This window comes from Ruegeria marina (genome assembly GCF_900101475.1).
Lineage (GTDB): Bacteria > Pseudomonadota > Alphaproteobacteria > Rhodobacterales > Rhodobacteraceae > Ruegeria_B > Ruegeria_B marina.
On record NZ_FMZV01000008.1, the window covers coordinates 56,002 to 171,344 of the forward strand.

Annotated in this window: 98 protein-coding genes and 6 pseudogenes (2 of these 104 only partly in view); 68 read left to right on the forward strand and 36 right to left on the reverse strand. The window is 61.3% G+C overall.

What is annotated here, in order from left to right:
* The gene (locus BLT75_RS12485) for an IS5 family transposase (RefSeq protein WP_093031902.1) occupies positions 1 to 20 on the reverse strand (it extends 738 nt beyond the left edge of the window). Within the gene, positions 1 to 20 belong to an annotated coding region that runs on past the window's edge; the region does not span the whole gene.
* A gap of 111 nt (positions 21 to 131) precedes the next feature.
* Here BLT75_RS12485 and BLT75_RS12490 point away from each other — a divergent pair.
* Entirely contained in the window at positions 132 to 854 is a 723-nt protein-coding gene (locus BLT75_RS12490) for a hypothetical protein (protein WP_093031904.1), read from the forward strand.
* A 132-nt stretch (positions 855 to 986) separates the two neighbouring features.
* Here BLT75_RS12490 and BLT75_RS12495 read toward each other — a convergent pair whose 3' ends face one another.
* A complete protein-coding gene (locus tag BLT75_RS12495; RefSeq protein WP_093031906.1) occupies positions 987 to 1,361 on the reverse strand; it encodes a nuclear transport factor 2 family protein in 375 nt (124 codons plus the stop codon).
* 171 nt (positions 1,362 to 1,532) lie between these two features.
* Here BLT75_RS12495 and BLT75_RS12500 point away from each other — a divergent pair.
* Positions 1,533 to 2,206, forward strand: a pseudogene (locus tag BLT75_RS12500) (IS6 family transposase).
* 234 nt (positions 2,207 to 2,440) lie between these two features.
* On the opposite strand, the gene BLT75_RS12505 reads toward BLT75_RS12500, so the two are convergent.
* Together BLT75_RS12505 and BLT75_RS12510 are read right to left on the reverse strand one after the other, a co-directional pair.
* On the reverse strand, positions 2,441 to 3,445 hold the full coding sequence (locus BLT75_RS12505; RefSeq protein WP_093031908.1) for an ABC transporter substrate-binding protein: 1,005 nt from the start codon (positions 3,443 to 3,445) through the stop codon (positions 2,441 to 2,443).
* 403 nt (positions 3,446 to 3,848) lie between these two features.
* Complete coding sequence (locus BLT75_RS12510) at positions 3,849 to 6,665, reverse strand: MFS transporter (protein ID WP_093031910.1); 2,817 nt, start codon at positions 6,663 to 6,665, stop codon at positions 3,849 to 3,851.
* Between the two features lie 186 nt (positions 6,666 to 6,851).
* Here BLT75_RS12510 and BLT75_RS12515 point away from each other — a divergent pair.
* Positions 6,852 to 7,553, forward strand: a pseudogene (locus tag BLT75_RS12515) (IS6 family transposase); the annotation flags it as partial.
* A 31-nt stretch (positions 7,554 to 7,584) separates the two neighbouring features.
* Here the strand turns inward: BLT75_RS12515 and BLT75_RS12520 are convergent.
* On the reverse strand, positions 7,585 to 8,532 hold the full coding sequence (locus tag BLT75_RS12520; RefSeq protein ID WP_093031913.1) for an alpha/beta hydrolase: 948 nt from the start codon (positions 8,530 to 8,532) through the stop codon (positions 7,585 to 7,587).
* Between the two features lie 146 nt (positions 8,533 to 8,678).
* Here BLT75_RS12520 and BLT75_RS12525 point away from each other — a divergent pair, with 146 nt between their 5' ends.
* The 13 genes from BLT75_RS12525 to BLT75_RS25080 all read left to right on the forward strand — a co-directional run bounded on the left by BLT75_RS12525 (position 8,679) and on the right by BLT75_RS25080 (position 21,711).
* Entirely contained in the window at positions 8,679 to 9,308 is a 630-nt protein-coding gene (locus tag BLT75_RS12525) for a TetR/AcrR family transcriptional regulator (protein WP_176827990.1), read from the forward strand.
* 222 nt (positions 9,309 to 9,530) lie between these two features.
* Positions 9,531 to 11,165 carry a flavin-containing monooxygenase gene (locus BLT75_RS12530; RefSeq protein ID WP_093031919.1) on the forward strand — a complete coding sequence of 545 codons (1,635 nt, stop codon included), beginning with the start codon at positions 9,531 to 9,533 and terminating at the stop codon, positions 11,163 to 11,165.
* Entirely contained in the window at positions 11,158 to 12,048 is an 891-nt protein-coding gene (locus tag BLT75_RS12535) for a 3-hydroxyacyl-CoA dehydrogenase family protein (RefSeq protein WP_093031922.1), read from the forward strand. Before BLT75_RS12530 ends, BLT75_RS12535 begins: the two co-directional genes overlap by 8 nt.
* A gap of 9 nt (positions 12,049 to 12,057) precedes the next feature.
* A complete protein-coding gene (locus BLT75_RS12540) occupies positions 12,058 to 13,233 on the forward strand; it encodes an acyl-CoA dehydrogenase family protein (protein ID WP_093031924.1) in 1,176 nt (391 codons plus the stop codon).
* A 26-nt stretch (positions 13,234 to 13,259) separates the two neighbouring features.
* Positions 13,260 to 14,774, forward strand: coding sequence for a long-chain-fatty-acid--CoA ligase (locus tag BLT75_RS12545; protein WP_093031927.1), 1,515 nt, complete (start codon positions 13,260 to 13,262; stop codon positions 14,772 to 14,774).
* Positions 14,771 to 15,547: a nuclear transport factor 2 family protein gene (locus BLT75_RS12550; RefSeq protein WP_093031930.1), complete on the forward strand. Its 777-nt coding sequence runs from the start codon at positions 14,771 to 14,773 to the stop codon at positions 15,545 to 15,547. The genes BLT75_RS12545 and BLT75_RS12550 overlap by 4 nt, the downstream gene beginning before the upstream one ends.
* Positions 15,544 to 16,320 (forward strand): crotonase/enoyl-CoA hydratase family protein, encoded by a 777-nt coding sequence (locus BLT75_RS12555; protein ID WP_093031933.1) that lies wholly within the window; start codon positions 15,544 to 15,546, stop codon positions 16,318 to 16,320. Before BLT75_RS12550 ends, BLT75_RS12555 begins: the two co-directional genes overlap by 4 nt.
* Positions 16,321 to 16,386: 66 nt before the next feature.
* On the forward strand, positions 16,387 to 17,514 hold the full coding sequence (locus BLT75_RS12560) for a C4-dicarboxylate TRAP transporter substrate-binding protein (protein WP_093031936.1): 1,128 nt from the start codon (positions 16,387 to 16,389) through the stop codon (positions 17,512 to 17,514).
* A gap of 18 nt (positions 17,515 to 17,532) precedes the next feature.
* Positions 17,533 to 18,090, forward strand: coding sequence for a TRAP transporter small permease (locus BLT75_RS12565; RefSeq protein ID WP_093031939.1), 558 nt, complete (start codon positions 17,533 to 17,535; stop codon positions 18,088 to 18,090).
* Entirely contained in the window at positions 18,083 to 19,387 is a 1,305-nt protein-coding gene (locus tag BLT75_RS12570) for a TRAP transporter large permease (protein ID WP_093031942.1), read from the forward strand. Before BLT75_RS12565 ends, BLT75_RS12570 begins: the two co-directional genes overlap by 8 nt.
* Before the next feature lie 27 nt (positions 19,388 to 19,414).
* Positions 19,415 to 20,599 (forward strand): acetyl-CoA C-acyltransferase, encoded by a 1,185-nt coding sequence (locus tag BLT75_RS12575; RefSeq protein ID WP_093031945.1) that lies wholly within the window; start codon positions 19,415 to 19,417, stop codon positions 20,597 to 20,599.
* Between the two features lie 196 nt (positions 20,600 to 20,795).
* Complete coding sequence (locus BLT75_RS12580) at positions 20,796 to 21,572, forward strand: cyclase family protein (protein WP_093031948.1); 777 nt, start codon at positions 20,796 to 20,798, stop codon at positions 21,570 to 21,572.
* 4 nt (positions 21,573 to 21,576) lie between these two features.
* The gene (locus BLT75_RS25080; protein ID WP_281243157.1) at positions 21,577 to 21,711 is read left to right on the forward strand and encodes a hypothetical protein; all 135 of its coding nucleotides are present in this window, start codon (positions 21,577 to 21,579) and stop codon (positions 21,709 to 21,711) included.
* A 168-nt stretch (positions 21,712 to 21,879) separates the two neighbouring features.
* On the opposite strand, the gene BLT75_RS12585 is transcribed toward BLT75_RS25080, so the two are convergent.
* From BLT75_RS12585 to BLT75_RS12600, 4 genes are all read right to left on the reverse strand, one after another.
* Positions 21,880 to 24,075 carry a sugar transferase gene (locus BLT75_RS12585; RefSeq protein WP_093031951.1) on the reverse strand — a complete coding sequence of 732 codons (2,196 nt, stop codon included), beginning with the start codon at positions 24,073 to 24,075 and terminating at the stop codon, positions 21,880 to 21,882.
* Positions 24,075 to 25,304, reverse strand: coding sequence for a glycosyltransferase (locus tag BLT75_RS12590; protein ID WP_093031954.1), 1,230 nt, complete (start codon positions 25,302 to 25,304; stop codon positions 24,075 to 24,077). The genes BLT75_RS12585 and BLT75_RS12590 overlap by 1 nt, the downstream gene beginning before the upstream one ends.
* Positions 25,305 to 25,306: 2 nt before the next feature.
* Positions 25,307 to 26,122: a class I SAM-dependent methyltransferase gene (locus BLT75_RS12595; protein ID WP_143028554.1), complete on the reverse strand. Its 816-nt coding sequence runs from the start codon at positions 26,120 to 26,122 to the stop codon at positions 25,307 to 25,309.
* 61 nt (positions 26,123 to 26,183) lie between these two features.
* Positions 26,184 to 27,272, reverse strand: a complete 1,089-nt coding sequence (locus tag BLT75_RS12600) for a glycoside hydrolase family protein (protein WP_093031959.1) — start codon at positions 27,270 to 27,272, stop codon at positions 26,184 to 26,186.
* A 163-nt stretch (positions 27,273 to 27,435) separates the two neighbouring features.
* On the opposite strand from BLT75_RS12600, the gene BLT75_RS12605 reads away from it, so the two are divergent.
* The 3 genes from BLT75_RS12605 to rfbG are packed head-to-tail and all read left to right on the forward strand — an operon-like array spanning position 27,436 to position 30,274.
* The gene (locus tag BLT75_RS12605) at positions 27,436 to 28,233 is read left to right on the forward strand and encodes a sugar phosphate nucleotidyltransferase (protein WP_218128906.1); all 798 of its coding nucleotides are present in this window, start codon (positions 27,436 to 27,438) and stop codon (positions 28,231 to 28,233) included.
* Positions 28,233 to 29,171 (forward strand): NAD-dependent epimerase/dehydratase family protein, encoded by a 939-nt coding sequence (locus BLT75_RS12610; protein WP_093031961.1) that lies wholly within the window; start codon positions 28,233 to 28,235, stop codon positions 29,169 to 29,171. The genes BLT75_RS12605 and BLT75_RS12610 overlap by 1 nt, the downstream gene beginning before the upstream one ends.
* The gene (gene rfbG, locus BLT75_RS12615; RefSeq protein WP_093031963.1) at positions 29,168 to 30,274 is read left to right on the forward strand and encodes a CDP-glucose 4,6-dehydratase; all 1,107 of its coding nucleotides are present in this window, start codon (positions 29,168 to 29,170) and stop codon (positions 30,272 to 30,274) included. Before BLT75_RS12610 ends, rfbG begins: the two co-directional genes overlap by 4 nt.
* Here rfbG and BLT75_RS12620 read toward each other — a convergent pair.
* Genes BLT75_RS12620 through BLT75_RS12645 form a run of 6 tightly spaced genes read right to left on the reverse strand, consistent with a single transcriptional unit; the run spans position 30,271 to position 36,665 of the window.
* A complete protein-coding gene (locus BLT75_RS12620; protein WP_093031965.1) occupies positions 30,271 to 30,924 on the reverse strand; it encodes a cellulose synthase operon protein YhjQ/BcsQ in 654 nt (217 codons plus the stop codon). The two genes, rfbG and BLT75_RS12620, sit on opposite strands and share 4 nt — an antisense overlap.
* Positions 30,921 to 32,765, reverse strand: coding sequence for a GumC family protein (locus BLT75_RS12625; protein WP_093031967.1), 1,845 nt, complete (start codon positions 32,763 to 32,765; stop codon positions 30,921 to 30,923). The genes BLT75_RS12620 and BLT75_RS12625 overlap by 4 nt, the downstream gene beginning before the upstream one ends.
* Positions 32,762 to 33,964 carry an SLBB domain-containing protein gene (locus tag BLT75_RS12630; RefSeq protein ID WP_093031970.1) on the reverse strand — a complete coding sequence of 401 codons (1,203 nt, stop codon included), beginning with the start codon at positions 33,962 to 33,964 and terminating at the stop codon, positions 32,762 to 32,764. The genes BLT75_RS12625 and BLT75_RS12630 overlap by 4 nt, the downstream gene beginning before the upstream one ends.
* A 29-nt stretch (positions 33,965 to 33,993) precedes the next feature.
* Entirely contained in the window at positions 33,994 to 34,716 is a 723-nt protein-coding gene (locus tag BLT75_RS12635) for a sugar phosphate nucleotidyltransferase (RefSeq protein ID WP_093031973.1), read from the reverse strand.
* A 13-nt stretch (positions 34,717 to 34,729) separates the two neighbouring features.
* Positions 34,730 to 35,719: a GDP-mannose 4,6-dehydratase gene (locus BLT75_RS12640; protein ID WP_093031975.1), complete on the reverse strand. Its 990-nt coding sequence runs from the start codon at positions 35,717 to 35,719 to the stop codon at positions 34,730 to 34,732.
* Between the two features lie 28 nt (positions 35,720 to 35,747).
* Entirely contained in the window at positions 35,748 to 36,665 is a 918-nt protein-coding gene (locus tag BLT75_RS12645; RefSeq protein ID WP_093031978.1) for an NAD-dependent epimerase/dehydratase family protein, read from the reverse strand.
* A gap of 124 nt (positions 36,666 to 36,789) precedes the next feature.
* Here BLT75_RS12645 and BLT75_RS12650 point away from each other — a divergent pair, with 124 nt between their 5' ends.
* The gene (locus BLT75_RS12650) at positions 36,790 to 38,298 is read left to right on the forward strand and encodes an O-antigen ligase family protein (RefSeq protein ID WP_176827991.1); all 1,509 of its coding nucleotides are present in this window, start codon (positions 36,790 to 36,792) and stop codon (positions 38,296 to 38,298) included.
* On the forward strand, positions 38,295 to 39,464 hold the full coding sequence (locus tag BLT75_RS12655) for a glycosyltransferase (protein ID WP_176827993.1): 1,170 nt from the start codon (positions 38,295 to 38,297) through the stop codon (positions 39,462 to 39,464). The genes BLT75_RS12650 and BLT75_RS12655 overlap by 4 nt, the downstream gene beginning before the upstream one ends.
* Here the strand turns inward: BLT75_RS12655 and BLT75_RS12660 are convergent.
* The 3 genes from BLT75_RS12660 to BLT75_RS12670 are packed head-to-tail and all read right to left on the reverse strand — an operon-like array spanning position 39,415 to position 42,823.
* Positions 39,415 to 40,563, reverse strand: a complete 1,149-nt coding sequence (locus tag BLT75_RS12660) for a glycosyltransferase family 4 protein (protein WP_093031987.1) — start codon at positions 40,561 to 40,563, stop codon at positions 39,415 to 39,417. The two genes, BLT75_RS12655 and BLT75_RS12660, sit on opposite strands and share 50 nt — an antisense overlap.
* Positions 40,560 to 41,855 (reverse strand): lipopolysaccharide biosynthesis protein, encoded by a 1,296-nt coding sequence (locus BLT75_RS12665; protein ID WP_093031990.1) that lies wholly within the window; start codon positions 41,853 to 41,855, stop codon positions 40,560 to 40,562. The genes BLT75_RS12660 and BLT75_RS12665 overlap by 4 nt, the downstream gene beginning before the upstream one ends.
* Positions 41,852 to 42,823 carry a glycosyltransferase family 2 protein gene (locus BLT75_RS12670; RefSeq protein WP_093031993.1) on the reverse strand — a complete coding sequence of 324 codons (972 nt, stop codon included), beginning with the start codon at positions 42,821 to 42,823 and terminating at the stop codon, positions 41,852 to 41,854. Before BLT75_RS12670 ends, BLT75_RS12665 begins: the two co-directional genes overlap by 4 nt.
* Positions 42,824 to 42,902: 79 nt before the next feature.
* Here BLT75_RS12670 and BLT75_RS12675 point away from each other — a divergent pair, with 79 nt between their 5' ends.
* Positions 42,903 to 43,895, forward strand: coding sequence for a polysaccharide deacetylase family protein (locus tag BLT75_RS12675; protein WP_176827995.1), 993 nt, complete (start codon positions 42,903 to 42,905; stop codon positions 43,893 to 43,895).
* Here BLT75_RS12675 and BLT75_RS12680 read toward each other — a convergent pair.
* Complete coding sequence (locus BLT75_RS12680; RefSeq protein WP_093031996.1) at positions 43,870 to 44,967, reverse strand: GDP-mannose 4,6-dehydratase; 1,098 nt, start codon at positions 44,965 to 44,967, stop codon at positions 43,870 to 43,872. The two genes, BLT75_RS12675 and BLT75_RS12680, sit on opposite strands and share 26 nt — an antisense overlap.
* Positions 44,968 to 45,291: 324 nt before the next feature.
* Here BLT75_RS12680 and BLT75_RS12685 point away from each other — a divergent pair, with 324 nt between their 5' ends.
* Positions 45,292 to 45,513, forward strand: coding sequence for a transposase (locus BLT75_RS12685; protein WP_093031999.1), 222 nt, complete (start codon positions 45,292 to 45,294; stop codon positions 45,511 to 45,513).
* A gap of 300 nt (positions 45,514 to 45,813) precedes the next feature.
* Complete coding sequence (locus BLT75_RS12690) at positions 45,814 to 48,051, forward strand: calcium-binding protein (protein ID WP_176827997.1); 2,238 nt, start codon at positions 45,814 to 45,816, stop codon at positions 48,049 to 48,051.
* Positions 48,052 to 48,578: 527 nt separating this feature from the next.
* On the opposite strand, the pseudogene BLT75_RS12695 reads toward BLT75_RS12690, so the two are convergent.
* Positions 48,579 to 49,117 (reverse strand): annotated as a pseudogene (locus tag BLT75_RS12695) (transposase); the annotation flags it as partial.
* Between the two features lie 406 nt (positions 49,118 to 49,523).
* Between BLT75_RS12695 and dctP (BLT75_RS12700) the strand changes: the two are divergent.
* The 5 genes and pseudogenes from dctP (BLT75_RS12700) to BLT75_RS12720 form a co-directional block, all read left to right on the forward strand.
* Positions 49,524 to 50,672, forward strand: coding sequence for a TRAP transporter substrate-binding protein DctP (gene dctP / locus BLT75_RS12700; RefSeq protein WP_093032005.1), 1,149 nt, complete (start codon positions 49,524 to 49,526; stop codon positions 50,670 to 50,672).
* A 58-nt stretch (positions 50,673 to 50,730) separates the two neighbouring features.
* Complete coding sequence (locus BLT75_RS12705) at positions 50,731 to 54,444, forward strand: response regulator (RefSeq protein WP_093032008.1); 3,714 nt, start codon at positions 50,731 to 50,733, stop codon at positions 54,442 to 54,444.
* A gap of 14 nt (positions 54,445 to 54,458) precedes the next feature.
* On the forward strand, positions 54,459 to 54,839 hold the full coding sequence (locus BLT75_RS12710; RefSeq protein ID WP_093032011.1) for an Hpt domain-containing protein: 381 nt from the start codon (positions 54,459 to 54,461) through the stop codon (positions 54,837 to 54,839).
* Positions 54,836 to 56,359: a response regulator gene (locus BLT75_RS12715; RefSeq protein ID WP_093032014.1), complete on the forward strand. Its 1,524-nt coding sequence runs from the start codon at positions 54,836 to 54,838 to the stop codon at positions 56,357 to 56,359. The genes BLT75_RS12710 and BLT75_RS12715 overlap by 4 nt, the downstream gene beginning before the upstream one ends.
* A gap of 2 nt (positions 56,360 to 56,361) precedes the next feature.
* A pseudogene (locus tag BLT75_RS12720) lies at positions 56,362 to 56,925 on the forward strand (DDE-type integrase/transposase/recombinase); the annotation flags it as partial.
* Between the two features lie 113 nt (positions 56,926 to 57,038).
* Here the strand turns inward: BLT75_RS12720 and BLT75_RS12725 are convergent.
* Positions 57,039 to 57,617 carry a cupin domain-containing protein gene (locus BLT75_RS12725; protein ID WP_093032016.1) on the reverse strand — a complete coding sequence of 193 codons (579 nt, stop codon included), beginning with the start codon at positions 57,615 to 57,617 and terminating at the stop codon, positions 57,039 to 57,041.
* 122 nt (positions 57,618 to 57,739) lie between these two features.
* Here BLT75_RS12725 and gabT point away from each other — a divergent pair, with 122 nt between their 5' ends.
* The 4 genes from gabT to BLT75_RS12745 are packed head-to-tail and all read left to right on the forward strand — an operon-like array spanning position 57,740 to position 62,538.
* Positions 57,740 to 59,041 (forward strand): 4-aminobutyrate--2-oxoglutarate transaminase, encoded by a 1,302-nt coding sequence (gene gabT, locus BLT75_RS12730; protein WP_093032246.1) that lies wholly within the window; start codon positions 57,740 to 57,742, stop codon positions 59,039 to 59,041.
* Between the two features lie 28 nt (positions 59,042 to 59,069).
* The gene (locus tag BLT75_RS12735; RefSeq protein WP_093032018.1) at positions 59,070 to 60,500 is read left to right on the forward strand and encodes an aldehyde dehydrogenase family protein; all 1,431 of its coding nucleotides are present in this window, start codon (positions 59,070 to 59,072) and stop codon (positions 60,498 to 60,500) included.
* On the forward strand, positions 60,497 to 61,594 hold the full coding sequence (gene buk / locus BLT75_RS12740; RefSeq protein WP_093032020.1) for a butyrate kinase: 1,098 nt from the start codon (positions 60,497 to 60,499) through the stop codon (positions 61,592 to 61,594). The genes BLT75_RS12735 and buk overlap by 4 nt, the downstream gene beginning before the upstream one ends.
* A complete protein-coding gene (locus BLT75_RS12745; protein WP_093032023.1) occupies positions 61,591 to 62,538 on the forward strand; it encodes a phosphate acyltransferase in 948 nt (315 codons plus the stop codon). Before buk ends, BLT75_RS12745 begins: the two co-directional genes overlap by 4 nt.
* Here the strand turns inward: BLT75_RS12745 and BLT75_RS12750 are convergent.
* Positions 62,500 to 63,390: an AraC-like ligand-binding domain-containing protein gene (locus tag BLT75_RS12750; RefSeq protein WP_245706508.1), complete on the reverse strand. Its 891-nt coding sequence runs from the start codon at positions 63,388 to 63,390 to the stop codon at positions 62,500 to 62,502. The genes BLT75_RS12745 and BLT75_RS12750 overlap by 39 nt on opposite strands.
* A 343-nt stretch (positions 63,391 to 63,733) precedes the next feature.
* Between BLT75_RS12750 and capB the strand changes: the two genes are divergently transcribed.
* Genes capB through BLT75_RS12785 form a run of 7 tightly spaced genes read left to right on the forward strand, consistent with a single transcriptional unit; the run spans position 63,734 to position 72,284 of the window.
* Complete coding sequence (capB, locus tag BLT75_RS12755) at positions 63,734 to 65,485, forward strand: caprolactamase subunit beta (protein ID WP_093032029.1); 1,752 nt, start codon at positions 63,734 to 63,736, stop codon at positions 65,483 to 65,485.
* A gap of 27 nt (positions 65,486 to 65,512) precedes the next feature.
* A complete protein-coding gene (gene capA / locus BLT75_RS12760; protein ID WP_093032032.1) occupies positions 65,513 to 67,633 on the forward strand; it encodes a caprolactamase subunit alpha in 2,121 nt (706 codons plus the stop codon).
* A gap of 9 nt (positions 67,634 to 67,642) precedes the next feature.
* Positions 67,643 to 68,386, forward strand: a complete 744-nt coding sequence (locus BLT75_RS12765; protein ID WP_093032034.1) for an ABC transporter ATP-binding protein — start codon at positions 67,643 to 67,645, stop codon at positions 68,384 to 68,386.
* Complete coding sequence (locus tag BLT75_RS12770) at positions 68,386 to 69,126, forward strand: ABC transporter ATP-binding protein (RefSeq protein WP_093032037.1); 741 nt, start codon at positions 68,386 to 68,388, stop codon at positions 69,124 to 69,126. The genes BLT75_RS12765 and BLT75_RS12770 overlap by 1 nt, the downstream gene beginning before the upstream one ends.
* Positions 69,123 to 70,037 carry a branched-chain amino acid ABC transporter permease gene (locus BLT75_RS12775; RefSeq protein WP_093032040.1) on the forward strand — a complete coding sequence of 305 codons (915 nt, stop codon included), beginning with the start codon at positions 69,123 to 69,125 and terminating at the stop codon, positions 70,035 to 70,037. Before BLT75_RS12770 ends, BLT75_RS12775 begins: the two co-directional genes overlap by 4 nt.
* 1 nt (position 70,038) lies before the next feature.
* On the forward strand, positions 70,039 to 71,103 hold the full coding sequence (locus tag BLT75_RS12780; RefSeq protein WP_093032043.1) for a branched-chain amino acid ABC transporter permease: 1,065 nt from the start codon (positions 70,039 to 70,041) through the stop codon (positions 71,101 to 71,103).
* 11 nt (positions 71,104 to 71,114) lie between these two features.
* Entirely contained in the window at positions 71,115 to 72,284 is a 1,170-nt protein-coding gene (locus tag BLT75_RS12785) for an ABC transporter substrate-binding protein (protein WP_093032046.1), read from the forward strand.
* Positions 72,285 to 72,480: 196 nt separating this feature from the next.
* Here BLT75_RS12785 and BLT75_RS12790 read toward each other — a convergent pair whose 3' ends face one another.
* Entirely contained in the window at positions 72,481 to 73,410 is a 930-nt protein-coding gene (locus tag BLT75_RS12790) for a LysR family transcriptional regulator (RefSeq protein WP_093032049.1), read from the reverse strand.
* A gap of 87 nt (positions 73,411 to 73,497) precedes the next feature.
* Here BLT75_RS12790 and BLT75_RS12795 point away from each other — a divergent pair, with 87 nt between their 5' ends.
* The 6 genes from BLT75_RS12795 (at position 73,498) to BLT75_RS12820 (ending at position 80,892) form a co-directional block, all read left to right on the forward strand.
* Complete coding sequence (locus BLT75_RS12795) at positions 73,498 to 74,685, forward strand: CaiB/BaiF CoA transferase family protein (RefSeq protein ID WP_093032051.1); 1,188 nt, start codon at positions 73,498 to 73,500, stop codon at positions 74,683 to 74,685.
* A complete protein-coding gene (locus BLT75_RS12800) occupies positions 74,682 to 75,635 on the forward strand; it encodes a hydroxymethylglutaryl-CoA lyase (RefSeq protein ID WP_093032054.1) in 954 nt (317 codons plus the stop codon). Before BLT75_RS12795 ends, BLT75_RS12800 begins: the two co-directional genes overlap by 4 nt.
* Positions 75,636 to 75,661: 26 nt before the next feature.
* Positions 75,662 to 76,648, forward strand: coding sequence for a TRAP transporter substrate-binding protein DctP (dctP, locus tag BLT75_RS12805; RefSeq protein ID WP_093032057.1), 987 nt, complete (start codon positions 75,662 to 75,664; stop codon positions 76,646 to 76,648).
* Positions 76,649 to 76,654: 6 nt separating this feature from the next.
* Positions 76,655 to 77,176: a TRAP transporter small permease gene (locus tag BLT75_RS12810; RefSeq protein WP_093032060.1), complete on the forward strand. Its 522-nt coding sequence runs from the start codon at positions 76,655 to 76,657 to the stop codon at positions 77,174 to 77,176.
* Positions 77,173 to 78,459, forward strand: coding sequence for a TRAP transporter large permease (locus BLT75_RS12815; RefSeq protein ID WP_093032063.1), 1,287 nt, complete (start codon positions 77,173 to 77,175; stop codon positions 78,457 to 78,459). Before BLT75_RS12810 ends, BLT75_RS12815 begins: the two co-directional genes overlap by 4 nt.
* Positions 78,460 to 78,687: 228 nt before the next feature.
* On the forward strand, positions 78,688 to 80,892 hold the full coding sequence (locus BLT75_RS12820) for an adenylate/guanylate cyclase domain-containing protein (RefSeq protein WP_176828000.1): 2,205 nt from the start codon (positions 78,688 to 78,690) through the stop codon (positions 80,890 to 80,892).
* A gap of 6 nt (positions 80,893 to 80,898) precedes the next feature.
* Here the strand turns inward: BLT75_RS12820 and BLT75_RS12825 are convergent, their stop codons facing one another.
* Both BLT75_RS12825 and BLT75_RS12830 read right to left on the reverse strand, forming a co-directional pair.
* Entirely contained in the window at positions 80,899 to 81,378 is a 480-nt protein-coding gene (locus BLT75_RS12825; protein ID WP_093032069.1) for a YHS domain-containing (seleno)protein, read from the reverse strand.
* A gap of 14 nt (positions 81,379 to 81,392) precedes the next feature.
* Positions 81,393 to 81,986: an ankyrin repeat domain-containing protein gene (locus BLT75_RS12830; protein WP_093032072.1), complete on the reverse strand. Its 594-nt coding sequence runs from the start codon at positions 81,984 to 81,986 to the stop codon at positions 81,393 to 81,395.
* A gap of 88 nt (positions 81,987 to 82,074) precedes the next feature.
* On the opposite strand from BLT75_RS12830, the pseudogene BLT75_RS25290 reads away from it, so the two are divergent.
* Positions 82,075 to 82,218, forward strand: a pseudogene (locus BLT75_RS25290) (DDE-type integrase/transposase/recombinase); the annotation flags it as partial.
* Positions 82,219 to 82,313: 95 nt separating this feature from the next.
* Here the strand turns inward: BLT75_RS25290 and BLT75_RS12840 are convergent.
* Genes BLT75_RS12840 through BLT75_RS12850 form a run of 3 tightly spaced genes read right to left on the reverse strand, consistent with a single transcriptional unit; the run spans position 82,314 to position 85,403 of the window.
* Complete coding sequence (locus BLT75_RS12840) at positions 82,314 to 83,351, reverse strand: ABC transporter substrate-binding protein (protein ID WP_093032078.1); 1,038 nt, start codon at positions 83,349 to 83,351, stop codon at positions 82,314 to 82,316.
* Positions 83,348 to 84,739 carry a sensor histidine kinase gene (locus BLT75_RS12845; RefSeq protein ID WP_093032081.1) on the reverse strand — a complete coding sequence of 464 codons (1,392 nt, stop codon included), beginning with the start codon at positions 84,737 to 84,739 and terminating at the stop codon, positions 83,348 to 83,350. Before BLT75_RS12845 ends, BLT75_RS12840 begins: the two co-directional genes overlap by 4 nt.
* A complete protein-coding gene (locus tag BLT75_RS12850; RefSeq protein ID WP_093032085.1) occupies positions 84,732 to 85,403 on the reverse strand; it encodes a response regulator transcription factor in 672 nt (223 codons plus the stop codon). Before BLT75_RS12850 ends, BLT75_RS12845 begins: the two co-directional genes overlap by 8 nt.
* Positions 85,404 to 85,561: 158 nt before the next feature.
* Between BLT75_RS12850 and BLT75_RS12855 the strand changes: the two genes are divergently transcribed.
* From BLT75_RS12855 to BLT75_RS12885, 7 genes are all read left to right on the forward strand, one after another.
* On the forward strand, positions 85,562 to 86,539 hold the full coding sequence (locus BLT75_RS12855; RefSeq protein ID WP_093032088.1) for a Bug family tripartite tricarboxylate transporter substrate binding protein: 978 nt from the start codon (positions 85,562 to 85,564) through the stop codon (positions 86,537 to 86,539).
* A 75-nt stretch (positions 86,540 to 86,614) separates the two neighbouring features.
* Positions 86,615 to 87,046, forward strand: a complete 432-nt coding sequence (locus tag BLT75_RS12860; RefSeq protein WP_093032091.1) for a tripartite tricarboxylate transporter TctB family protein — start codon at positions 86,615 to 86,617, stop codon at positions 87,044 to 87,046.
* 3 nt (positions 87,047 to 87,049) lie between these two features.
* Positions 87,050 to 88,588 (forward strand): tripartite tricarboxylate transporter permease, encoded by a 1,539-nt coding sequence (locus BLT75_RS12865; protein WP_093032094.1) that lies wholly within the window; start codon positions 87,050 to 87,052, stop codon positions 88,586 to 88,588.
* A 438-nt stretch (positions 88,589 to 89,026) separates the two neighbouring features.
* Positions 89,027 to 89,980 (forward strand): TAXI family TRAP transporter solute-binding subunit, encoded by a 954-nt coding sequence (locus BLT75_RS12870; RefSeq protein ID WP_093032097.1) that lies wholly within the window; start codon positions 89,027 to 89,029, stop codon positions 89,978 to 89,980.
* Positions 89,981 to 90,056: 76 nt separating this feature from the next.
* Positions 90,057 to 91,820 (forward strand): TRAP transporter permease, encoded by a 1,764-nt coding sequence (locus BLT75_RS12875; RefSeq protein ID WP_093032099.1) that lies wholly within the window; start codon positions 90,057 to 90,059, stop codon positions 91,818 to 91,820.
* Between the two features lie 288 nt (positions 91,821 to 92,108).
* Positions 92,109 to 92,723, forward strand: coding sequence for a DUF1326 domain-containing protein (locus BLT75_RS12880; protein WP_093032102.1), 615 nt, complete (start codon positions 92,109 to 92,111; stop codon positions 92,721 to 92,723).
* A gap of 50 nt (positions 92,724 to 92,773) precedes the next feature.
* Positions 92,774 to 93,556, forward strand: coding sequence for a DUF2182 domain-containing protein (locus BLT75_RS12885; RefSeq protein ID WP_176828002.1), 783 nt, complete (start codon positions 92,774 to 92,776; stop codon positions 93,554 to 93,556).
* A 330-nt stretch (positions 93,557 to 93,886) separates the two neighbouring features.
* On the opposite strand, the gene BLT75_RS12890 is transcribed toward BLT75_RS12885, so the two are convergent.
* Complete coding sequence (locus BLT75_RS12890; protein ID WP_093032108.1) at positions 93,887 to 94,939, reverse strand: adenylate/guanylate cyclase domain-containing protein; 1,053 nt, start codon at positions 94,937 to 94,939, stop codon at positions 93,887 to 93,889.
* Entirely contained in the window at positions 94,936 to 95,322 is a 387-nt protein-coding gene (locus tag BLT75_RS12895) for a group I truncated hemoglobin (protein ID WP_245706509.1), read from the reverse strand. The genes BLT75_RS12890 and BLT75_RS12895 overlap by 4 nt, the downstream gene beginning before the upstream one ends.
* A gap of 216 nt (positions 95,323 to 95,538) precedes the next feature.
* Between BLT75_RS12895 and BLT75_RS12900 the strand changes: the two genes are divergently transcribed.
* Positions 95,539 to 95,781: a transposase gene (locus BLT75_RS12900; protein ID WP_093032114.1), complete on the forward strand. Its 243-nt coding sequence runs from the start codon at positions 95,539 to 95,541 to the stop codon at positions 95,779 to 95,781.
* A 30-nt stretch (positions 95,782 to 95,811) separates the two neighbouring features.
* Here the strand turns inward: BLT75_RS12900 and BLT75_RS24095 are convergent.
* Positions 95,812 to 95,927: pseudogene (locus tag BLT75_RS24095) on the reverse strand (IS5/IS1182 family transposase); the annotation flags it as partial.
* A gap of 14 nt (positions 95,928 to 95,941) precedes the next feature.
* Here BLT75_RS24095 and BLT75_RS12905 point away from each other — a divergent pair.
* The 12 genes from BLT75_RS12905 to BLT75_RS12965 all read left to right on the forward strand — a co-directional run bounded on the left by BLT75_RS12905 (position 95,942) and on the right by BLT75_RS12965 (position 108,443).
* The gene (locus BLT75_RS12905) at positions 95,942 to 96,226 is read left to right on the forward strand and encodes a hypothetical protein (RefSeq protein ID WP_093032117.1); all 285 of its coding nucleotides are present in this window, start codon (positions 95,942 to 95,944) and stop codon (positions 96,224 to 96,226) included.
* A 328-nt stretch (positions 96,227 to 96,554) separates the two neighbouring features.
* Positions 96,555 to 99,383 (forward strand): PAS-domain containing protein, encoded by a 2,829-nt coding sequence (locus tag BLT75_RS12910; RefSeq protein ID WP_093032119.1) that lies wholly within the window; start codon positions 96,555 to 96,557, stop codon positions 99,381 to 99,383.
* A 10-nt stretch (positions 99,384 to 99,393) separates the two neighbouring features.
* Positions 99,394 to 99,774: a response regulator gene (locus BLT75_RS12915; RefSeq protein ID WP_093032122.1), complete on the forward strand. Its 381-nt coding sequence runs from the start codon at positions 99,394 to 99,396 to the stop codon at positions 99,772 to 99,774.
* Positions 99,771 to 101,015, forward strand: coding sequence for an adenylate/guanylate cyclase domain-containing protein (locus BLT75_RS12920; protein WP_093032125.1), 1,245 nt, complete (start codon positions 99,771 to 99,773; stop codon positions 101,013 to 101,015). Before BLT75_RS12915 ends, BLT75_RS12920 begins: the two co-directional genes overlap by 4 nt.
* A 906-nt stretch (positions 101,016 to 101,921) precedes the next feature.
* Complete coding sequence (gene napF, locus BLT75_RS12930) at positions 101,922 to 102,431, forward strand: ferredoxin-type protein NapF (protein WP_093032131.1); 510 nt, start codon at positions 101,922 to 101,924, stop codon at positions 102,429 to 102,431.
* Entirely contained in the window at positions 102,428 to 102,700 is a 273-nt protein-coding gene (locus BLT75_RS12935) for a chaperone NapD (protein ID WP_093032134.1), read from the forward strand. Before napF ends, BLT75_RS12935 begins: the two co-directional genes overlap by 4 nt.
* A gap of 1 nt (position 102,701) precedes the next feature.
* Positions 102,702 to 105,197, forward strand: coding sequence for a nitrate reductase catalytic subunit NapA (napA, locus tag BLT75_RS12940; protein WP_093032137.1), 2,496 nt, complete (start codon positions 102,702 to 102,704; stop codon positions 105,195 to 105,197).
* Between the two features lie 20 nt (positions 105,198 to 105,217).
* Entirely contained in the window at positions 105,218 to 106,036 is an 819-nt protein-coding gene (napG, locus tag BLT75_RS12945) for a ferredoxin-type protein NapG (protein ID WP_093032141.1), read from the forward strand.
* Positions 106,033 to 106,929, forward strand: a complete 897-nt coding sequence (gene napH, locus BLT75_RS12950) for a quinol dehydrogenase ferredoxin subunit NapH (protein WP_093032143.1) — start codon at positions 106,033 to 106,035, stop codon at positions 106,927 to 106,929. Before napG ends, napH begins: the two co-directional genes overlap by 4 nt.
* 22 nt (positions 106,930 to 106,951) lie before the next feature.
* Positions 106,952 to 107,395, forward strand: a complete 444-nt coding sequence (locus BLT75_RS12955) for a nitrate reductase cytochrome c-type subunit (protein ID WP_093032146.1) — start codon at positions 106,952 to 106,954, stop codon at positions 107,393 to 107,395.
* A gap of 22 nt (positions 107,396 to 107,417) precedes the next feature.
* A complete protein-coding gene (locus BLT75_RS12960) occupies positions 107,418 to 108,116 on the forward strand; it encodes a NapC/NirT family cytochrome c (protein ID WP_093032149.1) in 699 nt (232 codons plus the stop codon).
* A 54-nt stretch (positions 108,117 to 108,170) separates the two neighbouring features.
* The gene (locus BLT75_RS12965) at positions 108,171 to 108,443 is read left to right on the forward strand and encodes a hypothetical protein (RefSeq protein ID WP_245706512.1); all 273 of its coding nucleotides are present in this window, start codon (positions 108,171 to 108,173) and stop codon (positions 108,441 to 108,443) included.
* A 367-nt stretch (positions 108,444 to 108,810) separates the two neighbouring features.
* Here BLT75_RS12965 and BLT75_RS12970 read toward each other — a convergent pair whose 3' ends face one another.
* Together BLT75_RS12970 and BLT75_RS12975 are read right to left on the reverse strand one after the other, a co-directional pair.
* The gene (locus BLT75_RS12970; protein WP_093032152.1) at positions 108,811 to 110,583 is read right to left on the reverse strand and encodes a sulfatase family protein; all 1,773 of its coding nucleotides are present in this window, start codon (positions 110,581 to 110,583) and stop codon (positions 108,811 to 108,813) included.
* 60 nt (positions 110,584 to 110,643) lie between these two features.
* Positions 110,644 to 111,069: a fumarylacetoacetate hydrolase family protein gene (locus BLT75_RS12975; RefSeq protein ID WP_093032155.1), complete on the reverse strand. Its 426-nt coding sequence runs from the start codon at positions 111,067 to 111,069 to the stop codon at positions 110,644 to 110,646.
* 418 nt (positions 111,070 to 111,487) lie between these two features.
* Here BLT75_RS12975 and BLT75_RS12980 point away from each other — a divergent pair, with 418 nt between their 5' ends.
* The gene (locus BLT75_RS12980; protein ID WP_093032158.1) at positions 111,488 to 112,159 is read left to right on the forward strand and encodes a TetR/AcrR family transcriptional regulator; all 672 of its coding nucleotides are present in this window, start codon (positions 111,488 to 111,490) and stop codon (positions 112,157 to 112,159) included.
* A gap of 368 nt (positions 112,160 to 112,527) precedes the next feature.
* Here the strand turns inward: BLT75_RS12980 and BLT75_RS12985 are convergent, their stop codons facing one another.
* The 3 genes in view from BLT75_RS12985 to BLT75_RS12995 are tightly spaced (at most 3 nt apart) and all read right to left on the reverse strand, a layout consistent with a single transcriptional unit that may run on beyond the window.
* Complete coding sequence (locus tag BLT75_RS12985; protein ID WP_093032161.1) at positions 112,528 to 113,661, reverse strand: DmpA family aminopeptidase; 1,134 nt, start codon at positions 113,659 to 113,661, stop codon at positions 112,528 to 112,530.
* 3 nt (positions 113,662 to 113,664) lie between these two features.
* Positions 113,665 to 114,504, reverse strand: a complete 840-nt coding sequence (locus BLT75_RS12990) for an ABC transporter permease (RefSeq protein WP_093032252.1) — start codon at positions 114,502 to 114,504, stop codon at positions 113,665 to 113,667.
* Positions 114,504 to 115,343, reverse strand: the 3' portion of a protein-coding gene (locus tag BLT75_RS12995) for an ABC transporter permease (RefSeq protein WP_093032164.1). It continues 48 nt past the right edge of the window; the window shows 840 of its 888 coding nt (coding positions 49-888); the start codon falls outside the window, past its right edge — the gene reads right to left on this strand; its stop codon occupies positions 114,504 to 114,506. The genes BLT75_RS12990 and BLT75_RS12995 overlap by 1 nt, the downstream gene beginning before the upstream one ends.

The window sequence follows — 115,343 nt, forward strand, 5'->3', positions numbered from 1 at the left end:
AGCCAGTACAGATTGCTCATCGATCGGGTCTCCTTGCGGAGCCTGAATCATGCCAAAAGCCCGAAATCAATGGGTCTGGAGCCTACCTGTTCACGCTGTCGCATTATGCCAGGTGGGCGCACGCAACGCAGGTGGGTCAGGTCGGCGTTGCGGCGGAGGAGGCATCGCGCCTTCAGGCGATGGGCTCGCGGGACAACTATCCGCCGGCCGAATGCTGGGGCGCTTGCCTGTTGGCACTCAGTCAGGCGGAAGCGGGAAATCTCAGCGACGCGCTTGCGGCGGCCGAGCATGGTGTCGCTTCGGCGGCCAGTGGCTTCGACCGGTTGATGGCCGACCTCGCTCTCGGGATGGTCCTTGTCGCGGCCGACGACCCGGCAAAGGGGCTGTCGCGCCTCTCCGACGCACCGTGGCGGACGGAGCGGATTGGGGCCTTCTACTTCGCCTATGCCGGGGACGCCGCGTATGGGCGCGGCCTCGTGCGCGGCGGACAGATCGAAGAAGGAACCGCGTGGCTGGAGGACGGCATGCGCTGGTTCGATACCTTGGGGAACCGGAGAGGGAAGTGCCTCTCCATGCTCGGCTTGCTGGAAGCCGCCGCCAAGACCGGAGATGCCGCGCAGGCACGGCTCTGGGTCGAGCGGACCACGAACGAGGCGGCGCGCGCCGGGATGCGCGGGGTGCAGGCCGAAGCCCACCTGATCGCGGCAGACGTGTCCGAGCAGATCGGAGACCTTGCCACCGCGATGGCCGAGAATGCCGCGACGCAGGCGCTTGTCCAACCACTAGGCTGGCTCGCGCTCGAGCAGCGGGTCAACGCGCAGGCGCGGCGACTGGAGTCAAAGAAGCGCTCCTAAGTCGCGCCGACGGTCGCACCTGCCGGAAAATGCACTGCCCCACCCTTGCTCACAGACACGGAGGATGACACGCCCGTTCAATCAGACCAGGTGCCTCACGTCATGGCGCCTGCAGAACGCGACCGAGCTTTCCTAGAAAGCGCCCCTCCACTGTTCGGTATCCACGAACCACCGCTCCTCGATGATCTTGTCGTTCGAATTGAAGCGGAACAGAACCGCGCATTGCGAGCCGTTGGGCAGTTTTGCGGCGGTAAACCGGAGCACCGTGACAACTTCGTTCTCACCGGTGCAGTAGGTCATCGACGTGATGTCAAAGCCGGGCGGCAGCGCGTCTCCCACACCGTCGAGCGCGGACCGGAACGCCGCGCGTCCCTCCAAAACGTCATCCTGCCCTGGTAGGACGAAGATCATGTCCTCGGCATAATCAGCAGTGAGCTTATCCAACTCGCCGGCTGCAAGCGCCGCCCACCCATTGCGAACGATGTCAGTTTGTTTCGTGTCGGTCATAATAATTCCCCCAAAATACTTGGGAAGATACCACAGGTCGGAGCGCGGTCATAGATCATTGGGGTTGCCGGGGGTGTCAGAAGGACTCCGGTTGAGGCGGGCGGGGCGGTTTCGTAGCCTGTCGGCATGTAGAAGCGTGATCCTTTCAAATGCTTCCACAGCAGCCCAGAGATCATTCGTCTGGCGGTGATGCTGTACGTCAGATTTCCCCTGTCACTGCGCAATATCGAGGATCTGCTTCACGAGCGCGGCGTCGATGTCAGCCATGAAACGATCCGGTTCTGGTGGCAAAAATTTGGTCCGATGTTTGCGTCCGAGATCCGCAAGAAACGCGCAGATCGGCTTCGGTCCTTGCCGTAGTGGCGTTGGCATCTGGGCGAAATGTTCTTGAAGATCAATGGAGAACGGCACTCCCTTTGGCGGGCCGTCGATCACCAAGGTGAGGTTCTTGAAAGCTGCGTCGCGAAGACGAGAGACAAGAAGGCCGCATTAAATTCCCAAGAAAATCAATGAAACGCCACGGTCGACCTCATGTCCTGGTGACCGACCGGTTGAAGTCCTGCGGTGCGGCGATGAAAGACATCGGCAATGCCCGCAGGCAGGAAACGGGTCGCTGGCTGAACAACAGGGCGGAGAATTCGCACCTGCTTTTCCGACGACGGGAGCGGGCAATGCAACGCTTTCAGCGGATGCGAAGTTTGCAGAAATTCGCCGCCGTTTTCGCCGCCGTTAACGCCGCGGTCTGCAACCACTTCAATTCGGAGCGCAGCCTCACCAGCCGACAGAAATTCAAGCTCAACTGCGCCGCTGCTCTGGCCGAGTGGCGTCAACTTGCTGCGGCATAAAGGGCTGGGTTACTGTTCGAGCTCAGACCAGTTAGAGTCTGTCTGACAGGACCCTCGGAGCCGTTGAGGAGGAAGCACGCGGAAACCCATCGGGGCTCGCGGCGACGAAATATCGGGCCGCACAAGCAAGCCGGATATACGTCAGCAATCGTGTTCGCCGAACCAGACCCAATCAGGCAGTTGCGATCAGCCAAGGCCATATACGTCCACAAATGACAGCACCGTTTGTGAAGATCACTCCGGCACGGTTTCGGCGATCTGCAAGAACGCGAACGGTGGAATTCTCTCCAACTTCCTGGCGACATCCATGTTGACGACATAGGCGAATTCCGTCGCCCTGACGATTGGCAGGTCGCCAGGCGTTTCGCCGTCGCGCAGAATTCGCAGTGCCTGCTGCGCAGCGATCCGCCCGACATCCTCGAGATTGGCCGCGACCGAGATCAACGCATGACTGTCACGCACGAGATGTTCGTATGGACTGACGACGGCCATGCCGCGTTCGCCGGCGCCGCGGGTGAATGCATCTGCATGACTTTGCAAAAACGAACTTGAACCGACATAGATCCAGCGGACCCCCTGATCCCGCAGATGATCCAGCGCGGCCGGTATGTCGGCCGGATCAGGACGCGCGCCGTCTGTGGACATTTCGACCGCGACCAGGGTGAAGCCCATGGTCTTGGATAGATCCAGCAGTTCGGCGTGCTTGATCGCCGAATTCGCTTCATTGGAGTTGTACAACAGCCCCAACGTGTCGAAGGAGCTGTCATAGCTCTTGATCACATTGATATTCAGCGACTCGTCCGGGCGGTTGAACGTGCCAGCCAGGTTGGCTCGCCCGGTGCTGTCGAAGTCCTTGGCAATATCTGCGCTGAAAGGGTTCGCGACATTGGTGAAGACGACTGGAATGTCGCCGATGTATGCGCTGTTTCCGTCGTCGGCCAAGGTGCCGACAATGCCCAGCGTTGCAGTTGTGCCATTTGTCAGGATCAGGTCCGCGCCGATTTCGCGTGCCTCTGCCACGAGGCCCGGCAGGCGAGCCTTGTCCAGCTCGTAGTCCCGCCAGACGATCTCGGCGTCAAAACCGCTGGCCTCGATTTCATTCCGAAAGCCCTCGCAGATCGGATCGCACAGGTCAAAGGTGACGGCGAAGATCGTCTTTGTCTCTGCCATCGCATGGGACACGGACAACAATAAACAAATGGTTGCCGCGGCAAGCGGCACGGAAAGATCTCGCCACATGGATCCAGTCTCTCTTAGGTTACCTCGGATTCACGCCGCATCGCTTGCACTTGTCAAGGAAAGCCGCATCGGCGCGATGAAGCGAGGCATGCGCTTGACCGGCAAGCGGACCGGTCTTGATGACTTGGCCGAAAGCGTGGCCGGCCGAATGGCCCGCACACATGTCGCACCAGACACTCGTAGGGACTGACGATCGCAATCCCATTCTCGACTGCAAACAGAGCAAACAATTAACCGTTCTCGCGCAGGAATCACGACGACCCGAGGTGGACCTGATTTCAGCGATGCCTTTGTCTCTGCCGCAGCGGGAACGACCGGGCGGTCGAGGTTCAGGACAGCCGCGATCCTCAAAGGCTGTATTCATAAGATCTGTCCTCATTCTCTGAATATCCCCAAGGCCATGTCACCGACTTGAACGTGTTCCCGTCAATAGACCCGTACCAAGCATGATCCCGTAAAGGACAGCGCCGCCCAGCGACCATGCTGCGATCGCAATCGTGGCAGTCTGGTAATCTGCCGCTCCCGCGATTACGGCCATCAGGACAAGGCCGATGATGCTGCCCAGCCGCTCTCCGGTTCGCAAGGCACCAAGAACCGCTGCGGGTCCGCATTGCGAAAGGTCTGTCTCGGCTAACCTGAGCGCAAGGGATACTTGCGTTCCGCGCACCAAGGCGCCTCCCGTACCTGCGCCGATCATCGCAAGCGCCATCGTCGCCTGGGATGGCGCGGCAGCCACGGGCAACAACGACAGACCCGACAACGCCGCGCCTGCCAGGCACAAAAGCGTTCCAGGAACCCGCAGGGTTTCTGTCAACTGCCCGGCGAGTGGGCTGACCACCATGATGGCCAGGAAATAGAGCATCAGGATGCGGCCGGTTTCGGCGGACGAGGCGCCTTGAGCGTCGAGCGTCAACGCCACGAGATAGGATACGAAGGCTTGAAGCACGACGGCGCCGGGAATGGCGATGCCAAGGATCAGGGAAGCAAGCCGCAGGTCCGTCAAAGCGCGCCATTTTGCGGCACGATCCGGCGCTGCGGCACCGACCATCCGCGACCGGCCGATCTCCGGAGCGATCAGCCACACACTCAGCAGGGCCGATGCCGCAATGAGGGATGCGCTGACCAGAAAGACATTTGCCGGCCCGAGGCGGTCCGCCAAGACACCGCCAATCGCCACGCCAGCGAAAATGCCCCCGAAAAGCACGAGGGTGAAGACGCCCAGTATTCGGTCGCGGCCGTCTTTCGGGGTCACGCCTAGGACATAGTCCTGTGCGGCCAAGGTCACCAGAGCGTAGCCAAGACCGGTCACCGTCCGCCAGAGAATGATTTCCTGCGCCGTGGTCGCGGCAAAGATGCCGACATGCGCGGCGAGCGTGGGGATGGTCGCCGCGAGGAACAGCGCCCTGACTCCGAACCGCTCCACCAGAACCCGTGCGTACGGGGACATCACCACGATCGCCAGCAGGTATCCCGCAAGGGGCAGAGAAATCAGTATGGATGTATCCAGCCAGGGCCAGAGGTTGTCCGCTGACCGCGTGTAGAGTGGCAGGAATGCCAATGGCAGTTCGTCGGCCGCAGCGAAGAGAAACAGCGCTAGCCGGATGTCGGCGAAAGACGAGGTCTCCAGCGGCCGCGGCCCCTTCGGCGACAAGCCAAACCGCCGTCCCAGATCCTCAAGGGCGGGACGACTGCGCCCGTTCGCTGCCTTCAGTGCCTCGGCGAAGGCGACGTGCAGATCTTCGGCCCGTCTGGACATGTCCCGTAGAAGCTGATGGATCGAACTCTGTCCGCTGATGACGACCCGCCGAGAGAAGTCGCCGGCAGCCTGCATCCCGCTAAGACGTTGCAACCGGGAAAGGCCGCCTGTGAGAGTGCGACCTGTCAGCAGCAGCATGGTCTCCCAGGCCAGCAGGACGGTCACTAGCAGGATCACCGCGGCATCGAGAAACGCGCCGCGGAAGCGTTGCGAAATCAACCGCGGGTCGATGTCGATGATGACATAGGCGACCTCTTCCCCGGCATGGAGAATCGGATGGCTGCGCACGCCGCGGCGTTCGCGCGGTGGGGCAAGATAGGGGTCGATCCGCTCTCCCGCCTCGATCACGATCCGACCTGTCGCTACAGCGATGTAGGAAACCTCGGGAAGCCGTTCGAGCATGTCGCCGAAAAAGCTGTCGGCGCCGACGATCTCGTCCAAGGCTACGCCGCTGTCCAGAGCGCGCTGGACATTCTCGCTCACCACCGTGCCGATCAGATTGGTACGCGCGGCGAGTTCGGGTTCGATGGATCGTGTCACGGCGCGCATCGTCAAGGCCATGATCAGAAAGGAGGAAACCACCAGAAGGAGGATCGTGATCGGCAAGACTCGCGACATGATCAGGGTCTTCAGTTCCTTGCCTGCTGCAAGATCCTTCTGTGGGGCAAGCTGGACCGGGTCAGGCGCTGTCACCGGCGCGGCCGTTTCCGGCGCTGCGATGGCGCGCCGAGCCGTATCATAGGCAAGCTTTGCATCCTGCAAGCTTTGCTCCAGCCGCGCATACTCGGAATCGACCGCGCCGCGTTCCTGCGATGGGTGTAGACGCTCGGCGGGGCTCTGCTCGGCACCGGACGCATATCGGCTCAGGAATTCCGCGTGTCTCCGTCGTGGCCGGCCCAGGACCAAGTGGAACGAAACATAGGCGAGGGCGGATGTGCAGACAAAGATCAAGAGCGCATTGCGCAGCGTGATCCTGACAATATTGGAAGACGCCTGATCCAACGGATGGTGTGGGTATTCCACGACAACTGCGCCCGAAACCGGTCCGTTCCTGCTGCTCCTGATCGAAAAGCCGCTGTAGATAAAGTCCTGTGTTTCGTGCCCCCAGAAGTCGCCATCCGCCAGGCGCATCGCGAACATCAGATCGTTCGACAGTGTTCGCGGCTTTGGTCCGGTGGTATGTACGACGACGCCCGACGGGTTGATCGCATGCACTGCCACGATGTTGGGATCAATGTCGATCCCGCGTGCGACGATCGCGTCCCCACCTCGCAGCATCGAGATGGGAAGGCCGAGATCAAGGATCGGCCGAAAGGTCTCGGCCGTCGTTTGTGCTATGACCGAGACACGTTGTCTGAGCAGTTCGGAATAGAGAGCGTCGTGTTGCAGTACCAGCAAGAGGGACAGGACGGCTTGCGCAATCCCGATCACGATGGTGGTGACGATCCAACTACGAAATCGCATGGCGTCCTTCTGAGGCTTTCCGGACCACGAGAAATAGCCGCAGCGATTTCTGGCGACACCTCCGATCTTGCGCCGAAACAACCTGTTATCTCAAGGGCTTTGAATCGATAGCCATCGACAGGACGCGGTGTCCGAAGGACTTCGGTTGAGGCGGGCGGGGCGGTTTCGTAGCCTGTCGGCATGTAGAAGCGTGATCCTTTCAAATGCTTCCACAGCAGCCCAGAGATCATTCGTCTGGCGGTGATGCTGTACGTCAGATTTCCCCTGTCACTGCGCAATATCGAGGATCTGCTTCACGAGCGCGGCGTCGATGTCAGCCACGAAACGATCCGGTTCTGGTGGCAAAAATTTGGTCCGATGTTTGCGTCCGAGATTCGCAAGAAACGCGCAAATCGGCTTCGGTCCTGGCCGCAGTGGCGTTGGCATCTGGGCGAAATGTTCTTGAAGATCAATGGAGAACGGCACTCCCCTTGGCGGGCCGTCGATCACCAAGGTGAGGTTCTTGAAAGCTGCGTCGCGAAGACGAGAGACAAGAAGGCCGCATTGAAATTCCCAAGAAAATCAATGAAACGCCACGGTCGATCTCATGTCCTGGTGACCGACCGGTTGAGGTCCTGCGGTGCGCCGATGAAAGACATCGGCAATACCCGCAGGCAGGAAACGGGTCGCTGGCTGAACAACAGGGCTGAGAATTCGCACCTGCTTTTCCGACGACGAGAGCGGGCAATGCAGCGCTTTCGGCGCATGCGAAGTTTGCAGATGTTCGCCGCCGTCCACGCCGCGGTCTTCAGCCATTTCAACTCGGAGCGCAGCCTCACCAGCCGACAGAATTTCAAGCTCAACCGCGCCGCGGCTCTGGCCGAGTGGCGTCAGCTTTGCGTCGCCTAAGTTCCTGCGGTTCGTGGGAAACCGAGACTGGTTAGAATCTGTCTGCACCCTCACGTCCGGGCTTAAATGCAGCGCGCAGGCGCTGACACATCCCATCCAAAGCCGCATCAATCTGGTGCGAAGTCGCAGGTAACGACAGGAACCCGTGGATCATGCCGGGATGACACGTCAACTCGGTGTCTATCCCTGCGTCAGTCAATCGTTTTGCGAAATGCACGCCCTCGTCGCGCAGGACATCGAATTCGGCGGTGGCGATCGTGGTCGGCGGGAGGCCGGACAGGTCGCGCAGGTCGCCCGGCAAGGGCACATTTTCAGGCGGCTTGCCGGGACCAAGGTAGCATGACCAGAACCATTCCATCGCCGACTTCGTCAGAAGCGGGCCTTCAGCAAAGGCGTGTTGGCTGGGCGTATTGCAGGATGGGTCCAGAGCTGGGTAGAACAGCCCGAGGTGTCGAAGCGATAGGCCTGACTGTGCCGCCAGGGCCGCCACACTGACGCATATCGCGCCGCCCGCACTGTCGCCGCACAGGGCAAGGGCGTCTGGATCGATGTCTTCACCATCGGCACACTCATGCACCGCGCCCAGCACTCCGAGAACATCGAGCACAGGTCCTGGAAAACGCGTTTCCGGCGCAAGGCGATAGCCGACGCTGAAAACCGATGCACCGGTCTTGGCAGCGAGCCTTCGACAGAGGCCGTCATGCGTTTCGATGCTGCCCCATACGAAACCACCGCCGTGGCAGAACACGATTGCGGGAAGCCGCTCCGCTTCGATGGGACGATACTGACGGACGGGGATTGCACGCCCCTCGACAGCGAAATCCGCATCGCGCACAGAAGCCATCACGGGCGATTCGCCTTGCGCCATGGCGCGGTCGGCGGCTTGGCGGACCTTTTCCATGGGAACATGTGCCGGCGGCGGGCGCACTGTGTTGCGCGGATCCGACAGAAGTTCGCTGAAGCAGGGATCGACAGGCATCGCACCGGATTCTTTTCTGGTAAGTAATGATTGATACCAATAAGTATGACAATGAACTCAATCTGGGCAAGCCCGGAGGTCGGCAAAATACGGGAAGAATCCCGACCGGCCTCGCGGACTGCCAGACAAGCGCGGGAACAGCCATAATGGCCGATGGAAAGCGAACCAAATCGAACCTGCGCGCAGAAGTCGCCGCCCTGAAACGCGAGCGCACTCTCGGTGCAGCCACGGATCTTTTCTATGAAAAGGGCTATACCAACACCACACTTGACGATGTCGCCGCGCAATTGGGCGTCACAAAACCGTTCATTTATACCAACTTCGGCTCGAAACCGGATCTGCTGGTCGAAATCTGCCGCGTCGGTGTCGGCAGCGCGCTGGAGGAGGTGGAACGGGTTCTGGCCCTTGGCGAACCCGATCCCCAAACCCTGAGGCGGTTCATTCCACGATACGTTGACGCGGTACTGCGGCGGCAGAAGAACATCGCCATCAACATCCGCGAAGAAAAGAACCTTCTGCCCGAACATGCGTCAGAGCTGGCAGAACTGCGGCACAACTTCATGGCGCGAATCGAGTTGCTGCTAACGAAGGCCTGCGCCGCCGCCGGGTACAAGCTGCCCGATCCCAATGTCACCGCCTTTGCCATTGTCGGCGCAGTCAGCTGGTCGACATTCTGGTACAGTCCCCAGGGCCGTCTGAGCGCACAGGATCTGTCCGACAGGATGACGGAAATCGTGCTCAACCTCGTCACACATAACGACAGGACAACCCGATAACGCTCTGTAAAAGAGAAGTTTTTCGGTTCGCAATCGGCCAGATCGACAGTTGGGTCGCGCTTTTTGCGAGATGCCCTGCCGCGAGTTCCATGCGCCTCTTCCGTTCCTGATTTCTCACGCGCGGCACAATATTTCCCTTGAAATATACTGATCAGTATATTTATGTATTTGCCAGTACATCCACATATCAGCGGGTGTGGATCAGGTCGGGGAGGACCGCTCATGGCGCACACCGAAACGCTAATTGTTGGTGCAGGGCTGGCAGGCTTGCGGGCGCTTTACGCACTACGCGAACAGGGGATTTCGGCGGTTGTGCTCGAAGCGTCGGATGAAATCGGCGGGGTCTGGAATCACAACCGGTATCCGGGGGCGCGGTGCGACGTGGAAAGCTTCGATTACTCCTACAGCTTCTCGAAGGAGCTTGAGCAGGAGTGGCGATGGTCCGAGCGTTATCCGACCCAGCCAGAGATTCTTCGCTACATCAACCACGTCGCCGACCGGTTCGACCTTCGCCGCGATATAGTGCTGAACGCCCGCGTGGAAGAGGCGGTCTATGACGAGGATCAAGCCGTCTGGGAGGTCACGACCTCTGAAGGGTGCAGATGGACGGCAAACACGTTGATGCTGTGCCTCGGGCAGCTCTCCGCGCCCAAGATCCCGTCTTACCCGGGTCAGGAGGATTTTGGCGGCGAGGTCATCGTCAGTGCGATGTGGCCGCGCCGGCAGGTCGATTTCACGGGCAAGCGCGTGGGCATTATCGGCACGGGATCGTCCGGAATGCAGATGACCCCGGTGATTGCGGAAACGGCCGCGCACCTGACAGTCTTCCAGCGCACCGCAAACTACAGTCTGCCCGCCGCGAACGCGCCCCTGACCGACGAAGAGGATGCCCGCGTAAAGGCGAACTACGACGCGCGCCGGGAACAGATCCGCAATTCACCCACAGGACTGGGCTTTCAGCCCGGCAAGGTGAAGACCCTCGATGTTTCGACCGAGGAGCGTGAGGCCGCGCTCGAGAAATCCTATCACCGGCTTGGCTTCGGCTTTGCCCTGACCTTTCCCGACATCCTGCTTGACGCAAAGGCCAATGCGGTGGCTAGCGACTTTCTGAAACGCAAGATGGGCGAACGGGTTGCGGATCCGGAACTGCGCAAGAAGCTCGTTCCCAACGATCATGGTTTCGGCACGCGCCGCCCTTCGGTCGATGGCGGGTATTTCGAGGCGTTTGCCCGTGACAACGTCGAACTGGCGGATATTCGGGAACACCCGATCGTCGAATTCACGCCAAACGGTATCCGCACGGACGAAAAACTGCACGAGCTCGACATCGTCATTTTCGCGACCGGGTTCGATGCCCTCACGGGTGCACTCTTGAGGCCGCGCATCGTGGGACGAAGTGGCCAGACGCTGGCCGAAAAATGGGCTGATGGACCGCTTACGCAGCTTGGGCTCGCCACGGCCGGGTTTCCCAACATGGTGATTGTCGCGGGCCCGGGCAGCCCCTCGGTTCTGTCCAACGTAATCGTCTCGATCGAGGAGCACGCCGATTGGTTTGCCCGGATGCTCGCCGCGTTCAAGGCGCAGGGCATCGCGGAATTCGAAGCGACAAAGGCGGCCGAGCGGGCCTGGACGGACTATGTTCAGCAACGTGCGCGCGAAACGCTCTACGGGACCGCAAACAGCTTTTACAATGGCGGCGAAGTCAAAGGGAAACCGAGGGTTTTCATGCCCTTCTCCGGCGGCGTGCGGAATTACCGGCAACACCTGCAGAAATGCGCGGACGAAAACTATTCCGGCTTCGAAAAACGAAAGACACCGGCGGCGCAGAAATCGACCGAGGTGCATCGCCATGCCTGATCGCCCGGTCACAGAAACAGGCCGCGTCGGCGTTGTGGGCGCCGGCACGATGGGTGTCGGCATCGCCTATGTCTTCGCCATGGCCGGGTTCGAAGTGTTCCTCGTCGAGCCGGGGGCAGAGGCGGCGTCGCGCGCTCAAGCCACCCTGAAAGAGACCGCCGCAGGTGCCGTTTCGCGGGCCAAGATGACCGCTGAAAAGGCCGATGGCTACCTATCGCAGGTTCGGATTATCAAGGGCGCGACGGAATTGCCGGTCGGACTCGATGTCGTGATCGAAACCGTACCGGAACGCCTCGACCTGAAAATGAAGGTTTTGGCCGATATCGCGAACCGCGCGCCTAGATTGATTGCGACCAATACAAGCTCGATGTCGATCGACGTTCTGGCTGGTGCTGTTAGGGATCCCGCATGCTTTCTGGGGATGCATTTCTTCAATCCTGTCTGGTCTCTTAAACTGGTCGAGGTGATCCGTGGCGCAAAAACCAGCGCCGACAGCGTGGAACGCGCCCAGGCGCTTGCTGCGGCCATCGGCAAGACGACTGCCATCGTCGCCGACAGCCCCGGATTTGCGACGAGCCGCCTCGATCTCGTGCAAGCGCTCGAAGCGATCCGCATGGTCGAAGAGGGCGTCGCAAGTCCCGAGGATATCGACCGCGCGATCACCATCGCCTATCGCCACCCGATCGGGCCGCTGCGCCTGAGCGACATGGTCGGGCTTGATGTCCGGCTGGACATTGCACGGCAACTGGCCGGCACGATCGGTCCCCATTTCGCTCCGCCGCAGCTCTTGCAGGACATGGTCGCACGCGGCGATCTTGGTCAGAAATCCGGCAGGGGTTTCTACGACTGGGCGACAGAAACAATCAATAGCAACGCAGGATAGGTCCCGGACATGGCGCGTGTTTTCAACTCATCCCTGGTCGACACAGCGGAACATCACGCGATGCTGCGGGAAAATGTCGGCAAGCTCGCCGGCAGTTTCGGACGCAAGTATTTCCAAGACGTGACCCGCCGAAAGGCGAAGCCGGTCGAACTGTGGAACGCCCTTGGCGAGGCCGGCTTCATCGGCGTTCACGTTGCAGAAGAATACGGCGGCGGCGGCGGCGGCATGGCCGATTACAACGTAATCGTCGAAGAGGTGGCGGCACAGGGCTGCCCAATCCTGTCGCTGGTCATCGGCTCGATTTGCGCGCCGATTATCCAGAACCACGCCAGCCAGGAGATGAAGGACGCATGGCTGCCCGGCCTCGCCACGGGCAAGAAGCGCCTCGCTTTTGCCATTACCGAACCGGATGCAGGGTCGAACACCCACAAGGTTTCGACCGTCGCCCGCAAGGATGGCAATGGCTGGTCCCTGAACGGGAACAAATACTGGACTTCGGCCGTTGACGAGGTCGACGCGATCATGGTCGTGGCGCGGGGCGAGGATCTTGACGAGCGTGGGCGCGGAAAGCTTTCGCTGTTCCTCGTGCCCACCGACAGCCCCGGCATCAGCAAGACGCCGATCGAAACCGCGCTGCACGTGCCCGAAACCAGCTTCATGCTCTATTTCGACGACGTGAAAATACCGGCCTCGTCGCTGGTCGGTGTCGAGGGGGAGGGTCTGAAGCAGCTCTTTTCCGGACTGAACCCCGAGCGCATCTGCGCGTCGGCTATCAACAACGGAATCGCGCGTTATGCTATTGAAAAGGCAGCGATTCAGGCGGGCGAACGCAAGGTCTGGAGTACCCCAATCGGTGCGCATCAGGGCGTGTCGCACCCACTGGCCGCGGCCTATGTGGGTGTGCAGCAGGCCCGCCTGATGACCGCGCGCGCCGCGCAACTTTACGACGAAGGCTCGCCCGAGGCCGGCGAAGTCTCGAACATGGCGAAATTCGCGGCGGCCGATGCCTCGCTGGTGGCGCTCGATCAGGCAATACAGGTGCATGGCGGCAACGGGATGGCGCTGGAATACGGGCTTGCTGACCTGTGGTTCATCGCGCGCCTTCACAAGACCGCGCCTGTCAGCCGGGAAATGGTTCTCAACTTCTTCGCGCAACACTCGCTTGGTCTGCCCAAGAGCTACTGAAGCGGGATGGTCTTGGGAGGGGCCAGATGACCGAAACATTCGCCAACACCCTGCGAAGGCACGCACGGCACCGCCCGGGCGCTCCAGCGCTGACCTTCCAGGGCTGCACCCGGACTTTCTCAGATCTCGATGCCGACAGTTCGCGCAGCGCGAACCTTCTTGCCGCAAGGGGGGTGAGCGCGGGCGATCGCGTGGCAATTCTGTCGAAGAACCGGGCGGAATATTTCGAGATCATCTATGCTGCTGGCAAAATCGGTGCGACGCTGGTCTGCCTGAACTGGCGGCTGTCCGTGCGCGAGATCGGGGACATTCTCGCCGATGCCGAGCCATCGCTTGTGCTGGTCGACGAGACCGGTGCGGGGCTGTTGCCGGACCCGTTCTCGCGGTGCGACGTTCTGCATTTCGGCGCCGATTTCGATGCCGAGCGGGCGGCCCAGTCCGATACCGATCCGGGCCATGACGGCGAGCCGGACGAGGTTGCGCTGATCCTTTATACCTCAGGCACGACGGGTTTGCCCAAGGGGGTGATGCTGTCCAACGAAGGCATGTCCTATACGGCCGAACTGGCCAAGGCTTGGGGCATGAGTGACCACAGCGTCAACCTTGTCGCGATGCCGCTGTTTCACATTGGCGGTTGCGGCTACGGCAGTTCCACAATGCTGGCTGGCGGGCATACGGTGCTGATGGCCGATGTCGACATAGCCGCAATCATCGACCTGATTCCGCGCTATTCGGTGACGCACACGTTTATGGTGCCTGCGGTGGTGCAGGCGCTTCTCAACGCGCCGGAGGTGGCTGGTGCCGACATGTCCAGCCTCGAGTTGCTGATGTACGGTGCATCGCCGATGGGCGACGTGTTGTTGCGGCGCGCAATCGCAACGCTGGGCTGCAACTTCATGCACGCCTACGGCATGACCGAAAGTTCCGGCACCGTGGTCTGCCTTGGCCCCGAATGGCACGATCCGGACGGCCCCAACAGCCATCTGCTGAAATCCTGTGGCACTGCCCTGCCTTGGGTAGAGCTGCGTGTGGTCGATCCGGCGACAGGCGCTGACCGGCCCATCGGAGAGGTGGGCGAATTGTGGCTGCGCAGCCCGATGCTGATGAAGGGTTACTGGCGCAACCCGAAAGCCACGGCCGACGCCATTGTCGCGGGTGGATGGTTCCGCTCGGGAGACGCAGCCTACCTCGACGACGAAGGCCACGTTTTCCTCTTCGATCGATACAAGGACATGATCATTTCCGGTGGAGAAAACATCTATCCCGCCGAGATCGAGAACGTCCTGAACGGGCACCCGGCCGTGGCCCAGGTGGGCGTGATCGGCGTGCCGCACGAGCGCTGGGGCGAAACCCCTCTGGCAGTGGTGGTGCTGCGCGAAGGGCAGACGGCGACCGAGGCCGAACTGATCGCACACACCCGCGCCGATCTTGCGCATTACAAGTGCCCCACCCGGATCGCCTTTGCCGATGCCCTGCCGCGCAACGCTTCGGGCAAACTGCTGAAACCCGAGATGCGGCGACTGTACGGAGCGGGCGCATGACGACCGCGCTTGCCCTTCTGCGCCGCTGGGTGGTCGAGTACTTCAACGGCCACAATGCCGAGGCCGCGCGCGCATTCATTGCGCCGGATTACGCGCTGTCGATCGGCGACGTGGTCTTTGCGGGGCGCGACGAAGCCTGGCTTCCGGCAGTCGATATCCAGATGAAGGCATATCCCGGGCTCGGCATGACCGTGCACCAGACGCTGACCGGCGAGGATTGGGCCGCCATCTGGTTCAGCGAACACGGGCAGACCGACGAGCGCGCGGCCGCATGGTCGGGCGTGGGTATCTACCGCTCGAACGGCGCAGTTTTGACCGGCTGTGTCGCGCAGGAGGATTACATGACACGCCGCCGCCAGTTGAAATCCGGCATTGCCGATCCGGTCGACCCGCCCGCCGTCGCACCGTGGGACATCCGGCCGGCACCGGCAAACCCGGATGCCGAGGCTGTGGTGCTGGAATGGCTGGCGCATGGATGGCCCTGTGCCGAGGCTCAAGTCCGTTGTGACGACGACCACATCACGGGCACGCCATTGGAATTCGACGTGGCAGAAACGCAAATCGGAGAGCTGCTGTCGTCCGGCGATCATGTCGCCTTCAACGTACGTCAGGTAGGGACCTATCGGACCGGCCTGCCGGCTCCGGCGGCCGGTCCCTGCGCGGAAACGCTGGATTGCAACGGGTTGTTGCGCGTCGAAAACGGGCGCGTGGTTTCTGGCCGGGTGATCCGCGACCGAATGGGGCTCTGGTCCCGGATGAGGGCAGCGGTATGACCGGCGAAAAAACTCCCAAAGTGATCTTGAGCCGCGAAGGCGCAATTCTGATCGTGACGATCAACCGTCCCGAAAGTCGCAACGCCATCGACCGCGAAACTTCGCTGGCGCTGGCCGAGGCGATGGACCAACTTGACAACGATCCAACCCTGTCTCTGGCGATCCTCACCGGCGCCGGGGAACATTTCTGCGCCGGCATGGACCTCAAGGCCTTTGTCGCGGGGGAGCGAGTGGAACTGTCCGGGCGCGGTTTGGCCGGGATCACACAGAAGCCTCCGGCAAAGCCTCTCATTGCCGCCATCGAGGGTTACGCGCTGGCCGGCGGTTTCGAAATCGCGCTGGCCTGCGACCTGATCGTTGCTTCCGAAACCGCCCGGTTCGGACTGCCCGAGGCAAAACGCGGATTGATTGCTGGCTCGGGTGGACTGGTCCGCCTGCCCGAATGCATGCCGCGCCAGATCGCCATGGAATGCGCGCTGACCGGCCGGATGATTCCGGCGGCCGAAGCCGAACGCTGGGGACTGATCAACCGCCTGTGTTTGCCGGGCGCGGCGCTGGATACGGCCAGGGACCTGGCCGGCGAAATCGCCCGGAACGCGCCGATGTCGCTTGTGGCCAGCAAGCAGATCGTCGCCCATGCCGGGCGCTGGTCCGAAGACAATGTCTGGCCCCGCCAGAACGAAATTCTCGAAAAGGTCATCCATTCGGAGGACGCGAAGGAGGGCGCCAGGGCCTTTGCCGAGAAACGCAACCCGGTCTGGACAGGCCGGTAATCGCCGCACCTGCGGCACGAGTATAACGAGAGGCCACGCTGGCTTCTCACTTGAGGAGGAAATGAAATGAAACTGAAGCACATGCTGCGCGCCACCTGCGCCGCCGCCGCGATGGCCGTCATGGCCGCATCGGCGCACGCACGCGACGTCAAGATCGTCGTGGGTGTTCCGCCCGGAAGCGGCGCGCATTACGGCGTCGATGCCTTCGCCGCGGATCTGTCGGAACGGACCGGCGGCGAACTCAAGGTGCGTGTTCTGCCCGCCTCGCTGCTGAACCTTGTACAGACCTTCGGCGGCATGAAGGACGGCGTCGTGGATGGCGGCTATCTCGTGCTCAACTACTTCCCCTCGGAACTGCCCGAGGCGACCCTGCCCATCGAACTGGCGATGCTGGGCAAGAACCCCTTCGCCATGGCCGGCGCGATGAGCGAATACATCCTGACCTGCGAGCCCTGCATCCAGGAACGTCTGGACAACAACCAGGTACCGCTGGGCAACGCGTCGACCGGCGCCTACGCAATCATCGGAACCTCTCCGATGACCAACACCGCGGAACTGGCCGGCAAGAAGATCCGCGCGGCCGGTGGATCCTGGACCCGTTGGGCCGCTGCGGTCGGAGCGATAGGTGTCAGCCTGCCGGGCAACGAAATCTTCGAGGCGATGTCGCAAGGCACGATCGACGGCGCGTTCAACGCCCCGTCCGAACTGACCTCGATCCGGCTGATCGACGTGGCCACCGACGTGACCGTCAACATCCCCGGCGGCACCGTTCACGGCCTTGACGTTATGAGCGTCAACCGCGATTTCTGGAAATCGCTCAGCACCGAGGAACGGCGCGCCTATCTCGACGCCGCCGCGCTCGGCAATGCCGCGACGACCTGGAAATTCGCCAGCGACGTGGCCGAGAACCTTAAACTGGCCAGGGAAAAAGGCATCAACATCCACGAGGCCCCGGTCGACATACTCGCCTTGTCCGACGCGGCCATCGAGGCGGACCTCGCCAATATTGCCAAGATCGCCAAGGAAACCCACGGGATCGAGGATGCGGAAACGAAGATCGCGCGCTTCGTGGAACTGGTGAAGAAGTGGGAAGGCCTGATTCCGCTGGACCGCGACTGGACACCCGAAGAGATCGCCGAAATCTACCGCGCCGAGATCTTCTCGAAAATCGACGCCGCGTCTTACGGCCTCTGAACGAAAGGATCCGTGTCCATGACCATGCAGGGAACCGCGGTTCTTGTCCGAGTCCTGGACCGGATCTTGATCGTCATCGCCACTATCGGTCTGGTGGCGATGATGCTCCACATCAGCCTCGATATCCTGCTGAGCCTGATCGTGAACGCACCGCTTGCAACCACCTCGGCCATCGTGACCAATTACTACATGATCGCGGTGGCCTTCCTGCCGATCCTGGCCGCCGAGTATCGCGGCAGTCATATTGGCGTGAGCCTGGCGACGGACAGGCTGCCGCCGCGTCCACGCCACTTGCTCGAAACCGTGGTGCTGGCGATCACGGCGGCGGTCTACGGGATGCTCACGGCGCAATCCTGGCAACAGGCGGTCGAGAAGCTGGCGATCTCGGCCTACACGATCGAACAGACCAGCAAGATATATGTCTGGCCTTCCTTCTACATGCTGCCGGCCGCCTTCGGCGCGATGACGCTTCTTCTGGCTCTGAAGGTGGTGCTGCGCATAACGACCGGATCCGATCACGCCCTGCATGCGCCCGAGAGCGCAGGCATCGCAGCAGCGGAGACCGGCCATGACTGACGCCATGATCGGATCGCTTGGGATCCTGGCACTGCTGGTGCTCATCGCCGCCAACATGCATATCGGGATCGCACTGATCCTGGTGTCCTATGTCGGGCTGATCGCGCTCGTGGGACCGCATGCCGCCTGGGGCATGCTCGAGGTCGTGCCCTACACATTCATCTCCAACTGGACGCTCTCATCGGTGCCGATGTTCGTCTTCATGGGCTACATCTGTTTCAGCGCCGATCTGACGCGCGGCCTTTTCGATGCGGCGCGGCTTTGGCTGGCGCGGCTACCCGGTGGGCTGGCTATCGCCTCGGTCTTCGGCTGTTCGGGCTTTGCAGCCGTCACCGGATCGAGCGTGGCCTGCGCCGCCGCCATGGGCAAGGTCGCCGTGCCAGAGATGCTGCGCAACGGCTACGATGCGCGCCTTGCCACGGGCACAGTCGCCGCCGCCGGAACCATCGGCGCGTTGATCCCGCCCAGCATTCTCCTGATTGTCTTCGGCGTGATCGCCCAGGTCTCGATCAACGATCTGTTCTTGGGCGGCATTGGAGCCGGCATCGCCACAGCCGCGACCTATATCGCGGTAATCCTGATCCGGGTGAAGCTTAACCCGTCCCTCGCCCCCGGCATATCGGAACGCATCACCTGGACTCAGAAACTCGTCGCCCTGAAGGGGGCTTTGCCCGTTACACTTCTCGTCGTGGGCGTGCTGGGCGGCCTTTTCGGCGGGCTATTCACCGCGACACAGGCGGGTGCTGTGGGCGCGCTTCTGTCTCTGGGCGTTGCGGCCTTGCATGGCCGGCTGACCTTTCCCGTTCTCAAGAGATCCGTGGTCGACACCCTGACCACCTGCGGCAGCCTGTTTATCGTCACAATAGGCGCCAGCATGCTGACGCGCTTCCTGACGCTCTCCGGCGTTGGTTACATGATCTCGGATGCCGTCGACTGGCTGGGCGCCTCGCCAGTTCTGCTTCTGATCGTCATCGCGCTGGTCTATCTGGTGCTCGGCATGTTCCTGGAACCCATCGGCGCCATGCTGATCACGCTGCCGATCTTCCTGCCGCTCGTCGCCAACGCCGGGATCGAGGCGATCTGGTTCGGCGTCTTCGTCGCCAAGCTGCTGGAGGTCGGCATGATCACGCCACCCATCGGGATGAACGTCTTCGTCCTCAGCTCGACCGTCGGCAAGTCTGCCCCGACCGACATCGTCTTCCGCGGAGTCTTCTGGTTCTTCGTTGCCGACATCATCCTGCTGGGTCTGCTGATCTGGTTCCCCTCCATCATCACCTTCATCCCGTCGCTGATGTGACGGGCTCACCCTAAAGAAAGGCTTGTCATGAAAGACGCTGTTATCGTTTCCACCGCCCGTACCGGCATCGGCCGGGCCTTCAAGGGCGCGCTGAACGCCACGAAATCCCCGACCATGATGGGCCACGCCATTTCGCACGCGGTCAAGCGCGCCGGGATCGATCCGGCAGAGATCGACGATGCCGTGATCGGCACGGTGCTGGCCTCGGGCACGGCGGGCATGAACCTCGCGCGCAACGCGGTCTTTGCCGCCGGGTTGCCGGTGTCGGTGTCGGCACAGACGATCGACCGGCAATGCGCCTCGGGGCTGATGGCAGTGGCCACGGCGGCCAAGCAGATCATGGTGGACGGCATGCAGATCGCCATCGCCGGCGGCCAGGACAACATCACCGCCGTCCAGGCTGCGTATTTCGAAGCGGTCATGATGGCGAAGGACCCGAACGTGACCGCGCAGGTGGAACACGCCTACATGCCGATGCTGAAAACCGCCGAGTTCGTTGCCAGCAAATACGGCATCAGCCGCGAGGCGCAGGACGAATATGCGCTCATTTCGCAGCAGCGGACCGCCGCAGCCCAGGCGGAGGGCAAGTTCGATGCCGAGATCGTGCCGTTCGGCACCAAGACGGCAGTCAAGGACAAGGATACCGGCGAAGTCACGCTGCATGACATCACCCTCGACCGGGACGAGGGCAACCGACCGTCGACCACGCTCGAGTCGCTACAGGGTCTGCAACCCGTGATCGAGGGCGGCTGTGTCACCGCCGGCAATGCCAGCCAACTGTCGGATGGCGCGAGCGCCCTGGTGTTGATGGAGGGGTCTGAGGCAGCCCGCCGTGGCATCGCGCCACTTGGCATCTATCGCGGGATGGCGGTAGCCGGTTGCGCTCCCGAGGAAATGGGTATCGGTCCGGTTTACGCAGTGCCGAAACTGCTGAAGCAGCACGGGCTGAAGGTGTCGGATATCGGGCTTTGGGAGCTCAATGAAGCCTTTGCCTGCCAGGCGCTCTATTGCCGCGATCACCTTGGGATCGATCCGGACATCTACAACGTGAACGGCGGCGCCATCTCGATCGGCCACCCCTATGGCATGACCGGCGCGCGTCTCACCGGCCATGCCCTGATCGAGGGCAAGCGGCGCGGTGTCAAATACGTCGTGGTGACAATGTGCGTCGGCGGCGGCATGGGGGCCGCCGGCCTGTTTGAAGTCGCCTAGATCCGGCAGTAACCTTAGTCTGCCAACCCGGCGGCTGAAAGCCGCCGGATCACCGGCGGCAACAGGCTCTCTTGACGACACCGCGTTGGTGTGTCGGCGCTGGGGTTGTAAGATGCGACATGTCCCCAAGGGCAGCTCACCCGGCGCCAAGCCGGTGCGCGCCGCCGTCCTTTCGACCCAGCCAGGAGGCCCCACCATGTCCCGACGCTACATCGACCTCTCGGTTCCTCTGGAAACGGGCATCGCATCCGACCCGCCGATCGTCTTGCCCGAGATCGAGTACTTGTCGCATCAGCAAACTGCTGAACAGATCATGTCTTTCTTCCCCGGTCTGAAAAGGGAAGATTTGCCGGGTGGTGAAGGCTGGGCCATCGAACGGTTGCGGATCGTGACACATAACGGCACGCATGTCGACGCGCCCTACCATTATCATTCGACGATGAACAAAGGCGAACGCGCCATGACGATCGACGAAGTTCCGCTGGAATGGTGCTACGGCAATGGCGTGAAGTTCGATTTCCGGCAAATGCCCGATGGTCACGTGGTGACTCCGGAGGAGATAAAGGCAGAGCTTGCGCGCATCGGTCACGACCTGCGGCCCCTGGACATCGTGGTTGTCAATACTTCGGCCGGTGAGCGTTACGGGAAGGACGATTACCTGTTGAAAGGCTGCGGTTTCAGCCGCGATGCCACGAATTACCTGACGGACAAGGGGGTACGCATGGTGGGCACGGACGCGTGGAGCTGGGATGCCCCCTTTGCCTATACCGCGCAGGAATTCGCGAGAACCGGCGATGCTTCGATCATATGGGAGGGCCACCGTGCCGGAATGGACCAGGGCTATTGTCAGATAGAAAAAATGACCAATCTGAACCTTTTGCCCGACAACGGTTTCATCGTTTCCGCCTTTCCATTCAAGATCAAAGCCGCCTCGGCCGGATTTACCCGCGCTGTCGCCATAATCGAGGAGTAAGGCCATGCGCCTGGGAACAGTGTGCTGCGAAGGCCGCGAACGCGTCGTTGCCGATCTTGGTGATGGCCGGATGCTGGGTCCGCACCTGGCTGTCGATCACGCCTCGGTCTCTGTGCTGAATAAGGGACAGCGATCCTGACGCTGCCGAGACTGGTTCGCATTGGTCTGGCAGCACCGCGCGGCATAAAGGACAGCTATCCTGTCCTTGCGGGGACCGATTTTCACCTGTCTTGACCTGCTCCCCTGAAACCTCCCCATTCCAGGGATGAGGTGCCGATGTCAGAGGCAAACCGCTGTTGGAGACGGATCAGTAGGCCCGCGAAACGAAGGCGCCTTTCACGACGGTCATGACGATGATCTTGAGGTCGGTCCAGATCGACCATGTCTCTATGTATTCGTTGTCTGTCTGGCAGCGCTTCTGCATCATCGTCAGGGCTTCGCCCGGGGTCTCCGGTGTGCCCCGAAAACCGAGAAGCTGGGACGCCCCGGTAATGCCCGGACGAACCCGGTACCGGCGATTCCATTCGGGTATCAGAAGGTCGAAACGCTGGCCCCTGAAGTGAAACCCCGGAGGAAGCGGGCGGGGACCGACAACTGACATATCGCCGCGTAGGACATTAAGGAACTGCGGTAATTCGTCGATTGACGTGCGTCGGATGAACGAGCCGACCCGCGTGACCCTGGTGTCGTTTCGCGTGGTCAGGCGGTCTGCGTTTTCATCGGAATCGGCAACGCGCATCGAGCGGAACTTGATCATTCGGAACGCAACCTGATTGCGCCCGAGCCTGGGTTGCCTGAAAAACACCGGCCTGCCGTCTTCCAGGAGTATCAATACCGCCACAGTCAGGTAGAGCCAGGAAAGCAATACCAGCGCAAAAAGCGAAATGGTGATATCCAGCCCCCTTTGCAGCGCCTCGCGAGATCGACTTCTGAGCGGTGTCCGCAAACGTTGTGCGGTTGGATGATCCTCCGTCAGGTTCACATACCAGACGGGCACGTCGAATACCGACAGGTGTTCCAGCGTTTCCAGGCAGAGATCGCTTCGATCCATTCCCCTGACCAGGTAGACGTGATCGATTTGAGCCTTTGAGATGGCCGAGGACAATTCTTCGAAAATGGAGGCAGCGGATTTTCCGGACGCATCGAACACCCGCGCCACGACCTGATTGCCAACAGGAAGCGCCGGAACCAGCCGGGAAATCTCTGCCGCCGGGGGCATGGTGACGACGCCGATACGTGTGCCGCCGGGCGACGCGAAGCGCGCGAACAGCCGTGATCCAAGATAGTTGAAAAGGGCGCCAAACACGCCGAGAAGCAGGTAGAACCCGGGCATCCCCGGTGTCGTGAAGACGCCGAATAAAACCAGCACCAGCGCCAGAAGCAGCCACGCCAGCAGCGACGTTTCCAAGGCTCCCACCGCCCTTCTGGCACCATCCGAAAGGCCGGTGCTCTCGAATTCGTGCAACAAGAGCTGCACGAAAAGCGTCAGGACGACAAAGGCAATCGTGACGACGGAGCCAGTGGAGAAAGGCAGTGAGTGGTAGAATGCGGCCCCGAGAATCCAGGCTGACACAAGGCCGGCAAGAACGCTCGACAGGATCAGCGTCGCCGCAAACAGGATTTGTTCAAACCTGCGACCCATCCTTAGAGTGAGCCCTCCACCCGAAAGGTCTAACTCTGATCCGGGAGAGACAATGCCATGCTGAAAACCGGGGGGGCGAAGAAGTGCCCCGTCCTTCCATGCGTATCGCAGAAGGCTTTTGATGTGGTTCTTCTGGTATGTGTTCAATATCGACTTGCTGCTGTCCCGACGATGATCGTGACAAAACACGAGTTGCGGATAGATCCAGGTTGAGTACCCTGCTTTTCGAAGACGATAGCACAAGTCGACATCTTCGTAATACATGAAGAACCCTTCGTCGAACCCGCCGATTTCTTCGAAAGTGGATCGGCGAATGAGCATGAAGGATCCGAATACCCAATCGACCTGGACAGGCACGGATGTATCGAGATCGTGCAGCATTGCGTCCCGATAGAACTGCGGTTTCCGCGACCAGTCGTTCGCACCGGCGGCTCTCAGCGCAGTGACCGCCAGAGACGGAAATCCACGAAAGTTGCGCTGATCCGTGCCATCAGGGTTTTGCAGGACCGCGGAAACGAGTCCGCGTCCTTGGTCGGCCAAAAGGAACTCGACCGCATCGGCGATCTTGCCGGTCTTGTGGGCCGTGTCCGGATTCAGGATCAGCAGAACGTCGCCCTGAGCCATCGCGGCGGCCTTGTTGACATTGGCGCCAAAGCCGGCCTTTGCGTCATTTGCGACCACGGTCATGTTGTCCCTGAGGCCGCCGATCTTCTCTATGAAATCCGTTTCTGCAAGGTTGTCGATCAAAATGAATTGATGGTCGAGGTCTTCCAGTTCGCCAGAAAGCGACTGCAGGCAAGCCTTTATCTCGGTCGCATGGCCGTGGCTCACGATCAGGATTGACAGTACAGCGGCCGACATCAGACTGCGAATTTCCGGATAAGCGAAATCTTCTGCTCGACCCGAAGGCGCCAATCGTGGCTACGCATCGCATCGCTACGGTCCCGTTTCGTTTTCGTCGTGTCGCGCAAATGACGCTCGCATGCCACTACAAACTCTTCGGGTGTTTCGGCAATTTCGACAAGATCGTTCAATCTCCGGGCGACGGGAACCGACCGACCGACAACGGGCAATCCCGCAGCGAGGTATTCGTAGCATTTCAAGGCGTCGCCATTCCGGGTGATGTCGTTCAGCGGGAAAGGCAAGAGGCCAATATCCATGCCTTTCAGGAACCGCGGAACATCCTGATACGGTTTCGGTCCAAGCACGTGGATGTTCGGTTGATCGTCGAATGGTTTCTTGTCGAACCCGAACCAGACATAGCCGATGAACACCAGGGACCATTCCGGCCTGAGTTTCGCAATGCCGGTGATCAGCGGAACGTCGATCTTCCACGGGTCCAATCCGCCGAAATACCCCAAAATTGGCTTGGGAAGCTTGGCGATGCTGTCAGGGATTTCCGTGTGCGCGTCTAGGGCTACACTGAACGCCTCTTGGTCAACGCCGCAATTGACCTCGAATGTCGCCGGATTTACCGCGCGTCGGGGGGCGCAGAGTTCCTCTGTCACCGCAAAGACGATGTCGGCGGCTTCGCAGGCTTCCTTGTCCAGCGTCCTGACAGTGCGTCGTTGTGAGTCAGTACGGGCGAGCGCCGCATCATCGTCGCCACATTCGTAGATCCGCAGATCCGACGGCAAGGCCCTTAGAAACTCTCCTGAATTGTACATGAAGCTCCATGTGCAAACGGGGCCAAAGTTCAGTTTGCGGATGCACCGGCGGACAAGAGCGGCCAGCAAACGGCCGCTGATCCGAGCCGCCATGGGTGATCTGGACTGGCCGGGCAGCGCCAGCGGCGGGGGGCGATAGACCCAGATATTTTCTTGAACCTGTCTAAGACCCCAATCCAATTTGACGCGGCGCTTCTGAATGCCGGCCATCCGGATTGCTGCGGGTAGGGACTCGAACGGCTCGACTACAAGAACCCGGAAGCCGCGCTCTGCCAGTCCGAGAAACGTGTAGTCGGGGTTCGACTTGACAAGACTCCAATTCGAAACTGCGAGGCAGACAAAATCGAATTTCAGTTTGCCTGAATCGGCTTTGCCCGAAGGGGATGTGTCCGATGCGAATTCCAGGTCGGAAACTTGATCCATGGTCAACCGGTCTTTTCCATCTTGACCAAACCAAAGTAACTAAAAAAGTGCAGGAATGGTAGGTATCTCAATGTGGTATCACCCGCCTTGAGAAGCGCCCGAACCGGAGGATTATTGAGAAAGGATAGATAGCCGCCCATCCGCAGGAACACCACGTCAGGATTGGTGACCGTCACCTCGCCCGAAAAATGGTTCCGGATCCTGTCCAGACCGGCCTTGTCGATTGGAGCCTCGTCTTCGCTCGAGGCCTTTTCGATGCCAAATCGTCCAGGCAGGGTTCGTCGCGCCAGCATGAGGGCGGGATTAAGGCCCATCGTCTCGATGCAGGCAACTTTTCCGTTGGCCCGTAGAACGCGTGACAAGCTCAGTGCGACTCGTTCAAGGTCAAGGTGATGCAATACAAAGGAACCGACCACCGCGTCGAAATGCCCGTCCGGAAAATCCAGGTTCTCACAGTCCATCACCTGGAAGTCGATCCTGTCCTGCACTCCGGCGAGGGCCGCGCGCCTTCTGCAAATCTCGATGGATTTTGGCGAAATATCGATGCCATTTACCTGTGCGCCACGCAACGCGAGCGCAATCGACAGGAAACCTGTTCCGCATCCCAGATCAAGTATCCGCTGACCCGGCGAACAATCGATGAACTTGATCATGTCATCGAAGAACCGATGCAACCCCATAAAACCCAACCAGGGGACGCAGGGATCGTAACGATCCTCCATGCGAACGAGACTTTCCGCCGGGGAAAGGTCGGACTCTTCGACAACCGTATCCCAGAACTCGGCTTCACGGGCCTGGACTGACTTGGGCCGTTTCACGACGAATATCCCAGGTTCGATCGTTTCGCTCGAAGCAACTTCTGGGTCAAGTTTCCGGACCTCATTCGCTGGCCCCCAAGACCGACGGAACTGTTCCCTCCGATTTCCCGATCGTCAGCATTTCCTTGGAGTTTGCCGCCAGATACCAGATCGTCAGTTTGTTTCCGGTAAGGACGGCAGCTGGCGCCAGAACCTGATGCTCGTCCTGGGCGCCGCGGGCGCCCGGCTCGATGATAGGGGTGCTTCCGAACTTGAAAGGCCCCAGTGGCGTCGCCCCCTGAGCGACGCCGATTGCGCGCCTTTCTCCGGAAAGCCCGGTGAAGAACAGCAGGAACTTTCCCGGGCCCTGCTTCACCAGGTAGGGCTCTGCGATGCCATCGGCGCGCCAGTCGGAAAACTGGCCCGGGCGGGCGATCGGTGTTTCGAGCTTGGTCCAGTTCCGGCCGTCCGGGGACTCCGCAGCAAGCAGAAACACGCCTCCCGTTCCGATTTTTGACGTGTCTGTATACGCGTGCCCGACATAGATCATGTAATAGGTTCCGCCGTCGCGAAGGATCGTGGGGCTGTAGATCGCGTCGTTGTCATACCACCCTTTGGTCGGAGCCAGCACAGGGTCATCCGACACGCGCTGGAAATTCCGACCGTCCGTCGAGGTTGCCAGGAACAGGGCGGCCGGAAAGCCTTTGAACGGATTGCCCCTGTCCCGGTAACCCGAGAAATACAGCGACCATGTGTCGCCGGACTTGACCACAGCTGCGGATTCCACGTTTTCATCCCACCGGCCGTCCTCGCCAGCCATGACCAGACCGTCGACGCCTTTGTCGCGACCCTCGGTTGTCCAGTCCAGCCCGTCTGTGGAGACTGCCGTTGCAATGACTGTCCTGCCTCGCCTGGTATCCAGGTCGGTGTAGAACATCCGATACCCGCTACCGATCTCGACGATGCTTGGGTCGGACGCGATGACCGTGCCTCGGAAGAACAGCGGCGACTTGACCAGATCGCCGGCCGCGCCCTGCGACGGCACCGTTTGCGGGTCCTGGATCATTTTCTCGTCGGACGAGCCAGCTTCGGCGTTTTCCTCGATACAATCTGTTAGCGCAAACAATGCGACCAGAAGGGGAGCGCCGGTCTTTGCTATTCGCCAAAACATGCTAAATTCCCAAAACAACGAAACTGGTTTATCATATCTTAAGCATGGCAGAAAAACCAGTACTCGAATCGGTCAGGATGTCGGGGCGCTGTTTAGGCGGGTTCGCCGTAGCGTGTATTTGATCACGTATTGATACTACCATGACTGCGAATTGGAGGTCATTTTGAACGATCCCGCAGAACAGGACATCCCCGTCGTCATTCTATGCGGGGGCGAGGGGACGCGATTTGGTCAGGCGACCCAGGGCTTGCCCAAGCCATTGCTGGAAATCGGAGCAGAACCGATATTGGTCCACATCATGCGGCTTTACGCGCAGCAGGGGTTTCGGCGCTTCATTCTGTGCCTCGGGTATCGCGGAACGATGATCAAGGAGTATTTCCTGGACCGGGATATCCGCGAAAGCGATCTGCGTCTGGATCTGAGCGCAGGAAAGCGGGAATACCTCGGGGGCGCGGATCGGCTGGATTGGGATATCACCTTTGCCGAGACCGGACCCAAGACCCAGACTGGCGCGCGCGTTCGGCGTGTGAAGCAGTATATCGACACACCCCGGTTCATGCTGACCTACGGCGACGGGGTGGCGGACATTGACCTGCGCGCCCTGCTAATGTTCCACATGGCACACGGCAAGATCGGAACGATTTCCGGGGTTCAGGCGACTTCGCAATTCGGCGAACTGGCGATTGACGGCGACACTGTCCTCGACTTTGTCGAAAAGCCTAAAGTGCAGGCGCTGATCAACGGGGGGTTCTTCGTGTTCGAGCGCCGGTTCCTGGACTACATCCCCGATGATCCCGAATGCATCCTTGAACGCGAGCCGCTCGAGCGATTGGCGGCCGAGCGCGAACTGCGTGTGCGGCGGCACTCCGGCTATTGGCAGTGCATGGACACCTTCAAGGATTACCTCCTGCTCAACGAGATTTTTGCCAACGGCGACGCGCCCTGGACGCGGCCTCAGTGATGACGGTCCTGGTTACAGGAGCTTCCGGGTTCGTTGGCGGCTGGCTAGTTCGGCGGTTGGCCGATGCCGGGCTTCGGGTTGTCGCGCAGATGCGGCGCCCGGCCTCGGAACATTTCCGCCAACTGGGACTGGCGGACAGGCCCGACGTTTCAACCTTGATTGACGCGTCCATGCCCAAGGTGCTGCGCGAAACCAGGCCGGATGTCATGTTTCACCTGGGCGGGCTGAGTCAGGTGGTCGAGTTGCTTGCTGCCCCGGAAACGGCCTACGAGGGCAATGCCCGTGCCGGGTGGCAGTTGCTGGAGGCGATGCGGCAGATGGAAGATCCGCCGCGAACGGTTGTGGCCTCGAGCGACGCGATCTACGGCGAGACCGGCGACATCGCAGCCACGGAAGAGGATTTACCAGCCGCCCTTGGCCCCTACGAAGTGTCCAAGCTCATGCTCGACTACGCGGCGCGGAGCTATGGCCAGATGTTTTCTCTTCCTGTTGTGGTAGCTCGACTGGGAAATGTCTACGGGCCTGGCGATGCCAACGGGGCTCGGATCGTGCCATCGGTTATCCGGGCGGTGCGCGAGGGCAGGGCGCCGCAATTGCGCGGCGGCGGGCGCGCGGTGCGAAGCCTGCTGCATGTGGACGACTGTGTCGATGCCCTGCTGATGCTGGCCACCCACGCTGGCGATCCTGCGATTCGCGGGCAGGCTTTCAACGTGTCCGGCGGTCCGCCCATGACAACGTTAGAGATTGCGCGTAAAACGCTGGATGCCTTCGGCAAGGAAAAGGTGGTGCCCGAGATCATTGACGGAGCGCCCGGAGAAACCTCGGTGAAATATTCCAGCAGCGAAAAGTTGCGCCTGGCGTTGGGCTGGAGCCCGAAAGTACCATTCGAGGACGGCATACGCACTGTCGTCGACTCATATCAGGACGGGACAGCATGACTGACGCCATCGATCAGACCTATGCGGGTCGTTCGGTCCTTGTGACGGGGCATACCGGCTTCAAGGGATCCTGGCTGTCCCTTTGGCTGGCACAGATGGGGGCCAGGGTCACTGGCTTCAGCAATACGATCCCGACCTCGCCAAGTGCCTACGAGATAATGGAACTGGGTGCGCGCATGCGTGATCTGCGCGGCGAGATTTCGGACAGGGATGCGCTGGTCGCCGCCATGGCCGCGGCTGAACCCAGCATCGTTTTTCACCTTGCTGCGCAGGCGATTGTCCGCCGGGGTTTCAATGACCCGTTTGGAACTTTTCAGACCAACGTGATGGGCACCGCTGCGGTTCTGGATGCGGCCTGCCGCGTGCCATCTGTCCGGGCTGTTGTCATCGTGACCAGCGACAAGGTTTACGACAACAACGGTTCTGTCTGGCCGTTTCGGGAAACTGACCCGCTGGGGGGGCACGAACCATACGGCGCCAGCAAGGCCGCGGCCGAGATCGTGGCGACGACTTGGCGCTCGGCCGGGTTTCACAAGGCTGCCGGGTCAGTGAACACTCCCCATGTGGTGACGGCTCGGGCGGGCAATGTCATAGGCGGCGGCGACTGGGCGGCGGACCGGTTGTTGCCAGACTTCGTGCGCGCCATCGCGGAGCAACGCGATCAGGAGATCCGCCAGCCGCGCGCAACACGACCCTGGCAGCATGTGCTTGAACCGGTGGGCGGTTATCTGCTGCTTGGCAGCCGTCTTCTGCAATCCCCCGAAGCGGTGCCCGCTGCGACGAATTTCGGCCCGCTTGAACCCGTCATGCCGGATGTCGAGCAGGTCGCCCGGAAATTTCTGGAGCAGATGAAGGCGAGTGCGACAAAGCTGAAGGTCGCCGAAAATCCGCACAGCGGCGAAGCGCACGCATTGCGCGTCGATTCCAGCCTGGCGATTGCTCGGTTGGGATGGCGTCCGGCATGGACTGCGGTTCAGGCCATCTCGCGGGCAGGGGAGTGGTATCGCGCCCATCTTGAAGGCGAGGCCGACATGGTTTCTCTGTCGCAGCGGCAGCTTGCCGAATACCGGTCCGAAACGCCGGTGGCGGCGCTGAGGTCTTAAGCGTTGGCGCGAATGCTGAACGGCCGCTTTCCGGCCCGATTGCGCAGAACGGCAATGGGACGTGCACGCATGGTCGAAATCTCCCTCAGGCTACTGGTCAGATGATCCATGCGGGTGACGTCGGACAAGGTTACCAGCACTATGTCCGGCAGTCGTGTCGCAAGAACCTTCGTGTCCGACGAGATGTTGATCGCGTCTGTATCCCAGATCGTGATGTCGAACCGTGCGCTGGCGGCGGCAATTACTTTGTCCAGAATGCCACGGCTCTGCAAATCGATAGCGTCCGCATCCGCAGAGTCTCCGCGCGGCAGAATGGACACTCCGGGCTCGAATTCGACCGTGTGGCGCAGAACTTCCTGCTCGGGCGTTTCCGTGGGAGCGGTCGGCAGGTCGCACAGCCCGCGCGTTGCCATGTTGTGGACAAGGGACGACAGACCTCGTGTACGAAAATTCGCGTCCACCAACAGGACGTTCGCATTTTGTATCCGGTGGGCAGCGCGGCCAAGCGCAAGGCACAGCGTACTGACGCCTTCGCCGCCATTACAGCCGGTGACAAGGAACTGCCGGGTCGCAGGGAAGTTTCTTCGGATATCCGTGAATAATCTTGACGCGTCGGAGTGCAGGTCCGGGATCTGACTGGCCTGGATCATCGTCTCCTCCGACTGTTGGCAATGGCTCGCACCAGAACCCCGGGTCCGACCAGGCGAGCCAGATCCGTGTTGTCGCGCACCTTTGGCCTTAAGGCATCGACAACCAGGATGATCCCCGATGCCACCATCAATGACAGGACAAAGCCAACCGCGATCGTACGCGGGACTCTCGGCTTTGCGGGTGCTATGCCTCCTTGCGGTTTGGCGATCACCACAACATTGGACAGCAGCGCCTCGGAGATTTCGGAGGAGATGCGTGTGTCCTCAAAAGCTTGCGAATAGGCCTGTTTGGAATGCCGCAGCCGCGCGAGATCCTGCTCGATGTTCTCCAGCTGGGCGCCTACACGTTCCTTTGTTTCCAGATCGGCTTCGATCTGGGCGATATCATCTTCCAGCGTCTCGATTTTCGTTTTCGTCGCAACCAAGGTCAACTGCGCTGCACTACGTTGAGCGAGAAGCGAGTCGAGCAAGGGGTTCTTCGTTTCAACTACGCTATCCGAGACGCGGTCCGGTTCGGCGTCGATCATCATTTGCAAGTGTGCAATTTGTTCGTTGAGGCTCTGTACCTGTAGCGAACGCGCGCCTGAACGGTTGTCTTCTGCTTCGAGCTGTAGTTGCAAATCGACAAGCTTGAGGCGCAACTGGTCCTTGATCTGATTGCGCCGGGTCGAGGATTGGGATGGGATCAGGGCTTGGAGCTCCGAAATTTCGGCATCGATCCGATCCAGCCGGTCCTCTTCGATCTGCACGACGGCGCGCGCGGTCTCAAGGTCGTGCGTTAGTGCCGCGCGACGTTCGACCGCCAATGATCGCTGATCATTGATCAGCCAGGCTTCGTTTTCCTTGAGCATTTGTGCGTGGGCCGCCTCCGCGGCCTCCAGTTTCGCATTTACCGCGCTCAACTCGTTTCGAAAGAAGTCCTGCACGCGCTTGTCTAGATAGATTTCGCGGCGCTTCTCGAAATACGCATCCAGAAACCGTCCGAGCACTTCCTCGCCGGCAAAAGGATCCGGGTAGGAGAGCGTCAGTTCGATGACATCCGAGCGGGTGACGTGCTCGATGCTCAGTACGCTCTGGATCAGCAGGATCACACGGTCGAGGCGACTGAGTTCCGGTAACAGGCCTATCTTGACCAGAACCGACCGGATGGCTTCCTTGGTTTCGCTGACGGTATCCTTGATCCACTTCTTGATTTTCTGCAGCAGCGTGACGGCCGGATCCTCTCCGTAGAAATAATCTTCGCCCAGTTCCTCGACCACAGTTCGAACCAGCGCGGGATCCTTCATGATCTGAACTTCTGCCGTTATGTTTTCCAACCGTATCGACATCGGGATGACCGTTTGAGTTCCAGCGGCCGAGACGGTCGCGGGCGCAGCCATTTCCTTCCCGAATTTCAGCATCAGTTGCGCGCCGACCTCGTAGGTCGGGTTCTTGACCAGCAGGTAGCCGACCGTCGCGAGTACGCCGATTATCGGCGCGACGATCAGCCAGAGATAGTTTTGCCCGAGTGCCATCAGCAGGCGCAGCACGTCCGGGGGACTCCAGACCGCGCCGGACACGTCCTTGGCCGAGGCGCGAGTTTCGTCCGTGCTCGGGCCCACCGACAATGCCGACTCGAGATGCAGCCGCCTGTCCGCGCCGGGCGCGTCCTCGGCCGGGGCGCCAGTTTCGTCCGTTGTCGGGTCCACTGACAATGCCGCCTCGGAAGGCAGCCGTCTTCCTGCGCCGGACACGTCCTTGGCCGAGGCGCGAGTTTCGTCCGTGGCCGGGTCCACCAGCCATTCTGCCTCCAGATTCAGGCGTCTGCCCGCGGGGGGCTTGTTTTCGCCATTCCCGGTCACCGAAGAAATCCTGTTTCAGAAAGAAGGGCCGGGCACTCCCGCGTCTGGCGCCCCACTTCCAGATGGTCACCCGGTTGCAGCGGGGTCAACGCATCGGCCGAAAGCAATGCAGGTGTGCCGTCTGGGTTTTCGCGCAGGATGGTCAGGCGGCAGTCGCTGTCCCGTGTTCGAAAGTTGAGAGGCAAGGACGCAGCGCCCGCCGCATCAAGGGTTTGAACGATGCCCTCGCGGCTGGTTGTTGCAGAAACGATCTCGGTTTCGATGGCGATGATTTGGGAAGTCAGATCGAATTCCCTTTGCAGGTCCAAAGCCTTCAGTTCCTCGTCCAGGACAACCTGCTGCGTCCGCGCCTGGGACAGGCTCGAAACAGCTTCGGCCACCAGCCCCTCGATCTCGGCGAAGTCGCGGCGCAGGCTCAGAACGCGTTCCCCAGTGATTGCGCCCTTGTCGATCAGCGGGCTAATTCGTTCGAGATCTCGGCGAACCAGGTCGAACTGCTTTTGCAGTGACTCGGCTGAGGCCTGTCGTGCCGTAATGTTTTGACTGTTGATGTCTGTTGCGGCTTTGATCCGCCGCAGAGTGCTTTCATAGCTCTCGATACTGCCCGCGAGCAGGCGCAACTGGCCCTGCCTCAACTCTTCTGCCTTGGCCTCGCCGACCAGCGGAACGACGTCTGGTGGCAACTCGAAGGTTTCAGCGCCGGATATCTCGGCGTCGATCCGGGCACGGGTCATAAGGGCCTCGGCCAGTCGCTGCTCGGCCAGCGCAAGACGTTCTTGCTCCTGGCTGATCAGGGCGACCTCGGTGATGTTGCTGCTCAGGCGCGGTGCGCTCAGGCCGCCCGCGCGCGCGATGGCTTGCGCCACCCGAATTCCGACGGAATAGGGGATGTCGCCCGGATCCCCGACATGACCGCCTACGGTCACGGCGCGCAGCGGACCGAGTGTCACCGAGTAGCTGTCGGGATCCAGGCCCAGGTTCTGGTCTATCAATGTGCCGATTGCATCACGGGCCTGCGCAAGCGACGTCACCCCGGTGATCCGGCCAAGGCCGGGAATGGCGAGGATGCCGCCGCTGCCGATCTCGTAGGTGTCCGTCAGGTCAGGATGACCGAATATCCGGATGCGCAGTGTATCTCCCTGACTCAACGCCAGCGTATCCTCGGCGCCGGCCGCAGTCGCCAGCGACAGTGCGGTCAACGACGCCAACCAGGATAAGCGAAATCGGTTCACGAGGCTTCAAATCCCGGCAAGAATACTGAAGGATCAGCCAGATAGACGGATGACGCGTGTTCGTGCTGGCCCTGGTTCCCGATGTCGATCCACTCGCAGTCCGGCGCATGCGACAGCACTTTCTTGCCGTCCGCGATCAGACCCAGAACCAGGTTTGGGGCGTCCAGATACTCGCCGGGCTTAATCCTGTCGAGAATGCGCGGTGAATAGACATAGATTCCCATACTCGCAGCATAGGTCATCGTGGGCTTCTCGTCGTAACCGATGACATGACGAGACGGATCGATATTCAACACGCCAAGCTCGATCCGGACGTCGGTCGTCACGGTGCCGACTGTCAGATCCGCGTCGTCGGCCATGTGAGCCTCATACATCGCCGAATAATCCAGCGAGGTCAGGATGTCCCCGTTCATCACGAAGAAGGGGGCATCCAGGCCCTTGATCGTGCCGATTGCGCCCGCGGTGCCCAAGGGCTTTTCTTCCCAATGGTAGTGGATGTTAAGCCGTTGTCCGATTTCGGACTGATCGACATAGGACTGGATCAATGATCCCAGGTAGTTCAATGCGATAGTGACATCAGTTACACCGTGCATGTAAAGCTGCCGCAGAATGATGTCGAGAATTGGCCGGTCCCCGATCGGCATCAGAGGTTTCGGCAGGACCGAGGTAAACGGCCGCAATCTTTGACCCTGACCACCTGCGAGAACTACCGCTTGCATGCGTTTCTTCCTTTCAAATTCGATAACCGGAACTGTCGAATAAGTCGCTGTTGCGGCGAACCCATGAAATCGTGTGGTCCAACCCCTCGGACAGCGTCACCGAGGGCGTCCACCCCAGCAGGTCGCGGGCCAGAGTGGCATCGCCGAGCAGCTGCATCACTTCGCTTTTTTCCGGACGGATTCGGCGCTGATCGGTTTCTATCCGCTTGCCGCCTCCCAGAAGGTCGATCACGGAATGGGCCAGATCACCGATTGACACTTCGCAACCCGTCGCGAGGTTGATGACCTTGCCGATGGTGGCATCCTCTTCGGCGATCCGCATCGCCCCGTAGGCTGTATCGCCAACATAGACCAGGTCGCGCGTCGGTGTCAGCGATCCCAGCTTGATCACGTCGCCGGTCAGCGCCTGCGCGATGATCGTGGGCAGCACGGCCCGCGCGGGCTGGCGCGGTCCATAGGTGTTGAACGGACGGCAAATCGCAACCGGAAGATCGAAGGACCGGGCATAGGCCAGCGCCAGTTGATCCGCGCCTACCTTGCTGGCTGCATAGGGTGACTGAGGGTTCATCGGGTGGCGTTCATCGATCGGGACATACTGCGCGGTACCGTAGGTCTCCGAGGTCGAAAACACGACAACCTTGGAAACTGACTGGCGGCGGCAGGCCTCGAGTACGTTCGCCGTTCCTTCCATGTTGACCTGAACGACATCGATGGGGTGGACATAGGAATACGGGATGCCGATATGCGCGGCCAGATGGAACACCACATCCGCGCCCGAAATCGCGGCTTCGACTCCAAAGCCATCCCGCAGATCGCCGGCGACGATGGTGATGGCATCAAACACCTCCGGGGCAACGTCGCGCAGCGCCCCCTGAATGCCGTTCGACGTGTATCTCGTGAAAACGGTGACTGACGCACCGGCCGCCACCAAGCGCTCGCTCAGGTGGCTGCCGATGAATCCTGCGCCCCCCGTTACGACCACGCGCTTTCCCGGCCAATTCATTGAAACACTGTCCAAACTATCCGCTAATCTAAGGAAAACGTAACATGGCCTTCAACGATGTGTCCAGTGAATAGGCGGGTTCCCAACCCGTAGAGGCGTACAGCAGCGATGGGTTTCCCACGCTTCTTGAAACCCCCGCCGACGGGGCGAGGTGACTGCGTTCAGACACCTTTGGCGCGTGTCCGGAAACCGCGAGAAGCCGCTCCAGGATCATGCCGACGGACTGCCCGCGGCCGGTGCAGATGTTGAAACGCCCGGTGGGGCAGTCCGGATCGGCCAGTAGAACCAGAGCCCGCGCGACGTCGCGCACGTCGACCCAGTCCCTGATAGGCGTCAAGTCCCCGACCACCAGCCGGTCAGGATCGCGTTGCAGTTGCGAGATGAATGTCTGTGGCACCAAGGCAGGTGGTTGGCCGGGCCCGATGACGTTGAACGGAATTCCAATCGCGACCGGGCTGCCGCGCTGGACCTCCAATTGGGCCAGCATGGTCGCGGCGGCCTTTGCCACGCCGTATCTGCCGCTTGGACGCCAGGGATGGGCTTCGTCCGCGGAATGTTGCCCGTCCTCCAGCGGTGCATAGATCGCCGCGCTGGATGTCACGACAACGCGCGGCGGCTCGCGTTGCGCCAGGCTGGCCGTCAGCAGGCGGTCGGTCGCGGTCAGGTGCTGGGCCAGGCAGTCCGCCCAGGAACCGGCATCCCGAGGTTCTCCGATGGCGCCGGCGCAATGTATGATGGTGGTTATGCTGTGCCGCTGAATGACCTCCGCAACATCGTTCTGCGTCAGGTCAAGGCAAACATGCGGATTCTCGGTTGGCGCCGGGCGTCTGGAAAGCCCTACGACATCCGCATCCATGCTACGCAAGGTGCGAACAACCGCGCTGCCCAGAAAGCCGGTGGCTCCGGTTACAAGAACGCGTCCCAGGCGGCTAGAGGTTGCTTCCACGGAATCCGATCCTTCCTGCCTGCCTTTCGGCCATCCGGTTGCCTGATCAGCCGAAACACCTTGCTACACACGGCTCGGTGCCGATACTAATTGGTATTGTGGAAAGAATTCAATGGACAGGCCCTTGCGAGCGACCAGAGTCCAGTTCTCGAAAACCTCCGGGCGCAGCGCGGCAGCGGTTGTCCTGTGCCTGACGGCTGGACTGATCATCGTTGCCGGACCTACCAAGGCGCTGGGTGCGTTGTTCGGCGCGGTCCTCATCTGTCTAAGCCTGGCCCGGCCTATGATCGGGATGGTCATTGTGATCTTCGCGAACACGTCCTTTCAAGTGCTCGGCAGTTCGCCTTTGACCGGATTTCCGGTCAGCGTTTCCAAGTTGTTCGGAGTAATCACTGTTGGCTCGGTCCTGCTTCATGTGATGTTCATGGGATGGAGGATCACAGCGTCCCCGCTGTACCGGCCGATGCTGGTTTTTCTGATGTGGGTGCTGATCGGGGATTTTGTGGCCCGCAACGCCGAAACATCCTTTCTTGAAGGCACGAACCGGCTGCTGATGATGTTGCTGTTGACAACCTCGGTCGCGACATTGGCAGGTCAGTCGCAAAAGGCGCTGGACCTGATCGTTGTCGCGATCAGCGCCGCGATCGCATTCTGCGGTCTGATCGGTCTGGCCGAGCATTTTCTGCCGTCGCTGGCTTTGCAATCCGATGACCCGCGGTTGCCCGAGGGAGCGATCGGCGGGGTCATCGACAGCGAGTCCCTAGAAGGCGTCGTGATCAAACGTATCACCGGGGGGATCGGTGACGCCAACTGGCTCGCCTATACTGTCGCCATTGCTGTTCCACTGCTGATCTATTGCTGGCACCGCTTTACTGGGACCTGGTGGCGCGTGCTCATCCTGGTCATGGGTGGGCTACAATTGATAGCGCTGGTGTTCAGCTATACGCGAACTGGGTTTCTTGGTCTTGGTGTCGCCGGCCTTTACCTTGCTGTGCGTGGCGTCGTTCCTCTCAGGCCGCTGATGTTCATCTTGGCCTTGGGCTTTTGCGGAAGCATCATCTACTTGCCGCCCGGTCTCGTCGACCGGATGTTTTCGGCAAAATACCTCAAGGAAGGCAGCACACCATTGCGAACGCTGTTCTTCGATCATGCCGTGGATATCTGGTTGGAGGAGCCTATCGCCGGCCATGGCTACAAGGGTTTCGGCGACAAGTTCTATACTGCGGTGAAAGTCACCCTGCCGAATGACTTGCGGCTTCAGGCCTGGGCAGAGGACATGGAGCGTGCGGTAGTCGAGGGGCGGGAACTGGTTTCCAATATCGGGGCGCATAATCTTCAACTGGAAATCCTGGTGGAGTACGGCCTGATAGGTTTCGTGCTTTACTTCGGTGTTTTCGTGATGGGATTCATCGAGATGCGCAGGGTCGAGATTCGCGGGCCGCCGCATTTGCGGGTATTGGCGATCGCCATTTCCGCCGGCATGATCGCGTTCCTGGTCTGCGGTCTGCTGGGGCATGCCAAGTATCTCAAGATCGTTTGGCTGATGTTTGGCGTGCTGATGGCCGTGGCCCGGATTTCGCGCATCGGCGACAGTTCCGCGCGAAATCTACTTGATACATGGCAGGCGAAATGAGCCCGCGGCACGTTCTCTACATTCAGCCCAACTCGGAGGTCGGAGGGTCGGACATCGCGCTGGCGAGAACGATCGAAGCCATGGGGCAAAGCGGCCAGCGCAGCAGTGTCATCCTGCCGAAAGACGGACCGCTGGTGGCGCGGCTTCGGGCCGCGGGCGCCGAGGTACACTTCCTCGAGATGAAGCAGCTGCGGACGTTGCCGTCGGTTCGCTACCAGTCGGCCTACTTGTTGCGACTGGTTCCGACGGTGATCCGCCTGCGGCGCATGATGCGGCAGATCGCGCCCGATCTTGTCCATTCGAATTCCGCCTACTGCCTCTATGGTGCCTTTGCTGCCCGTCTGGCCGGGTTGCCCCATGTCTGGCATGTGCGCGAAATGGCTCCGCAGGTTGCGGTGCTGACCCGGCTCTATGCGGGTATGGTTCGCCGCCTTTCGACGGTCGTTCTGGCCATGTCGGACGCCTGTCTTGAGGCCCTTTACGGCGAAGTTCCCGAAGATGCCGTAGTGATGCCAGATGCGCTGGACGCCGATGCCTTTCGCGCCGTGGCCCGCGCTGGCCGGTTGCGGGCGGAATTGGGTATTGACCCGAACACCCGGATCGTCGGTTTTGCCGCAAGACTGGACCCGTGGAAAGGCGCTGATGTCTTTCTGAACGCGGCGGCGCGGGTATGTCGCGAAAGGAAGGATGTACTGTTCCTGCTCGCAGGCGGCGCGCCTGCGGGACTGGAGGCGCACGAGGCCGAGCTTCATGCGAAGGCCGACGAACTCGGGCTCGGAGAGCGGGTGCGCTTTTTAGGCTGGCGTTACCGGATGCAGGACATGGCGGACGTAATGGAGGGGTTCGACATCTTCTGCCACACTTCCGTGGTTGCTGAGCCATTCGGTCTGGTACTGCTCGAAGCGATGGCGATGGGTACGCCGGTGATTGCGTCCGCGGCGGGCGGCCCCCTGTCGATCATCGAAGACGGCGTGTCGGGACTGTTGTGCCCACCCGGCCAGCCGGATGCGCTAGCGCTGGCGATCCTTGAATTGCTGGACGATCCGGATCGCGCGCGCCGCATCGGCGCGGCGGGCCGCAGCCGTCAGGCCCAGGCGTTTTCGGTCCCGGCCTTCATCACGGCCTTGACGGCTGTCTATGATCTTGCCGAGCAGCGGAGCCGCTGACCAGGGCTCCCGCCGTCTCGGCCATCGCGGTGGCCAATGCGGCGGCGGTGTGGTGCTGTTCGATCCTGGCGCGTGCTGCGGCGCCGAACCGCCTGCGCTTGGCCGCGTCGGCCAGCAGATCCGCCATCGCTGCGGACAAGGCGCCCGCGTCGCCGACGGGGATGACTCGTCCTGAGACGCCATCGGTCACCACTCGCGGCATGTCGCCCGTCGCGGAAACGATGACCGCCCGCCCGGCAGCCATTCCTTCCAGGCAAGTCAGCGGCAGGCTTTCCTTGCGCGACGGAACGACGATGACGTCGCTTGCGGCGATCCAGGGCGCGGTCCGGGGAACAAACCCCGTCAGGGTCACCCTCTCCGATAGTCCCAGTCGGTCGACACGCTCCCGCAGCGCGGCTTCGTCCTCGGGCTTGCCGGAGCCAACGACAACGCCATGCCACGGCTGGTCCATGGCCAGGCCAGCCAGGGCCTCCAGGAAGAGATCCTGACCTTTGCCGCGATGCACCCGGCCGAGCATCGTAAACACAACAACGGTTTCGGGCAGCCCGAGCGAAGCGCGATCAGCGGCGGCGATGTCCGGCAGGGCGACGGCGTTCCACGCCACCGAGGTCCGGCGCGCCCCGGCGGCCTGAACCTCTGCCCGCGCGGCGTGCGATCCGACCAGGACGTGGTCGGCATAACGAACCAGGCGCCGGTCAATGGTCTCGTAAACCGCATGGATGCCACTGTGCGTCGTGCCCAGCCAACCATGGATTTGGCATAACCAGGGTCTGCGGTTGAACGGCCGTGCCATCGCCGCCAGAAGATTGGCACGCATGTCGTGGGTATGCACCACGTCGGCCTTGCACCGGTCAAGCAATCGCGCCATCTGGTGCGCCGCGAGCGGGGCGGATTTCAGGCCTCGCCATTTCAATACCTCCATCGGGACACGCCCATCCGACGTCAGCCTGCGTTCGATCTCGGGGTGCCGCTTGTCGGCAATCAGTATGATCAGCGGCTCTACCCCGTCCATCTCCTGCTGGACAGGTAGGACCGTTTCGAGCAGGGATTCGATGCCGCCGATATCATCATAAAGGCTTTTGACATGCGCGATCCTCATGGGGGCACCTGCCCCGAACGCGATCGCGAGTTCAGCGTTCGCAGGGCCACGGCGCAGATCATCGTCCCGGTTACGAACCGCATCACCAGGATTGCCGTCGCAGCGCCGACAACGCCGTCCGACGGGATCAGCGCCAGACCCGCCGTCAGCATTACTGCGGCCTGACCCAGCGTGATGGCCAGTGTGATGCGCGGCATGTTCATGACAACGAAAGCGAGCGCTACCGGGACTACGGAAAACCACAGCATGACTGCCGCAAACAGGATGCGAAATGCCGGGGCGGCGTCAAGGTAGCTGGGGCCGATCGTGAGCAAGATGATCTGTTCGGCCAGCAACCAGACCACGATCAGTCCCACCGCCGCGAGCGGAACGGTCAGTCGGCAAATGCTTAACCAGAACGAAGGCAGGCGTCCTCGGGAGTGCAGGTCCGCTATTCGCGGCTGAAGCACCCCGATGGCAAAGCCGATGGCAACTTCGGGAACCAGTATCAGCGGCAGCAAGGCGCCATAGAGACCGCTTTCCTGTGGCCCTCGCAGCCAGGTCAGCAAGTAGAGATCCAGACGTTCCACCACCGCGCTGAGGATCATCGCCGGGGCGATCCAGCGGGCATATTGCCAGGTTTCGCGGCTGACCGATCCCACAACGACCCAGAGCGCGCGGCGCGCAGCGCCTGACACCAGGTAGGCAATGCAGACGACGAGGAAGGTTGCCAGCGCATACGCGCCCAGAAAAGTCAGCACGGACAACCAGCCGCCGAGGATCAAGGCCAGTATCAGCGCGACCCGCACCCCCTGCAGACCGGCTTCGAGAGCAAGAAAACCACCGAAACGCTCGCGCGATTGATAGTCCGACAGATAGCCGCGAAAAACCAACTCCAGCCCGGCTGCGGCGCCGACCAACATGACAGCCGGCGCCCAGTCGGCATCGTGCAGGAGTACAGTCGCGATCGGGCGCGCAAGCGCGATCGCCAGCAACACAATGATACCTGCGAGCGCGATACGAAATTGTTGTGCCGCCCGCCAGATCGCGACGGCCTTAGCAGGGTCGGTTCCCAGAACGACTGGCACGCGCCGTACCACGTCCAGATCCAGCGGGTCCGAAAGTGAGGTGGTCAGCATCTTCACCGCAGCCAAAGAAAACGCCAGGACGCCGGCCTGGATCAGCGCGTCGTTTTGTTGGCCAATGGTCCTGTAAACCATCGCGATCATGACAAACCAGACCGCGAGCAGGGCGATACGTCCCATTGTCACCAGCGAGGTTCGGCGCATCAATCCCTTGTCGGCGTCGCTCATTGCTGGTCGATCGCAACTGTGCGGCGCCAGTTGCGCAGCCACTGGATTGTCGTCGCCGGCAGCAGTGCAAAGGCGAACCGCAGCCAGGCGCGCGGCGACAGAAGGATGCCGGGCACCGCTTGCGTAACCTGCCACGACTTTGCAAGCATCCCCGAAAGCCCGGCTCCGATCCTGGTCATGTGCATGGTATCGAAGGCCTGAAGAGCCACAGCCAGTCGCGCCTCGCGGGCGCGTGGTCTCAACGGGGCGGCCTCGGGCCAAGAAAACGCCTGCTCCAGCCCCATGAGATGGTCGTTGAACATCTTGCCGTCGGCATAGAGTTCGAACGAGAGGCTGCTGTCGCGGACCCGATACAGAACCAGGGGCGTATCTAGAAACAGCACCTCCCCGGCCAGGCACATCTTGAGAAACAGCCAGCTATCCGAGATCATGCCCCAACGTTCGTCCATTGCCTGCAACCGCTTCACGTGCTCGGTGCGGGAAATCACCGTCGAATAACAGAAGCCTTCGGTGAAGGTGCGCAAGAAAGCGTCCTCGCCGCTGGACTTGGCGGGCCATGTCCCGCGCATCACCCCGATAGGCGCGCCGTCATCGTCAATCCATATCGCCCTGCCATGCAGCATAGAGGCAGCCGGGTCGGCGTCCAGCAGGGCAACGGCTTCTGCGAGAAATGTCGGCTTGAGCACGTCATCGGCACCCAGCACCAGGAAATACCGGCCGCGGGCGGCCTCGATCCCCCGAGTTACGTTCCCGGCAAAACCGATGTTCTCGGCCGCCCGAAAATAGCTCAGGCGCGGATCGGAAATCCGGGCCATCAGGTCCGGCGTCGCGTCCGTCGAGGCATTGTCGAAAACCAGGACTTCGATATCAGTCAGGGTCTGCGAAAGGGCGCTTCGGACGGCCTCTTCCAGCCACGGTTCAGCGTTGTAGGTTGGGATGACGATAGAAACGACTGGAATGGTGGACATATTTACACTACCTTACGCTAAGGGCGAGCAAGGCCCGTGTTGGCATTCGTGTGGTTTCAGCCGGTGGGGTGCGCGGGGATTGATCGGACGAAAAGTTTCCAAGCTGCTCGATCTGACCATCGCTCGCCTGCTGCCTTCGGTCAGTGACTCCGATACACTGCTCGTGCTGGCGTTTCATGCCGTGCTGGCCGATATGTCGGAACTGTCCGCGAACGTCATAGACCCGTATCAACCGATCACCTTGGACGACATCGCCCGGATAGTTGGTACGCTGAAATCCAGGGGCTTTCGTTTCGTCGATGGCCGGGACCTGTCGCGTGCCGGCCTGAAAGGACCGGCGGCATGGCTGACATTCGACGATGGATATGCCAACAACCTGCGACTTCTTCCTCTGTTGAACGACCTGCGCGTGCCCGCGACGGTCTTTGTCGCGACCTCCTTCGTGGACACGGGCGAAGCCTTCTGGTGGGATGTTCTGTTCCGCGAGGGGACTCGTGCGGGGCAATCGGCGGAAACACTCGCCAGATGGCGCGAGGACATCAAGCGACAATCGCCTGAACAGATCCGCGAAATCCTTGTCGACCGGTTTGGCGCCGCTTCCTTGCGTCCGGTCGGTGAACTGGATCGCCCGATGACTCCGGAGGAAGTTGCGTTTATGTCCCGCGATCCACTCGTCGAGATCGGAAACCATACCCACTTGCATTCGATCTTGCTGCACACCGATCCCGAAGACCAGCTTCGGGATGTTCTGCGCTGCCAGGAACGTCTTTACCAGATGACAGGGCGGCGTCCCGTCACCATCGCCTATCCCAATGGAAATCCCAGTCTGCAATCCCTTGCTATCTCGCGTCAAGTGGGCCTGAACTTTGGCGTGACCTGTGCTCCTTGCCGCACCTCCATCGCAACATTGCGGGAACCGGGGGCTGCCTTCGCGATCGGTCGATTTGCATCGCTGCGTCATGGCAAATTGGACCGTGAACTTGATCTGGCCTTGGCGCCCAAGGGGCTGGCGCAATCCCGCGCACGACGCGAAACCACGGCCTTGGTCAGGGGGATGGGAACTGTGGATTGAATTGGTAAAGGTTGGAATTGCTGCGAGAGTTTCGCAATCGATTGAACTGCACACCTTTGCCGGAAATGAGTTTGAGGGTTCTGTTGATCCGCTGCTGCGCACCTTTGTCCTTCTGCTGCGACGCCGAATAGAGTTCCAGGTTCGCTTTGTACCAGTCGACCAATGCACTCAGTTCGTTCTCGAGCAGGCGGGTGGGTTTCCAACCCAAGGCCGAAAGCTGTTCCCCCTTCACCCCGTACCTGCAGTCGTTGTGCGGTCGATCGGGGCCAAAGGCGACGAATTTCTCGACATCGATGCCTAGCGCTTTGCTGACCATTTCGACGACGGCCATGACCGAGTATTCCTTTTGCGCGGGCACGTTGTACACGCCGCCGTCCTCGCCGTGATCGATTATGGCTCCTACTGCCTGGCAAAAGTCTGAAACCTCAAGAAACGCCCGGAATGCCGTGCCACGACCATGGACGACAAACGTATTTCCCAGGAGCGCGTCGCATATCAGCTTGGGGATCAGCTTCTCGGGATATTGTCGGGTGCCGAATATATTGTTGGCGCGCGTGATCCTGGTCCGCATGCGGTAGGATCTGGCATAGGACAAGACAAACATTTCCGCGGCCGCCTTGGATGCGGCATACGGGTTCGTTGGGTTCAGTTTGTCATTGACCGTAAGATTCCTGCACTCGGACTCGCCGTAAACCTCATCGGTGCTGACGTGGACAAACAAACCGACATTGTTCTGTCTGGCGGCCGCCAGAACGCTGATCGTGCCCATGATGTTGGTTTCGATGAACGGTTTGACATCACGGTACGAGTTGTCGACATGCGACTCGGCAGCCGCGTGGATCACTAGGTCGGCCCCTGCAAGCACAGTGTTCATCAGTTCCGAGTTACAGATCGAGCCCTCGACAAGAGTGGCGCGTCTTGACCGTAAAAGAGGTTCAAGATATTCGCGCCTCGCCGGGTAACACATCTTGTCCACGACGACCAAATGGGCCTGCGGATATTTCGACGCTAAATAGTCCACAAGGTGCGAGCCGATAAATCCGGCGCCACCGGTAATACATATCTTCTTCATACAATTCCCCCCACCCCCTCTGGAAAAAACCAGAAGAGGGATCGCCAAAACACACTTCAACACTTTTGTCCCGCCAAGCCCCACCCTTCTTGAGGTAAATGACGGTTGCCTTGCTTTTGGTCCCGGACAAGCAGAAATGATCCAGGGTTTGCAGTATGATGTTGGACCCAGCGCCCACACCAATCCCGTTATTAAAGGGAAAGACTGTCATATATTTAAATTTTTAGCAAGGAATCTGTATCGGCGCGGCCTTTGCTATCGCACTGCGGCAGTGTTGCACAACTTGGAGTTTCAAGGATCCACGTCGCGTTTCCATGCGGTTAGATGGAGCGGATGAGCAAGCCATTACCTGCCCGCCATCACACTGCGATCTGGAAGAGATATGTTGCGGCCCTGAAGCGGCGTGGATTTCTGCTGATCCGGCTGGACAAGAACACGACCTGGCTTGCTGACAATGCGGCCGCCCTGGCCGCCACCCCGGCATTCTCCGATGTTGCGATCCAATTCTGTGTGTCGGTAACGGTGCTCTTCACGCTGCCTCTCTGACTGGTCGCCGGGGTGGTTGCCGGCCGCTCCATTGGGTTTGACTGGCGCGATCATCGCCGCGCGTGCCGCACGAAGCTGCCGACATTCGATTGGCAGGATTAGGCCGGAACATTCAGGGAATATGGCGGGTTCTCGCTTGTCCTTTGGCGGTCGCTTGACGAACCTGACGATCCGGATACCGTCCTGCAAAAATGAGGCGGGCTGGCAAAAAAATCAGCTCAAAAAAAAACAGCCATGATTTCTCCACATTTGGTGGGGATCATCGGTTTCGTGCACCAGGCAGGCAACGGAGCATATCAAATGAGCGGCCTAACCACTTCCAGCGACAGCAATCTGCTGGACCAATTCGTATCGCCCCTTTTTGGATTCTCGGAGACCGAAACTTTTGCCGGACCCAATGGAAAAGCTAAGGTCTCGGCCACCGGGGGCAATGATGTCGTGTTGGGCACGCCGGGGGACGACAGCCTGACCGGCGAAGGTGGCAACGACACGCTTGTGGGCGATGCCGGCAATGACATACTGATCGGGGGCGAGGGGCTCGACCTCGCGATGGGCGGTTTTGGCAACGATTTTCTGTCGGGCGATGCAGGCGATGACCTGCTGCTTGGTGATGACGGGAACGACACGCTTGACGGCGGTACCGGTGCCGACACGCTGGATGGCGGCCAGGGCGATGACATGATCAACGGCGGGGCCGGTAGCGACAACCTGTCGGGTGGCGCGGGTGCAGATTTTCTTTCCGGTGACGGACCCGGCACTGCAACGTCTTTTGGCCACGACACCATCATGGCGGGCGCCGGCAATGACACGATCTGGGGGGGGATGGGTGATGACATCCTCAACGGAGAGGCCGACGACGACAAAGTCGACGGCGGTGACGGCGATGACCAGGTCTTCGGCGGCGACGGAAACGACACGCTTTCTGCGGGTGCCGGCAACGATTATCTCAGCGGCGACGCCGGAATGGACACGCTTTGGGGCGGTGATGGCAACGACGTGCTGTCCGGAGGTCTTGGTAATGACGCGCTGTACGGCGGTGCCGGTACCGACACGCTGGATGGCGGCGAGGGCGATGACACGATCATCGGCGGGGCCGATAGCGACAACCTGTCGGGTGGCGCGGGCGCAGATTTTCTTTCGGGTGACGGACCCGGCACTGCAACGTCTTTTGGCCACGACACCATCTTGGCGGGCGCCGGCAATGACACGATCTGGGGGGGGATGGGTGATGACATCCTCAACGGAGAGGCCGACGACGACGTAGTCGACGGCGGTGATGGCGATGACCAGGTCTTCGGCGGCGACGGAAACGACACGCTTTCGGCTGGCGCCGGCAACGATTCTCTCAGCGGCGAAGCAGGAAATGACACGCTTTGGGGCGGTGATGGCAACGACGGGCTGTCCGGCGGTCTCGGCGATGACGCGCTATACGGCGGCACCGGTGCAGATACCATGATGGGTGAAGAAGGGCACGATTTTCTAAATGGTGGCTGGGGAGGAGATTTCCTCATCGGCGGTGGCGGGAATGACACTCTGCATGGCAATGGAGGGAACGACTATTTCGAGGGCGGGTGGGGCAACGACCTCGTGGAGGGTCATAATGGAGAGGATACCCTTCATGGAAACGAGGGCCATGACACCCTGATTGGCGGTGGTGACATGGACTTCCTGGAAGGCCATGACGGAAACGACCTGATGAATGGCGGCGACGGCGCCGACACATTGTTTGGCGGCGCCGGCGATGATGTGATGCTCGGGGGCAGTGGAGACAACTTTCTGCGCGGCGACGAGGGCATGGACAGCATGGTCGGTGGTGTCGGCGCCGACTTGATGATTGGCGGCTCCGGGAATGACACGCAGTCGGGGAATGACGGTAATGACAATCTCAATGGGGGCGTCGGTGATGACCTCATGATCGGCGGCAGTGGCAATGATCGAACCTACGGCGACTTCGGAAACGACACGGCGGACGGCGGCGCGGGCGACGATACGCTCTTCTCGCGCTCAGACGGCGGACAACCGGTGCTCGACCAGGTCAGGCGCGCCAACGGCGAGTTCCAGTATATCGTCTACGAAGATGCCAACGATGTTCTTACTGGGGGCGCGGGGGCGGACGAGTTCATCTTCCGGCTCGACATGAATGCCACGGCCGAGGTGCTGGCACGGAACACCAACCTGGATGGCACCGTCGACTGGATGTCAATAATGATGGAGAATGACAATTATCACGACCATTGGGTCGAGGCCATCGGGAACGATGTGATTACCGATTTTACTCCCAGCGAAGGCGACACCTTGGTGATCAGCGGTCATACCGTGTCGGTCACGCTGGAACAGGTGGACGAAGATGGCGACGGAGCCATGGATTATACGCTGCTGATGTTGATGAGCGTTCAACCCATGGTGAACGGCGCGCATCACAATGATTCCCTGGGCACGATCCGTGTCTATGGCGAAGCTTTCACCCTTGCCGACATTTTAGTCGACCCCAGCGCAATGTGGGATGCATACGACTCCCGAGAGGAGTTTCTCCTCTAACTGCCTGCGGTTCGTGGGAAACTGAGACCAGTTAGAATCTGCCTGACATCCCCGCCAGCCACCTTCGGGTATTCTGGGCGGTTGCGCGTTGTGTTGGCGCGCAGAGACGCCTTGGAGCGGCGCGGGAGGGCGGAATTTCGGGCGCAGTCTCTGCGGGACATTTCGGCGGTGCGGTTTTGTTTCGGGCAGAGATTAACAGGGAATTTACAGGGAAAAATGCAACGCGCCGCGCCGACTTTTTGACGATTGGCCCGACCGAGACCGGGCCGATCCCCGGCGTGGAGACCGACCCCAAGGTTCGAACAATCGAAGGGGGATCAGGCGTTGGTGCTAGGCGAAGAGAACGGCTGCTTACTGGTATTTCCACTCGTCACCCGTGGCTCCACAGCCTTGCCTTCGGCATCGCCTCTGTCTCCTCGACCGTGCGCAGCATACCCACCCTCACACAACCCATCTCGGATCCAGCCCAGCGCCTGCCACCAGTCCGCGTGGGCCCGGCGGCCGGCTTCGATCTGCTGCGGATGCGGGACACCCAGCTTCTCCTCTGAATAGAGTAGGTAGAGCCTCTTGTGGTTCACGATCATTCCCTTGCGCTCCTGCATGACGCCGATACGCCGGTAGCCGAACCGGCTGCGCCTGGCAGCGACGGCCTTCATCTCTGCCCTGATCTCTGGATTGTCCGGCGGGCGTTCATGTCGGGCCGTCTTCGGATTCACACCGACAAGTCGGCAGGCTCGACGCTGCGAGACATTATGATCCCGAATCGCCTTGAGCGCTGCCTCGTGCCGCTCATTCGGTGTCGTCGACTCTTTACCAGAAGGTCGTTGAGCACCACGTTGTCCAGCGTCGTGTCCGCCTGCAGGCGCTTGAGCTTGGCTTTCTCGTTTTTCAGCGCCTTCAGCTTGGCGGCGTCAGACACTTCCATACCACCATACTTCGATTTCAACTTGTAGAACGTGCTCTGGCTGACGCCTTGCTTGCGGCACACCTCGTCCGTAGGCATGCCAGCGTCCTGTTCCTTGATCATTTCGATGATCTGCGCCTTGGTGAAACGGCTCTTTCGCATTCGTTTGCTCCTTCGAAAAGTTGAGCAAACTCTACATCGGCGTGAGGGAAGTTTCGGGGGGCAGGTCAAATCCCTCGCAAGACCGGGGCCGTCCAACAATGACCGCACTCAGCTCCGAGACCGTTTCGTGTTCGTCTTGCCGCGCCTCTGCCCAATCACGGCGTTCGGTATCGACATCGGCAACCGGAGGCTGGCTGCACAAGGCCAACTCAAGGCGATTTCCCCTCGCCAGCGTGCGTCAGAAGTTGATCTCATTGCCCCGAACCCGCCGGGAACGCTCTGTCAAGCCGCCGATTTTTTGTAGTAATCCCATACGACCGAGCTATTAATGGGAGCAGTTTTCCGGTGATCCGACGCCCATTCCGGGCACAGGCTCCTTAGGTAAAAAAGTGGGAGGTGACCAACGATGAAACATCGGGGGGGAACCCGGCGGGGGCCGGCTGACATCGCGCCGAACACCACCAGACGCAAAGCGCTTTTCGCGGCGGCGACCGTGAGCGCAGGGGCCTTGGCGGCGCCGTTTGTGGGTAACGCGCAGGTCTCGGGCGGACGGAAGCTCACGATCCAGTCGCTCTGGACCGAGAATACGATCGGCTACCGGACATTCAAAACCTGGTGCGAAAGCATCGTCGAACTGACCGAGGGCGAGATCGAATTCGTCCCTTTCGCGGGCGGAACGGTTTCTGAAATCTTCGACATGATGACCGCCACTTCGGCGGGGGTGCTCGACGGAATGCACTGGGTGCCGCATTACGCCGCGATCACCGGGGCGATGCCGGCCGGGGCTTTGCTGACGTCCTTCCCGATGGGGCTGCCGCATCCGCATCAATGGGACATGTTGTTCGACAGCTACGGTGGCACCGAACTGGCCCGCGAACTCTACGCACGCCATGGCCTGCATTACGTCGGCCACGTCCACCACGACATGAACCTCATTCATTCCAACAGGCCGATCCGCTCGCTGGACGATTTCCGGGGGCTGAACCTTCGGATGCCCGGTGGGATCGTGGCCGACTGCTTCGAGGCCATCGGCGCGCGGACCATCGCGCTCGCGGGGTCTGAAGTACAGCCTGCGCTGGCCTCCGGCGCGATCGACGCTGCGGACTTCACCGGCCCGGCGATGAATTACGACCTCGGCTTTGCCGATGTCAGCAAATATATCGTCATGGGTCCGACCTCGACGCCCTGCCTGCATCAGCCGGTCGACCTGACGATCGTCGTTTTCAACCAGGACGTCTGGAACAGCTTCACAGCCGCGACGCAGGACCTGCTGACAGAGCTTGTCCGCGCCTTTTCGGTCAAGCACTTCACAGCTCACCAGGAGGCCAATATCGCCGCCTGGACAAAGTTCGCTGAGGCCGGCGTGGAGATCACGCGGCTGTCCGAGGACGACGTGGAGCGGTTCCGCAAGATTGCTCTGCCCCTTTGGTTCGAATGGGCGAACCGGGACACCGATTCCGCGCGGGTCTTCAAGCTGCACCTCGATGTGATGCTCAATCCGGCAGTGGCCTACATCAACCCCGACGACATCAAGGACTTCGAACTGAAGCTCTGACGCAGAGGTGACCCGACCGGGCGAACGCCCCGGCGCGTTGTGCGGAGAAGGGTGCGCAATGGCAACAGCAGATGACGAAAGGTCCGGTCTCGCGGCCCTGCTTCCCTACACGATCCGAGGCAAGCTCCTTCTGGTCGTCGTCATCTTCTTTCTGTCGGCAGCCATCAGCGCGCTGATCGCGCACCGCGCTAACCTCGTAATTCAAGAGCAGCTTGCCTCGATCTCCAACGAGAGCATCCCGGCCCTCGTCATCGCGCATCGGGTTGCCGAAGACACAACGAACATCCGCAACGCCGCCGCCTCGGTTGCCACCTCCGACAACGCCGAACAGCTTGCCGCCCGGATGGCGACGCTGAAGGGGTACCTGGACCGCATCCGGTTGGTCATCAACGAACTGGAAAAACGCGGCAGCGGCGCCGAGACGGTCCTCAGCCTCGAGTCCTCGGTCCGTGACGTCGGCGCGCTGTCGGAGAAACTTGCCACCATCATCGCGCAGAGGATCGAGCTGGCCGGAACGCTTGGCAGCCAGGTTCAGAGCCTTGCCCGAACCCACGCAGCGTTCAACCGTTCCATGGAACCCCTGATCGCCGAGCAACTCGAAGTCCTCAGCGCCGAAAGCGACCGCGTGAACGCCAGCACCGAGGCCTCGGTCGCCTTGTTGAACGACCTCGGAGTCCGGGGGTTGATCCCGCTGCTGACGATGCAGGTCCAGCTTGGGATCATCGAGCGATCAATGATCGGCGCGCTCAGCGCCTCGACGGACGAAGCTCTTCGCGACAATTGGAGCGCTTTTGTCACCTCGAGTTCAGTCGCCGCGCGCAACGTCGATGAACTGCGAGACAACGGCCCGGTTCGGCAGGTGGTCGATGTCGAAGAATTGTCCGAGATGATTGACCAGATCATAGCCCTCGGTGCAGGCGCGGACGGCATCTTTGAACGCCGCAGGTCCGCGCTGGCCGACCCCACGGCGGCTTTCGATGCGCAAGAAACCGAACGCGACCTGCGCCGGACCGTCTTGCAGCTCGACGTCGTTCTGCGGCGCTCGATCATCCTGATCCGGGGCCAGGCCGTCACGGTGGGCGCCAACCTCAGCAGCCAGGTCGCGGCCAGCCTCGACGCCATCAATGACGCCAGCGTCGTCGGCTACGGGACACTTCTGGCGCTGGAAACGCTCGGCAACCGGACCGTTGGCATACTTTCTCTGGCGCCATTTGCAGAAGACCGGGCCGGGCTGAATGGGTTGCGGGCGGATCTTGGTGCGGTGGCGACCGAAACTTCGGCGCTGATCGCCCGCCTCGGCCCGCGCACCGACGTTTCGGACACCGCCGACTTGGCAGAGCGCCTGATCGGCTTCGGCTTCGGTGGAGGAGGAGAGACGGTTTTCGGCCTGCGCGCGCGTGAGCTTGGCGCGCTGGAGCAGGCCGAAGGGCTGCTTCTCAGAACCAACGAGCTCACCGAGAGGATGAGTGGTCTTGCCGCGACCATCGTTTCCGAAACCCGCCAGTCCACCGACGCCTCGGCCGCTGCGGTGCTTTCGTCGCTCCAAGCAAGTCGGCTGACCCTCGCTGTTGTTCTCATCGCCTCGCTCGTGGTGATCCTCGGTGCCTTTGCCTATGTAAACCGCAGCCTCGGCTCGAGGCTCAGCGCGTTCAGCAACGCCGCCTTGTCCCTCGCCGAGGGCGATCTGCACGTCCCCCTGCCAAAGCCCACCGGACGCGACGAGGTCTCACGTCTGATGCGCGCGCTGACTGTTTTCCGCGACACGGCCGTCGAAATGGAGCAGAGCAACCTGCGCGAGATCGCCGAGACCCGGCAGCGGTTGATCGACGCCATCGAGAGCATCTCGGAGGGCTTTGCCTTCTACGACGCCGACAACCGGCTTGTCCTGTGCAACACCCGCTACCGGGATTTCTTGGGCGACCCGGCCGGAGACTTCGTTCGACCTGGCCGCTTGGCAGAAGAGATCGCCCAAGACGTGCCGCCGGGCTCGGGCCTGCGACTCGAGGCCGATCGGAGCGGTCAAGCGCCGCGGGCGTCGAACGTTCGGAAGTTGCAGGACGGACGCTGGGTCCAAATCGACAAACGGCGAACAAGCGACGGCGGCTCGGTCTTGGTATATTCGGACATCAGCGAGCTTAAGCAGCGGGAAAGCGAACTAACCCAAGCCAAAGAGCAGGCCGAAGCCGCCAACGAAGCAAAAAGCTCATTCCTGGCTACGATGAGCCACGAAATCCGGACGCCGCTCAACGGGATCATGGGGATGAGCAGCCTGCTTGCCTCGACGAAGCTCGACGCCGAGCAGCGCGAATTTGCCACCACCATCGGCGATGCAGCTGACACGCTGTTGACCATCATCAACGACATCCTTGACTTTTCGAAGGTCGAAGCCGGGGCGCTCGACCTTGAGGAGCTTGAGATCGACCTTGTCGAAGCGGTGGAAGCAGCGGTGGAACTGGTTATTCCCAAGGCGGACGAGAAAGGCGTTGAACTGGCCTGCCGGATCGCGCCCGAGGTTCCGCGCGGCGTGGTGGGCGACCCGACCCGGCTTAAGCAAGTGTTGCTCAACCTGCTGAACAATGCCGTGAAGTTCACGGAAAAGGGTGAGGTCCTTCTTGGCGTGAGCCTTGCCGAGTCCGTGCCCGAGGCAGGCGACACCGCGCATGTCACCTTTTCGGTTTGCGATACGGGTATCGGCATTCCCGCCGACCGCATGGACCGCCTCTTTCGCTCATTCAGCCAGGTCGACGCCTCGACGACACGGCGCTACGGCGGTACCGGGCTAGGTCTCGCCATCAGTCAGCGGCTTGTCGAAAAGATGGGCGGCAAGATCGAAGTCGAGAGCAAGCCCGGGTACGGCTCTACCTTTTCCTTCGCTTTGCCAATGCGGCGCTGCGCCTTGCCCGACCGCAACGACCGGCAGGCCCGGATTGAGGCGTTGCGTGGCAGGACCGCGCTTGTGGTGGACGACAACCTGACCAACCGGCGGATCATCGATGAAAGGCTCCGTGCTTGGGGCATGTTGCCCGAGGCCCTGGGAGACCCGTACGGAGCGCTTGAGCGCCTCAAGGGCGAACCGGCCATCGACGTGGTGATCATCGACTACAAGATGCCGGAAATGACCGGGCTCGAACTGGCTCGGCGGGTCCGCACCGCACTTGGAGAGGCTGCGCCGCCGATGATCCTTTTCACTTCGCTCACCCCCGCCGAGCCGGCTTTCTGGGTCGAGATCCGCAAAGCCGGCTTTGCCTCGGTGCTGGCGAAGCCGCCGAAGTCTGCACAACTCCTGCAAGCCCTCGCCTCGGCGGTCGGCTGGCAGGAACGGCACGCCGCGCCAGAGGCCGAAGCTCCCGAGGTCCCAGCTGAGGCACTGTCGATCCTTCTTGTCGATGACAACCGGATCAACAGGAAGGTCGGGCAGAAGATGCTCGCCAAGAACGGCTACGGCTCCGACCTCGCCTGCGGCGGTGCCGAGGCGGTCGGGCTGGCGGCCGGCGGGACCTACGACGTCATCCTGATGGACATTGAGATGCCCGATATGGATGGGGTAGAAGCCGCCGCCGAAATCCGACGCGCCTTCGAGGGGCGGCCGCGGCCCTATATTGTGGCGCTGACAGCGAACGCGCAGACCTCGGCGCGGGATACCTACCTAGACGCGGGAATGGACGACTACCTAAGCAAACCGGTGGACGAAGCGGCACTGGTTGCCAGTCTCAAGCGCGGCGCGACCTTCCGGCAGGCGCAGCGCGGGGATGGCGAAGGACGTGAACATTGAACTGGGGGGAAACGATGGAAAACGCTGACATAGACCTGGCCGCGTTGAAACGGCTGCTGGAGGTCGTGGGCGGAGATGTCGAAGAACTCGAGGATCTGCGGAACGACTACTTTGAGGACGCCCCCGAGCTCGTCCGGCGCATCCTTGACGCAGCGGGCAGAGCAGACCTTACGGCCCTAAAGATCGCCGCCCATACGCTAAAGTCGAACGCCCGTGATTTCGGCGCGGCGCGGCTGGCGGAGCTTTGTGCCGTGCTCGAAAGGACGTGCCTTGAAGGCGGTCCGGAGGACCCCGTCGGGCTTGCCCGGCGTATCCGGGACGAAGAGGACCTTGCCAGGCGCGCGCTCGCGGGCTTGAACCTTGGCGATCTTGAAGGGCCACGGTCCGAAAGATGATTGACCTGCCCCCCCCAGACACCACCGCCGAGGCATCGGTCCTGATCGTCGACGACAGCCGAGTCAGCGGCCGCAAGCTTGGCAAGGCGGTCACCGCGCTCGGCCACCGGACCCAGCTTGTCACCGGCGGCGCCGAGGCGCTTGCCATCTTGCGCGAGACAACTTTCGACATCGTGCTTCTCGACATTGTCATGCCCGAGGTGGACGGCTACCAGGTGCTGAGCGTCATGAAGGCCGATGCCGCGTTGCGCGACATCCCGGTCATCGTGATCTCGGCGCTGGACGAAGAGATCGACAGCGTCGCCCGCGCCATCGAACTTGGCGCGGAGGACTTTCTGCCCAAGAACTTTGAGCCGGCCATTCTCAAGGCTCGGATGAACGCCTCTCTCGCCCGCAAACGGTTCCGCGACCGAGAGCTCGCCTATTTCCGCGACATCGATACGTTGACCAGGGCCGCCCAGGTGATCGAGGGTGGGGCTTTTCGTCCGACGGAACTCGCCATTGCAGACGTGGCCGCACGGAACGATCCTCTGGGCGGGCTCGCCAAAGTCTTCCGCAGCCTGGCCGAGGAAATCTACGACCGCGAGCGCCGCGCCGACCTGACGGTGCGCACCCTTCGCGGCACGCTTCTGGTTCTCGCGGCGGGCAGCATCTTCGGGATCGCGCCCGCGCTTGGCCGTCTCGCCTCGGCCCGCGATGTGCCGCCGCTGGGGCTGGTATTCTGGTCGGCGGTCGTCGCCTCGGCGGTTTGCCTTTCGGCGTCGGTCCTTCGCCGGGGACTGCCGCGCCTGAAATTGCGGGACTTCGGGTTTCTCGCGCTTTGGGCGGTGCTGCTCGGCTCGCTCTACCAACTTCTGACCGTGGTAATCGCGGCCCATGTCGAGGCCACGATGATTGCGCTGATCGGAAGTTCGCGGGGGTTCATGGTTTTCCTGCTGGCTGCGCTTCTGGCGCTCGAGCGTCCAAGCCTGCGGCGTTTCTTCGGTCTCGGGGTCGGCTTCGCCGGGATAGCCGTCGTTCTTCTGATGCAGGGTGCCGGTGGTGAGGGCGAACTTCTCTGGCAGATCTCGGCGCTGGTGCTTCCCTTCCTTTTGTCGCTGCATACGCTTCTGATGTCCTGGCGCCCGAGGCACATCGACGCTGGCGCGACAGTCGGGTTGATGATGGCGCTTTCGGCGCTGTTCCTGCTGCCCTTTGCCGCTGCCCAGGACGCTTTGTTCCTTCCCTCGGCCTCGTTCGGCCAGCGCGAGATCATCGTGCTCGCGCTCGGCGTATCGACAGCCGCCGCGCTGGTTCTGGCACTTGAACTCGTGGCGACGGCGGGGCCGGTCTTTGCCAGTCAGATGGCCTATTCCCAGACGCTGGCCGGGATCGCATGGGGGATGCTGTTGTTGGGCGAACGTCTTTCGCCGCTGGCTTGGGGCTCGCTCGTGCTAGTGATCGTTGGTTTCTGGCTGGTCGAGCCGAAGCGCGCGGGGGACGATTTCCGGATCACGCTCAGGATGCGGGGCAGGCAGTAGCCGAGGTGGCCTGGTTCTGGTGGTACCGGTTCGGGCCGATATTTGCCAACGAGATCGGAAAACGATTTGTCGAAGGGATGAAGTCGAGCCGATCATGCTGGCATCTCGACGAGATGTCCGTGAAGATCAATGGCGAACCCCACTACCCGTGGCGGGCTGTGGATCACGAGGGCGAAGTCCCTGAGAGCTACGTCACGAAGAAGCTGGACAAGAAGGCCGCGCTGAAATGTCTAAGGAACGCAATGCGTAAGCATGGACACCCCGAAGTGGTCGTGACCGACAGGCTCCGGTCCCACGGTGCCGCCCTGAGGGAAGTTGGTGCGGGGCGTCGCCGGCAAACGGGGCGCTGGCTGAACAATCAGGTCGAAAACTCACACCTGCCGTTTCGACGACGAAAACGGTCAATGCTAAGGTTCCGGAGGATGCGAAGTTTGCAGATGTTCGCCGCCGTTAACGCCTCGGTCTTCAACCATTTCAATTCTAAGCGCCGCCTCGCCTGCCGACAAATTTTCAAGCTCAACCGCGCTGTCGCTCTTGCCCGGTGGCGTAAACTTGCTGTGGCATAAACAGCAGGGTCACTCTCCAACCGGAGACCAATTGGAATCTGTCTGACGGGCCCCTTGAGTCTTATCTTCATGGGCGTTCGGTTTGCGGTTTGGGTGAGCGCTCTTGCTCGGGATCAAAGATATGGTGGCGTGCAGGCTGACACCACGACCGCGATGCGGTCGGATATGTTGCGAAAGCGGTGTGGCTCGCGCGAGTTGAAGAGATAGGCGTCACCGGTCTTGAGAATGCGAACACTGTCGCCGACCGTCACTTCGAGCTCGCCCGCGATGACGATTCCGCCTTCGCTGGCAGGGTGAGATATCATGTCGTCGCCTGTGTCGGCGCCCGGTTCATAGGTTTCGTGCAGTATTTGCAGCCCGTGTTCGCGAGCGTTGCCGACCTGCTTCAGGGCCATGCGGCCACGGGTTTCGGGGCGATCGGAATAGATGCGCGAGGTGAGATCCTTGAACTGGTCCGGGGCAAAGAAGATTTCATTCACTTGATTCGCCTCGGGCTCAAAAAACTCAGACATCGTGATCTCCAATCCGCCCAGAATTTTGCGCAATGTGGCGACAGAAGGACTGCTGCGGTTGGTCTCGACCATCGAGATCTGGCCGTGGGGAACAGCTGCGGCCTCGGCCAGTTGGCGTTGGGAAAATCCTTTGTTTATGCGAAGTTCCCGCAATCTCGCGCCGACATCAAAATCGGTCATTCTGGTATCCTTCCCTCGGTCGCTTGACTGGAATTTACCCGAACCGGGCTTGGGAAAAAAGATTTGAGATGCTTTAAATATTGAGCTAATTGTGCTCAATATACTCTTGCATGGAGGGCGAGATGCCGCGAACCAAGGATCTTATCGACCGGCGTAAAGCGGCGGTGGCCAATGGCGTTGCGACGCGTCGCATCTATGCGGCACGCGCCGAAAACGCCGAATTGTGGGATGTTGACGGCAAGCGCTATCTCGATCTTGCCGCCGGGATCGCGGTTAACAATACCGGCCACCGCCACCCCAAATTGATGGCGGCGGTTGCGGCACAGGCCGAGGCCTTTACCCATACCTGTTTCCACGTTGCGCCTTATGAGGGTTATGTGCGTCTGGCCGAGCGGTTGAACGCGGCTACTCCGGGGGATTTCGCCAAAAAGACCATGCTGGTCACGACCGGGGCCGAAGCGGTTGAAAACGCGGTCAAGATGGCGCGGGCCTTTACCGGACGGTCGGGTGTGATCGCTTTTTCGGGCGCGTTTCATGGCCGCACTCTGATGGGGATGGCGCTTTGCGGCAAGGTTCAGCCCTACAAGCGCTCCTTTGGAGCGATGCCGCCCGAGGTGTATCATGCGGTCTTCCCGAACGCCTATCACGGGGTCACGCCCGAGATGAGCCTGGCGCAGATCCAACAACTCTTCCGCTCCACGATCGATCCGGAACGGGTGGCGGCGATCATCATCGAGCCGGTACAGGGCGAGGGCGGGTTCAACGTCGCGCCGCCAGAGTTCCTGCGCGGGCTGCGGGCAGTGTGCGATAGGCATGGGATCGTGCTGATCGCGGACGAGGTGCAGGCGGGCATGGCGCGGACCGGCAAGCTCTTTGCCATGGAACATGCAGGTGTGGCGGCCGACCTGGTGACGATGGCCAAGGGGCTGGCCGGGGGCTTTCCCCTGTCGGCGGTCACGGGCCGGGCCGAGATCGTCGATGCGGCGCCGCCGGGCGGGATCGGGGGTACCTATGCGGGTAATCCGCTGGCCGTGGCCGCCGCAAATGCAGTGCTGGATGTCATAGCGGACGAGGGGTTGTGCATTCGGGCCGAACAGGTGGGCGATGTGTTGCGTCAACGGCTAGAGGCGATGGCCGCGCGGCAGGGGATGGAGGCGATCGGCGATGTGCGCGGCGTCGGCGCCATGGTGGCGTTCGAACTGGTCACCGACCGGGCGACACGGGCGCCTGATGCAGCCCTGACGCAGGCGATCGTGGCCGAGGCCGAGGCGCGCGGGCTGATCATCCTGCCCTGTGGCACGTATGGCAACGTGGTGCGCCTGTTGCCACCGCTGACCGTTCCGATGGCGCAGGTAGACGAGGCCCTCGATATCCTCGAAGCCGCGCTTGAGGCGGCCATCGGCAAGGCGGCGCGGGCGGCCTGAGTCCGCTATCCCAACTGGAGGAACTGCGATGAAAATGAACCTCGTTGCCGGGGAATGGGTTGGCGCGTCCGATGCGTCGGAAAACCGCAACCCGGCGAACCGGGCCGACCTGATCGGGCTTTATGCCCAGGGTTCGACGGAGACGGTGCAAGCGGCGGTGGCGGCCGCACAAGGCGCGCTCGCGGATTGGGCGGCCAGCACGCCCCAACGCCGAGCGGATCTGTTGGAAACGGTGGCCCAGGCCATTCTGGCGCGCGCGGACGAGATCGGTCATCTGCTGGCGCGAGAGGAAGGCAAGACGCTGGCCGAAGCACGCGGCGAGGCGATGCGCGCCGGGCAGATCTTTCGCTTTTTCGCGGGCGAGGCGCTGAGGATCTGCGGCGATGCATTGGCCTCGGTCCGTCCTGGGGTGAGCGTCGAGGTGACGCGCGAGCCCGTGGGCGTGGTCGGGATCATCACGCCGTGGAATTTCCCCATCGCGATCCCGGCATGGAAAATCGCCCCGGCGCTGGCCTATGGCAATACCGTGGTGTTCAAACCCGCCGACCTGACGCCGGGCTGTGCGCATCTGCTGGCCGAAATCCTGCACCAGGCGAGGGTGCCTGCCGGCGTGTTCAACCTGGTGATGGGGCGCGGCGCGGTGGTGGGAGATGCCCTCGTGAAACATCCCGGCGTCGATGCGATTTCCTTCACCGGCTCGGTGCCGGTGGGCCGGGCGCTGGCTGCCGATGCCGCGCGGGGTCTGAAAAAGCTGCAACTCGAGATGGGCGGCAAGAACCCGATGGTGGTTCTGAACGACGCCGATCTCGACCTCGCAGCAGAGGTCTGCCTGAATGGTGCGTTCTATTCGACCGGGCAGCGTTGCACCGCGTCGTCGCGGCTGATCGTCGAAGCGGGTATTCATGATGCCTTTGTCAAACGGCTGGTGAAAGGGGCGCAGACGCTGCGCGTGGGCGACCCGCTCGACAGTGCAACCCAGGTCGGGCCGGTGGTGTCTGACGCGCAATTGCAGGGCAATCTCGCCTATGTCAGCCTGGCGCGGGACGAGGGCTGCGAAGTGATCGGCGGCGAGCGGCTGAACGGCAAGGCCGAAGGGTACTTTCAGCGGCCTGCGGTTTTCCTGGGGGCGTCGAACAGGATGCGTTCGAGCCGGGAAGAGATTTTCGGGCCTTGCGCCAGCGTGATCAAGGCCGCCGATTTCGAAGAAGCGCTGACGCTGGCCAACGATAGCGAATTCGGCCTGAGCGCGGGCATCTGCACCGGCAGTCTGAAACATGCGCGCGCGTTTCGGCAGCGGGCAAAGGCTGGAATGGTGATGGTCAACCTGCCAACCGCCGGGGTCGACTATCATGTGCCCTTCGGCGGGCGAAAGGGGTCGTCCTATGGCCAGCGGGAACAGGGACGCTATGCCGCCGAGTTCTATACCACGGTCAAGACCGCCTATGAGTTCGCAGGATGAGCGGGATGGAGGCCATTCTGGCGATCAACCCCGGCACAACGACGACGCGCTGCGCGCTCTACGCGCCGCGCGGCGGTGCGGTGGAACTGCTGGCAGAAGAAACCTTCGAGCATGACGAAGCCGAGATGGCGCAGTTTTCGAACATCGCGGCCCAGCTCGACTTTCGTGCGGCCCAGGTGGCGGCGTTTCTGGACTGGCATCCGGATGTGCGGCTGGTGGCCTGCGCCGGGCGGGGCGGCATGCTGACGCCGGTCCCGGCCGGGGTGATCGAGGTTTCCGACGCGTTAGTCGCTGTCGCGCTGCACCGCCCGGTTTACCAACATGCCAGCAATCTGGGGGCACCGCTGGCGCATCGTATTGCCAGCGCGCAAGGCGCGCGCGCCTTCATTGTCGATCCGGTCAGCGTGGACGAACTGGCGCCCGTGGCGCGGGTTTCGGGTTTTGCCGAGATCCCGCGGTTTTCCTTTGTTCATGCGTTGAATATCCGCGCCTGCGGTCGGCGGCTGGCAAGCGATCTGGGCAAGCCGTTTGACGAATTGCGCGCGGTGGTAGCGCATTTGGGGGCCGGGTTTTCCATCGCGGCACTGCTGGGCGGGCGCCTGGTCGACAGTTCGAACCGGATGGAATCCTCGCCTTTTACGCCGGAGCGGGCGGGCGGCCTGCCACCGCTGCCCCTGATCGAGCTTTGCTATTCGGGGCGCTACACGCGCCAGGAACTGCTGAACAAGCTTTACGGGCAGGGCGGGGTTTACGGGTTGCTAGGCACCAAGGACATCCGCCGCGTAGAGGCGATGATCGCGGCAGGCGACGAGAGAGCGGCGCTGGTGTTCGAGGCGATGCTCTATCAGGTGGCCAAAACGGTGGGCGCAATGGCTTCGGTGGCGGATTTCGATCTCGACGGGATCGTTCTGACCGGTGGATTGGCCAACAGCTCCCGCGTGCGCGGATATCTCGACGGCAAGCTGGCGCGGTTGGCGCCCCTCTTCACCTATCCGGGTAGCGACGAGTGTCGGGCGCTGGCCGAAGGTGCCGCGCGGGTGCTGTGCGGGACCGAGCAGGCGATGCGCTGGCCGCTTGCGGCGCAAGCGGCATGACAGCGGTACGGTCGTTCGCGGCGCTGCGCGGGTTTGCCCGCGCCGCTGCCCCGCTGCGGCCCGTGGTGGCCGGCGGTGAAGCGACAGAGGTAATCGTGGCGCTGGCGACCATGCTGGAGAGCGGCTTGATCGACGGCGCGGTGGTGACTGGCGATTCCGAGGCAATGGCGCCGTTGATGATTCCGGAGTTGCACGGGGCCATCGAGGTCGTGCCGGCTTCTGGCGTCCATGAATGCGCCCGCGCGGCCGTGGCCGCCATTCGCGCGGGGCGCGGCGATGTGCTGATGAAAGGCCATGTCGACAGCACCAGCTATCTGCGCGCGGTGGTCGACCGCGCCGACGGGTTGCGCGACGGCGATGTCCTGTCGAATGTGACGGTGGCGGAAATGCCCTCGCTCGGGCGGCTGATCGCGGCGACGGATAACGGCATCCTGCCGATGCCGACGCTGGAACAGAAGCGTCAGATCGTGCGCAATACCACGGCACTTTTCGCCGGGCTGGGTGTGCGGCCTGTAAAGGTGGCCGCCGTTTGCGCGACCGAAAAGGCCAGTGATGCGATTCCGGCGACACGCGACGCTGAGGCGCTGGCGCGCGGGGGGCTGCCCGGGTTCGAGATCGGCGGGCCGATGGGCTATGACGTGGCCGTGTCGCCCGAGGCGGCGCGGATCAAGGGTCTACAGGACATGCCGGCGGCGGGGGCGGCGGATTTGCTGCTGTTTCCCACAATCGACGCGGCCAATGCCGTGGCGAAGGCATGGAAATTCCACGGGCAGGCGGAAACCGGCTCGATCGTGCTGGGCGCGCGGGTTCCGGTACTATTGAACTCGCGCTCGGATTCGGCGGCGCGGCGGGTGAATGCGCTGCTGCTTGCAGGCGCGATGCTGCGCGGGCGGGCGGCAGCCGGATCAGGCGGGGCGAAGCGCCGCGCTGCGCTGGAACTCTGATGGCGTCATCCCGAACTTGGCCTTGAACAGACGCGAAAACTGCGCCTGATCGGCAAAGCCGAACCGATAGGCCACCTCGGAAATCGGCAGATCGCGCGAGGCCTGGAGCCGGTCGCGCGCGGCCACCAGCCGCTGATCGCGGATCTGCTGGCTGACCGTGCCGTTCACATCCTTGAACAGATCATGCAGGTACCGCTTGGAGATGCCGCAGGCTTCGGCGATGAGATCGGGGGACAGATCGGGGTCTTTCAGGTTGGCGCGGATGTATTTCTCGACCCGCGAGAGATGTGCGGCGCGGACCGAGGAATAGCCGCTTTCGCTCGCGTTCGATGCGTCGTTGAGCGCAAGGCCCAGAAGTTCAAGCAACTGGCGACCGATGGTTTCGCGGGCCGTCGCCGTAAGATCGTCGATCTGGCTCTGCGCGTGGCTGACCATGGTGGCGAAAAGCCCCGCCGTTCCGGTGGTGGCGTCGATGACCCGGGCGCAAAACCGGTCGGGTTGGCGCACCCGCTCGGCCAGCGCCCGGCGGCTGACCTTGAGCACATAGAGATCGTTGGGGCGCTCGTAGAGGAAGCGATAGGGTTCATCGCCACGTTCGATGATGAACCCGCCGGGATCGCAGCGCACATCGCGGCCCAACTGGCGAAACTCGACCGAGGTGGCGCGGGGCAGGGTGACCAGATACTGCTCTTCCTGCGCGCTCCGGATATGCGAGCGACGGCGTTCATAGTTCACCGGATCAGAGGTCAGCCGCGACATGCCGACATGGCCAAGCTCGGAGCGGGTCAGTTCGCCGTCGAACCGTACCGGATCGCGGAATTGCAGCTCGAGCGGAAAATAGGCTTCTGACACTACTGCATTCCATTTGCTGGAACGATGCTGCGGCTCTGTCGCACTCGTCGAAAAGCGGAACGCGGCTGTCATCGATTGGTCCTCCCACCGTGAACGTTACGTCAGGGAGCACGCGAAACCAAAGGAAAACAGGCGTTCTGCGCTCTGCGTCAACTCATCCTGCGCTGGCTGACAAATTATACTGCGCCATTTGCCAAAGCTTTGTGCGCGGATCGTCAAGACCGGAATCGTTTTCCCGTGAACCCTGTTTGGCAGATCGACGTGCGGAAGGAATGCGCCGAATCCGGGAAGAACCAAGACCCGGCTGGCGCGGCTTCTGCACCCAAGCAGAGGACCGGAAACCATGGCAGAACGACAAGTCGACCCGATCACGCTTTCAGTGGTGAGAGGCGTTCTTGAAACCACCCAGCGCGAGATGACGATGGCATTGGAAAAGACCGCACGCAGCTCGGTCTTCAACCTGGCGCACGACTATTCCACTGCGCTCTTCAACCATACACCCGAGATGATCCTGCAAGGACAGGACATTCCGATTCATCTGGGGTCGCTCATCCCGGCGATGAAGGCGGTCAACAAGTTCTTCGATGGCGACATCAACGAGGGTGACCTGATCCTGCACAACGACCCCGACTATGCCGGGTCGCACATCATCGACACGTGCATGTATTACCCGGTGTTCTACAAGGGCGAGCTTGTGTTCTGGACCGTGTGCAAGGGCCACCTGACCGATATCGGCGGGCCGGTTCCGGCGGGATACAACCCCGAGGCCAAGGAGATCTTTGCCGAGGGGCTGCGCATTCCGCCGGTCAAGATCTGGGACAAGGGTGTTCCGCGCAACGATGTACTGAACCTGCTGCTGACCAACATGCGGGCGCGGCGCGACCAGGAGGGCGATTTCAACGCCCTGATCGGCGCCTGCCAGGTGGGCGCGCGCAACCTGATCGCGCTGATGGACAAATACGGCAAGGACGTGGTGCAGGACTGCATCGAAGAGCTTTTGGCGATGGCCAACCGGCACATGTCCGGACTGATCGCCAAGGTCCCGGACGGGACCTATACCGGTACCGCGGTACTTGAGGACGCGGGCCACGGTTTTGGTGATTTCGACATCACCGCGACCGTGACGATCAAGGGCGAAACTTGCCATATCGAAATCGCCAGCCCGCCGCAGATCCCTTATTTCATCAATTCATACGAGGGCAATTCCTATTCCGGCGTCTATCTGGGCCTGATGATGTTTGCCCAGTTGCCGCCGCCCTATAACGAAGGGCTGTATCGCAATGTGACGGTCGACATGGGCCCCAAGGGCACGCTCTGCAACGCCAAGCCGCCCGCGCCGCACATGAACTGCACGACGACACCGATGGAAACGCTCACCGACGCGGTGCGGCTGGCCTTTGAACAGGCGGCGCCGGAGAAGGTTTCGGCCTCCTGGGGTCATGCGAACGGCTGCAACATAGCAGGCTGGGATACCCGGCACGACGAGGAATACGTGACCATGGTGCTGGCCTCGATCATCTCTGGCGCCGGGGCGACGGCCAGCCAGGACGGTTGGCACGCCTGCGGGCCGGAATGCTGTTTCGGCGCGCTGACCAGCGGCGATATCGAGATGCTGGAGCATTCCTATCCGATCATCATCCACGAATACGGGCTGATGACCGACAGCGGTGGCGCGGGCAAGTTCCGGGGCGGCTCGGGCACCCGCTGGGAGGTCGAACCGCTCGACCGCGACATGACGCTGATCACCTTTGGCGAGGGCCGCCGCATTCCGGCGATGGGCGCGGCCGGAGCGAAATCCGCCATGGTCGAGAAAAAGGTCGGTCGTCTGGAAGTCACCCGCGACGGGCAAACCCGGATCATCACCGACAACGTGATCGAAACCATCAAGCCCGGCGAACGCGCGGCCAATATCAATCCCGGTGGCGGCGGCTACGGCAACCCGTTCGAACGCGATGTGCAGAAGGTGGTCGCCGATATCCGCAACGGGCTCGTGTCGATCGAGGGCGCGCGTCTCGACTATGGCGTGGTGATTGCCGACCCAGAAACGCTGACCGTGGACAAGGCCGCCACGGCAAAGGCCCGCGCGGCGGCCTGAAGTCTCTGACATAAAAGGATTATTCTCATGCGTAGCAAATATCGTCTGGGCATCGACGCCGGCGGCACCTTCACCGATTTCATCCTGGCAAGCGCCGGTGGCGAGGTGCAGATCTTCAAGGTCCTTTCAACCCCTACGGAACCGACCAAGGCCATCCGCAACGGGCTGGCCCTGATCACCGAGGAAACCGGGCTGAGCGCGGAAGAGATCGTTTCGAACTCGGATCTCTGCATCAACGGCACCACCGTGGGGCTCAACGCGCTGATCACCCATAACGGCGCCAAAACCGGGTTGATCGCGACGCGCGGCCACGAGGATTCGATTGAAATCCGGCTGGGCCACAAGGAAGACGGCTATCGTTACGATCCCGAATATCCGCCCGCGACGATGCTGGTGCCGCGCCACCTGCGCAAAGGGGTGAGCGAGCGGGTCATTTCGGATGGGTCGGTCCGCACCCCGCTGAACGAGGAGGATGTTCGCGCGGCCTGCCGGTATTTTATCGCCGAAGGCGTGGAATCGGTGGCGATCAGCTTTGTCTGGTCGGTGCTGCATCCCGAACACGAGATGCGCGCGGCCCAAATCGTGCGCGAGATGATGCCGGATGTGCGGTTGACCGTCGGCAGCCAGCTTTACCCGCAGGTGCGCGAATACACCCGGACCTCGACCGCCATCGTGAACGCCTATCTGGCGCCGATCCTGCAACGCTATGTCGAGGCGATCGACTCCTATTTTCGCGAGTTGGGGTCGAAACACCCGGTCCGCTATTTCCAGTCGAATGGCGGGCTGGCTCTGGGCAAGGTGGTGACGGATCAGTCAGTATACGCCATCAACTCTGGCCCCGCTTCGGCACCTCAGGCGGCACTCGACGTGGGTGCGCCCTGGCGTGAGCAGAACATCATCACCTGCGACATGGGCGGTACCTCTTTCGACATCACGCTCACCAAGGACGGCAAGGCCAACGTCAACAAGAACATCGACTTCCTGCGCTATCGCATTGGAATTCCAATGATTCAAGTGGAAACTCTGGGCGCTGGCGGCGGCTCTATCGGCTGGATCGACGAGATGGGTCTGATGCAGATGGGGCCGCAATCGGCCGGGTCCGAGCCGGGGCCGGCCTGCTACGGCCAGGGCGGCGAGCGGCCGACGACGACCGATGCCAACCTGGTGCTGGGCTATCTCAACGGCGATGGCCTCGTTGGTGGGCGGCTGCCGCTCGACATCGGAAAGGCCCGTGCCGCGATCAAGACGCATCTGGCCGATCCGCTGGGGATCAGCGTGGAAAAGGCCGCTTACGGCATGTTCACCATCGTCAACAACAACATGGTGAACGCGATCCGCCGGGTTTCGGTGGAACGCGGTTATGACCCGCGCGATTTCGTACTGATGGGCGCGGGCGGGGCGACCGGGGCTCATATCACGGCACTGGCGCGCGAAATGGGCATTTCCAAAGTGCTGATCTCGAAACTCGCCTCGGGGCTTTGCGCCTATGGGCAGATCATTTCCGACGTGAAGTACAACTATATGGCGCCGGCGCCGCTGCGGCTTCAGGGCGCGGCAGCCGCGAAGACGCTGGACGGGCTCTTCAAAGGGCTCGAGGCGCGTGGCCGCGAGGATCTGGCGGGCGACGGGTTTGGCGAGAGCGATATCTCGATCCGCCGTACGCTCGACATGCGCTATGTCGGGCAAGTGCATGAATGCACTGTTGAAATCGGAAATTTCGAGGTGACCGAATGCGCGCTGGATGACATCAAGGCGGCGTTCCACGCGCGCCACCGCGAGCTTTACACCTATGACGAGCCGCATAGCGCCGTCGAGGTGGTGAACGTGGAAAGCGCGATAGCCGGCCATGTCGACAAACCGCAGCGGATGCATATCGCGGCCGGCAAAGGTGCTGCTTCGGCGCTGAAAACCTATCGCGATATGGTGTTCAGCGCTGACGGCGCGTCCCAGAACACGCCGGTCTATGATGGCGCGGCGCTGGGGGCCGGCGATGTGCTGCACGGGCCGGCGGTGATCGAGGAGGTGACGACGACCATCGTTGTCGAGCCGGGCTGGGCGGTGAACCTGCATGAGACCGGAACCTACGTTTTGACGGCGGATGTCTTGGCCACGCGCGCTGCGCTGGCCCAAGAACTGATCGAGGCGTGAGCGGTGGGGATGGGCGGCGATAACAGGTGCTCCCTGGCTGCGTCCGGGGTGACGGTGGCGTTCGGCGGCTTCAAGGCTCTCACCGACGTGACGCTCACCGTGACCCCGGGCGCGGTCCATGGGCTGATCGGTCCGAACGGCGCAGGTAAGACGACGCTGGTGAACGTGTTGACCGGGTTCCAGGCGCCAAGCACGGGGCACATCCTGCTCAAGGGGCGCGATGTCAGCACGCATCCCGCGCATCTTCTGCGCCGTGAGGGCGTGGCGCGCACATTCCAGGCGGGGCGGCTGTTCACCGGTCTCGACGTGCTCGACAACCTCACGGTGACGGGTGTGGGGCTAGGCCATTCGCGCCACGCCTCGGAGGTCGAGGCGATGCGGGTTCTCGACTGGATGGGCGTGGCCGATCTGGCCGAGAAACCCGCCGCCGGGCTGCCCTATACCGACGAGCGCCGGGTTGGCATCGCCCGCGCGCTGATGTTCGCGCCCTCCTTTCTGCTGCTCGATGAACCGGCGGCGGGCATGTCCGAGGCCGAGGCCGACGACCTCGCCGCGCTGATCGCCCGGGTGGCGGACGAGCTGGGCATCGGAGTTCTGCTGATCGAACATAATGTCGGGCTGGTGCTGTCGGTCAGCGCGCATGTCTATGTGCTCGATGCCGGGCAGGTGATCGAGGAGGGTGACCGCGCCGCGATCACTGTCAGCCAGCGGGTACGAGACGCCTATTTCGGCGCCGATCAGGAGGCCGCGTGATGTCGAAGCTGGGGGTGTTCGATATCTCGGTACGCTACGGCAAGGTGCCGGCGGTGAACGATCTGACGCTGCATGTCGAAGAGGGCGAGCGCGTCTTTGTCTCAGGGCCGAATGGGGCGGGCAAGTCCTCGCTGCTCAAGGCGATCAGCGGCGCGGTGGCGACAAGCCATGGCCGTATCGAGATGGATGGCGATCTGTTGACCGGCCGCGCGCCCGAGGCGATCGCCCGGCTGGGGCTGTCGATGGTGCCCGAGGGGCGCGAGATATTCTGCTCGCTGACGGTCGAGGAGAACCTGCGCGTGGGCACCGGGCTGCGCCGCGATGCCGACGCGGTGGACGTGGATATCGCCGAAATCTACGCCAGCTTCCCGATCCTGGGCGAGCGCCGCAGCGCGGCGGCGGGTGCGCTGTCGGGTGGACAGCAACAGATGCTGGCTATCGGCCGGGCACTGATGACGAACCCCAAGCTGATCATGGTCGACGAACCCTCGCTGGGGCTGGCGCCGAAGATCGTGGACCAGGTCTATGACACGCTCTGCGCGTTGCAGGAGGAACGCGGGCTGACCCTGCTCATCGTCGAGCAAAGCTCGCTGCGCGCGGCCCGGGTGGGCGGGCGCATGGTGCTGATGCGCGGCGGGCGGATCGTGAGCGAGGGCAATGCCGCCGACATGGCCGACCGCGATGCGCTGGCTGCGGCCTATTTTGGCCAGTCCGGCAAACAGACGGAGACGGCAACATGACCAATTTTGCCCAGCTTTTCTTTGATGCGACCTCGCTTGGCGGGCTCTATGCCATGGCGGCGCTGGGGATCGCACTGATCTTCGGGGTGATGAACCTGGTGAACTTCGCGCATGGCGAATACATCGCCTTTTGCGTCTTCGCCCTGATCGTTCCCTCGACCGACGCGGTGGCGGTGATGTTTCTGGGCCACGCGCCAGCGCTGATCCTGATCCCGGTGATCCTTGCCCTGGGCGGGCTGGTCGCGGTGGCCAGCGAATATGCCGTATTCCGGCATTTGCGGCGGGCCGATCCGGTGGCGATGATGATCGCCTCTTTCGCGCTGGGTTTCGTGATCCGAAACGCGTTGCTGGCCGCTTATGGCGGGCGGCCCAAGGCGATCAGCCTGTGGCCCGGGCTGAATATGCCCGTGAATATCGCCGGTGCCAGCGTACCGCTGTTGCAGCTGATCGTGATCGTAACGACCCTGCTGGTGGTGACCGGGCTGGCGCTGTTGCTGAAAAGGACCCGGATCGGGCTGGAAATGCGTGCCGCGGCCGAGAATTTCACCATGGCGCGGCTGTTGGGGGTGCGGGCCAACCGGGTGATCACCGGGGCCTTTGCCCTGTCGGGCGCGCTGGCTGCTGCGGTGGCGCTGATCATGGTGACGCAGACCGGTGTGGCCGACGTGAAGATGGGCGGGCAGATCATGCTGGTGGCCTTTATCGCCACGGTTCTGGGCGGTCTGGGCTCACTTCCCGGCGCCGTGGCTGCCGGGTTCCTGGTGGGCATCGTTTCGGTTGTCTTGCAGGCCTGGCTGCCGCTCGAGGCGCGGCCGTTCCGCGATGCCTTTCTCTACACGCTGGTGATCGTCTGCCTGCTGCTGCGGCCGCAGGGGCTGTTCGTTCCCGCATCTGCCAAGCCGAGGGTCTGACATGCAATCGCAACACGCAAGCAATCGTATCGCGGCCTATTCGACGCCGGTAATCCTGTCGGGTCTGCTTCTGGGCCTTGTCGTGCTGGTGGCGCTTTTCGGCGACAAGGCGCTGGCGCGTACCGCGGCCGAAACCCTGGTGCGGGTGGTGCTGGTGGTCTCGCTCTGGATCTTTGTCGGCAATTCGGGCGTGATCAGCTTTGGCCACGCGGGATATATGGCGATCGGCGCCTATTGCTCGGCCTGGCTGACGCTGAAACCGCAATCCAAGGCGCTGTTCCTGCCCGATCTGCCCGACTGGCTAATGCAGGCCCAGTGGCCAGTGTTCCCTGCGGCCATCGCGGGTGGGGTTCTGGCGGCCTTCATCGCGCTCGTGTCAGGTGCGGCCATCCTGCGGCTTTCGGGGATCGCCGCCTCGATTGCCACCTTCGCCTTTCTGGCCATCGTCAACACCGTCTATTCCAACTGGGAGGGGGTGACGGGGGCGACCAGCTCGGTCGTGGGGCTGCCGCGATACGTGGATCAGTGGGTGGCGCTGGGCTGGGCGGTTGCGGCGATCCTTGCGGCCAATCTCTATGCCAATTCCGCCTCGGGACTGGCGCTGAGGGCCACGCGCGAGGATGAGGTGGCCGCCCGTGCAAGCGGCATTGACATGTACCGACACCGGCTGCTTTCGCTGGTGATCTCGGGGTTCTTCACCGGTGTGTCCGGCGCGCTGCTGGGTCATTCCATCGGCGTGTTGAACCCTGACAGCTTCTATCTGGGGATCACCTTCATTTCGCTCGCCATGCTGGTGGTGGGTGGCATCGGCAGCCTGTCGGGTGCGGTCATGGGGGTCTTGCTGCTGTCCCTCCTGATCGAACTGCTGGTGCGGGCCGAGCAGGGCGTGGCCATTGGTGCGACGCATTTCGCGATCCCCTCGGGCAGCCAGGAAATCCTGATCGGGATTGCGATGATCCTTGTGCTGATCGTGCGGCCCAACGGGCTGACTGCCGGTAAGGAATTCAAACTGAAGCCCCAATGGCTTCGCCAATCGCGCATGTACGGCGCGAAATCAACCAACTGAGGAGTAGACCTGTGAAACGACTTGCACTTGCGTCGGCTTTTGCCGCGTTGGCATGGCCTGCCATGGCCGAGGATATCACCATCGGTTTCGCGATTGCGAAATCCGGCTGGATGGAGGCATACGATACGCCCGCCGCGACGGCTGCCAAGATCCGCATCTACGAGATCAATGCCAATGGCGGGCTGCTGGGCCGGCAGATCAAATGGGTGGAAGCCGACACCAAGACCGACCGCCAGCAATCGGCCAAGGCCGGGCTTCAGGTGATCGACGAAGGCGCCGACATGATGATCGTGAGCTGCGACTACGACTTCGGTGCGCCCGCGGCACTCTCGGCCGAGGCCGAGGGGATGGTCTCCTTCTTCCTCTGCGCCGAGGATGTGAAGGCCGGCATTCAGGGCGTCGGCCCGCATTCCTTCTCGGGTTCGGTGCTGGCGGCGGTGCAGGGCGCGACGATGGCCGAGTGGAGCCATGCCAGGCGCGGGGCCAGGACCGGCTATGTGCTGCTGGATACCACCATCGAATACAACAAGGGGATCTGCAGCGGCTTCGACTGGATGTTCCCACGGATCGACGGGACCGAGATCGTGGGCCGCGACACGTTCAAGAACGATGATGCCTCGATCGCCAGCCAGATCACCCGGATCAAGGCACTGCCGGACGAGCCCGACGTGATCATGCTCTGCTCCTATATCCCCGGCGCCGCCTCGGCAGTGCGCCAGATCCGGGCGGCGGGGATCAATTCGCTGATACTCAACGGTTCTGCCGTAGACGGTTCCTACTGGCTGGATGCGACGCCTGATCTGTCGGGCTTTGCTGTGCCGGTGCAGGGGTCGATCTATGGCGATGATCCGCGGCCGGAGGTCGAGGCATTCAACCAGTCCTACGAAAAGGCCACCGGGGCTCGCCCGGCAAGCTCCTACGCCTATCCGGGCTATGTGCTGCTCGATCTCTGGGCCAAGGCCGTAGAACGGGCAGGCTCGCTCGATGGTGCCTCGGTGACGGCGGAGCTTGAAAGGATGCAGGGCGAGCCGACCGCATTCGGCCCGCGCACCTTCACGGCCGATCTGCACCACCAGAACTTTGCCGAAATGCAGATCGTCGAGATCACGAACGGAAAACCGGCCGTTGCCGACAACTGGACAATCAGTCAACCAGTGCCGCTTGATGTACTGTTGAAGTGACTTGAAACCGGTGTTTCAGCTGAGAAAAGTGCCCCCGCGAATGCGGGGGTGCATTCGCCATCGTCAAGGCAAACCCGCAACCTGCTTCTATCCATGTCGCTAGGAAAACCTTGCAAAACCGGGGCCGTCCACAAATGACAGCACCCACCGGCTCGTTTGAATGTGTGCTTGTGGCCTTTGGACGGTTTCAGCTCAACTATCGTAACAATCTTGCACTCCAGCGCTCCTCCTCAACAGCCCGTCGGACCAGATCAAAGATCAGATCGCAAATCGCTTCGGTTGCATACGAGGGTGGACGGGATGCGAGATTGCATAGATAGAGTGTGCGAGACAGGGTTGGAGAAACAATCGGTCTTGCCCGCACCGTTCCCCGATCGAGCTGTTCCTGCATGAACAGTCGCGTGCCAATGACACAACCAAGCCCCGCCTCGACTGCGCCACCGATAGCCTGCACCGAGTTCATCTGAAGGATGGCTCGGGCCTCGATCTTCTTAAGCAGCGCCACATCATCCATGATCGCCCGAGCCGATATACCCTGGCGGACCAGGATGATCGGAAGCTCCAACAAGTCTGAGAAGGTAATCGGGTCGTCGGTGTCGCCGATGACTTCCGGGCGACCGACACAGACCATGGTTTCCTCCAGAACTGGCTGGCTCCGCAAGCCGGCCTCGGCAGGCGGGTTATAAATCAGCGCCATGTCGACGTCGGACGCCAGCAGAAGCGGCAAAGCGGCTCCCGAGAGACTTTCGCTCAAAACAAGCTTCACATCCGGGTAATCACGAAGAACGATTGACAGCAATTCGACTCCAATTGCCTTGACACTCGAGTAGGACATGCCGACGGCGACTTGCCCGGCGATCCGCCGGTCGGCCGTCTTCAGATCGGTTTGCGCGGCCTCGATGGCTTTCAGGATCGACCTTGCATGTTCGTACAGGCGCAGGCCGGCTGCCGTTGGCTCCATGCCCCGTGACTTGCGCCGAAAGAGCTGTGTTCCGAGCTGCGCCTCGAGTTGCCCGAGCTGATGACTGAGTGCAGACGCCGCCACGCGCACTTCTTCGGCGGCGCGGTTCAGCGATCCGAACTCATAGATGGCAGCGAAATATCGTAGCTGACGCGTATCAAGCATTCTGGATTTCCGAATGGAGGGCTGAATACTCTCTAATACCCTCAATTCTTCAGGTTGGCTATCCTACGACTCGGAGGAGGATTGCGGATGGCAGACAGGTTTCAACCACTGGCGGGGCTACGTGTGGTCGAGATGACCCATATGATCATGGGGCCATCCTGTGGTATGTTCCTGGGCTTTCTCGGTGCCGAGGTCATCAAGGTCGAGCCGCCTGAAGGCGACAAGACGCGCGATCTGACAGGCATGGGCCGCGGTTTCTACCCGACATTCAATCGAGGCAAGAAAAGCGTTACGCTCGACCTCAAGTGCGAGGCCGGCATCGCCGCGTTGCATGACCTGCTGGAAACGGCGGACGTCTTCATCGAGAACTTTCGCGACGAAAGCCTGATCCGCATGGGCCTTGCCCCTGATGTCCTGCGGGCGAAGTATCCTCGCCTGATCGTATCTTCTCTGAAGGGGTTCCTGAAAGGGCCCTATGAGAAGCGCACCGCGCTGGATGAAGTGGTGCAAATGATGACCGGAATGGCTTACATGACCGGCCCCACCGGGCGACCTTTGCGTATCGGGTCTTCGGCCAATGATATCATGGGTGGACTCTTCGGCGCCTTCGGGATTCTCGCAGCGCTCTATCAGCGGCAGACAGACGGGCAGGGGCATGCGGTCCGCACCGGATTGTTCGAGAACTGCCTTTTGCTCGTGGCCCAACACATGGTTCAGTTTGACATCGAAGGCCGCGAGGCCCCGCCCATGCCCGAGCGGGAATTCTCCTGGGCCGTGTACGACATCTTTGAAACCAAAGGCGGGCGGCAGATCTTCGTGGGAGCCGTCACCGAAGGCCAGTGGGTCACGCTGTGCAAGCTGCTGGACCTCAACGATCTTCTGAGTGATCCCCGCCTTCAGGACCGGATGGCACAGATAGAGGCACGGGAATGGACGCTGCCCATCTTCGCCCAAGCCGTCAGGGAGCGGGAATTCGAAGAGCTTATTTCCGCTTTGGAACAGGCGGGAATCCCCTTTGCGCCCATCCACCGACCGGCGGAAATGTACTCGGACCCTCATGTTCTGCGCGAGGGCGGGCTGCTGACCTCGCAACTGCCAGAGGGACAGAGCTACCGCGCACCGGGACTGCCCTTTGAAGTCGACCAGACGCTTGTTGTGGGCCCATCTGTCGATATCGCCGAGGTTGGCGCAGATACGGCAGATGTGCTCGGTGGTCTCGGGCTGAATGAAGAGGAGATCAGTCAGGCAAGCGGCAGAGCGATCGTGGTAGCATGAAGAGACTGTCGCAAATCTACCCCTCGGACCGGATCAGCCTGCGCGAAGTCGGCTTGCGCGATGGATTGCAGCTTGTGCGGACCTGGCCTGACACCGAGGCGAAACGCGCTTGGCTGGCGGCTGAGGCCCGCGCCGGCGTTCGGCATTTCGAGGTCGGCTCATTCCTGCCCGCAGCCCGCTTTCCACAATTCGGCGATATTCTGGAAGTTATCGAGACCGCCGGGACGCTTGGTCTGCATTCCGCGGCACTCGCCCTGAACGAACGTGGGGTCGAGGAGGGGGTGGCCTCGGGTGTCAGCGAAGTGGTCTGCGTTGTCTCGGCAACTGAAGAGCACAGCCAAGCCAACATGCGACGCTCGCGCGCCAACGCGGTGTCTCTAGTTGGGCAGCTTGCCGCCCGGCGCGATGCAATTGCACCGGACAAGGTCGTCAATGCCGGGATCGCGATGGCCTTTGGTTGCTCGATTTCGGGTGCCGTCGCGCCTGCCGAGGTCTTGCGCCTGGCTGAGGCCTGTCTCGATGAAGGAGCCGACATTGTCGGTCTTGCGGATACCGTGGGCTATGCTGGGCCGCGCGCGGTCGGTGCGCTTTGCGCCGCCATGGCGCGTCTTTGCGGTGACCGGCCGTTCATCATCCATCTTCACGACACCCGCGGCATGGGGGTGGCGAATGCGGCCGCCGCGCTGGACAACGGCGCACGCGTTATTGATGCTTCGCTCGGTGGGCTGGGCGGTTGTCCCTTTGCACCGGGTGCGACGGGAAACGTGGTATTCGAGGATATCGTGTTCTTGGCTGAAAGCATGGGATTTCCCACCTGCATCGATCTGGAGGGACTGAAGAAGGCCCGGGCAATCGCCGAGGAGTCGATGCCGGGCGAGGCGTTTCACGGGGCGCTCAATCGCGCCGGACCGCCGCAAAACGCAGCCTGGCGCGCAAAGCCAGCTGCCTGAGTTCATATCAAAGGGAGGAAACCGACATGAACCCGATCAAGAAATCCGCGCTGGTTTTCACCGGCCTGGTGGCCAGCGCGACCGGCGCGATGGCCCAGACGGAGATGCGCTGCAGCCACCAGTTGCCGCCTGCACACCACATCGCACAGGTCATTGACCGGTGGGCAGCCGAGGTCGAGGCTCTGTCCGAGGGCGAGATCGATGTGCAGATATTCGGGGCCGACAGCCTCGTGGGCGCACGCGAGAATATCGTCGCGACCGCCAAGGGCGACATCGAATGCGCCTTTTCTCTGAACTTCCAGTGGGGCAAGACGCTGCCCATCATGAACGTCACTGTCGCGCCCTTCGCATTCGGTGACGTCGATATCTGGCGCAAGTGGCCAACCTCGGAGGCTGCCGCTTTCCTCGAGGAGAAGCTTCTCGAGAAAGGGGTGAAAAACGTCGTTTGGATGTTTCAGACCAATACCAGCGTCTTCACCACGAATGGCGAACCCCTTGTCGCGCCCGAGGACTTCCAGGGTCTGAAGTTCCGCGGCCTCACGCCGCCGTTCGACGCAGCATTCACCGCACTTGGCGCCACACCCACGGCCATGCCCGGTTCGGAAGTCTATCAGGCTCTCGCTACAGGGGTGATCGATGGGGCCATTACCGACGTGGCCGCGGCCGTTTCGCGGAAGTATTACGAAGTGCAGGATGCCTTTACCGTCGTGCCCGTCCTGTCGGCCTATCTGCACGGTTATCTGAATCCCGCCTTCTATGACGGTTTGTCCGACAAGTCGAAGGCTGCTCTGGAGGAAGCGGGTCTCAAGGCGGCAGAATGGGCGGTGGAAGCCTCGGTAGCAGCCGGTGCAGCCGGGCCTGATCAGCTTCGCGAGAAGGGTGTGAAGGTCCATATCGCGACGCCAGAGGAAAACGCGGCGCTGGAAGCCGTCATGCGTCCGGCTTTCGACAAGGCCTTCGGCGAGGGCGATGCAGCCAGCCAGAAGTTGCTCGACCTTCTGGCGAAGATGTAAGCGCCAATGCAGGTCGAAGAACAGAAGGGGGCGGACAACGCCCCTTTTTTCCCCGATCGTATCGTCAGCGGTATCATCTGGATCTGCGGGGCGCTCAGCACGCTTCTGATCCTTTGGATCTTCGTGCAGATCTGTGTCGCGGTCACGTTCCGGTATGTCATCGACCGTCCCCTGCAATGGAGTGACGAGATGATTGGTTATCTTCTCGTCGCTGCAGTCATGATGGGCGCGGCCGAGGCGCTGCGGCGCAACGACCATATCGCGATTGACCTTCTGACAAACCGCCTGCCACCGCGTCTGCAGCGCGCTCAGGCGGTCTTTGCGCAGTGCTGCGTTATCGCATTCGCTGTAGTCGTTGGCGTGTCGATCTGGGATGCGATCAGTTTCGCACATGCTTTCGGATCGTATTCGGTGGGTTATATCGAGATCCAGACCTGGATCCCCCAGGTTCCCGTGCTGATCGGATCGGTACTTCTTGCCCTGATGGCCGCTTTAAGGCTTTCGCAGACGATAAGGGGGCGAGCATGACCCTTGTCGTGGTCTTCGCGGGCCTGATCCTTCTGCTGCTCACGGGTATACCCATTTTCGCGGCGCTCGGCCTAACCGCCAGTGCGATCATGCTGATCGTCGAGGGTGACATCGATGGTTTGGGAAAATCCGTCTACAGCCATCTCGACAAGCCTGTTCTCGCGACGATCCCGCTCTTCGTCTTCATGGCGCAGGTGATGATCCGGGCGCGGGTGATCGATGAGCTTTATGATTTTGCGTACAAGCTGATCGGCCACGTCAAGGGCGGCCTCGGCGCGGCCACCGTGCTGGCATGCACGATCTTTGCCGCCATTTCGGGCTCTTCCGTGGCTACAGCGCTGTCGATCGGGTCGAGCGCGATCCCCCAGATGAAGCGGTTCGGCTACCCCGAGCGCGACGCTTTGGGCGTGGTAGCAGCCGGTGGAACGCTGGGTATCCTCATCCCGCCCTCGGGGCCGATGATCCTCTACGCCATTGTCTCGGAGGCGTCGATCGGCGCCCTGTTTCTTGCGGGGATCATACCAGGACTTCTTCTTGCGCTCGCCTTCTCGATCTTCTGTATCCTTCAGGCCAGGTCACGCCCTGAGATCGCCGCGCCTCAACGCGCGGACCGCCGCGAGTTAGCTCAGGCCTTCCGGCGCTCGATCTGGGCTTTGCTGGCTCCGCCTGTGGTCATGGGCGGTATCTATTTCGGAATATTCACGGCGACTGAGGCTGCAGCCGCCGGGTCCCTCTACGCACTTGTGGTGGCGGTCTTGGTCTATCGAAACTTCGGTCTGCGGGATCTGTGGAACTGCGCCTATAGCGCGATGCGGACATCCATGATGGTCTTCATGATCATTGCCGGCGCTGCAATGTTCGGCCACGCCATAACTCTGATCCGCCTGCCTGCAGGAGTGACGGAGGCGGTGGCTGGAATGGGGCTCGGACCGCTGGGATTCATCCTGGTCGTGATGGCCTTGATCTTTGTGCTGGGGATGTTCCTCGAATCTATCGCCATCATCCTCATCACCACTCCAATCCTCCTGCCGACCATGATGGCACTGGGCGTCGATCCGATCTGGTATGGCATCCTGTTGATGATCAACCTCGAACTGGCAATGATCACGCCTCCCGTCGGGATGAACCTTTTTGTGATCAAGGGCATAACGGACGCGCCACTCTCGACGGTTGTCCGTGGCGCGAGTCCCTTCGTTTTGCTGATGCTCGGAGGTATCGCAGTGTTGATTGCCGTTCCGGACCTGGCAACGTGGTTGCCTACGGTGGCGGGCTTTGGCAGGTAGCCGTGGCGCAATCAGCCAACCGTGGCAAGCAGGCGGGGTCACCCATGCCAGCAGCCTGCCACCACCTCTCGATCCGTTGATACGGATCCCGCTCCGGGAGAAGGTCGCGCGCTGAGGGCTTCGGTCCTTGATGATGCGGTGATGCCTGACGGCGTAGTTTGCAAGCCATGTGTCGACGAGTACTGTCTACTCCAAGTCCGGTTGCTCCGGGAAAGGAGGGCGAAAACCTTGGAACGCAGGCTTGCCGCCATACTCGCAGCAGATGTGGTCGGATTCAGCCGTATGATGGCCGAAGACGAGGCCGGTACGTTCAAACGTTTGACCGAAATGCGACAGGATCTGGTGGCCAGGATCATCGCCGACAAGAACGGCCGGATTGTCAAGCTGATGGGCGACGGGTTGCTTTTGGAGTTTCCCAGCGTCGTCGATGCGGTCGAAGCCGCAATCGAAATTCAGTCAGCGGTGTCGCGCCGAAATGCGGGCGCTGGTCCGGCCAACCGGATCGAGTTGCGGATCGGCGTGAACATGGGTGATCTGATCATCGACGGCGATGACATCTATGGCGAAGGAGTGAATATCGCCGCACGCCTCGAACCCTTGGCCAGACCTGGCGGCATCTGTATTTCGCGTGAAGTCTACGAATACACACGCGGCAAGGTCAGCAAGGCTTTTGAGCCGGCCGGCGTTCATCGGGTCAAGAACATTCCCGAGCCGATCGCGGTCTATCAGGTTGCCGATCAAGCGGCGGAAAATCCAAGCCGGAAGCGATCTTACCAACCGGTTCGAAACGTGGTGGCTCTCGTCGTTGCGATCGTCTTTAGTATGGCAGGTTTTTTCTACTGGTCGGACAAGTCCGGGTTCTCTTTCGGAAACCTTCTGGCATGGCTGGAACCCGGCAACAGCGACCAACCGTCGCTTGTCGTGTTGCCTTTCGAAAATCACGGGCTTTCTGCAGATGAAAGCTATCTGGCCGACGGGTTGACCGACGACCTCATCACCGACTTTTCCAAGCTATCCGGGCTGATGGTCATCGGCAGTAACACGGCCTTCTCTTACAAAGGCGGCGATGCCGACAGCCGAGAGGTAGGGCGGGAACTGGGCGTGCGCCACGTGTTGGAGGGCAGCATGCGTCGAACGGGCGGGCGGATACGCGTCAATGTACGCTTGATCGAGACCGACAGCGGCAAAACTCTGTGGGCCGACCGCTACGACCGCGACGCGTCCGAAATGTTCGCCATCGAAGACGAAATAGTTCATCAGGCGCTCAGCCATCTGAAAGTTGAAATCACGGCTTCGGAAAAACGGCAGGTCGGCAAGCTGCCAACTACCAATCTTGAAGCCTATGATTACTTTCTGAGGGCCGAAGAGGCCGCGCGGAGCGGGTTCCGGCCCGACCTGCGAGAAGCGCTGCGCCTCTATGCCAGGGCCACCGCGCTGGATCCTGGTTTCGCACGGGCCTATTCGTCGCGCGCCCGCACCGAGGCGCTGATCATGCGCCGCAATTACGATGACATTCTGGCCTATCCCGTGGCGCGCAAGCAGGCGTATGAACATGCCGGCCGGGCCCTGACAATTGATCCCGAAGCGGCCTCGCCTTTTGCCGTGCTGAGCGAACTGCAAACCGTAGACCGCCATTTCGAAGAAGCGCTGCGATCGGCGCAACGCGCGGTCGAGACGGCGCCTGGCGAGGCGGCAGCGCACCTGGCGCTCAGCTTCGTGAACACATTTGCGGGGCGTCACCAGGACGCCATCGCGCAGTTCGAACTGGCGCGCAGGCTCAATCCACTTTTGCCTGCATATTCACGGCAGGTTGCCAGCCTGTCCTATATTCTGAATGGACAGCCCGAAAGCGCGGTCGAAATCCTGGAAGAAATCCGGGAAAGTTCTCAGGGTGTTGAGGACTACCTGAACATCCTTGCCACCGCTTACTCGGAAGCCGGACAATCCGACCGAGCACAGGTAATCTTCGAGGACACGCTTCGTTTTGCCCCTCATACCTCGGCAGAATTGTACCGGATATTGTTTGACCATTTCCGTAAACCTGCGGATCTGGATCGCATTATCGACGCAATGCTGCGGGCCGGTCTGCAAAAGTGGCCCTTCGGCTTCCGGTCGGGCTCGGACGAGCCACTTTCCGGCAAGGAGATCTCGAATTTGCTGACCGGGGTGGTATGGCGGGGCACTTTCGAAGGCCGCGGACCCGGATTGCTGCAAATCTCGCAAAGTGGCACGATGGCGTTGCGATTTCCGAGCATGTTTGCGACCGGAACCGCGCAAGTGCGGGGCGACCAACTGTGCCTGCGGCAACCGGGCCTGGCGCTTGGGCGCGAGGTATGCGGTCCGGTGTACAAGACGGACCCACCGATGCCAGACGCTTTGCTCTACACCTATGTCAACGCGCATTTCGTGTTTCACTTCATGCCGGACGGATGACGGTGGTCAGTTGGAATAGTCTTTCTCGGCCAGCGGCTTGACATCGTTCCAGTTTGCGTCCGCCTTGGCCAGCACGGCGGCACTATCCGGACCATCCAGCATCTCCGCACCGCTGGGATCGGAAATGAAATACAGCTTTCCGTCGATGATCCGCCAGGAATTCTCGGGGTCTATGTTTTCCGACGCCAGCGCACCAAGCCCGACACCCAGCGTGCAATAGCCGCCGTACTGCGGGGCATAACTGACTGGGTCGGCCTTGAATAGGTCTCGGTTCTCCGCGCTGTGAAAGTGCCACGGAGTATCCAGCCATTCGAAGGAAAACTCACTAGAGCCTTTTATGGCCCTGTTTTCCTTGAAATAGGCGACGGTATCGTAGCCCTTGATTGCCACGTCACCGAAGGGCCCCGTGTTGACCGGGTCATCGGCCAAAGCTGCACTTGCGATGATCGCCAGAAAGAGACCGGCACTCAGAGATCGGCTATGCATTCTTTTGGCCTCCCTTATTGCCCTGCCGCGACGCACAGGTCATGAAACTGCGGGTCGAATGCGCCCGGATCGGGGCATTTTGCACCGTACTGCTTGAGCAGGCCGACTATGTCGTAGTGGTAGCGAAACATCGCGCGAACAAGAACGGTGAAGCCACTGTTATCCACATTCGCAACGTCCGCCCCCCGCTCGAGCAAGAGCTTGACTACATCCAAGTGGTTTTCGTCCGCGGCCATGTAAATTGGCGTTTTTCCGGCCCTGTTATTGTTGGCGTCGATATCCGCGCCACTCTCCAGAAGCAGGTGCGCAACCTCCGCATGCCCGCCGTAGGCGGCCGCATGGAGGGGCATGAAACCGCTGCGATTGCGGGCCATCACGTCGGCCCCTGCCTCAAGTAACACGCTTACCGTTTCGGCGCTCCCAGCCAGAGAGGCCGCGATCAGCGGGGTTTCGGCGTTCAAGGTCCGTTCATCGACAATGATGCCGCTTGCAATAAGGACCCGGACCTCCTCCGCATCTCCTCGGCTTGCCGCTTCGTACAGCGGACCCGCAAATGTGGTCCCGGCCAGCCAGAGAAATGCTGCAACTGAGGCGAAAAGCCTGAGCATGGATCGCCCTCCCTCCTGAACCGTACAACGGCTGATGACAGCCGGCAACACATGGATCAAACGCGACGCGGATCTGAGTGACGGTAAGCGGGCCGTCGATCCGGAAGGCAAAGTCCAGGAGAGCTTCGTGACGAAGAAACAAGACAAGAAGGCCGCGCTGATATTCCTAAGAAAAGCAATGTTTATGCAGGAGCGTCCCGAAGTGGTCGTTACCGACAGGCTTCGGTCTTACCGGCCGCCCCGAGGGAAGTCGGCGCTGGGCATCGCCAGTCAAGCGCCTGCCGGTGAAACACAAGGCGGATTGTAAAGGCGACGACCTGCGGAGTCCTAAGGGGACACGTTCCGCTGAAATGTGTCGTTCCAGAAGTCCAGCAGGAGGTTTCGTCGATTGGCGTCACGCGCAACGAGAAGGGTGGGAGATAGCGGAATGAACCGGAGTGCGCTGCCGGATAGCCCGGTTTCCCCGACCTCGAATTCGAAGAAAAGGCCCGCGCGGGAGAGCAGGGTCCTGGCCTCGGGCGTTAGGAGGAACTCGAGCAAGCGGATCGCTTCGGCCTTTGCCGCCGCACCGCGCGGGATCATGTAGGCGCGTGACAGCAACAGCGTGTAATCTTCGGGCATGATCAATCCGACCTCGGCAGAGCCGGAGTTCAGGACGTAGGATCCCAGGACGTTGTAGGCGATGACATAGCGGCCTTCGGCAACGCCGGCGATGATCTCCGCCGAACAACAGGTGGCAACGGCATCGACGCGAGAGAAACCTTCAAGCAATGCACCGAATGTTGTGGCTTCCAGGCTGTCGCTATGGGCGAAAAGGTAGCCCAGTCCCGACTCCGCTATGTCGTAGGTCGCGATCCGGTTGCGGAAGAAACGGGGTCGGGTTCGCATCGCGTCGAGTAGCGCGAACCGGCTGCGCGGTATGTCGTCTCCTTGCAGGAGGGTCCTGTTGTAGGCGATAACCGCTGGTTCGATCGTGATGCCCCACAACTCGTCGCGCCAGCGGCGAATGGCGGGCAGGGCCAGTGTCGCAGTCGAGCGATGCGGGTGCGCGCACGCGGCGTTTACCAGCCAAACCATCTGCTGCACCGCCGATGAGAGGATCGCATCGGCCTGCGTTCCGCTACCGCGGCAGTCGTCGCGGCTGCGTTCGAACAGGGTATTGGAGCCCCATTGTTCATAGGTGATGGCGAGATCGGGGTTCAGATCTGCGAAACGTTCGATCACGGGGCGGAGAATGCCAATGTCCGTCGTCGAACGTAGCAGGACCTGTGTCGCGCCTGCGCCGATCCGTGTGACTGCCTCCTGCGCCGGTGCGCGGTCCGGGGTGGACATCGCCACCAGAAAGGCCAACAGATACCGGATCATGAATGCGCCTGGCTGGAGGGAAAGACGAGGGCGGCGCGGAAACCCGTCTCATCCTGTGTTATGGTCACGCGTCCCGCAAAAGCCGCAGCGACGGAAGAGACGATCGACAGGCCGATCCCCGTACTGTTTTCACGTGAGCCGGTGCTTCGGTTGAAGCGGTCGCCCAACCGTGCGATGACGTCGTCGGCGGGGCCCGTGCCGCAGTCATGGACCCAGAGGACTGCCTTTCCATTCTCCTGACCTGCTCCGATGGACACTGGCGGCTTGCCGTATTTCAGCGCGTTGCCAAGCAGGTTCCGGGCGGCCTCCTGCAGAGAGAAGGCATCTGCCAGCACGATTACCGGCTTTTCCCCAATGACCAGCCGCAACTCTTTATCCGGTGCCAGAGCGAGGCTGTCGTCCCTGTCCATTACCTCCAGAGCAACTTCGCGCAAATCGACCGGGGTTCGCGCCACGCTGTCTGTCCGGTGTACGACCAGGGCGCGGCTCAGGAGCTGGTCCAGCAGTTTGCCAAGCGAACTCGTCCGCAGGAGCAGCCTGTCGAGCGCGCGGTGGCGTGCAGCCTCGTCTTTCTCGGCCGTGGCACTTTCGGCGTGGACCTGGATCGCCGCGACCGGCGTTCGCAGTTGATGCGCGGTGTCCGAGATAAGGTTGCGCATAGCTTCGATCTGGCCGTCGAGCCGCGCCATGAAGCGGTTCATCGCGCTGAGCATGACCTGTAGTTCGCGCGGCAGTTTGTCAGTGGGCATGGGCGTCAGATCGTAGGGGTCCCGACCGGTCAGATCGCTGACCAATGCGTCGAGCGGGCGCAGGGCAGAGCGCACCACGAAAGCGGCAATGGCCATCAGCAGGATGCCTGCCGCGGCCATCGGCAGCAGCGCGTTCAACATCAATTCGGTTGTCATCGCCTGGCGGGCACGCAATGTCTGGCCCACGATGACATCGACGGCCCCCGAAAAGTCCCTTTCGGTAAAGCGGCGCGTAACCTGAACGAACCGGGCCGGTTCGCCGTCGAGTTCCGCGTCGAAGAAACGGGCTGGCTCGGCGCTGCGTGGTGGAGGCTCGATGGTTTGACGTGCATCCACGCTGGTGATCGGGTCCCTGCCCGGATCCAATATGGCGTAATATATCCGGTCCTCCGGCGCCTGCGCGAGCAACTCGAAGGCCGAAACAGGAAGATCGACAAGCGGCTTCCCTTGCTGGATGCGGATCGACTCGGCGATGTCGCTGGCTGCGCCGAAAAGAATGCGGTCGTAGGATTGCCGCGCCGCTTGCCGTCCGTTCCAGAAGATCGAGACCGCGACAAGGACGCCGCCCAGTACCAGAATGGCAAAAACCGTTCCGAACACACGTGCGGTCAGGCTTTGCATCATGGGGGGGTCAGTCATCAAAGCCGATCCGGTAGCCGATCCCGCGGCTGGTGACGATGCTCACATCGCTGCCGGCGAACTTCTTGCGCAGCCGCGCGATATAGAGCTCGATCGCATTCACCCCCACGTCGGCATCCTCGAATCCGTAGAGAGAATCGTATAGCCGTGCCTTCGAAAGATATTGCCCGCGGTGGCGGATCAGCATGTCGAGCAAGGCAGCCTCGCGTCGGGTGAGGTCCAGCCGACGCCCATTCAAAACCGCGCTGCGATCCTTTGGAGCATAGTGCAACATACCCAGAGTGATCTGTTCCTCCTTGCTGTCGGCCTCGCGCCGGACAAGCGCGCGCAACCGGGCTTCGAGTTCGCGCTGGTCAAAGGGTTTGCCAAGGTAGTCGTCCGCGCCCTGATCCAGCGCCTCGATCCTGTCATCGACCGAGGTCAGAGCCGTCATCATCAGCACGGGTGTCCGGTCCGCGGCCGCGCGCATGGAGCGCAAGAACGAAAGGCCGGACCCGTCGGGAAGATTGATGTCGAGGATGATCGCGTCGTACCGCTGCACCGCACGGCAGTCGCGCGCATCCTCCAGACTGGGCGCCAGGTCGCAGACGATTCCCGCCCGGGCGAGGTGGGCGATCACCCCCTCCGCCAGGTCTTCGGCATCCTCGACCATCAGTACGCGCATAGCTTCCGCCAAAGCCAACCCGTCCGCGTGACAGGTTCATGACAGGAACAACGATTACACATCTGCAACCCGCAGGAAAAGGGCTCTTGGGGCCCGGCCCGCGCGGGGACCCGTATCGGCGCGTGAGAGCGCGCCAAGCGACACCTGAGGAGGAAACCATGAAACTTACCGCAACCCGCGGCGCCCTCGCCGCGCTTGCCTTGTCCCTGTCCGCCCTTGCCGCCTCGGCGCAGGAAAACCCTGAATGCATCGCGCCCGCCAACCCCGGCGGAGGCTGGGATTTCACCTGCCGCCAGGTCGGCAAGTCGCTTCAGGATCTCGGGCTGATCGACCAGACGATGCAGGTCGTGAACCTGGCCGGCGGTGGCGGCGGCGTGGCCTTTGCCGAGGTCGTGAACAAGCGCAACGATGCCGACAACTTGATCGTCGCCGCGTCCTCCGCGACAGCGACCCGCCTCGCCCAGGGCGCCTATCCGGGTAACACGATGGACCAGGTCCGCTGGCTGGCCTCGGTCGGCGCCGACTACGGCGTGATCGCCGTGGCCGCCGACAGCGAGATCGAGACGTTGCCGCAGCTGTTGGACCAGATCAAAGCGGACCCGACCAGCGTCTCCATCGCCGGCGGCTCGGCGGTGGGCGGATGGGACCATCTCAAGGTTCTTATCGCGGCCGACGCCTATGGAATCGAGGATGTGCGCAAGGTGAAGTACATTGCATTCGACGGTGGCGGCGAGGCCGTGACGCAACTTCTGGCAGGATCGGTCCAGGGCTTCACCGGCGACATTTCCGAAGCCAAGGGCTTCGTCGACTCGGGCGACATCAAGGTGATCGCGGTTCTCGCCCCCGAGCGTCTGGGCGGAGCATTCGCGAATTTCCCGACCGCCAGGGAACAGGGAATCGATGCCGTCGGCGCCAACTGGCGTGGCTTTTATGCCCCCGGCGGCATGTCGGACGAAGCCTATGACGAATGGGTGTCGAAGATCGGCGAGCTTTATGCCTCGGACCAATGGAAAGAGGTGATGGCTGCCAACGGATTGGCCCCGCTGGACCTGCAAGGCGACGACTTCCAGGACTTCGTTGAAGAGTCGGTTGCCCGGATCCAGACGATTTCCAGGGAAATCGGTATCATCAAGTAAACCCGCGATGTTCCGGGGGGCGTGCAACTGCACGGCCCCCGACCTGCAACCAGACCCAGACAACGGAGGTCCGTCATGAGCGACCGTATCTTCGGCGTCGTCGGCATGCTTCTCGCCCTAGGCTACGTCCTCGCGGCCCTTGCGATCGAAGAGAGCTTTCTGTCCGATGCCGTCGGCCCCAAGGCCTTCCCCCTCATCATCGCCGCCATACTCGGCCTGTCGAGCGCGGTCATCGCCTTTCGTCCCGACCCCGAGCCGAAGTGGCCTGCGCTCGGCCGGCTGGTCGAGATCGGCGCGGCCATTGTCGTGATGATCCTTTATGCCGAGTTGCTGCCAGTCGCGGGTTTCGTCATCGCCACGGCCTTCGCCGCTGCCTATCTCGCCTGGCGTCTCGGATCCGCCCTGCTCGAGGCCGTGTTCGTGGGGATCGGCACCTCGATCGGCATCTACGTCATTTTCCACCTCGTGCTGGGGCTGTCCCTGGCCCGCGGACCCTGGGGGTTCTGAACCATGGAAACACTTGCAAATCTCGGCGACGGGTTCGCCATCGCGCTGACCTGGCAGAACCTGCTCTTGGCGCTGCTGGGCTGTTTCCTGGGCACGATCATGGGCGCGTTACCGGGGCTGGGCCCGTCGAATGGCGTGGCGATCCTGATCCCGCTGGCCTTTACACTGGGTCTCGGCGCCACGCCGTCGCTCATCCTGCTGACATCGGTCTATTACGGGGCGATGTATGGCGGACGGATTTCGTCGATCTTGCTTAACATTCCGGGTGACGAACCGGCGATGATGACCTGTCTCGACGGGCACCCGATGGCGAAGAAGGGCATGGCCGGCGAGGCGCTGTCGCTGTCTGGCGTGGCCTCCTTCGTAGGCGCTTTCTTCGCCACATGGGGCCTGATCCTGTTGGCGCCGCAACTGGTCAAGATCGCGCTGCTCTTCGGTCCCGCGGAATATTTCGCGCTGTTCGCGCTGGCCTTCATGACGCTGGGCGGCGTGTCCTCGACCAACCAGGCGAAATCCGCCTTCGCTGCGGCACTCGGCCTTGGGCTTGCCACCATCGGCGTCGATACCCAGACCGGCGTGCCGCGTTTCACCTTCGGCGAGGTGCACCTCTATGACGGGCTTGACTTCCTGGTCGCCATCGTCGGCCTCTTCGCGCTGTCCGAGGTGTTCATCTTCCTCGAACACCGCCACGGCGGCTCCGATGCCGAAGGGCGGAAGATGGAGATCGGCAAGCTCTACCCGCCGATTTCAATGCTCAAGCAATGCATGCCGACCATGCTGCGCACTTCCTTCCTCGGCTTCCTCGCGGGTGTCCTGCCCGGCGCGGGCGCGTCGCTCGGCTCTTTCATCTCCTACTCGATGGAGAAGCGGCTGGTGGACAAGAAGGGCACCTTCGGCACCGGCGACCCCCGCGGCGTGGCCGCCCCCGAAGCGGGCAACAACGCCGCCGCCGGGGGCGCGCTGGTGCCGATGCTGGCGCTTGGCGTGCCGGGCTCGGGCACCACGGCGGTACTGCTCGCGGTGCTGCTGGCGCTGAACATCACGCCCGGTCCGCTGCTGTTTACGCAGAACCCCGATGTGGTCTGGGGCCTGATCGCAGCGCTCTTCATCGCCAACTTCATGCTGCTGGCGATGAACATTCCGATGGTGGGTCTGTTCACCCGCGTGCTGATGATCCCCTCGCGCGTCCTGATGCCGATCGTGGCGATGGTCAGCTTTGTCGGGATCTACGGCATCTCGGGCTCGACCTTCGACCTTCTGGTGATGATCGGCTTTGGCGTGATGGGCTGGGTGCTGCGCAAGCTGGACGTGCCGCTCGTTCCGATCATTCTCGGCACGCTTCTGGGCAACGCGATGGAGAACAACCTGCGCCGCGCGGTCACCATCGACAACGGCAACTGGCTGACCCTGATCGACAGCCCTCTTGCGATCACGCTCTGGGCCATCGCCATCATCGGCTTCATCCTTCCCCTGGTCATCGGCGCCAGGGTGAAGTCAGGGATGCACGTTCGTCGCGACGAAGAAGGGTCGATCAGCGACTGACCTCACATAGCCGCCGTTCGGAAGAAAAAGTTCGAACGGCGGCTATCGGCCGGTAGCGGGCTGTTTCATTGCCGATCAATGCCGCAGGCGTGGGTCAGGCACGTGGGTGCGTGAGAAACGCAATCCCGACACCTGCAAACCTGAGTGATGACGATCGAACGGGACACCTGCGGGATACCCAGAGGCCAGGGCGTTACAGCTCGGTGGTCTGATAGGAACCCGGCAGTTGGACATCATAAAGGCCAACGGTCCTTCGCACGGCGCCAAAAGGCCGGACGAATGCCCGCAACCTGCTTCGATCAACTTGGCTCAAGAAAATCCTTGCAAAACCAGAGCCGTTCACAAATGACGGCAGGGTGCTGTCATTTCTTGACAGAACTGCGAATACGACTCGGCCGGATAGGCCGGCACCTGAATAATCTCGAAGGGAGGACATCTATGCAACTCAAGACCCTCGCGGCCGTGGCCGCTACCCTTGTCGCCTCTGCGTCTTTGGCGGGAGCTCAGGAACGCATCACCTACAAGTCGGCCAAGTCTGGCTCGTCCTATTACCAAATGGGTGTCGAAATCGCCGAGGCCGTCAAGGCGGGTACCGATGGTGGCATGATCGTCACCATAGAGGAAAGCCAGGGCTCGGTGCAGAACGTGATGGAAGTTCGCGCCCGCGGTGGCGACTTCGTTTTCACGACGCCGCCTGCTCTTGTCGGTCTGGCCCAGTCCGGCAAGGCGATGTTCGAAGGCAAGGGCGACCCGGCCTTCGACGAGATCCGCGCTCTGTTCCCGATCCCGTCGCTGACTATGCATTTCGTGATGTCGGAAGCGAGTGGCGTGAAAGACCTGGCCAGTCTGGAAGGCAAAACCATCCTTCTTGGCAAGGGATCCTTCGGTGCGACGGAGGGCGAGAAGTATCTCAAGCTCTTCGACCTGATCGACAAGGTCACCCTCGCCGATGCCGAGCTGTCGAACGCCAATGATGCGCTCAAGAACGGGCAGATCGATGGCTTCGTGACCGCCGGGTCGTGGCCCGCGCCTAATGTGATCGAGGCCGCCGCCAGCACGGGTGTCACCGTGCTCTCGCTGAGCGACGAACAAATCGCCCAGACTGGCCGCACCAAACTGGTGATCCCGGCGGGCACCTATGCAGGGCAGGACGCCGAGATTACGACAACCTCTTTGCCGGTCGCCGCGTTCACCACGACCAAGATGACCGACGAGGTCGCCTACGAGTTGACCAAGACTTTCTGGGAAGAGCGTGCGCGCATGTCCGAGGTTGCGCCCTGGTGGGCCGGGGTCGATCCCGCGCTGATGGAAACCGTCGAGGTCAAGTTTCATCCCGGCGCCATCCGCTACTATGATGAAGCTGGTATCGCGCTGAGCGACGCCCAAAAGTGATCCTTCGCGGGTGTCGGGCGGCAACTCGGTCGCCCGATACCATCTCTTTGCTGCCCAAAACCATCGGACCCCCGACATGCGACTCGCTGCTTTCCTGCTGGCGGCCGTTCTGGTCGTGTTTCACTTAGGTCTCGTCTTCTCGGGACTGGTGCCGAACCTGATCTCACGCCCTTTGCATCTTGCGCTCGCACTGCCTTGGATCCTGCTGGTTCCCGGGCAAACCGGGTGGTCGCGTATCAGCGGCATCGCGTTGACCGTGATTGGTGCGGGCGCCGCGCTCTGGGTGGCGATTTCGAGCGATCGTCTCAGCGACCAGTACGGGTTTATCGAATCCACCTTTCAGTTGGTGGTGGCGGCGGTACTACTCGGCGTGGTGCTTGAGGCGGCCCGTCGGGCCATTGGCTGGCCGCTGCCGCTGGTGGCGCTGCTGGCTCTGCTTTACGGCCTTCTGGGGCAGCATGTCCCTGGCGAGTTTGGTCATTCCGGCACGCCGCTTCGCAGCTTCTTGGGCACGCTGACAATCGCGGAAGGCGGCATCTGGGGCAGTCTGACCGGTGTGTCGGTGAACGTGGTGGCGATTTTCGTCATCTTCGGCGCGGTGCTGAACGCAGGAGAGGCGGGACAGGGGTTCATGAACCTGGCCTCCGCGGCCGCCGGACGGCTGAGAGGCGGTGCGGCCAAGGTCTCGGTCTTGTCCTCGGCGCTTTTCGGCTCGATCTCGGGCTCGGCCTCGGCGAACGTCGCTTCGACCGGTGCGATCACCCTACCCGCGATGACCCGGCTCGGCTATCCCAAGCGGCTGGCCGCGGCGGTCGAAGCGGTCGCCTCCTCGGGCGGACAGATCATGCCGCCCTTGATGGGTGCGGGTGCCTTTGTAATGGTCGAACTGACGGGTGTTCCCTACACGCAGATCATGGCTGCGGCGCTTTTGCCTGCAATCCTCTACTTCGTTGCGGTCTGGATCGGTGTCGACGCATATGCCAGCCGTTACGATCTTAGGGGCATCGACGCTTCTGAAGCGCCCGGCTTGCGTGAGGTGGTGATCACTTCGGTCTTCTTCGCCATTCCATTCGCGGTACTCCTGACCGGGCTTTTCGTAATCCGTGTTACGCCGCAGTACGCGGCAAGTCTTGCGATACTGTCTGCGTTCATCCTGCTTTTCTTCAACGCAAAGGGTTTGGGAAGTTGGCGTGCCACGGCAGAGCGGATCGAGACCGCGTTCCTCAACGCCGCCCGGCAGGTGTCGATGATCGCGGCCATCATTATCTGTGCCTCGATCATCATCGGAGTGCTGGCAATCACCGGACTTGGCGTCAAGATCACCTCGCTGATCCTGTCGGGGGCGGGTGGAATGCTCTGGCCGGCGCTGCTGCTGACGGCACTGGCCTGCCTGGTCCTCGGGATGGAGGTGCCGACCACGGCGGCCTACGTGATTTGTGTTTCGGTCGCAGGGCCTGCACTGCGCGAACTGGGGCTCGACCTGCTGCAAGCGCATCTCTTTGTGTTCTGGTTCGCGCTGCTTTCGACCATCACACCGCCGGTCTGCGGGGCGGTCTTCATCGCGGCAGGGATGATCGGGGAAAACTGGCTGAAGGTCGCTGTCACCGCCATGACGCTGGGCTTCGGCCTTTACATCATTCCGTTGGCAATGATTGCGAATCCCTCGCTGATCGGACTGTCGTCGACGCCGCTTCTGGCGGTCGTCACGGCCTTGCAGGTCGCTCTGGCGCTGGGCTTGATGTCTCTCGGCCTGATCCGCAGGCGTCTCGGCGTTTGGAGGCCGGTGCTGATCTGTGTCGGCCTGCTGGTGATCTTCGCGCGTCCGCTCTTCGGGATTTGATCCGCAACGGCGGCCTTGTCCAGGCGATGGGCTTGGACGGGCAGGGCGGTCTCGCCGCTTGTTGCCATGCCCGAACGCGACCTGTTCAAGTACTGCCAGACCACGGTTTGATGGTCCGATCCATTCGGTGGAATGGGATGAAGCACTATGGGACAAGTTCGTCAGGTTTGGGCGAGTGACCGGGTCGCGGGACTTTCCGGTCATCCACTTGGTTATTGAACGCAAACAGGGCGCAATGCGTCAAACATGAAATTGTGGTATTGTTCACTGAACCAGGGAGGAAAGTTCATGGCTGATTGGCACATTGAAGGCGAGTACATGGAAACCTGCAACTGTGATTTTCTTTGCCCGTGTATCACGTCAAACCTAACGGCGACACCGACGGAAGGTGACTGCAAGGCGGCGATTGCAATGAAGATAAACAAGGGCGAGAAGGGCGGCGTTTCATTGGATGGCTTGTCTTTCATTGTCCTGCTTCACGCGCCGAGCGCGATGTCCGACGGGAATATCAAGGTTGGCCTGATCGTCGATGAAAAAGCGAGCGAGGAACAAATCGCTGCGATCGGTGACATCGCCACGGGCGCGGCTGGTGGCCCGATGGAAGCACTGGGTCCATTGGTCGGCGAGGTGGCGGGCGTCGAGAAGCGCCCCATCAGTTTTGTCTCGGATGGAGACAAGATAACCGTGACAGCCGGTGAACTGATCGAGCAGGAGGTCGAAGCCGTGAACAGCGCGCTGCCGAATGGCGGCCCGATCAAGATCGACAATGTACCCCACCCGGTATCGACGACGCTGGCCCTCGCAAAGGCCACCAAGAGCAAGTTTAACGCCTTTGGAGTTACATGGGACGATGCCACCGGTTCCAGGAACGGGCATTTCGCTCCTTTCGCCTGGTCGGCGTGACCGATCCGAATGCGGTTGGGCACAGGGTAAACCCGACCAGCGGGCCTGCTTTGGACCGCATCCTGAAACGCGACCGGCTCATCGTGGCTGTTGGTCTGGCTCTCGTGGTTGTGCTTGCGGCAGTTTACACCGTGATGGGGGCGGGCATGCCAATGTCGGCAATTACGATGACCCAGATGGCCATCGAAATGCCGGGCATGATGATGGCGTCCACCGACTGGACACCCCGCTACGGGCTCCTGGTTTTTCTAATGTGGTGGGTCATGATGATCGCCATGATGGTACCAAGCGCGGCGCCGACCGTTTTGCTTTATACGGGTCTTGTCCGGAAAAACAAAAACACGGAAAGGCCTTACGCCTCCGTTTCAGTTTTCCTCTCTGGATATCTGATCGTGTGGGGCGCTTTCAGTTTCGGTGCAACGGTCTTGCAATGGGCGCTTGTTTCGATTGGGCATTTGAGCGGGATGATGGAGCTCACCAAGGCACCTGTTGCCGGCATGCTGATGATGGCGGCAGGGATTTATCAGGTATCATCTCTCAAGCAGGCCTGCCTGAGGCATTGTCAGCACCCGCTCATCTTCTTCATGCACAATTGGAAATCTGGAACCTACGGCGCGCTGCGCATGGGAATGCAGAATGGTTATTTCTGCCTTGGGTGTTGCTGGGTACTGATGGCGCTTCTTTTCGTCGGCGGCGTCATGAACCTGCTCTGGATCGCAGCGCTTGCACTCTTCGTGGGTTTTGAAAAGCTCGCCGTAGATCGCCCGTGGTTAACGAAGATTTCCTCTATAGCGCTTATTGGCGTGGGACTGTGGATTGTCATGGCAGCATGACTTCAGGCTTGACAGGAAGCGGATCGCAAAAGGCTTTCTATAGTCTTTTGCGGCTTGCGTGGCGATCTCAGCAAAGTCGACTGGGAGAAAGCCCTTTGTCCAAATTTCGGGTCTTGCTCCCGTTTCCGCGGACTTGGCACAACATGTCTCCGAAATGCCCGTCAGGATGGCCAAAACAAGTCTTGTTGACCGCCTGGCAATGCAGTGAAGTCGGTGGCGTTCTGTGAGGTACGGGTTTCGTCGAAAACCGTCCTGGCATCTGGGGTGAAGGTCATCGAGCGGCGGGTGATTTCGAAGAGGCTCTTCTTGATCCGGCGCCCCCCAGAGTGCTCAGAAACGGACACGCGCCGTATTGGAGAGCGAGTTGATTTCGATGAGGTCCATTTCTCCCAACCCTTTGACATCGAAATTGCCAAGTTCGTCGATCTGAAACTCGTCAACCAATTCGTAAGTCATGCTTTCGGGAGCAACGACGGTCATCGGTTTGGCGAGAATTTGCAGGCGGGCCGCCATGTTCACTGCCGGGCCGAACACATCGTATACGTATTTCTGGATACCGACTACTGAACCGACGGCGGCGCCTCTGCCCAAACCGATCCTTGCCCGCCACTTGTGCTGATGGCTCTCATTGCGCCGTTCCAAATATCGGATAAAGCGGATCGCACAGCGGGCTACGGTAAGTGCGGCGTCCGGTGTCGGGTCCGGCATTCCGGCAACCGCAAGATACGCATCCCCGATCGTCTTGATCCGCTCGCAGCCGAACTGTTCTGATATCCGATCGAAAGCCGTGAAGATATCGTTCAGTTCGCCGAGTGTCACGGTCGGGTCGGTTCGCGCGGCAAAATCCGTGAAATCGACGAAATCGAGCATGACGACTGCCACGTTATCGAACAACTGCGGGGTAACTACGCCGAAGGTCTTGAACTCTTCATAGACCGAGCGGGGCATCAGATTGAGAAGAAGTTTCTCGACCCGCTCTTTTTCGCGTTCCAGTTCGCGGGTATTGCGTTCCACCATGTTCGAATAGGTCTCAATCATGGCTTCCAATTCGCGAATGCGCGTAATGTTCTGACATTCGACCACAAGCAGCACTTCGTCATTGGCTTGCGCCGCAGAGATCGTGACGGCGATAACCAGCGTGCGGCGCTTCCGCTTTACCTTGAACTCCCCGCTGAAATTCGAAGCCCCGCTCGCCACATCGTGCAAGTTTTCGGAAGTCAGGCCATCGATGACCTGCAACAGTGTCGTGCCTTCTTCAGCCTCACCGAACCACTCTGCAAAGGAACTGTTATAAAAAGCAAAACTGCCATCCGAGCCCCTGACCAGCGCCACGCCTACACCGATGGCACGAAGCAGGGATTCGTTGATGGCTTCAATACTCATGAAGCCGTCACCTCGGTAACGATCAATGGTCGTTTCGACTCGATTCCGGAGATTATGGTTTCGATGTCGGCTTCGGTTACCTTGAACTGCACAAGAGCCTGCTTCAGAAGTTGCTCCATTTCGTCCATATCTTCATGGCAGATCCCGAGATGACTGTGCACCTTCCGAAGGCGATCGTCGCTGAATGACGCCGGTCCTCCCATCACTGAAGCGATGAATTTCGTCTGATGATCAATTAGACGTGCCATATCCACATCTTCGAAATAGTCGCCGATCTGATCGCTATCCAGAGCCATGTCATAAAAGACCATGACTATCTTGCTTACGGTTTTGAAGCCGCCGTATCTGTCATAAAGTGAACTCATTGCGGCACCCAGTTGCACTGGAAATGCCCTAACGTTAACCAAACTCGACATACATATCAATCTAATCGCCGGCTTGACCGCTATGCAGCGCTCGGGGCGACACGCGCGCTGCGGCTCGTATCGAATGTCCGTAACGGGCTCCCTGCCGTCATCTGACGGCTTTGGTCGGATGAATGCTTAGCTCCAGGCCGCGGACATCATTGGCTAATTCCATCGGCGCCGCCGCTGTGATTCATGAGAGACAGGCGACTTGTCCAGGTCGCATCTGTTCTGGCTCGACCGCGAGCGTCCAAACTGCATCGAGCATCTGTTTCCGAAACCTCGCGGCGTGCATGGTCCGAGGACCGCACAGTTCTTTTTGGCATCGTCCATGTCATTCGCAATGGCCTGCGATGGAGAAATGCACCAGCCGAGTATGGGCCGCACAAGACACTTCACAACTGGTTCGCCAGGGGCTCTCTTGCAAAAATTGGCTGAATGCCGAGGTTCCCCTTTGCCCGGACAGACTTATCCTGCGACCTCTGTGACAAGGATGCCGAGAGCGGTGTGGCCGTTCAGGACGGCGATGCGGACCTGAAGCGCGGCGCCTGTCGGTCGAAGTCGCGCGCCATGAGGCGCTGACCTGTGGCTCGATGACTTGAAGAACGGGGAACTGATCATTGATACCGGGCTGGTTCAGGGCAAGTTGCGCCTGTCGGATATCGGCTTGTACGACCGAGTCTTCGACGTCGGCGAACTGGAGCGTCGCATTCGCGTTTTCCAACTGACCGAAACACTCGAACAGCATGAGATGCGGTGTACGACAACGGCTCCGGTCGCCTCGGACGGTCGGGATACGCCGATCTGGATCCGCACCACGACCGAGGACCGCCGCTGCATCTGGACCAGACCGGTCTACATCATTGCTGGTGCTGTCAAATGAACGTGGCTTGAGACGGGCAGGGCGGTTTCGCAGCCTTTTGCCATCACTGAAAGATCCCCGTTTCCCTGTTTCAAGACCAGCCAGGAGATCATCCGCTGGCGGTAATGATGTATGGGCAGTTCCCGCTGTCGCTGCGGAACGTGGGCGATCGCCATACGGCACGCGCCGATTGCAGTTGGTCGGCCAAGGGCACTCCAGAGACATTGGTTTTATCTCAGGCGACCGGTCAGTCGAACTGAGCTGCTGTTCTGGCCGATCGACAAGTGCATTTTAGAACCAGTCGGTCCCAGCAAGTTGGTTTTGACTCGAGGAACGGAAAGTCGTTTGCTTGGAAGAGATCGAAGCCTGGCGTCGTTTCATGAAGGACAGGGACACGATAGTTACGGACGCGCTCGACATCATTGATGTCGGTCTCGGAGTTTTTGACCGTGAAAATTGTCTGATCTATTCGAATGCGGCCTTTCGTGACTTGCGTGGCTACCCACAAGACATTTGCCACAAAGGTGCGCCGTTGGCAGAACTCCTGACTTACAGTGCCCTTCGCGGTGACTTCGGGCCAGGAGTGCCCGAAAAGCTCGTGAAAAAGCGGCTCGACGAGATCGCGGCGGTCAAGGATCGACGCGTGGAGCATGTGCGACCCGATGGGCAGGTGCTACAGATAAGATACCAGCGCAAGAAGGATGGCGGGCTGGTTATCACCTACCGTGACACAACCGCGGAGCATCGGGCGGAAGCGGCCCTCAGGCGCAGCGAGGAACGGTACGCGCTGGTGTCCGAAGCTGCCGACGAGGCAATATACGACTGGGATATCGGCGCGGGCCGTTTCTTTGCGACACCAAGGCTGGACGACCTTCTGGACCATTCAATCTCCGGCCTGGCAAAACCAATGGAGGCGTGGCGGGACCTCGTGCATGCCGATGATCTGGAGGGATATGTCGCCGCCGTAAGGGCGCATTTCAGAGGCGAAACCGAACAGCTGGAACAGGAGTACAGAATCCGGGTCCGCGGCGGCGGTTATCGCTGGGTCCACGACAGGGGTGTTGCCGTCCGCGATGCAACAGGACGGGTCGCAAGACTGGTGGGTGCGGTGCGCGACGTGACCGAAACGCGGACCGCCGAAGAGCAGCTGGCCGCCACTCAGGCGCGCTTGGTGTCTTCGCTGTCAAGCCTCTCTGACGGGATCCTGATGGTGGATGCCGAGCGGCGCGTGGAACTATTCAACCAGCGTTATGTCGATATATTCAGCTCGGCCGCCGGAACGGATGCCACGCCAATCATCCGGATCGGGCGCAAGTTCTTCGACATGATCCGCGACGGCTACGACATGGGCATGTTCAAACCGCATCCCGACGGCGCCGATGCCTGGGTCGAGAACCGTCTGAAGGCTTGGGACAGCCCCGTGTCGCAATGGGAACTGGAATTGGCCAACGGGAGCTGGATCCTGTTGAACGAACGCGAGATGCCTGATGGAGGTCGTATCTCGATCTACACCGACATCACGGAGATCAAGCGCCGCGAGGCCGAGGCCGAAGCCGCGCGTCAGCGGTTCGAGGAGGCCATCGAGGCCATCGGTTCGGGCTTTGCGCTCTGGGATTCAGAGGATCGGCTGGTGATTTCGAACAGCCGCTACCGGGCTTTCTTCGAAGGGTTGGCCGACATGGTGGTGCCGGGCAAAGCGTTCAACGACATCATCGCGGCGGGCATCCAGCGCGACATGTTTCCGCTGGCGCGAGGCGATGTCGCGGGTTACCTCGCCCGGATCGCCGAACGCCGGCTTGTCGCCGACGGTTCTGTGCGAGAGCAGTTCATCAATAGGCATTGGCTGCAAATCACCGATCACCGAACCCAAGACGGTGGAATCGTTTCCATCTATACCGACATCACAGAGCGCAAACTTGCAGAAGACCGGCTGAGAGCGGCCCTGTCCGAGTTCAACGCGGTATCGGAACATATCGATTATGGCATTCTCTTTACCGGGCCCGATTTACGCGCGCGCATCGTCAACCGGGCTTTCCGCGAGCTATGGGAGATGGATCAGGAATTCATAGACACATGCCCCCACATGCAGGAGCTGATAGAATACAACCGGAAAACCGGTCTGTATTCGGTTTCAGAGGAGGAATGGGACGAATGGCTGGCTGAACGTATCTCGTCCATCAAGGCCGGAAATGTGCCGCCACGAGAGTTCGAGCGCGGCGACGGCAAGTTCCTCCGTTATCAGGTCGTCAATCTACCGGATGGTGGACGGATGCTGACCTATTTCGACATCACCGAACTGAAGGCCCGCGAGAACGAAGCGTCGCGGGCGCGCGACAAGGCGGAAACGGCCCTGGCCGATCTCAAGAAGGCTCAGGAACGCCTTGTCCAGTCCGAGAAAATGGCTTCGTTGGGCCAGCTCACTGCCGGTATCGCTCATGAAATCAAGAACCCGCTGAATTTTGTCAATAATTTCTCCAAGCTGTCGGCAGAGATGCTGGAGGAATTGGAAGAAGTCCTCGAAGAGCCAGTAAAGGCATTGGCCGAGGATGATCGTGACGAGGCTGAGGATCTGCTGAAAACGGTAAGGGAAAACCTGCTCAAGATCGCCAGGCATGGCCAGCGTGCGGACGCCATCGTCAAAAACATGCTCCTGCATTCGCGAGACGGGCCAGGCGAACGACAGTCCGTCGGGCTTAATGCCATCGCCGAAGAAGCCATGAACCTCGCGTATCACGCGGCGCGGGCCGAGGATAAGAGCTTCAACATCGAAATGGTGAAGCAACTTGATGCCGATCTTGGCGAAGTCGTGTGCTATCCGCAGGATTTGATGCGCGTGTTTCTCAATCTGGTAACGAATGGAATGTACGCGGCCGTCAAGCATCGCGAGACAGCTGCCTCGGGGTTTGAACCCCGTATCACGCTGACGACGAAGGTCAGGGGCGATATGGCCGAAGTTCAGGTGTGTGACAACGGGGCAGGCATCCCCGAGGACGTGCGCGAAAAGATTTTTCTTCCGTTCTTTACCACCAAACCCGCAGGTGAAGGCACCGGACTGGGCCTTTCGTTGAGTTATGATATCGTGGTGAAGCAGCACGGTGGCGCGTTGACCGTGGACAGCGCCCCAAGGAAATATACCCGTTTCACGGTTTCAATTCCGATGTCGGGCGCGACGGGGTGAGGGCTGAGACGTGACCACGCATATCCTCATGGTGGACGACGAACCAGATGCGCAGGACCTGTTCCGCCAGAACTTCAGGCGTGAAATCCGCAAGGGGGTCTACAGCTTCGAATTCGCGCAGTCTGGGCGTGAAGCACTGGAAGTGATCAAGACCAAGTCGCCGGTGCTGGTTTTGTCGGACATCAATATGCCGGGCATGTCCGGGATCGAGTTGCTGTCGGAACTGCACTCGCTTTGGCCCGAACTGCCGGTCTTGATGATCTCGGCCTACGGGGATGCGGGCACCGAGGCCAGGGTGCGCGCACTTGGAGCGGAACGGCTTGTGGCGAAACCGGTCGATTTTGCCGGGTTGAAAGACGTGCTTGAAAAGATCGCCGGAGACGCCCCATGAAAGTCCCGCGCATCCTGGTGGTAGATGATGAACCGGATGTCGAGGCGCTGATCTCTCAACGGTTCCGGCGCAAGGTGCGCAAAGGCGAGTTGGAACTGGTGTTCGCTCACGATGGCCAGCATGCGCTTGAGGTTCTGAACGAAAACCCTGACGTGGACATCGTTTTGTCGGACATCAACATGCCGCGGATGGATGGTTTGACTTTGCTGGAGCGTCTCGGCGAACTGGAATCCGATCTGCAGACGGTCATGGTCTCGGCCTACGGAGACATGCGGAACATTCGCTCCGCCATGAACCGTGGAGCTTTCGACTTCGTAACTAAGCCCATCGAGTTCGACGATCTGGAAGCCACGATCGAGAAGACGCTGGAACACCTGCGAATGCTGCGTGATCTGCAGGCTGCCAAGGCAAATGCCGAACACGCGCATCTGATGCTGTCACGCTATTTCTCCCCGAGTGTGGCCGAGGCCCTTTCGCAGAACCCGGAGGCCATGCTTTCGGGCGAGCGTCGGGAGGCGACCTTTCTTTTCACTGACCTGGAGAATTTCACCCCACTTGTGGAAGCGACCTCCGCCGAAACGGTGGTAGGCATACTAAACGAGTATCTCGATGGGATCACCGAAACGATCTTCAATCACGGTGGGACGGTGATGAAAATCATCGGCGATGCTGTTCAAGCCATCTTTGGTGCGCCCGTGGCCCGCGAGGATCACGCGGGCGCTGCCGTGCAATGTGCTCTGGCGCTGGATGAATTCGCCACCGGTTTTAAGGACCGGATGAACACCGCCGGTATCGCCTTGGGCAAAACCCGGATCGGTGTGAATTCGGGCTCCGCGATCATCGGCAATTTCGGAGGCCAGCGCTTCTTCGATTACACCGCTTACGGAGACGCGGTGAACATCGCGGCCCGGCTCGAACAGGCAAACAAGATTTTCGGTACCCGCATCTGCATCAGCGAGAGTGTCGTCGACCAGATTCCGGATTTCCAGGGCAGACCGGTTGGAACCCTGCGCCTCAAGGGAAAGGAAGAAAGTATCCGGACGTTTGAACCACTGCCGGCAGAAAAGGTCGGTAGCGAGGCGATGCAGGCCTATCGCGACGCTTTCGCGCTCCTGGAAGCGCAGGATCCCAAAGCGAGGCAGGCCTTTGCCGCCCTGGTCGGCGCCTTTGATGAAGACCCGCTGACGATGTTCCACCTCGGGCGATTACTGCGCGGCGAAGCGGGGGCCGAGATCTCTTGAGATGGTGCTGTCAGGGCAAACCGGTTTGAGACGGGCAGGTCGGTCAATTAGCCTTCTGGGATGACCCGTCCGAGATGGTTTTCGCCGTTCACTCGTCCGTCTCGAACCATTTTAACCAGGAGCGCCACCTCTACAGCCCCTCGACCAGCGCGCGCCAGAAGCCGATCCCATTACTCCGAAACCGCTGGCGACGCTGAAGGGGGGCCCGGACCGCATCCGGTCGGTCATCATCAAACTGGAAAAATGCGGCAGCGGCGCCGAGACGGTCCTCAGCCTCGAGGTTTCGGTCCGTGACGTCGGCGCGCTGTCGGAGAAACTTGCCGCCATCATCACGCAGAGGATGGAGCTGGCCGGGACGCTTGGCAGCCGGGCTCAGAGCCTCGCCCGAACCCACGCAGCGTTCAACCGCTCCAAAGAACCCCTGATCACCGAGAAAAGCATTCGGGTCAGACTGATCGAACGACCGTCTTGAAGACAGGGCAATTCGAATATTGGTTGGTTGCAGTTGCCTGCTGCACTCCAGCAGCGTGGTCTTCCCCAGATCGGAAACGACGTGTCGAGGGGATGAATTCGAGTCACTGGCGCCGGCCCTTGGCCGGGAACCGCACCGCCGTTCTCGCGGAGTAGCGCCAAATTTGCCTGGCATAATGGGCAGCGACACTGTCCTTGGCGAGACTGTTTGGAATCTGTCCGACACCACCCGGCATTGCCTCATAAATCAAAAAAATCAAATTATTGAATTTACTTAAAAAATGACTCAGATCAAATCTGATCCGCGCCAAGATCGATAACGAGAGAAAATGGGCAACTCGAAAGGATTGACCTGAAATTTTGGCGGGCAGTGAATCAGGCTGGACAGCGGCTGCACTGCATTTGGGCAATTACGCAGACGAAGTGGAATGAAGTTTGGCTTCCAGGCACAGCAGACGCGACATCCTACGCGGAGCGATCCGGCACGATCGGGCGCAGATCATGCGTCCGCCCGGCGCGCAGCCGGATTTCGACCGGCTATGCGACGACTGCGGGGCCTGCTCGCAGGCTTGCCCGCAGCGAATTGTCCGACGCTCAGAACATGGTGGGCCCGTGGTGGATTTCAGGCACGGGGCTTGCACTTTCTGCGGCGATTGCGCACGTGCCTGTCCCACCGGGGCACTGGTCGCCGAGGACATCGGCGTCTGGCCTTGGCGAGCATCCATCCTTTCGTCCTGCCTTTCTTACAACGGGGTGTCCTGCCGAAGCTGTGAGGATGCCTGCGAACCGCGCGCGATCCGCTTTCGCCTGCAAACGGGGGGACGAGCTGTTCCTGTCCTGGATCAGCAGGCCTGTACGGGATGCGGCGAGTGCGCCTTTACCTGCCCCGCGCAGTCGGTCGCCTTTGAGTGCCCCATGCCTATCAAGATGGAGATCACAGCATGAACATCTGTGGATGCCTCATCCATGTCGCGCCAGCGGCACTGAGCGAGGCCCGCCCCCGGATCGAAGGGATGAACGGGGTGGAAATTCATGCGGGAACCAAGGATGGCCGCCTGGTCGTGGTCGTCGAGGATACCGACGATGCCTATGCCTCGGACACCATCATGGCGCTGCACCAAATTCCGGGCGTCATCTCGTTGACGCTCAACTATCACCATTTCGAAGACCTGTCGCCGCGGGCCACGCTCGCCGCCACTCAGCCGGAGAACTGACATGACCATCTCGGACTCACGCCGGACCTTCCTCAAGGCCACTGCCGCGGCCAGCACCGCCGCCGCGGTCGGTATTCCGTTGGCAACGGCTCCTGCCGTTGCGCAAACCGCCGGAGGCGGCGGTATTCGCTGGGACAAGGCGCCCTGTCGTTTCTGTGGCACCGGCTGCTCGGTGCTGGTGGGCGTCAAGGACGGGCGCGTCGTTGCGACCCAAGGTGACCCCGACGCGCCAGTGAACCGCGGTCTCAACTGCATCAAGGGCTATTTCCTGTCCAAGATCATGTATGGCGCGGACCGCCTGACCATGCCGTTGTTGCGCAAGACGAATGGTGTCTACGACAAGAACGGCGAGTTCGAACCGGTCAGTTGGGATGAAGCCTTCGACATCATGGCGCAGAAGTGGAAAGAGGCCCTGTCCAAGAAGGGCCCGACCGCGGTCGGCATGTTCGGATCGGGTCAGTGGACCGTCTGGGAAGGTTACGCCGCGGCCAAGTTCATGAAGGCGGGCCTGCGGTCGAACAACATCGACCCGAATGCGCGGCATTGCATGGCCTCGGCCGTGGTGGGCTTCATGCGCGCCTTCGGCATCGACGAACCGATGGGCTGCTATGACGACCTGGAGCATGCGGACACCTTCGTGCTGTGGGGATCGAACATGGCCGAGATGCACCCGATCCTGTGGTCGCGCCTGACCGACACCCGCCTGACCAAGCCTGGCGCCGAGGTGCATGTCCTGTCGACCTTCGAACACCGGTCGTTCGAGCTGGCTGACAACGGTATCGTGTTCAACCCGCAGTCCGACCTCGCGATCCTGAACTATATCGCGAATTACATCATCCAGAATGACGCGGTGAACTGGGACTTCGTCAACAAGCATGTCGTATTCAAGAAGACCGAAACCGACATCGGCTACGGGCTGCGCCCGGAGCATGAATTGCAGCAGGCCGCCGCAAACCCGGATTCAGGCAAGCTGTCCGACCTGACCTTCGAGGAATACGCTGCCTCGGTCGCCGAATACACGGTCGAGAAGGCCTCGGAGATCTCAGGCGTGCCCGTGCACCAGCTGGAACGCCTGGCGCAGCAATATGCAGACCCGAACCGCAAGGTTATGTCGTTGTGGACCATGGGTTTCAACCAGCACACGCGCGGATCCTGGGTGAACGGGCTGATGTACAACGTGCATCTGCTGACCGGCAAGATTTCCGAGCCCGGCAACTCGCCCTTCTCGTTGACCGGTCAGCCCTCTGCCTGCGGTACGGCGCGCGAGGTTGGTACCTTTGCCCACCGTCTGCCCGCCGACATGGTGGTGATGAACGAAAAGCACCGCGAGATCTGCGAAACCGCCTGGGGCATCCCGGCCGGGACCATTCCCGAAAAACCCGGCTTCCACGCCGTGTTGCAGAACCGGATGCTGAAGGACGGTGTACTGAACGCCTATTGGGTGCAGTGCAACAACAACATGCAGGCCGCGCCCAACATCAACGAGGAAGGCTTCCCGGGCTATCGCAACCCGGAAAACTTCATTACCGTGTCCGATCCTTACCCGACCGTGACCGCTATGGCCGCCGACCTCATCCTGCCCACCGCAATGTGGGTGGAAAAGGAAGGCGCCTATGGCAATGCCGAGCGCCGTACCCAGTTCTGGCGCCAGCAGGTCGATGCGCCGGGCGAGGCGCGCTCGGACATGTGGCAGGTCATGGAATTCGCCAAGCGGTTCACCGTCGAGGAAGCCTGGGGCGCGGAACTGGTGGCGCAAAAACCTGAACTGGCCGGCAAGACGCTGTTCCAGGTGCTGTTCGAGAACGGCAAGGTCAACGCCTACCCGCTCAGCGAAACCGCCGACGGTTTCGAGAACCAGGAAAGCAAGCATTTCGGGTTCTACGTCCAGAAAGGGCTATTCGAGGAATACGCCGAGTTCGGTCGTCATCATGGTCACGACCTGGCAGATTTCGATGTCTATCACCAGGCCCGTGGCCTGCGCTGGCCAGTCGTCGACGGCAAGGAGACCTTGTACCGGTTCCGCGAAGGCTATGACCCCTATGTGCCGGTCGGCGAAGGGGTGCGTTTTTACGGCAATGCGGACGGAAAGGCGAAGATCATCTTCGCGCCTTTCGAAGCGGCCGCGGAGGCGCCGGACGAGGAATACGACCTGTGGCTGTGTACGGGCCGGGTGCTGGAACACTGGCATTCCGGGTCGATGACGCGGCGCGTGCCGGAACTTCATCGGGCCTTCCCGAACGCGCTGGTGTTCATGCATCCCGAAGATGCGAAGGCGCGCGATTTGCGGCGCGGGCAGGAGATAATGATCTCGACCCGCCGGGGGCAAATGTTGAGCCGGGTAGAAACCCGCGGCCGCAACAAGCCGCCGAGGGGCCTGGTTTTCGTGCCGTGGTTCGACGAGGGCCAATTGATCAACAAGCTGACGCTGGATGCGACCTGCCCGCTATCGAAGGAAACCGATTTCAAGAAATGCGCCTGCAAGGTCGAGCGCGCCTGATCTGAAACCGCAGGAAGAAGATGCCCGCCTCCGGACAACCCATATCGCCCCAACGCCGACGGTTCCTGACGGAGACCGCGCGGATGGCGGGCGGCTGCGTGGTGGCGGGCAGCGCACTGGCCTATCTCGTGAACGATGCCCGCGGGCTGCCGGCCGAGGCCCTGCGCCCGCCGGGGGCGCTGCCCGAGGCCGATTTCCTGGCCGCCTGCATCCGTTGCGGGCTGTGCGTGCGAGATTGTCCCTACGACACGCTCAGCCTTGCGGAACTGGGAGTGGACGGGCCGGCCACCGGTACACCGTTCTTCACCGCGCGTCAGGTGCCCTGCGAGATGTGCGAAGACGTCCCCTGTGTTGCCGCGTGTCCGACCGGGGCTCTGGATCCGTCGCTGACCAATATCGACGATGCCCGCATGGGCACCGCCGTTCTGGTTGATCAGGAGAACTGTCTGAACCTTTTGGGCTTGCGCTGCGATGTCTGTTACCGGGTCTGCCCAGTCATAGATGAGGCGATCACGCTGGAACTGTCCCACAACGTCCGATCGGGCCATCACGCGATCTTTGCGCCGGTGGTCCATGCCGATCACTGCACCGGCTGTGGCATGTGTGAGAAAAGCTGTGTCCTGCCCGAGGCGGCGATCAAGGTTCTTCCGGTGCGGCTGGCCCGGGGGCGGTCGGCGGATCACTACCGCAAGGGCTGGGAGGAAAAGGACGCCAGGGGTGCGCCGGTGGTCGAGGGGATCATCGACCTTCCCGATCGTCTGCCGGGGCCGGGCACCGACAATCTGACTGCGCCCGGCGGCTTCGAGCCAGCCTTGAAACTGCCGGGGGTCAAGCCATGAGCGCAACGACGAAACGTCTCGCCGGACACGAGGCGATACGCGTCAAGGGCTGGCTGGCCGCTCACAAGTGGCTGATCCTTCGCCGCTTGTCGCAGGTCATGTTCCTGTTGGTTTTTCTTGTTGGGCCTTGGTTCGGCATATGGTGGGTCACCGGTACGCTGGCCGGTTCACGGACCTTCGGTGTGCTGCCGCTGACCGATCCCCTCGTGCTTTTGCAGTCGCTTGTTGCCGGCCATTTGCCCGAACTGACGGCGATCGTCGGCGCGTTGATCGTAATGGCCGTTTATGCCGTAATCGGGGGACGGGTCTTTTGTTCCTGGGTCTGCCCGATCAATCCCGTCACCGACGGGGCACACTGGCTGCATGACCGGCTGGGTTTTTCGAAAGGCTGGCAACCCAAGCGCTCCACCCGGCTGTGGATTCTTGGCGCGGTGCTGGCCGTTTCGGCCGTGACCGGAACCATCGCCTGGGAAGTCGTGAACCCCGTCACCATTCTGCACCGTGGCCTGGTCTATGGCATGGGGTTCGCCTGGGCATTGGTCGGGGCGGTGTTCCTCTTCGACCTGGTCGTGGCACGGCGCGGCTGGTGCGGCCACGTCTGCCCGGTCGGCGCCTTCTACGGTCTGATCGGCACGAAGAGCCTGTTGCGGGTTTCGGCCGTCAACCGGTCAGCTTGCAACGACTGCATGGACTGTTTCGCGGTCTGCCCGGAAAGCCAGGTCATTCCGGCCGCACTGCGGGGAAGGGATGGCGCGTCGCCACTGATCCTTTCGTCCGACTGTACCAACTGCGGGCGCTGCATCGACGTCTGTGCCGTCGATGTTTTCGCCTTCACTCACCGCTGCGACACTTACGTCAAGAACGACGAACAGCTCGCCGACAAGGCTGCCTGAACGACAAACACGGAGAAAACAAATGAAAATTTCGGCCATAGCGGGTATCTCCGCCCTCGCGACGACACTGCTGCTCGGCGGGCTGGTCGTGGCGCAGAATACAGGCGCAGTTGAAAGCCTGCGCGGTGCGGACATCGACTTGACCCTGCCGGCGGATGAGATCCACCAGCAAAAGGAGGGGCGCGAGGCGCGCAACTATCGCCAGCAACCGCCGCTGGTCCCGCATTCAATCGGTCAGTACCAGATCGACCTGCGCACCAACCAGTGCCTGTCCTGTCACGACTGGACCAACGCGGGCGAACGCGGCGCGCCGACCCTGTCCATGACCCATTACCTGGACCGTGACGGCACCCAGTTGGACACGGTTGCCGGCACCCGCTGGTTCTGCAACCAGTGCCATGTGCCGCAGGCCAACGCACCGGCGCTGGTCGGAAACACCTTCCAGCCGTCCAACGGCTCCAACTGATACGCGACAGAGGAAAATCACCATGGCTGATCCAAAGGATGAAACGTCCCCCCGCCGCGGCCTGCTGCGTCGCGTCTGGGACGCTTTCTGGAGCCCGACCGGAGTTCTGAGCACGGGGTTTCTGCTGATCGCGGGTTTCCTGGCGGGCATCCTTTTCTGGGGCGGTTTCCACTGGTCTCTGGAACTGACAAACACCGAGGAGTTCTGCACATCGTGTCACACGATGGAAACGAACCTTGGCGAGTACCGCGAAACGGTTCACTACAACAACCACTCTGGTGTTCGGGCGATTTGTTCGGATTGTCACGTGCCGCATGAATGGCAGCACAAGATGAAGGCCAAGATCATGGCCGTGAAAGACGTCTACCACGAACTTCGGGGCACCATTTCGACTCCGGAAAAATACGAGGAGCGTCGTCTGGAAATGGCCTCGGCCGTCTGGAAGAAGATGAAGGCGACCGACAGTCGCGAATGCCGCAACTGCCACGCGTTCGAGTACATGGACTTCACCATCCAGGAGACGCGCGCGGCCGACAATCACCAGAAGGCCATCGATCAGGGCATGACCTGCATCGACTGTCACCAGGGGATCGCGCATGACCTGCCGCCTGACTACCTGGAGGAATACCGGCATGTGGTCGAGACGCTCGCGCAGGGCGAACGCGACCAGTCTGTCGATGTGGCCCAGATCAAGACCTATCTCGGCATCAGTGCCGATTGACCAATTCAGGGCCCGGCGGCCGCCGGGCCCCGCTTTTCGCGGGAGACATCAAAAATGATCAGCTTGCTTGACCTGGTTGGAACCATTGGCGCCAGTGTACTTGGCCTGCCGGGTATTCTGGGCCTGGCCTTGGGGATGACGACGCGTAACTGGATACTGGCCGCCGTGATGGGCGGGATTGTCGGCCTGATAGCCCCGATACTGCTGGGCGGATCACATTCGATGAACGTCACGGTGCCCGTTGCTGAGTATGTCATCGGGATGCTCGTGGGCATCTGCGCCGGTTTCGCCGGAAGCGCGGTCCGGCACAAAGGCGCGAAGGTCTGACCTTCTGGATGTTGCAAACAAGGCCTGCCGGTTGGCAGTCGGAATTTCTGATCGGGGCGGTCAGCCAAATTGGGGTCATGTCAAAGGTGTTCGTGTCAAGGCTGTGGGCTTGACGCGAACGGGCAATGCAACATTTTAGGCGGCTGCCGGGTTTGCCGAAATTCGCAGCCGTTCACTCTTCACTCTCGAACCATTTCAACGAGGGGGGGCGCCGCTGCACTCTGGCAAACGTCAAGCTGATCCGTAACGCCGCCCTCATCGACTGGCGCCAGGTTTGTTCCGGCTAAATCCTGCACTTCCCGGGATATCGAGACCAACTGGAAACTCTCGGACACCGACCTTGCGGGGTCTAAAGGGAAGGGCATGCTCAGAGGTCGGCGCGGTCGACCGTCCAGTCGACCGTCGGGATGTCGGGCAGTTCACGGCCGTCATCGACACCGATCTCGGCCGCGATGATCGCCTCGAGCTTGCCGCTCATCCGCTGGATCAGCTCGGCGTTGCCAACCCGGTCGCGGGCCAGGTTGTTCATCTCGCCCGGGTCCTGCTCAAGGTCGAACAGCTCGACATCGTTCCGGGCGAAGAGTTCATCCAGCGACTTCGGGCTGTGGCGCTCGACTGGTGCGAAGTAGCGCGAGAACTTGTGCCGCCCGTCATAGACGGTGCGCAGCGTACCCCGCTTCTTCATGTCGGGCAGATAGCCTTCGCGCACCATCTGCATGATCGGCTTGCGCCCCAGCGCGCGCGCCTCGGCATTGATGCGGAAGATCTCGGAATCATTGCTGGCCAATCCGCTGTAGGTGAAGAGGACACTGTCACGCACCGTGTCCACCTTTGCCGCTGTGGGATCTGACAGCGCCGGGGAAAAATCGCGCCCCGGCAACTCGCGCCCGGCATGGTCGGCCATCTGGTCGGGCGTGGCGCCCGCCAGCGACAAGATCGAGGGAACGAAATCAATGTGCCCCGTCAGCGAGACGCAATCGCGCCCGCCCTGCACATCGGGATGCACGACATACATCGGCAGGTGCATCGTCTCCTTGTAGGCGAACGGCCCCTTGCCGCGTAGTCCGTGTGCTCCGGCCGCCTCGCCATGGTCGGACGTGAACATGATGATCGTGTTTTCCGAAAGGCCCGTGGCGTCCAGTTCGCGCAGCAGAAGGGAGAGCTGCGCGTCCACCGTCCGGGTCGAGTTGATGTAGAAGTCGTTGAACCGCCGCCAACGCTCCTCCTCCAGAGGGATGTGGCCCAGGATGTAATCCCAGATCTTCAGGAATTCGCCATGCGCCTTGGGGCGGCCCGGCGCATCCAGCGGTTCGTACAGAGAGGCGGCCACCGGCTCGCCCCAGGTGGCGCGATACAGTTCGTGGTCGGGCGCGCGCGCGGCGCGGTTCAGAAGCGCACCGCTGTCCTGTACATTCTCCCCCGGCGCATCGGTGTTGAAATACATGATGTCATGCGGATTCACGAGGCTCACGAACAGCGCCCAGGGCTTCATGTCGTCGTTCAGCGGCCGGCCGTGCCGCCGCAGCCAGGTCACGGCGCTGCCTGCCACGAGGTGATCGAAGTGGAACCCGCCCAACGTGTGCCCGATGATGTCGCCCGGGCCGAAGTAGTCGGCAAAACCATAGGCCTCCATCTCTTCGGTCAGAAGCGAGCGTTCGTTCTTGTCAAAGCCCGGGTCAAGATGCCACTTACCCTTGTAGGCAGTATAGTAGCCCTGCTTGCGCAGCATGTGCCCCAGCGTCGGCACCCTGTCCCCCAGCGCACCTACATACTTCATGTCCGCGTTCTCGAACATGCCATTGTCGACCGTCGACAGACCCGTCAGCATGACCGCGCGAGACGAGGTGCACATCGTCGCCGGACAGTGATGGTTGTGAAACGTCGTGCCGGTGCGCATCAGCCGTTCATGTCCCGGCAAATCGAGGCCAGCGGGCCAGGCGGACCGATAACGTTCCTGGTCGGTAAAGACGAACAGGATGTTGGGCTTGCCCGGATGGGACCGGGACGCCTTGCGGGTGGGCGCGGTTTCGGGGGCGGTTGAGGCGGGACTACCTGCGAGAGTACCGGCCAGCACCGATCCGGTCGCCAGCGCCAGTTTCGCGAATTCCCTTCTGGTCGGCTGAAACTTCTGGTTCGTCATGAGAATAGCTTCCTGTTCCGAGATGTGACGACGGTCGTGGTGTCGTCGTTGAGGTGCGTGTCAGGTTTCAGGCACAACGCGGTTCTCGATGGCGCCAAGACCGTCGACCTCGCAGCGTAGCACGTCGCCGGCCTTGAGCGGGCGGTAGGGTTTGGAACCGAAGCCGATGCCGCCGGGGGTGCCGGTAAAGATCATGTCGCCCGGTTCCAGAGTCATCGCCTGTGACAGATGCGCGATCTGGTCCCAGAGGTCGAAGACAAGGTGCCGGGTGTTGGAGTTCTGCCGTAGCTCGCCATTGCGCCAAGCGCCACATAGCCGAGGTTCAGGGTCTTCGGATTGAAAGGTCTGATGTCTTGGTCCTCCTGCCCATAGTGACGCGTGCGACGAACGGGGCGCACGGAACCGCGATCGCCGTGGTGCTGGTCCACGACCGGCTTCGGTGTAGAAAGTCTGCGGAAAGCCAGAGCATGAAGGCCGGTGCGCGATGGTCGGGGCGCGCCTGTTCCGGGGTCTTCAGTTTCTCATTTCCGCGTTGAATGAGTAAGTCAAAATGACTAATTATTCAACGCGGAAATTTCGGGCCGTGGCAAGGTCCGTCCAATCGCATCAGGGATCTGTTGAAGAGCATGAGAAGTGATCCGAAAGTGGAACCGTCACGAAATCCGACGGCAGGTCACCAGCGGTGCCCTGCCTTGGCGGCGATCGAGCTGGAGTATCAGGGCCAGGCAGGAATGCACCGGGCAGTCGAATTGACCCTGGCGTCCAATGCTTTAGGGTCGGTCAGCGTGAATGGCGTCGCGGCCAAGGGGAATTTTCCGGTTTGCGAAGGAGGGCAATCCCGTGCGTCGGCATCAGGCCGGCCTTGTGCCGACAGGCAGGCTGCGGAAACGAAAGGGTCAGTGCCATGGCGCGCGTGAATCTGGAACGCAGGGCTGAGATCGGTCGTGAAAAGCGGGCGCGGACCCGTGCCGCGATCCTCGGGGCCGCGCGCGCGTGCTACAGCGACCCGGATGGTACGCCGATCACCATCGAATCGGTGACGCAGGCAGCGGGTGTTGCCAAGGGCACATTCTACGTTCACTTTTCCGATCTTGCGGCGTTGGAGGCCGACCTCGGCGATGCCATCATCCTGGAACTGGCCGACCGCCACGAATCCGCGCGCCAGGCGGTGGCCGACCCGCTTGACCGCATGGCAACCGCCGTCGCGATCTTCCTGCGTGACCTTGCAGCCTCACCAGCACAGGCACGGCTGGTTGCCCGCGCGATAGTCGCGTTGCCCGATGTCGCAACGGCCGTACAAGGGCGTCTGAGGGCTGATCTGACCGAGGCACAACTGGCGGGAAGTCTGTCCTTGGCCTCGCTCGATCTGGCGGTCCGAATCGTTGTCGCACTGGTCCAACAAGCCGCTGTGCTGTCCGGTGACGGCAAACTCGGTGCAGATGCAATCCCTGAATTACTTCGCGCCATCCTTCGCGCGCTAGGCTGCACGCCCGAAAAAGCCGCAGAGCGAACTAGGACCGCCATTGGGAATGCAGACCAGTTCGCGCAGCACATCATCGCGCAGAGTGTCCGATGAAGCGATAACGTGACGCGAAAAGACGTCTGTTCGGTGTTGTCAAGGAAACCCGCTCGGGCTTGTCAGGGGAGCCGGTGAAGAATACCGGCTTGAGACGGGCAGGGCGGTATTGTTGCATCGCCTCATCCACAAGATCCCCGTTTCGCTGTTTCAAGAACAGCCTGAAGTTCGTCCGCCTTGTGGCAATGCTGTATATTCGATTTTTGCCTCTCCAAGCCGACACTACTTCAAGCGGAACCTCGCTGCCGTTCTTGCCGAGTGGCGCGGCCTTTGTGCGGTACAAGGGACAGGTCTACCGCCTTTGTGGACACTGGTTCAAATCAAGCGGCCGGCGCCGCCGCGCGCAACATCTGGCCTGAATCGGCAATTCAGGGCCTGTATTTTTCCAAGATCGACTTCAACCGGCTATGGTCAATCGCTTTCCATTCCAAACCCTCGGGCTTGATCAACCGGGTATCTTCAGCGGCCAGCAGCGCATTCAGAATGGCCTCTTCGACCGCATCGACTGCCGCCGCGTAGACCGCTTCGATATAATGATCGCCAAGTGCCTGCATGGTGTTGAACACAGGATGGTCATCCGCCATCATCCGGGGCAGGCCAATGTCGTTTCCGGTGGAAAAGGCCAGCATGATATCTCCCGAATAATGCCCCCCTGGGCTGCCGGTGCGGGCAACGCCCATCGCGCCGCGTTTGGCGAGGCGGTGCAACTGGTTGGGCAGTAGCGGAATATCGGTGCCGATGATCACGATGATCGAGCCCTGCTCCTGCGCCTCAAGTTGTGACAACGGGGCGTCTTCCGGCCATTCCTTGCCCACCGGCACACCGCGTATCATCAAGTCATGGCGGGAGCCGAAATTGGACTGGACCAGAACGCCCACCGTGTAACGATCGCTACCCAGGGTGATCTGGCGCGATGATGTGCCGGTGCCGCCCTTGAATTCATAAGTCATCATACCGGTGCCGCCGCCGACATTACCTTCGGCCACGGGCCCGGAGACGGCACTGGCCAGGGCATCGAGCGCATGTTGTTCGGTGACGTGTCGCCCGCAGATGTCGTTGGCCGGACCGTCATAGGTTTCGGCCACCACCGGCATTGCCCAGCCGTGATCCTCCTTGAAATGGGCCGCGTAGGTGTCGATCATCCAGCCGGTGGCGGCATGGTGCACCATCCCGACCGAGTGGGTGTTGGTAATGCAGATCGGCCCCAGGAAATAACCGGCATCGCGAATCCAGTGCGTGCCCGTCATCTCGCCGTTGCCGTTGAGGTTGAACTGCCCGGCCCAGACCGGGCTCGGGTCGCGGCGATGGCCGCGCGGCAGGATGGCGGTGACACCTGTGCGGATCGGGCCCTTGCCGATTTCCAAGGGGCCGTCGCCTTCGACGATCGTCGTCATGCCGACCGCGACACCGGGAATGTCGGTGATGGCATTGTGCGGGCCAGGGGTGCCGTCGAACGGGATCCCGATATCACGAGCGCGCGGCTTTGTTACTGGGTGTGTCATGTTCTACTCCACGCGTCGCGATCTGAGGTAAAGACCTGCGCCCGCGATGATCAGCGAGGCCAGGATGAGAAGGGTTGCGATTGCGTTGATCTCGGGTTTCACGCCGCGCCGGATCATCGAGAAGATGAACATCGGGAGGGTGGTGCTGTCGGTGCCCGCAATGAAATAGGTGATCACCAGATCGTCCATCGAGATGATGAATGCCAGCATGGCGCCGCCCACCACGCCTGGCATGAGTTGCGGCAACAACACCTTGCGGAACGTGACCCACTCGTTTGCCCCCAGATCGGCGCTGGCTTCTTCCAGCGCAGGGTCGAGCCCGGCCATGCGCGCCTGTACCACTATGAAGACATAGGAAGAAAGAAAGGTGCAGTGGCCGATGATGATGGTCAACAAGCTGAGCTTGAAGCCCAGTGTGATGAAGAAAATCAAAAGCCCGATACCCAGCACGATATCGGGCATCATCATGGGCAGCATCATGACGCCCTGATAGGTGCCGCGAAGACGAAAGCGGTGCCGGGCCATGGCGATGGCGGTGGCGGTGCCGATGGTGGTCGAGATGATCGTGGTGAACGTGGCGACGATCAGCGAGTTCTTGAGTGCATTCAGAAGCTGGTCGGTGGATTCGACGTAGATCGCCGAGGTGCCCTGCGAGGGTGCAACCTCGCGCAAGCCGAAAAGGCCGAGATACCAGTCGAAGGTAAAGCTTTCCCACGACGCCATGTCGAGCACGTTGGAGTTGAACGAAAAGACGATGACGACGACGAGCGGAAGATAGATGAAGCAAAAGAACAGCAGGCTGTAGAGCGTGAGGGTCAGGGGCCAGGGACGGATCTTGCGCATCATACCTCTCCAATGCGCTGACCGGCGCGAACGATTTTGGTGGCATAGATCAGCATCACGGTGAGGACCACGGCCATGATCACCATGCTCAGCGCCGCACCGAAGGGCCAGTTGCGCGCGTCGAGGAATTGCTGTTCCACGAGATTGCCGATCATCAGCCCCTTGGCCCCGCCAAGGACGTCCGGAATGATGAAATTGCCGACCGACGGGATGAATACCAGAACCGAACCGCCGGCGATGCCGGGAAGGGTCTGCGGCAGGATCACCTTGAGAAAAGTCTGCCAGCCGCGCGCGCCCAGATCGCCCGATGCTTCGATCAGCGTCCGATCGAGCCGTTCGACCGAGCTGTAAACAGGCAGGAACATGAACGGGATCATCACGTAGACCATGCCCAACACCACCGCGAAGCGGGTAAACAGCATGTCGAGCGGCGTTTCGATCAGACCGATACCCAGCAGCACATCATTGATGAGTCCCGAAGGTTTCAGGATCACCAGCCAGGCATAGAGCCGAATGATCAGGCTGGTGAAGAATGGCAGCGTGATCAGGAACATGAAGAAAAGCTGCGCACGCTGCGGGAGGCGGCTGACCCAGAACGTGACGGGATAGACCAAGATCAGGCAGGCGATCACGGTAAATGCCGCCATCAGCATCGAACGGAACAGGATTTTCAGGTAGACAGGTTCGTACCATTCGACGACGCCGTCGGCCCAGCCGAATATGCGGCCATAATTCCAGTGATAGAAATTCCATTCTACACCGCCGTACAGGCCTGGTTCGAGAACGGAAAACACCGCAATGATCGCAAGCGGACCAAAGAAGAATACGCCCAGGTAAAG

Excerpts from the sequence above, each read along its gene's own strand:
- BLT75_RS12495 (WP_093031906.1), bottom strand. The coding sequence starts at position 1,361 with ATGACCGACACGAAACAAACTGACATCGTTCGCAATGGGTGGGCGGCG.
- BLT75_RS12505 (WP_093031908.1), bottom strand. The coding sequence starts at position 3,445 with ATGTGGCGAGATCTTTCCGTGCCGCTTGCCGCGGCAACCATTTGTTTA.
- BLT75_RS12510 (WP_093031910.1), bottom strand. The coding sequence starts at position 6,665 with ATGCGATTTCGTAGTTGGATCGTCACCACCATCGTGATCGGGATTGCG.
- BLT75_RS12520 (WP_093031913.1), bottom strand. The coding sequence starts at position 8,532 with ATGCCTGTCGATCCCTGCTTCAGCGAACTTCTGTCGGATCCGCGCAAC.
- BLT75_RS12525 (WP_176827990.1), top strand. The coding sequence starts at position 8,679 with ATGGCCGATGGAAAGCGAACCAAATCGAACCTGCGCGCAGAAGTCGCC.
- BLT75_RS12530 (WP_093031919.1), top strand. The coding sequence starts at position 9,531 with ATGGCGCACACCGAAACGCTAATTGTTGGTGCAGGGCTGGCAGGCTTG.
- BLT75_RS12535 (WP_093031922.1), top strand. The coding sequence starts at position 11,158 with ATGCCTGATCGCCCGGTCACAGAAACAGGCCGCGTCGGCGTTGTGGGC.
- BLT75_RS12540 (WP_093031924.1), top strand. The coding sequence starts at position 12,058 with ATGGCGCGTGTTTTCAACTCATCCCTGGTCGACACAGCGGAACATCAC.
- BLT75_RS12545 (WP_093031927.1), top strand. The coding sequence starts at position 13,260 with ATGACCGAAACATTCGCCAACACCCTGCGAAGGCACGCACGGCACCGC.
- BLT75_RS12550 (WP_093031930.1), top strand. The coding sequence starts at position 14,771 with ATGACGACCGCGCTTGCCCTTCTGCGCCGCTGGGTGGTCGAGTACTTC.
- BLT75_RS12555 (WP_093031933.1), top strand. The coding sequence starts at position 15,544 with ATGACCGGCGAAAAAACTCCCAAAGTGATCTTGAGCCGCGAAGGCGCA.
- BLT75_RS12560 (WP_093031936.1), top strand. The coding sequence starts at position 16,387 with ATGAAACTGAAGCACATGCTGCGCGCCACCTGCGCCGCCGCCGCGATG.
- BLT75_RS12565 (WP_093031939.1), top strand. The coding sequence starts at position 17,533 with ATGACCATGCAGGGAACCGCGGTTCTTGTCCGAGTCCTGGACCGGATC.
- BLT75_RS12570 (WP_093031942.1), top strand. The coding sequence starts at position 18,083 with ATGACTGACGCCATGATCGGATCGCTTGGGATCCTGGCACTGCTGGTG.
- BLT75_RS12575 (WP_093031945.1), top strand. The coding sequence starts at position 19,415 with ATGAAAGACGCTGTTATCGTTTCCACCGCCCGTACCGGCATCGGCCGG.
- BLT75_RS12580 (WP_093031948.1), top strand. The coding sequence starts at position 20,796 with ATGTCCCGACGCTACATCGACCTCTCGGTTCCTCTGGAAACGGGCATC.
- BLT75_RS25080 (WP_281243157.1), top strand. The coding sequence starts at position 21,577 with ATGCGCCTGGGAACAGTGTGCTGCGAAGGCCGCGAACGCGTCGTTGCC.
- BLT75_RS12585 (WP_093031951.1), bottom strand. The coding sequence starts at position 24,075 with ATGTCGGCCGCTGTACTGTCAATCCTGATCGTGAGCCACGGCCATGCG.
- BLT75_RS12590 (WP_093031954.1), bottom strand. The coding sequence starts at position 25,304 with ATGGATCAAGTTTCCGACCTGGAATTCGCATCGGACACATCCCCTTCG.
- BLT75_RS12600 (WP_093031959.1), bottom strand. The coding sequence starts at position 27,272 with ATGTTTTGGCGAATAGCAAAGACCGGCGCTCCCCTTCTGGTCGCATTG.
- BLT75_RS12610 (WP_093031961.1), top strand. The coding sequence starts at position 28,233 with ATGACGGTCCTGGTTACAGGAGCTTCCGGGTTCGTTGGCGGCTGGCTA.
- rfbG (WP_093031963.1), top strand. The coding sequence starts at position 29,168 with ATGACTGACGCCATCGATCAGACCTATGCGGGTCGTTCGGTCCTTGTG.
- BLT75_RS12620 (WP_093031965.1), bottom strand. The coding sequence starts at position 30,924 with ATGATCCAGGCCAGTCAGATCCCGGACCTGCACTCCGACGCGTCAAGA.
- BLT75_RS12635 (WP_093031973.1), bottom strand. The coding sequence starts at position 34,716 with ATGCAAGCGGTAGTTCTCGCAGGTGGTCAGGGTCAAAGATTGCGGCCG.
- BLT75_RS12640 (WP_093031975.1), bottom strand. The coding sequence starts at position 35,719 with ATGAATTGGCCGGGAAAGCGCGTGGTCGTAACGGGGGGCGCAGGATTC.
- BLT75_RS12655 (WP_176827993.1), top strand. The coding sequence starts at position 38,295 with ATGAGCCCGCGGCACGTTCTCTACATTCAGCCCAACTCGGAGGTCGGA.
- BLT75_RS12660 (WP_093031987.1), bottom strand. The coding sequence starts at position 40,563 with ATGAGGATCGCGCATGTCAAAAGCCTTTATGATGATATCGGCGGCATC.
- BLT75_RS12665 (WP_093031990.1), bottom strand. The coding sequence starts at position 41,855 with ATGAGCGACGCCGACAAGGGATTGATGCGCCGAACCTCGCTGGTGACA.
- BLT75_RS12670 (WP_093031993.1), bottom strand. The coding sequence starts at position 42,823 with ATGTCCACCATTCCAGTCGTTTCTATCGTCATCCCAACCTACAACGCT.
- BLT75_RS12680 (WP_093031996.1), bottom strand. The coding sequence starts at position 44,967 with ATGAAGAAGATATGTATTACCGGTGGCGCCGGATTTATCGGCTCGCAC.
- BLT75_RS12685 (WP_093031999.1), top strand. The coding sequence starts at position 45,292 with ATGGAGCGGATGAGCAAGCCATTACCTGCCCGCCATCACACTGCGATC.
- BLT75_RS12690 (WP_176827997.1), top strand. The coding sequence starts at position 45,814 with ATGAGCGGCCTAACCACTTCCAGCGACAGCAATCTGCTGGACCAATTC.
- dctP (WP_093032005.1), top strand. The coding sequence starts at position 49,524 with ATGAAACATCGGGGGGGAACCCGGCGGGGGCCGGCTGACATCGCGCCG.
- BLT75_RS12705 (WP_093032008.1), top strand. The coding sequence starts at position 50,731 with ATGGCAACAGCAGATGACGAAAGGTCCGGTCTCGCGGCCCTGCTTCCC.
- BLT75_RS12710 (WP_093032011.1), top strand. The coding sequence starts at position 54,459 with ATGGAAAACGCTGACATAGACCTGGCCGCGTTGAAACGGCTGCTGGAG.
- BLT75_RS12715 (WP_093032014.1), top strand. The coding sequence starts at position 54,836 with ATGATTGACCTGCCCCCCCCAGACACCACCGCCGAGGCATCGGTCCTG.
- BLT75_RS12725 (WP_093032016.1), bottom strand. The coding sequence starts at position 57,617 with ATGACCGATTTTGATGTCGGCGCGAGATTGCGGGAACTTCGCATAAAC.
- gabT (WP_093032246.1), top strand. The coding sequence starts at position 57,740 with ATGCCGCGAACCAAGGATCTTATCGACCGGCGTAAAGCGGCGGTGGCC.
- BLT75_RS12735 (WP_093032018.1), top strand. The coding sequence starts at position 59,070 with ATGAAAATGAACCTCGTTGCCGGGGAATGGGTTGGCGCGTCCGATGCG.
- buk (WP_093032020.1), top strand. The coding sequence starts at position 60,497 with ATGAGCGGGATGGAGGCCATTCTGGCGATCAACCCCGGCACAACGACG.
- BLT75_RS12745 (WP_093032023.1), top strand. The coding sequence starts at position 61,591 with ATGACAGCGGTACGGTCGTTCGCGGCGCTGCGCGGGTTTGCCCGCGCC.
- capB (WP_093032029.1), top strand. The coding sequence starts at position 63,734 with ATGGCAGAACGACAAGTCGACCCGATCACGCTTTCAGTGGTGAGAGGC.
- capA (WP_093032032.1), top strand. The coding sequence starts at position 65,513 with ATGCGTAGCAAATATCGTCTGGGCATCGACGCCGGCGGCACCTTCACC.
- BLT75_RS12765 (WP_093032034.1), top strand. The coding sequence starts at position 67,643 with ATGGGCGGCGATAACAGGTGCTCCCTGGCTGCGTCCGGGGTGACGGTG.
- BLT75_RS12770 (WP_093032037.1), top strand. The coding sequence starts at position 68,386 with ATGTCGAAGCTGGGGGTGTTCGATATCTCGGTACGCTACGGCAAGGTG.
- BLT75_RS12775 (WP_093032040.1), top strand. The coding sequence starts at position 69,123 with ATGACCAATTTTGCCCAGCTTTTCTTTGATGCGACCTCGCTTGGCGGG.
- BLT75_RS12780 (WP_093032043.1), top strand. The coding sequence starts at position 70,039 with ATGCAATCGCAACACGCAAGCAATCGTATCGCGGCCTATTCGACGCCG.
- BLT75_RS12790 (WP_093032049.1), bottom strand. The coding sequence starts at position 73,410 with ATGCTTGATACGCGTCAGCTACGATATTTCGCTGCCATCTATGAGTTC.
- BLT75_RS12795 (WP_093032051.1), top strand. The coding sequence starts at position 73,498 with ATGGCAGACAGGTTTCAACCACTGGCGGGGCTACGTGTGGTCGAGATG.
- BLT75_RS12800 (WP_093032054.1), top strand. The coding sequence starts at position 74,682 with ATGAAGAGACTGTCGCAAATCTACCCCTCGGACCGGATCAGCCTGCGC.
- dctP (WP_093032057.1), top strand. The coding sequence starts at position 75,662 with ATGAACCCGATCAAGAAATCCGCGCTGGTTTTCACCGGCCTGGTGGCC.
- BLT75_RS12810 (WP_093032060.1), top strand. The coding sequence starts at position 76,655 with ATGCAGGTCGAAGAACAGAAGGGGGCGGACAACGCCCCTTTTTTCCCC.
- BLT75_RS12815 (WP_093032063.1), top strand. The coding sequence starts at position 77,173 with ATGACCCTTGTCGTGGTCTTCGCGGGCCTGATCCTTCTGCTGCTCACG.
- BLT75_RS12825 (WP_093032069.1), bottom strand. The coding sequence starts at position 81,378 with ATGCATAGCCGATCTCTGAGTGCCGGTCTCTTTCTGGCGATCATCGCA.
- BLT75_RS12830 (WP_093032072.1), bottom strand. The coding sequence starts at position 81,986 with ATGCTCAGGCTTTTCGCCTCAGTTGCAGCATTTCTCTGGCTGGCCGGG.
- BLT75_RS12840 (WP_093032078.1), bottom strand. The coding sequence starts at position 83,351 with ATGATCCGGTATCTGTTGGCCTTTCTGGTGGCGATGTCCACCCCGGAC.
- BLT75_RS12845 (WP_093032081.1), bottom strand. The coding sequence starts at position 84,739 with ATGACTGACCCCCCCATGATGCAAAGCCTGACCGCACGTGTGTTCGGA.
- BLT75_RS12850 (WP_093032085.1), bottom strand. The coding sequence starts at position 85,403 with ATGCGCGTACTGATGGTCGAGGATGCCGAAGACCTGGCGGAGGGGGTG.
- BLT75_RS12855 (WP_093032088.1), top strand. The coding sequence starts at position 85,562 with ATGAAACTTACCGCAACCCGCGGCGCCCTCGCCGCGCTTGCCTTGTCC.
- BLT75_RS12860 (WP_093032091.1), top strand. The coding sequence starts at position 86,615 with ATGAGCGACCGTATCTTCGGCGTCGTCGGCATGCTTCTCGCCCTAGGC.
- BLT75_RS12865 (WP_093032094.1), top strand. The coding sequence starts at position 87,050 with ATGGAAACACTTGCAAATCTCGGCGACGGGTTCGCCATCGCGCTGACC.
- BLT75_RS12870 (WP_093032097.1), top strand. The coding sequence starts at position 89,027 with ATGCAACTCAAGACCCTCGCGGCCGTGGCCGCTACCCTTGTCGCCTCT.
- BLT75_RS12875 (WP_093032099.1), top strand. The coding sequence starts at position 90,057 with ATGCGACTCGCTGCTTTCCTGCTGGCGGCCGTTCTGGTCGTGTTTCAC.
- BLT75_RS12880 (WP_093032102.1), top strand. The coding sequence starts at position 92,109 with ATGGCTGATTGGCACATTGAAGGCGAGTACATGGAAACCTGCAACTGT.
- BLT75_RS12890 (WP_093032108.1), bottom strand. The coding sequence starts at position 94,939 with ATGAGTATTGAAGCCATCAACGAATCCCTGCTTCGTGCCATCGGTGTA.
- BLT75_RS12900 (WP_093032114.1), top strand. The coding sequence starts at position 95,539 with ATGAGAGACAGGCGACTTGTCCAGGTCGCATCTGTTCTGGCTCGACCG.
- BLT75_RS12920 (WP_093032125.1), top strand. The coding sequence starts at position 99,771 with ATGAAAGTCCCGCGCATCCTGGTGGTAGATGATGAACCGGATGTCGAG.
- BLT75_RS12935 (WP_093032134.1), top strand. The coding sequence starts at position 102,428 with ATGAACATCTGTGGATGCCTCATCCATGTCGCGCCAGCGGCACTGAGC.
- napA (WP_093032137.1), top strand. The coding sequence starts at position 102,702 with ATGACCATCTCGGACTCACGCCGGACCTTCCTCAAGGCCACTGCCGCG.
- napG (WP_093032141.1), top strand. The coding sequence starts at position 105,218 with ATGCCCGCCTCCGGACAACCCATATCGCCCCAACGCCGACGGTTCCTG.
- napH (WP_093032143.1), top strand. The coding sequence starts at position 106,033 with ATGAGCGCAACGACGAAACGTCTCGCCGGACACGAGGCGATACGCGTC.
- BLT75_RS12955 (WP_093032146.1), top strand. The coding sequence starts at position 106,952 with ATGAAAATTTCGGCCATAGCGGGTATCTCCGCCCTCGCGACGACACTG.
- BLT75_RS12960 (WP_093032149.1), top strand. The coding sequence starts at position 107,418 with ATGGCTGATCCAAAGGATGAAACGTCCCCCCGCCGCGGCCTGCTGCGT.
- BLT75_RS12965 (WP_245706512.1), top strand. The coding sequence starts at position 108,171 with ATGATCAGCTTGCTTGACCTGGTTGGAACCATTGGCGCCAGTGTACTT.
- BLT75_RS12970 (WP_093032152.1), bottom strand. The coding sequence starts at position 110,583 with ATGACGAACCAGAAGTTTCAGCCGACCAGAAGGGAATTCGCGAAACTG.
- BLT75_RS12980 (WP_093032158.1), top strand. The coding sequence starts at position 111,488 with ATGGCGCGCGTGAATCTGGAACGCAGGGCTGAGATCGGTCGTGAAAAG.
- BLT75_RS12985 (WP_093032161.1), bottom strand. The coding sequence starts at position 113,661 with ATGACACACCCAGTAACAAAGCCGCGCGCTCGTGATATCGGGATCCCG.
- BLT75_RS12990 (WP_093032252.1), bottom strand. The coding sequence starts at position 114,504 with ATGCGCAAGATCCGTCCCTGGCCCCTGACCCTCACGCTCTACAGCCTG.